This is a genomic window from Sphingobium sp. VMM, from assembly GCF_056790315.1.
Window position 1 is genome coordinate 54551 of record NZ_JBXGSI010000013.1, and the last position, 87670, is coordinate 142220.

Below are 87670 nucleotides of genomic sequence, written 5' to 3' on the forward strand. Positions count from 1 at the left end.
AGAAGATCAGCCTCCTGTCCGGCCAGTCGCCGGTCGGCGTTGGCGGCTATTTCGCGCGGCCGTCGATCAACGTCATCAGCCCGGACCTGATCGCGCGCGGCGGCGCGGCGGCGGCGCTGGGTATCGTCGCCACGCCGATCGCCGCGACACTGGCATTTGTCGATGTGGGTGACGCCAAGGCGGCGGCCTGTGGCCCGGTGCTGGCCGGCGCCGATGCCGCCGCCCAGCGCACCCGTGGCGGCAAGCCGCGCGACGATGTCGGCCGCGGCACCACCGCGAAGGATGAAGCGGGCAAGGGCAGCAAGGCCGAGAAGAAGGCGCAGAACAAGAAGTTCCTCGGCATCTTCTGAACGGCGTGCGTCGGGCCTATCCTCCGGCCCAGCCGACTCGACCCATGAGTCGACGCGAAGGAGAGGATCATGAGCGACACGCCGTTCGTCCTGCCGGGGGTCACGCCCCGTCTGACCATCGCCGACGGCAAGGCCGCCGACGCCATCGCCTTCTACACGGCTGCGTTCGGCGCGACCGAACAGAGCCGCCATCTGGAAGAGGATGGCACGCGCATCATGCACGCCCATCTGACGGTCAATGATGGCGGGCTGATGCTGAACGATCATTTTCCCGAAATGTGCGGCGGCGCCCCGGCGGAAAAGCCGGCGGCGGTCACGCTGCATCTGGAAGTGGACGATGCCGATCGCTGGTGGGGCCGCGCACTGGCCGCCGGCGCGGCGATCCGCTTCCCGATCGACAACCAGTTCTGGGGCGCCCGCTATGGCCAGCTCACCGATCCCTTCGGCCATGTCTGGTCGATCGGCGGGCCGATCAGGGACTGAGGCTATGATGGTCGGGACGACGCGCTGGGACGTGGTGACGGGCGACATCACCCGTTGCGCGGTCGACGCGATCGTCAACGCCGCCAATAATGGCCTGGTCGGTGGCAGCGGCGTGAACGGCGCGATCCAGAGCGCGGCCGGGCCGGAGCTGCTGGAGGAATGCGTCGGCATCGGTTGCTGCCCGACCGGGGAGGCGCGGATCACGCGCGGCTATCGGCTGCCGGCCCGCTACGTCATCCACACCGTCGGCCCGGTCTGGCAGGGCGGCAATCAGGGCGAGCGCGACCTGCTCGCCAGCTGCTACAGCCACAGCCTGTCGCTCGCCCGCCACCACGGCCTGCGCGCGGTCGCCTTCCCGGCGATCTCGACCGGCGTCTATGGCTATCCCAGGGCCCAGGCCGCCAAGGTCGCCGCCCGCGCCGTGGCGGAAGCGCTGCGGCGCGACCCCGATGCCTTCGACCAAATCCTCTTCGTCTGCTGCGACGAAGGCAATCGCGCTCTCTACGACGCCGCTGTCAGGGATGCTGTGGCGGGGGATTAGGGTGTGAACAAGACATTCCTCCCCGGCACGGGGAGGGGGACCGCTCGCGTAGCGAGTGGTGGAGGGGCACAGGCCGGATAGCGTAGTACCAATAGACACTTGCCCCTCCGTCAGGCGCTCCGCGCCTGTTCAATGGAGACGCGTGTCTCCATTGAACTCCCCGTGCCGGGGAGGAACGACCGCTCTTGGTCGCTTGCAGGCGCCTCAATGATCGTGATGATGCCCATGGTCATGCCCATCACCCGCGCCGTGGATCGCCTCCAGCACATCCTCCAGCCGTGCCGGATCGCCCAGCGCCAGCACATGGCCTTCGCTGTCGGCGGTCAGCGGTTCGCCATTCCAGTCGCACATCAGCCCACCCGCGCCCTCGACCACCGGCACCAAAGCGGCGAAGTCATAGCTTTGCAGCCCGGATTCGATGACGATGTCGAGGAAGCCCGACGCCAGCAGGCCATAATTATAGCAATCGCCGCCATAGACCGGCCCCTGGCGCGGCGATCCGCCCGACACGGCGCCGACCAGCGCCATATAATGGGGCACGTCGCCCTCGGCGAACAGATGCGGGCTGGTGGTGGCTATCCCTGCGCCCTCCAGCGCCTTGCAGGCGCGGGTGCGCACCGGCTTGCCGTTGAAGGTGGTGGGCTGGCCGCTCATCCCGGCCCAGCGTTCCTGCGCGATCGGCTGGTCGATGATGCCGATCGTCGGCCAGCTGCCTTGCGTCAGCGCGATCAGCGTGCCGAAGATCGGCCGCCCGGCGATGAAGCTGCGCGTGCCGTCGATCGGATCGAGAATCCACACCCGCTCGGCATCGGTGCGGACCGATCCATATTCCTCGCCGATGATGCCGTCGTTCGGCCGTTCCTTTTCCAGGATCGCGCGGATCGCGGCTTCGGCGGCGCGGTCGGCCTCCGTCACCGGCGACTTGTCGGCCTTGATCTCCAGATCATAGCGCGCACGGAAAAAGGGACGGATGGCGGCGCCGGCGGCGTCGGCAAGGCGGTTGGCAAGGGCCAGGTCATCGCGGGTCGTCATGCCCCTTCGCTAGCCGGTCGGCGCGCGCTAGGCTAGACTGAGCCATCCTGATTCACCGAAGAGGAGAGGAAAGATGCCCGGTTCTCCCGTCATCCCGTGCCTGCGCTATGCCGATGCACCCGCCGCCATCGATTTCCTGTGCGCCGCCTTCGGCTTCGAGCGGCACGCCGTCTATCCCGACGATCTCGACAACAGCATCATCCATCATGCCCAGCTTGTCCTGGGCGAGGGCATGGTGATGCTGGGCAGCGTCAAGGATATGGAGGGCGAATCGCTCTACACCTGGTCGACGGTGCGCGACCTGGGCGGCATCACCGCCTGCGTCTATATGGTCGTGCCCGATGTCGATGCCCATTGCCTCCATGCCCGCAATGAAGGCGCGGTGGTGGTCGACGAACCCCATGACAATCCGGGCTATCCGGGGCGCGGCTATACCGCGCTCGATCCTGAGGGGAATGTCTGGAGCTTCGGCAGCTATGACCCGTGGGTGCCGATCCCCGAAGACGCCGATTAAGCTTTTGGAAACCGTGCCGTTCTAGCCTCCCAAGGGAAAGGGGGCCTCATGGCGCTGGTTGGCTGGATCTTGAGCTTCATCTGCCTGTTCGCGGGCCTCGCGCTGCGGCAGGACATGCCGATCGGCGGATCGGTGGCGATCTCCAACATCCTCGTCGTCTTCGCCCTGCTCGCCTGCCCGATGGTGTGGCGCGAACTGCCGCTGGGCGTCTCGCGCGGCCAGCGCATCGTCTCCGGCCTGGCGCTGGTCTTCGCCCTGCCGATCATCCTGTTCCCGACGCACTGACGTCAGATACGACAACGCCGGCCGAGCGAGGCTCGACCGGCGTAGGTCTGTGACAGTCACAGGAAAGGCAACCGACCGGCTGCCCGCCCCTTGTCGCGATCAGTCGAACAGGCTCGACACCGAGCTTTCGTCCGCGATGCGCTTGATTGCTTCGCCCAGCAGCGGGGCGATTGGCAGGTGGCGGATGCGCTTGGCCTCGTTCACCGCATCGGTGCCCTGGATCGAGTCGGTGATGACCAGTTCCAGCAGTTCCGACGCCTCGACGCGGGCGACCGCACCGCCCGACAGCACGCCATGGCTGACATAGGCGACGACTTCCTCGGCGCCCTGCGCCTTCAGCGCGGCGGCGGCGTTGCACAAAGTGCCGGCCGAATCGACGATATCGTCGATCAGGATGCAGAAACGGCCCTTCACGTCGCCGATGATGTTCATCACTTCCGACTCGCCGGCGCGCTCGCGGCGCTTGTCGACGATCGCCAGCGGCGCGTTGTCGAGCCGCTTGGCGAGCGCACGGGCGCGCACCACGCCGCCGACGTCGGGCGACACGACCATGATATTCTTGTCGCCGAAACGGGCCTGGATATCGGCCGACATCACCGGGGCGCCGAACAGATTGTCGGTCGGGATGTCGAAGAAGCCCTGGATCTGGCCGGCATGGAGATCGACCGAGAGGACGCGGTCGGCGCCGGCGGTGGTGATCAGGTTTGCGACCAGCTTGGCGCTGATCGGGGTACGCGGGCCGGGCTTACGGTCTTGGCGGGCATAGCCGAAATAGGGAACGACGGCGGTGATTCGCTTGGCCGACGCGCGCTTGAGCGCATCGATCATGATCAGCAATTCCATCAGATTGTCGTTGGTCGGATAGGCCGTCGACTGGATCACGAACACGTCTTCGCCGCGGACATTCTCATGAATTTCCACGAAAACTTCTTCGTCGGCAAAGCGACGGACGCTGGCCTCGGTCAGGGGGATTTCGATATAGTCGGCGATGGCGGCCGCGAGCGGCTTGTTCGAATTGCCGGTCATGAGTTTCATGGCGAAAATCCCCAGGCTAATTGGCGTGACGAATTGATGACGATGCGCGAAACGCGGCCCCTTTAGCGGCGCATGTCCCATGTGGAAAGGCGCTTTTGCGCCCTGCGACAAAATGGCCGGAGCATTTTCAGGATGACCGCGAAGCGGGCATTCGGTTCGAAAATGCGGCATCGGGGAATAGAGCGTTTTCGCAGCATGCGAAAATGCTCTAGGGGCCAAGGCATGACCGACAAACTCGTGATCGCGCTCGCCCAGATGACCCAGACCATGGGCGACCCCAGGGCCAATGCCGACGCCATGCTGGAATGGCGCGCCCGCGCCAAGGGCGCGGACCTGATCGTCTATCCCGAACTGCAACTGATCGGCTATCCGCCCGAGGATCTGGTGCTCAAGCCCGCGCTGCTCGACCAGGCCAATTATCATCTCGACCGGATGGCGCAGGAAAGCGCCGATGGCGGCCCGGCGATGCTGGTCGGCACCGTCGTCGCGTCGCAGGGCGTGCTGTTCAACGTCGTCGCCCTGATCGAAAATGGCGCCGTCACCGCGATCCGCCAGAAGCGCGAACTGCCCAATTACGGCACGTTCGACGAAAAGCGCCTGTTCGCCCCCGGCCCGCTGCCCGCGCCGATCACGTTTCGCGGCGTGAAGATCGGCGTGCCGATCTGCGAGGATATCTGGTTCCCCTTCGTCACCGCCCATTTGCGGGCCGAGGGCGCGGAAATCCTCATCAGCCCCAATGGCAGCCCGTTCGAGGTCGACAAGGATGATCGCCGCCTGAACGTCGTCGCCGGCACCCGCGTGCGCGAAACCGGCCTGCCGCTCGTCTATTTGAACCGCGTCGGCGGTCAGGACGAACTGGTGTTCGACGGCGCCTCCTTCGTCATGAACGGCGACCTTTCGATCGCCCAGCAACTGCCCGACTGGGAGGAAAAGCTGGTGCTGACCCAGTGGGAGAAATGGGACGGCCAGTGGGTCTGCCTGCCCGGCGAGCGTCATGAACTCGATCCGCGCCCGGCCGACATCTATAATGCGATGGTGCTGGGCCTGCGCGACTATGTGAACCGCAACCGCTTCCCCGGCATCGTGCTGGGCCTGTCGGGCGGCATCGATTCCGCTCTGTCCGCCGCCGTCGCGGTCGATGCGCTGGGCGCCGACCGGGTCTGGTGCGTGATGATGCCCTCGCGCTTCACCAGCCAGGAAAGCCTGGATGACGCAGTCGAATGCGCCCGCCTGCTCGGCGTCCGCTACGACACCATCCCGATCGAGCCGGCGGTTGCCGCCTTCGACACGATGCTGGCCCCGGTGTTCGAGGGCAAGGCGCGCGACCTCACCGAAGAGAATATCCAGTCGCGCATTCGCGGCCTCACCCTGATGGCGCTCTCCAACAAGTTCGGCCATATGCTGCTGACCACCGGCAACAAGAGCGAGATGTCGGTCGGCTATGCCACCATCTATGGCGACATGGCGGGCGGCTATTCGGTGCTGAAGGACGCCTACAAGACGACGGTGTTCGACCTCTGCCGCTGGCGCAACGACAATATGCCCTCGCTCGGCGAAGGCTTTGGCCCGGCCGGCCCGGTGATGCCCGAACGCGTCATCACCAAGCCGCCCAGCGCCGAACTGCGCGACAATCAGAAGGATGAGGACAGCCTGCCGCCCTATGAGGTGCTGGACCCGATCCTCTATGGCCTGGTCGAAGAGGAATTGTCGGTGGCCCAGCTGGTCGAGCGCGGCTTTGACAAGGCGGTCGTCACCCGGATCGAGCATCTGCTCTACATCGCAGAATATAAGCGTCGCCAGTCGCCGCCCGGTGTGAAGCTGGGCATCCGCAATTTCGGCCGCGACCGCCGCTACCCGATCACCAACGCCTTCCGCAGCGTATAAGTAACATCCGTTCGCCCTGAGCGAAGTCGAAGGGCAGGCTGAGCATGGCGAAGCCCCTTCGTTCGGGGCGCACGGGTTTGGAAATAAAGATATGACTGTCATCACCCGCTTCGCACCATCGCCGACCGGCCATCTCCATGTCGGCAATATCCGCGCCGCGCTCCACAATTGGCTGTGGGCGCGCAAGTCCGGTGGCCAATTCCTGCTGCGCCTCGACGACACCGACCTGGAGCGCTCGCGCCCCGAATATGCGGAATCGATCAAAGCCGACCTGAAGTGGCTCGGCCTCGACTGGGATGGCGAGGAAAAACAGTCGGAGCGCTTCGCCCTCTATGAGGCGCGGTTCGCGGCGCTCAAGGCCTCGGGCCATGTCTACCCAGCTTATGAAACCCAACAGGAACTGGAACTGCGCCGCAAGGTGCTGCTCGGCCGCGGCCTGCCGCCGGTCTATGATCGCGCCGCCCTGTCGCTGACCCCGGACCAGATCGCTGCCTATGAGGCCGAAGGGCGCACGCCGCACTGGCGCTTCAAGCTCGACCATGACCAGCCGATCATCTGGACCGATCTGATCCGTGGCGAGCAGCGCTTCGACCCCAAATTGCTGTCCGACCCGGTGATCCGCCGCGCCGACGGCTCATGGCTCTACATGCTCCCCTCGGTCATCGACGATGTCGACATGGGCGTCACCCATGTGCTGCGCGGCGAGGATCATGTTTCCAACACCGCGACCCAGATCCAGATGTTCAGCGCGCTCGGCGCCCCGCTGCCCCAGTTCGCGCATGAGGCGCTGCTGACCGGCAGCGAGGGCAAGCTGTCGAAGCGTCTCGGCTCGCTCGGCGTCGCCCATTTCCGCGAGATCGGTCTGGAGCCGGCCGCGATCGCGTCGCTGCTTGCCCGTCTCGGCAGCTCGCAGCCGATCGAGCCCTTTGCGGACCGTGCGCCGCTGATCGAAACGTTCGACTTCGCCCATTTCGGCCGCGCCCCCGCGCGCTTCGATGAAGCCGAACTGGCCAGCCTCAACCAGAAGATCGTCCATCAACTGCCCTATGAGGCGGTCGCCGACCGCCTGCCCGCGGGCATGGACGCCGCCGCCTGGGCCGCGATCCGCCCCAATCTGGAGACGGTGGCGGGCGCCGCCGACTGGTGGCAGATCGTCACCGGCCCGATCGCCGCGCCCGAAGCGGCGGAAGAGGACCGCGATTTCCTCGCCGCCGCCTATCGCATCCTGTCCGCCGTCCCCTTCGACGCCGACATCTGGCGCACGCTGACCGGCGCACTCAAGGACGAAACCGGCCGCAAGGGCAAGACCCTGTTCCAACCCCTGCGCCGCGCCCTCACCGGCCTGGACCACGGCCCCGACATGGGCCAACTCCTGCCCCTGATAGGCCGGGAAGAAGCGTTGAAGAGGCTGGCGGTGGCCGGTTGATCGGGTTAGGCTGGCCGGACCGGACCATTCTGGAGGCCAGCCTGATGCGTTATGCTCTCATCCTGTCGTCCGGCCTGCTGCTCATGGGAGCCGCAGCGCCGTCTGCTTCCTATAATATCTTTCCCGAACAGGCGGTGATGAATGCCGCGGCTGTCGCCCCCGATGGGGTGAAGGGGGTGTTCGAGCTGCCCGTCCGCGCCACTGGGCGCCAGGGCGGCTGGTTCTATCTTAATTCTCAGCAGGATTATCGCGATCCCCGCAACCTGACGATCGCCATTCCCGGCGCCATGGCCGATGCACTGGCACAGCGTTTCGGTGCGGAACTCGATCAATATCTGACGGGCAAGACCATCGCGGTGCGTGGCGAAGCGAAGCGGGTGAAAATTCATTTTCTGGCGGATGGCCGGCCGACCGAAAAATATTATTATCAAACCCATGTGCGGCTGACCGATCCCAGCCTGCTGACGGTGGAGGGCGAACCAGTCCGTTACTGACCGCTCAGGCGGCCATCATCTCCAGCGCCTTGCCGACGGCCAAGATCCCCTCCGGCGCGGCGGCGAAGCCCATATGGGTGCAATCGACCTCGATCGCGCGGTCGCGCTCGCCGGCGCGGCCTCTTGCGCATTCGGGCAGGATCACGCCGTCGCGCTGCGACCAGAGTGCCACGGTCGGCACCGGCGGCTTCTCCTCGCGGGTGCAGGGGAAGGGCGGCGTATCGACCGGGAAGCCCGACACCAATTGATAGAGGCGCCAGGCATGGTTGGCGCGCGGGTCGCCGGAAAAGGGCGTGCCCATCGTTACCACGCCGCCAACCTTGGATCGCGCGAACTTGGCATATTCGCGCGCATAAAGGCCGCCCAGGCTCCAGCCGACCAAAGTCACCGGCTTGCCGCTTATCCGGCGGATCGCATCGACGCGGGCGTCGATCTTCTCCAGCGTATCGGCGCGCGGGCCGAAATTGCGGCCCATGTCCCAGCCATGCGCATGATAGCCGGCGGCGTTAAGGATCGCGCGCAGCGGCTCCATCCGATGTTCCGACGCCATCAGCCCCGGCACCAGCAATATATGCCGCCCGTCGCCGCGAATCGCGCGGCTCAGCGTCTCGGCCTGCGCCCTGGTCCGGCTGATGTCGAACGGCACCGACGCATTGCCCAGCAGATGCGACAGCGACGGGCGCGCAGATGCGCGCGGACCGCTGGCAAGGCGGCCCTTCCAGAAGCTGGCAATGGCATCGGCATAGGGTGGCACGAGAGATGTTGTCCTGAACCGGGCGGAAAAGGTGACATTCTCGTGACAAACGCAGGGTGCGTCCATGGGTTTCATCGCAAGCGATGAACGGTGCGTCTCAGGAAAAGCGGGTCAGGGGGCGAGGGGGGATGTCTGGGCGACGCTGGCGCCCTCGGTCGTGCGCAGCTGGCGCGGCTCCAATATCGCTGCCGTCTCGATCAGGTCGAGCGCCCGGCGCGCCTCCAGATAGCGGCGGGCATATTGCATCCAGCGATCGGCCGCAGCGCGATCGGGCATGCGCTCCACCTCGGCCAGCGCCGCACCGACGCGGCTGGCGTCGATATAGCGCAGCGCCCGCTGCATCGCCATTTGCGGCCGGGGCGAGGGGGTGGAGGATTTGCGGATGATGATCAGCTCGCGCGCCTCATGCTCGAAACTGTCCCACCAGCTGGCGTCGGCCGGCGGCGAGGTGACGCGATCGGCGACATCGACCAGGCCAGCGCGCAGGTCGGCCAGCGTCACCGGCTCGCGCGCGGCGTTGATGATGGTGGCGACGGCGCGGGGCTGGGCCTGGCCGAAGCGCAGCCGCAGCTGCCCCTCGACATAGCCGAGCGGGGCGCCGGTATCGAGCGCGCGGCGCGCGGCAAAGGCGACCAGCAGCCCTTCGGCGCGCGCGGCATTGCCCGACGCGGCCTGCGCCTCGACGGTGATGCGGTTGAGCCGCTCCTCCAGCTGGATCACGCGGGCGTCGAGCATCTGCGCGGCATCCGCCGTCAGCGGACGGCCCGACGGGATGGCGTTGCTGCCCAGCAGCGGCGCGGGCAGGGCGGGCGTCACCGCTTCGTCCTTGCCCCAGCGCCGTTCGATCTGCGGCATCGCCCAGATGGTGACGCCGATGCCGATCAGAAACGCGAACAGCAGCAGCACGGGCGTCAGCCAGGATGTGCGTCGGCGCGCGGGCGGCGGCGTTTCCTGCTGAATTTCCACACTCTCCTGCTCGTTCATCAAGTCTCTCTCGTTTGCGACCGCGGTTTCATTCGCACAATCGACGGGCGAGGGCCAGTACCGCCGCATCATTGGGCGCATCGGCGGCCTGCGCGCTGCCCCATCCGCTGCCGCAGGCGGCAAGCGCCGCCGGACTTATCGCCACGACGTCGCACGTTGCGCGCTGATTTTCGGCTAATATCTCCGCCAGTCGCGCACCAGCAGCCGGGGAATGGACCAGCAGCACGCCGCCGCTCAGGTCCAGCCGATCGCAGGGCAGGGGCATCATCCGATAGACCGGAATGCGCGTCACCCGCAGCGGCCCCGCGTCCATCGGCGCCACCGCCTCTCCCGACAGGTGCAACACGGCCTGGTGCCCGTCGGCCGCGATCCGTGCGGCGATCGCGCTGGCATCGCCATCCCCCGCGACCGGATCGGCAAATCCTGCTTCCCGCAGCGCCCCGGCGGTCGTTTCGCCCACGGCATAGGTCGGCAAGGCGCGATAGGCCTGCAGCGCGACCCCGCCGAATCGCACCGTCTGCGCGCTCGTCACCAGCAGGGCGTCGAAATCCCCGGCGCTCGGCGGTGTCCAGGCCAGCGCCTCGGCCGCGAACAGCGGGCACAGCCGCACCGCCAGCCCCATGGCCATCGCCTTGTCCGCCGTCCTGCCGGCGCCGGGCGCGGGCCGCAGGATGATGAGCGGTCTCACCCCTCGAACAGGCTGCGCAGTGCCGGGCTCGCTCGTTCCAGCAGGCCCCGGCCGATCGCCTCGGCCGCCGCCGCATCGCCGCGCGCCAGCCGTGCCTCGTCCCGCACCGTCTCGTCCCCTTCCGGGCTGATGATCTCGGCACGCAGATGAATCTGTCCGCCCTCCAGCAGCGCCAGTGCGGCGATCGGCGAATGGCATGTGCCGCCCAGGCCCCGCAGCACCGCGCGCTCGGCCATCACGCAATCGAACGTGTCGCGATGGTTGATCGCCGCCAGCCAGCCCAGCATGGCGTCATTGTCGGCCAGCGTCTCAATGCCGACCGCCCCCTGCGACGGTGCCGGCAACATGGTGTCGATCTCGACCGTGGCGCCAATGTCCGCCTGGCCCAGCCGGTCGAGCCCGGCGGCGGCAAGCAACGTCGCATGGGCCTCGCCGGCTTCCAGCTTGGCCAGCCGGGTGGCGACATTCCCCCGGAACAGGATGATCTGCGCATCGGGGCGCAGCCGCTTCACCTGCGCGGCACGGCGCGGCGAACTGGTGCCGACGATCGGCTGCGGCGGCAGCGCGGCAAAATTTTCCACGCCGACCAGCCGGTCGCGCACATCGGCGCGCGGCAGCATCGCGGCGATCCGGATCGCATCGGGCCGGATCGTCTCGACATCCTTCATGCTGTGGACGGCGCAGTCGATCTCGCCCTCCGCCAGCGCCCGGTCCAGTTCCTTGGTCCACAAGGCTTTTCCGCCGATTTCGGCCAGCGCCCGGTCCTGAATCCGGTCGCCGCTGGTCTGGACGATGACGGTGGTGATGGCGTCCTGATCCCAGCCATGGGCGTCGCGCAGCGCCTGCGCGGTCATATGGGCCTGGGCCAGCGCAAGCGGCGATCCCCTGGTGCCAAGGCGCAACGGTCGTTCGGGTCTTTTCATAAGCGGCTTGCTCTAATGGCCACGGGCACTAGATGGAAGCGGCAATGACCATCATCCTCGGCCTGGAATCAAGCTGCGACGAAACCGCGGCGGCGCTGGTGACGGCCGACGGGCAGATATTGGCCCATCGCCTCGCCACGCAGGAAGACGCGCACCGCCCCTATGGCGGCGTCGTGCCCGAAATCGCGGCCCGCGCCCATGTCGAGGCATTGGCCCCGCTGGTCGAGGCGGCCCTGGCCGACGCAAAGATGACTTTGGCCGATGTCGATGTGATCGCCGCCACCGCCGGCCCCGGCCTGATCGGGGGCGTGATGGTCGGCCTCGTCACCGGCAAGGCGCTTGCTCATGCTAGCGGCAAGCCGCTGGTCGCGGTCAATCATCTGGAGGGGCATGCGCTCTCGCCGCGCCTCGCCGACCAGAATCTCCAATTCCCCTATCTGCTGCTGCTGGTGTCGGGTGGCCATTGCCAGCTGCTCAGGGTCGACGGCGTCGGCCAGTATCGCCGCCTCGCCACCACGATCGACGACGCTGCTGGCGAAGCCTTCGATAAGACCGCCAAGCTGCTCGGCCTCGGTTTTCCCGGCGGTCCGGCGGTGGAAAAGGCGGCGGCGCAGGGCAATCCGCGCGCCGTGCCGCTGCCGCGCCCGCTGGTCGGCACCGACGAACCCCATTTTTCCTTCGCCGGCCTCAAGAGCGCGGTGATGCGCGCCGCCCAGTCGGGCCAATATGCGGTCGAGGATATCGCCGCGAGCTTCCAGCAGGCAGTGATCGACTGCCTGCTCGACCGCACTCGCCGCGCGCTCGCCGCGAGCGAAGGCGTGACCGCACTGGTCGTGGCTGGCGGCGTCGCCGCCAATCAGTCGGTGCGTGGAGCATTGACCACGCTGGCGCAGGATCATGGCCTGCCCTTCGTCGCGCCGCCCTTGTGGCTCTGCACCGACAATGCGGCGATGATCGCCTGGGCCGGCGCGGAGCGCTATGCGGCCGGCATGACCGACGATCTGACCATCCCCGCCCGGCCGCGCTGGCCGCTCGATCCGACGGCGGAAAAGGCGCGTGGAGCAGGAGTGAAGGCATGAAGGCGGGAGTCATCGGAGCAGGCGCCTGGGGCACCGCGCTGGCGCAATTGCTGGCCGCCGACGGGCAGGATGTGCGCCTCTGGGCGCTGGAAGCCGCCGTGGTCGACGCGATCAACGGCGCCCATGAAAATCCGCTCTATCTGCCCGGCCTGCCGCTTTCGCCCTCGATCCGAGCGACCGGCGTCCTGTCGGACCTGGCTGATCGCGACCTGATTCTGGTGGTCAGCCCGGCCCAGCATCTGCGCAGCGTCGTCGCGCAGGCGCCGGCCGGCGTGCCGCTGGTTCTCTGTTCCAAGGGGATAGAGGCGGGCACCGGCCTGTTGATGTCGGAAGTCGCGGCGCAGGCGCAGCCAAGCTCGCCGATCGCCGTCCTCTCTGGCCCCACCTTCGCCCATGAAGTGGCAAAGGGCTTGCCGACCGCCGTCACCTTCGCTTGCGCCGACCAGGCGCTGGCCGAAAAGCTGGCGGCGCGCATCGCCCGCCCAACCTTCCGCCCCTATCTGTCGGACGATGTCGTCGGCGCGGAAATCGGCGGCGCGGTCAAGAATGTGCTCGCCATCGCCTGCGGCGTGTCGGAAGGGGCCGGCCTCGGCCTCAATGCGCGCGCCTCGCTGATCAGCCGGGGTTTTGCCGAAATGACCCGCTTCGGCCTGGCGCGTGGCGCCCGCGCCGAAACGCTGGGCGGCCTGTCGGGCCTGGGCGACCTCGTCCTCACCTGTTCCTCCACCAATTCGCGCAACTTCTCGCTCGGCAAGGGGCTGGGCGAGGGGCAGAGCGCAGCCGACCTCCTCTCCAACCGTCGCACCGTGGCCGAAGGCGCGCACACCGCGCCGGTGCTGCGCGATGCAGCCCGCGCGGCCGGCGTCGAAATGCCGGTGGTGGAAGCCGTCTGTGCCCTGCTCGGCGACGCCGCACCATTGGCACAGGTCATCGACGCGCTGCTGGCGCGTCCGCTGCGGCCTGAATAAGCATCGCCGCGACACAATAGATCGCCTATAGACATGAGCATGACAATCGAGGGGGACCAGGGTCCTGTGACCGCGCAGGCGACCCCTGCCGAACAGAAGGATGATATCGCCGCCCTGGCCAAGGGCGGACGGACCAACGTCTTCGGCTTCCTGCTGCGCCTGGCGGCGCGCCTGCCTTTCCTGTTCATCGCCGGCCGCTGGTATGGCGCCGACGCGCTGGGGCGCTTCGCCTATGCCGTGCTGGTGGTGGAATTCGTCGCCCAGATCGCGACGCTGGGCCTCAAGCGCGGCCTGGCCGGTGCGCTCGCCCAGACCGAACGGCCGCACAGCCATGTCGTGACCGACGCGATGGTGGTGACGCTGATCGCGTCGCTGCTGGGGGCCGGCCTGTTGATCGCCTTCCCCCAGGCGATGTTCCCCAATAGCGGCATCAACGGGCTCGACCGATTGCTGGCGCTGATCGTCATCGCCGTTGCCACCTCCGACGTTGCGCTTGCCGCCTGCGCCTATCGCTTCGACATCGGCGCCACGGTCCGCGCGCGCTCGATCATTGAACCCTGGGCGATCAGCATCGGGGCCTTCGGTTTCGCTTATTATTCGCTGCGCGACGGCCTGATCCTCTCCTATGTCGTGTCGATGGTCGCGGCGATGATCGCCTCGATCATCCCGATGTGGCGTCATTATGGCCGGCCGCATGGCTGGCGTCCCGATGCCGGGCGGCTCTGGCGCCTCGCCCGCCGCAACCTGCCGCTCGCGGCCGCGGACGGCGTCGAATGGGGCTCGCGCCGGCTCGACATGGCGATCCTCGGCCTCTTCGTTAGCCCGGCGATCGTCGGCATCTATTATGTCGCGCAGCAGGTCGCCTCGCTGCCACAGAAATTGAAGACCAGCTTCGACCCGATCCTTGGCCCGGTCATCACCCGCAACCTGGCGGAAGGCAATCTGGCGGCGATCGCGCGCCAGGTCAGCCAGGTCGGCTTCTGGATCATCGCGGCGCAGGCCGGCATCGCGCTGGCGCTCGGCATTCCGGGTGAGGCCGTCATGGGCCTGGTTGGTCCGCATTTCGTCGGCGGCACCGGCGCGCTCGCCTTCCTGCTGCTGGCCGAAGTGGTGGCCGCAACCGCCGTGGTCAGCGAATCCGCGCTGGTCTATATTGCCCGCCACCGCAATCTGATGATCTCGCTCAGCATGATCGCGTTGCAGGCAGCGCTCAGCTTCGGCCTGATCCTGCTCGGCAAGCGCTTCGGCCTCACGCCGCAGGAACTGGCCGCCGCGCCCGCTTTGGGCCTCTGCATCGCGCTCGGCGCTGGCGCCTTTGTCAAGGCGCGGCTGCTCTCCAGTCTGCTCCACGCCCGCGTCAATGCTTGGCGCTGGCCGCTGCTCAGCGCCTCGGGCGTCGCCTGCATCGTTGGTGCGGCCTTCGTCGCCCTGCCTGCGCGCTTCGAATGGGTCGAACTGGCGGTCGGCGTCTGGGCGATCCTGGGCGCCTATGGCTTCGTCATCTGGCGCTGGGGCTTCGGCCCCGACGACCGCGCCCTGTTCCGCAAGCAGAAGAGCCCGGCCTGATCCATCCAATAAAAAAGCCCGCCTCTCGACCGGAGAGGCGGGCTTTTTTGTCAGTGTCTGTCGCGATCAGGCGAACAGCTTGGCGCGGATCAGGTTAAGGTCTTCCTCGGGACGCGCGCCCCAGTGCGAAATGACTTCGGCCGCCGCCGCCGCACCCAGCGCCAGGCAATCCTCGACGCTGCGCTCTTCCAGATGTGCGGCCAGATAGCCGGCAGCGAACAGGTCGCCCGCACCGGTGGTGTCGATGATCTGGCTGACCGGAGCAGCCGGCGCCTCGTGACGCACGCCATCGACGATGGCGACCGCGCCCTTTTCGCTGCGGGTCGACACCAGCACCGGCACCTTGTCGGCGAAGCGGGCCAGCGCTGCATCGAAATCATCGACCTGCGCCAGCGACTGGATTTCGCCCTCGTTCGAGAAGAGGATGTCGATCAGCCCCTGTTCGATCAGGTCGATGAAGTCGGCGCGATGGCGGTCGATCACGAAATTGTCGGACAGGGTGAAGGCGACCTTGCGGCCGGCATTCCGGGCGGCGTCGATCGCGGCGCGCATCGCGGCACGCGGCTGCTCGGGGTCCCACAGATAGCCTTCCAGATACAGGATGCGGGCCGACTGGATCAGCTCCAGGTCCAGCGCCGCTTCGGGCAGGAACTGCGACGCCCCCAGGAAGGTGTTCATGGTGCGCTGTGCGTCCGGCGTCACCAGGATCAGGCAGCGGGCGGTCGGGATGTCGCCCTGCACCGCCGGCGTGTCGAACTTGATGCCCAGCGCGCGCACGTCATGGGCGAACACGGCGCCCAGCTGGTCGTCATTCACCTGGCCGATGAAACCGCACTTGGCGCCCAGCGCAGCGAGGCCGGCCAGCGTGTTGGCGGCCGAACCGCCGCTGATTTCCTTGGCCTGGGGCATGTCGGCATAAAGAGTTTCGGCCATTTCGGCGTCGATCAGCTGCATGCCGCCCTTGGTCAGCGCATGCTGCGCCAGAAAGGCGTCGTCGCTGCGGGCCAGAACGTCGACAATGGCATTGCCGATCGCGACAACGTCAAGCGTGGGGGAAGAAGTCACGCGGGCTCCTGTGAAAGATGATGGGAAAATAGCGGTAAATTGGGCCGTCTCTACCGGTCCGGGGGCGCTGGCGCAACGCTGCTGATTGACGGAGCCGCCGGGGCGCAGGATATCGGGCCATGATCATCACCGCGGCGCTGCGCGCCTTCCCCCTGATCTTCCACGCCGCGGCGCGCCGGCTGCTGGTCAAGACGCTGGCGCTGACCCTGTTGCTCTTCGCCCTGCTGGGCGTCGGGCTATGGGCGGCCTTTCACGCCACGCGCCTCCATTTCGGCTGGGGCGAGGGCGACGGTTGGGGCGGCATGGCGGAGGCGGCTGCTACCGGCCTTGCCATGATCGCGGCCAGTTGGCTGCTGTTCCGCACCATCGCCATGCTGGTCATGGGCCTGTTCGCCGACGATGTGATCGAGGCGGTGGAGCGCGATACTTATCCACAGGCTGTGGGCCGGCCGGTCGGCTTCACCCGCAGCCTCCATTATGCGCTGCGATCGGTCGGCCGCACGCTCGGCTGGAACCTGCTGGCGCTCCCCGGCTATGTGCTGCTGCTGGTCACGGGGTTCGGCACGATCGGGCTGTTCCTCGCGGTGAACGCCTATCTGCTCGGCCGCGACCTTGCCGACATGGTCGAGCCGCGCCATCCCGGCCTGCCGCCGATCGGCCGTGGCAACCGGTGGCTCATGGGCCTCGTTTCGGCGCTTCTCTTCCTCATTCCCCTGGTCAACCTGCTTGCGCCGATCTGGAGCGCGGCTATGGCGGTCCACATGTTGCTAGGGTCCAAGAGGAAGCCGGTCTGATGTCGCCCCGTTTCGCGCTCGCCGCGCTCCTGTCGCTGCCGCTCGCGGCCTGTGGCGGCGTCGTCCCGCCCGCCACCAGCTACACCCCGCCGCCCGCCGGTCCGCCGGCCAGCGCCTTCACCAAGACCGGGCCGCTGATGGGCATGGACGCCAAGCGCCTGACCCAGATGTTCGGCACGCCGCGCCTCGACATTCGCGAAACGACCGTGCGCAAGCTGCAATTCGCCAATGGTCGCTGCGTGCTCGACGCCTATCTCTATTCGCCCGGCAAGGGGAAGGAGCCGGTGGTGACTCATGTCGACGCCCGCACGCCCGCCGGCACCGATGTCGACCACGCTTCCTGCGCGGCTACGCTCCAGCAGCGCTGAGCAATTGGCCTAGCGCCCATTCGGCCGCTTCCGCCACCACCGGATCGGGATCGGATGTCAGCGGCCGCAGCCGGTCGACCAGCCCCAGGTCGCCGCTATTGCCCGCCGCGATCGCCGCATTGCGCACCATCCGGTCGCGCCCGATCCGCTTGATCGGCGACCCGGAGAAAATTTCGCGAAAACCCGCATCGTCCAGGTCCAGCAGGTCGCCCAGCGCCGGCGCCGCCAGCTCCGCCCGGCCGATAAAGGCGCGGTTGGCCGCTGCCCCCTGCGCGAACTTGTTCCAGGGGCAGGCCGCCAGGCAATCGTCGCAGCCATAGATGCGATTGCCCATCCGTGCCCGGAACTCCTCTGGGATCGGCCCCTTATGCTCGATCGTCAGATAGGAAATACAGCGCCGCGCATCGACGATATAGGGCGCGGGAAAGGCATCGGTCGGGCAGGATGACAGGCAGGCCGTGCAACTGCCGCAATGGTCCACTTCCGGCGCATCAGGCTCCAGCGCGATCTCGGTATAGATGGCGCCCAGGAACAGCCAGCTGCCATGCTGGCGGCTCACCAGATTGCTGTGCTTGCCCTGCCAGCCCAGCCCCGCGCCCTGCGCCAGCGGCTTTTCCATCACGGGTGCGGTATCGACGAATACCTTGAGCGCGGTCGGCTGCTGATCGACCAGCCAGCGGGCCAGCGCCTTCAGTGCCTTCTTGACCACATCATGATAGTCGCGGCCCTGCGCATAGACGGAAATGCGGCCCCGATCGCCGACCTCGGCCAACGCCAGCGGATCGCGGCCGGGGGCATAGCTCATCCCCAGCATGATGACACTCCGCGCCTGCGGCCACAGGCCTGTGGGCGATCCGCGCTGCTCGGCCCGCTCCTCCATCCACAGCATGTCGCCATGATGGCCGGCCTCCAGCCATTGACGCAGCCGCTCGGCCGTGCGCGGCGCGGCGTCGGCGCGCGCGATCGCACAGGCGGCAAAGCCCAATTGCGCGGCCTGCGCTTTCAGGCGCTGCTCCAATGTTTCGTTTTGCACTGGCATGGTCCGGGATTATCAGGGGCGGATGATCGGTGACACTCCGGCTCCTGCCGCCCCCTATGCCGTCGAAGGCCATGCCCTTGTCAAGGCGTTCGGCGATTTTCGCGCGGTGGATGGCGTCGATATCGCCGTGCCCGCCGGCACCATCTATGGCATTTTGGGGCCGAATGGCGCGGGCAAGACCACCTTGCTGCGCACCCTGCTCGGCATCATCGACCCTGACGAGGGCCATCGCACCCTGCTGGGCGATAGCGCGCCGCTGCGCATGGCCAAGCAGGTCGGCTATCTGCCCGAGGAGCGTGGCCTCTACCCGTCGATGAAGGCCTATGAGGCGATCGCCTTCATGGGGGCGCTACGCGGCCTGCCGCTCCATGTCGGGCGCGAACGGGCGCGCGCCATGCTGCAGGACTATGGCATGGGCGCTTCGGTCGAAAAGCCGATCCGCCAGCTCTCCAAGGGCATGGCCCAGACGGTGCAATTGTTCGGCACGATCGTCCATGAACCGCGTCTCATCGTCCTCGACGAGCCCTTTTCCGGCCTCGACGCGATGAACCAGGAAAAGCTGGAGGCGCTGATCCGCGATCAGGCGCGCAAGGGCGTCACCATCCTCTTTTCCACCCATGTCATCGCCCATGCCGAACGATTGTGCGAACGCATCGCCATCGTCGCGGGCGGCCGCATCCGGTTTGAAGGATCGGTCAGCGACGCGCGCGACCGTCTGCCACCCCAGGTGACATTGCGCACACGGCTGAGCGACGGCGCCTGGCGCCGGGCCTTGCCGACCGACACGCTGGCGCAGGATGGCGCCTGGCATTTCGCGCTGCCCGATGATGGCATCGAACCGCTGCTGCGCGCCCTGCTCGATGGACAGGCCGGCATCGAAAGTCTGTCGATCGAACGGCCGGGCCTGCATGACGCCTTTGTCGCGATCGCGGGGGAGGCTGCTGCGCGCCAGATGCGCGATGACGCCACGCAGGAGGCCGGGGCATGAAGGAATTGCTGCGCGCCGCCAGCGTGATCGCCCGGCGGGATTTCACCGCCGTCGTTCTGTCACGCACCTTCATCCTGTTCCTGATCGGGCCGCTGGTGCCGATCGTCATCGGCATGGTCTTTGCCGGTTTCACCCAGAAGATTTCCAGCACCGACCTGCGCCCGGTCGTCGGCATCGCCATGGCGCCGGCCGATGTCGGCGCGCTCGAACGGGCCCACAAGCGCCTGACCGAACGCATGGGGCCACAGGCGCTGCCGCGGCTTCACGCCGTGCCACTCGGCACCCCGCCCCGGACCCAGCTGGCCCGGCCCGATTCGGACGTCGTCGCCATCCTGTCGGGCACGGTCTCCCGCCCGGTCCTCACCGGCAAGCCCGAGGATCTGGACCGGCTGCAGGGGGATCTCAGCCTGATTGCCAGCGCGGCGCAGGCCGAAAAGGTGCTGCACATGGTCAAGGTCGAACGGCAGGAAGTGGCGACCAGTCTCGGCGCCCAGTCTCAGGCCCGTCTGCTGATCGGTCGCACCGGCCAGATCGTCATCTTCTTCCTCACCATCTTGCTGGCGGGCATGATCCTGTCCAATCTGGTCGAGGAAAAGACGAACAAGATCATCGAGATATTGGCTGCCGCCGTGCCGGTGGACGCGATCTTCCTTGGCAAGCTGATCGCCATGCTGGGGATGAGCTTCGTCGGCATCGCCTTCTGGGGCGCCACCGCCTTCACCATCTTCATGGCGTTGAAGGCGCCCGGCACGGTCCTGCCCGATCCGGCGGTGGGCTGGCCCGCCTTCATCACGCTCGGCATCATCTATTTCGCCATGGCCTATACGCTGCTCGGCTCGCTGTTCCTGGGCATCGGCGCGCAGGCGGCGACCGTGCGCGAGGTGCAGACGCTCAACATGCCGATCACAATGGGCCAGATGATGATCTTCTTCTTCGTCTCCTACACGGTCGACCATATGGGATCGCCGCTGGAAGTGGCGTCGGTGGTCTTTCCCTTCTCCTCGCCCTTCGCGATGATCGCGCGGGCGGCGCAGGATGCGGCGCTCTGGCCGCATCTGGTGGCGATCCTGTGGCAGGGCATCTGGGTCGCCCTCATCATCCGCATCGGCGTGCTGCTGTTCCGCCGCCATGTGCTCAAATCGGGCGGCCGCTGGTGGAAGCAGTTGTTCAGGAGCTCGACAGGCTGAACAGGCTAGGGAGATGGAATGAACCGGCGGCATTTTCTCTATGGCGTCGCGACCGGCGCCTCTGCACTGGCCCTGTGGCAATTCCGCCCCGACGCGGCGGAAGCCGCCTATCCCTATCGCCTGACCGACGCGCAATGGCGCAGCAGGCTCAGCCCCTGGGCCTATAAGGTGCTGCGCCAGGGCGCGACCGAATTTCCCGACAGCAGCCCGCTCAACCGCGAACATCGCGCCGGCACCTTCACCTGTGCCGGCTGCGCCCAGAAACTGTTCAGTTCGAAGACCAAGTTCGACAGCGGCACCGGCTGGCCCAGCTTCTATGCGCCCTTGCCCCGCGCCATCGGCACCTCGCGCGACTTCAGCCTGGGTGTGTCCCGGACCGAAGTCCATTGCGCCCGATGCGGTGGCCATCTCGGCCATGTGTTCGACGACGGGCCAAAGCCCACGGGCCTGCGCTACTGCATGAACGGCGTGGCGCTGGCCTTCAGTCCCGTCTGACCTTGTAGATGCGCAGCGGTCCCTTGGTGGGCAGCGGTTGCAGCCAGTCGGGCACATTGCTCCGCATCAGGTGCGCCGACAGGCTCTGGGGATGATCCTTGGCATAGAGCGCATATTCGGTCAGGCCCGCGCAGGTCACGACATAGTCGGCGCCACGCCCGCCATTGACCGACTGGATCACCGCGCGCGCCTTTTCCGGCGTCGCCATGAATCCTTCGATCACGGCGGTAATGCCGGCGGCGTTGCGGTGATGGGCAGTGCCGATCACGCGGTGCGGCGTCTGCACCAATATGTCGGGGCCAAGGTCCAGCGGCGCGAACAGGGTGGACGGGGGCAGGGTGTGCAGCGGCGCCAGCGTGGCGGCGGCCCGGCAATTGACGGCGCTGGTCTTGGCCGACGGGGCGTTGGGGATCAGGGCAATCCACAATGCGCTGATCCCGGCGGGGGTCAGCAGGATCAGCGCCACCGATCCCAGGACGCGCACCAGCGCCTGCGATGATGCCTGTACCTTGCGGAACAGGGCGATCAGCAACCAGGCGACACCGGGCAGAGCATAGACATGGGCGACCGACACGGCGCGCATAACCAGCAGCGATACCGCCATCGCCCCCAGCAGCAACAGGCCCAGCGCCAACCAGCGCATGCGCGCATCGCGGTTTACGGTTTGCCGCGCGGCGACCATTGCGCCGGCCAGCCCAACCAGTGCGGGCAACAGGATCACGCCGCGCAGCGACAGGCTCTGCACCCAGATCGGCCGGCCCTCCATCACCTGCAAATACCAATATTTATAGGCCAGCGGCCCGAGCGCCTGGAACGGATCGCCTGACAGGCAGGGACCACCGATCGCCAGCAGGATCGCAATGGCGGCCCCGCCGCCGATCGCGGCGATCAGGAAGCGCCGGGACATGCTGGCCGTGCCGATCAGCTTGCCGGCCAGCGGCACCAGCACCGCCATTGCCACCAGCGGCCAGACATAGGCGGCCGACAGCGCGTCGCATTGGTCATGCAGCAAGGCCGCCTTTCCGCGCAGCAAGGCCAGCAGCGCAAGCGCCGCCCCGCCCAGCGTCGCCGCAAAGGCCATGAAGCGCGGCGCTTCCCGGCCATCAAGCCATTGGCGCAGCGCAAACAGTCCGGCGAACAGCGCGACATAGGGCAGGGCTTCACTCGAAATCTGCAACCAGACTGCCAGCGCCAGCGCGCTCGTCACGCCGCCACGCACCCGGCTGCTATCCAGTGCGCCGGCCAGCGCGATCGTCGCCATCCAGATCTGCCAGCCATGATGGTCGATCCGCAGCGGCGTGAATTGCACCAGGATCGACGGTGCCGTCAGCAGCAAGGCCACGGTCATCAGGGCCAGAACAGGATCGCCAAGCCGCCGGGCCGCCAGATGCACGGTGCCGGCCAACCCGCCCAGCAACAGCAGCGGCACGGTGATGCAGGCGACCAGTTCTGCGGTCGCAGGCCCCAGCAGTAGCCGTGCCAGCAGGATCAGCCCTGCCACCGGCATGTCGACGATGCGCGACCAGTGCATCGGTCCGCCCAGTGGCGGGTTCACCCGATGCTGGCTGACATCCCAGAAGTTCTGTCCGCCGATCCAGTCACGCACCTGCACCAGCCGCATCGCATCGTCGGGGTCGCGAAAGCCCAGCGCGGCGAAATCGCCATGGAACAGCCACAGCATGACCGCGCTGCACGCCAGCCAGGCGAGCAGGATCAGCCAGCGGCCATGACGCTCAACTGCGCGCGAAAATGCCATATTTGCGGATCGCATAGACGCTCAGGAAACTGGCGGGGACCGATATCAGCTTGGCGATCGCCGGGGCAATGCCGACGGCGCTCAGCCCGCCAACCATGGCCATGGTGATCTCCATGCCAACCAGCGCACTGGCCACGAAGCCGAACCGCTGGGCGTGACTGGGGCCGGCGCCCGTGTCGAACACGAAGCGGATGCTGATCACCCAATGCACGACCAGGCCGATCGCATAGCCGCCAAAGGCTGCCAGCATCGGCGTTGTACCGGCTCGGCTCAGCATCAGGAAGGCCGCCATGTCGCTCGACAGCGCGCAGATGCTGGCCAGCAGGTAGCGGGCGAACATGAAGCGCGTGGCGATGGCGCCCAGCCGGGCGGTCAGGGCGCGCAACGGTTCGCCCATCGGCTCATGCGGCCTTCAGGCGGGAAGGCACCAGTCGTTCGCTGGCAAGGGCGGCGCGCTGTCCTTCGACATCCTGTCCCTCCTCGCCCGATTCATGATATTCGGCATCCTCGTTGACGCCCCAGACGTCATAGACGCGGGTGCCGGCCTCGATGTTGCGCACTGTCAACATCGCCGTCATCATCGCATGATCCTGGTTGTTATAGCGGTGCATGCCGTTGCGGCCGACCAGATGGAGCGTCGGGGCGACGGCTTCCAGCTCGGTGCGCATCGCCAGCACATGGTCGGCATAGGCATCGTCATAGACCGGATAGGCCTTTTCCTGCCGCACCACCGCGCCGCCGACGACATCGTCGGGATTGCACAGGCCCAATATGGCCATTTCCTTCTTGGCCAGGTCGATCAGGTCGGCGTCGGCCGACGCCCACAGCCCGTCGCCCTCGAAGCAGAAATATTCCAGGCCCACACAGGCGACCGATTCATCGGGCACCATTTCGGGCGACCAGCTGCGGAAATTCTGGATGCGGCCGACCTGTACCTTGCTGTCGTGGATATAGATCCAGTTGTCGGGGAACAGATCCTCCGACTTGATCATCAGCGTCACGGTCAGGAAATCGCGATACTTGAGCTCCATTGCCTCGGGCAGGGTTTCGGGCAGCGGATGGATGCGCGCGGCCAGCTCACGCATCGGCGCGGACGAAATCACATGGGCGGCGTTGATGATGACATCGCCGTCCGGGCCGTCCGCCACCACGCGCCAGCGCTCCGTGCCCTGATCCTGCGCCAGCTGCTTCAGGCTGTGCGCCATCAATATCTGGTTGCCGCCCTCGATCACCCGGTCGCGCGCGGCTTCCCACATCATGCCGGGGCCAAGGCGCGGATAGCGGAAGGTTTCGAGCAACGTCTTGGTCGCCATGCCGTCATTGGGCTTCTTGTTGAGGCCCAGCGAGCGCTTCAGCCCATCGACCACCGCCCCCCAGAGCGACAGGCCCTTGATCCGCTGCGCCGCCCAGTCGGCCGACATCTCGTCGCACGGCATGCCCCAGACCTTTTCCGTATAGGTCTTGAAGAAGATCGAGAACAGCTTGTGGCCGAACGCGTTGACGGTCCAGTCCTGGAAGGAACGGACATTGCGGTTGGGGAACAGCTTGGCCTTGGCAAAGCTCGCCATGCACAGGGTCGAACGCCAGATGCCCAGATTCCACAGCGCCTCGAACGCGCGCAGGGGATAGGAGTAGAATTTCCCCTCATAATAGATGCGGCTCATGCGCGGGCGCTGGATGAAATCGTCCGGCAGGATCTCGTTCCACAGGTCGACCACTTCCTTCGACTTGGAAAAGAAGCGGTGGCCGCCAATATCGAATCGATAGCCATCCAGTTCGACCGTGCGGCTGATGCCGCCGACATAGACCGGGTCTTTCTCGATGACGGTGACGGAAAAGCCTTTCTTCGTCAGCAGATAGGCGGCGGTCAGGCCGGCCGGGCCTGCCCCGATGATGGCGACGTCCACACTCTGGTCGACACGCGACATGCTCTATATCCCCTGGATGGTCCTTCGTGTCACGCTGAGTGAAGGAAATCCTCTAAGGAGTGGTTAATCGCCGGTAAGCATGAATGAGCCGCCGACAGGAAAGGGCCGCCCCGCATGTGCGGAACGGCCCCCTGCAGTCCCCGTGACGGGGAAGGCTTCCCTTGCGGGATGGGTGAAGATCAGCCCTGGCGCTGGGCCAGCGCGTTGAGGTCGCTGCGTGCGCCGTCCAGAGCGCTGCCGACACAGTCGCGATAGTCGGGCGTCGCCGGCAGGATCGATCCGTTGACCCAGCCGCACACCTGCTTGGCGGCGCGGCTGATGCGATAATCGGCGCGGCGCAGGCCATTGTTGCTGGCCAGGTTCAGGTCGGCCACCGATACGGCGATGGTGCGGGTGGTGAGGCCGGTGGTGCCGTCAACGACGACTTCGTTGCTGCTGTTGCCGGCGATAGCCATGCCAGGCAGCGCAAGGGCCAGGGTGGCGGCCATCGCCACCAGCGTCTTCTTGGTCATCCTATTCTCCTGTCGAACATGCTTTTTCTTATGTCGTGCCCAACGCCTGACGTGGGTGCGGGGTCGTCATCCTAAATAGGATTGCCCGGTGACATTGAAAAGAGGCCAATTGCCAAAAAATGGCAGTTTTCTGCGATTTTGCGGGTGCGAACAGGATCGTTTCGCACCCGCATAAACCTGATCGCGATATCGTCCCAACGCGCCATCTAGCGCGTTGGGAAACAAGCTTTAATGGCGGAAGTGACGCATGCCGGTGAAGACCATCGCCAGGCCGGCTTCGTCTGCTGCTGCAATGACTTCCTCATCGCGGATCGAGCCGCCCGGCTGGATCACCGCCGTCGCACCGGCTTCCACTGCCGCCAGCAGGCCATCGGCGAAGGGGAAGAAGGCGTCGGAGGCGACCGCCGAACCGATGGTGCGCGGTTCGCTCCAGCCGGCCTTCTCGGCCGCGTCCTTCGCCTTCCAGGCGGCGATGCGGGCGGATTCCAGTCGGTTCATCTGGCCCGCGCCGACGCCGGCGGTGCTGCCGCCCTTGGCATAGACGATCGCGTTCGATTTCACATGCTTGGCCACGGTCCAGGCGAACAGGCAATCCTTCAGCTCCTGTTCGGTCGGTGCGCGCTTGGTCACGACCTTCAGCGCATCCAGGTCGACCTTGCCATTGTCGCGGCTCTGGACCAGCAGGCCGCCGGCGATGCTCTTGACCATCAGGCCGGGGCGAGCCGGATCGGGCAGTTCGCCGGTCAGCAGCAGGCGCAGATTCCTCTTCTTGGCAAAGATCGCCTTGGCTTCGTCATCGGCGTCGGGCGCGGCAACGACTTCGGTGAAGATGCCGCTGATCGCCTCGGCGGTCGGGCCGTCGAGTGGACGGTTGACGGCGATAATTCCACCAAAGGCCGACACGCTGTCGCAGGCGAGTGCAGCTTCATAGGCTTCGATCAGCGTCGCGCCGGTGGCGACGCCGCAGGGATTGGCGTGCTTCACGATGACGACGGTTGGCGGGCCGTCGCGGAACTCGCTGACCAGCTCCAGCGCCGCATCGGCGTCGTTGTAGTTGTTGTAGCTCAGTTCCTTGCCCTGGATCTGCTTGGCCTGGGCGATGCCGTTCGCGGTCGGGCCGTTGGGCAGGTAGAGCGCCGCCGACTGGTGCGGGTTCTCGCCATAGCGCAGCGTGGTGCTGAGCTTGCTCGACAGCGACAGGCTCTCGGGGAAGGCGACGCCCTGGTCGGCAAAGGCGAACCAGCTGGCAATCATCGAATCATAGGCGGCGGTGGCGGCATAGGCCTTGGCCGCCAGCATCCGGCGGAAATCATAGCTGGTGGCGCCGGCCTTCTCCGCCATTTCGGCGATCAGGCGCGCATAGTCGGCCGGATCGGTGACGATCGCGACGCTCTCATGATTCTTCGCGGCGGAACGGACCATCGACGGGCCACCGATGTCGATATTCTCGATGATCTCGTCGCGGTCGGCGCCCTTGGCCACGGTCGCGGCAAAGGGATAGAGGTTGACGATCACCAGGTCGATTGCCCCGATTTCATGCTCGTCCATCGACGCGACATGCTCGGGGTTGTTGCGTACAGCCAGCAGGCCGCCATGGACCTTGGGGTGCAGCGTCTTGACGCGGCCGTCCATCATCTCGGGGAAGCCGGTCAGCTCGGAAATATCCTTCACGGCCAGGCCCGCCTCGCGCAGCGCCTTGGCGGTGCCGCCGGTCGACACCAGTTCGACGCCATGCTGGCCCAGTGCCTGGCCCAGTTCGATGAGGCCGGTCTTGTCCGATACGGAAAGGAGGGCGCGCTTGATGGTGACGTCGGTGGTCATGGGGGATGCTTCCTGCTGTTCGGGGTGCCGCTTCAGGCTTGCCGCAGCCCTCTAGTCGCCCCCGTCGCAAAAATACAGTCCCATGACGGCCTGTTTTCCCCGTCTTGCGGGCTTTTGTCGCTGCTATATCGTGGCCCCATAACAGTTGGGGGACCTGTCATGCGCTATCTGCTCGCCGCCACCGCCTTGCCCTTGCTCGCCGCCTTCCCGGCGCTGGCGCAGATTCCGACGCCGGAACGGGCAGTTACCGATCCCAAAAGCCTGACCTCGCCGGTCAATCCCGACGCTCGCGCCGTGCCGCTCGCCGATATCGGCGCCTCGCGCAGCCTGTCGAGCGCGGCGTGGAGCGCCGACGGCAAACAGATTTTCGTCGCCACCAACCTCACCGGCCGCACCAATATCTGGCGCACCGACACCGCCGGCAGCTGGCCGGTGCAGCTGACCCAGTCGGACGATGCCCAGACCGGCCTCGCCGCCTCGGCCGACGGCCGCTACCTGCTGTTCCAGCAGGATGTCGGCGGCAACGAATATAGCGACATCTATCGCGTGCCGGTGAGCGGCGGCGCGGTCGAGAATCTCACCAACACACCCGACCGGCGCGAAAGTGACCTGCTGGTCGGCCCCAGCGGCGGCCTGGTCGCACTCGTCACCAAGCTCAAGACCCAGGGCCAGTCCAATGTCGCGGTGATGGACGGGGCGGGCAGGGTGCGCGACCTGACGCAGGAGGCCGACCCGCAGTTCAGCTGGTCACCGGTCGCCTGGATCGCGGATGGCAAGGCGCTGATCGCCAACCGCATGCGGATCGATTCCAAGGTCAGCGAAATCTGGCGCATCGACGTCGCCAGCGGCAAGGCGGCGAAATTGCTCGGCAAGGCCGACACCGTCTATGCCGCGACCGATGCGAGTGCGGACGGCAAATGGATCGCCGTCTCCACCGATGAAGGCAGCGGCCAGATGCATGGCGGCCTGCTCGAAGCGGTGACCGGCAAATGGCGCTGGCTCAAATCCACGCCCTGGGAGCAGGTGCCGGCCAGCTTCACCCGTGACGGCAGGGCGCTCATCTTCCGCATCAACGCCGACGCGCGCAGCACCCTCTATCGCTTCGATCTGGCGAGCGGCGCGGAAACCCCGCTCGCCATCCCGCCGGGCGTCAATTATCTGGTCGGCAGCGAGCCGCGCTCGCCCGACGGCACCATGCTGATGCTCAACCATTCGGGCGCCGACTCGCCGGCGAATCTCTATCTCTATGATCTTGCGGCCGGCGCTGCGCGCCCCGCGACGCAGCTTGCCATCGCCAGCCTCCAGCCCGCCGCGCTGCCTAAGTCCGATGTCGTCACCTACAAGAGCTTCGACGGCACGCTGATCAGCGCGATCGTGACCATGCCGGCCAATCTGAAGCGCGATGGTAGCAACCCCGCCATCGTCCTGCCCCATGGCGGCCCCACCGGTCAGGCGCAGGATGGCTACAGCCGCTACGCCACCGCCTTCGCCAGCCGCGGCTATGTGGTGATCCAACCCAATTTCCGCGGCTCGACCGGCTATGGCAAGGCGTTCCAGGACGGCAATGTCAAGGATCTGGGCGGCGCCGACCTCAAGGACACGGTCGCGGCCAAGCATTTCCTGGTCGACAGCGGCTATGTCGATGCCAAGCGGGTCGGCATCTTCGGCGGCAGCTATGGCGGCTTCATGACCCTGATGGCGATCGGCCGGGCGCCCGACGAGTTCGCTGCCGCCGTCCAATGGTTCGGCATCATCAACTGGCGCACCATGTATCGCGACCAGGATGAGGAGCTGAAAGCCTATCAGCGCAGCCTGCTCGGCACGCCGGAGAGCGATCCCAAGGTCTATGATGCCGCCTCGCCGCTCACCTATATCCGCGCGGCGAAGGCGCCCCTGCTCACCATCCAGGGGGAGAACGACATTCGCGTGCCGCGCGGCCAGGCGCAGGAGGTGCATGACATCCTCAAGGCCAAGGGCAATGTGGTGGAGACGATTTTCTACCCGGCCGAGGGCCATGGCTTCCAGAAAAAGGAGAATCAGCTCGATTCGCTGACCCGCACCGTCGCCTGGTTCGATACTTATCTGAAGTCGTCGCCTGTCCGCTGAAAGGGCTAACGGCCCGGCCGCTGAAAGTGGCCGGGCCTGAGAGCGAGGTCGTTGATTGGTAGCAAACGGGCCTCGGGTCGCCCCTCTTGCATGCGCCCTTGTCCGGGCCGTTCATAGGAAAAAACGGACATCGATAGCCGGCTGAACAATAGCGCCCGCGTGATGGCCAATGCGATGCGGGTCAGCCGACCCGCTTGAACAGCCAGCCGATGCTGGAGCCGCCCGGCAGTGCCTCGCTCGTCACCACCAGCTGCCTTGTGGGGTGGGGGCGGCCGTCGCCATCGACCCACAGGCTATCCTCGACGCTCAGCACGCCGGCCCCGGTCCGGAACTGCCACAGCGCGCCCAGTTCGATCCGCAGCAACGCGCCCTGGCTGTCGGCGGTCAGGGTCGGTTCGACGCCCGGCGCCAGATGGAAGCGCAGCTGCACCGGCCGCTTGACCGGCTTCTTGCCGCGCGTCGCCGGGGTCAGCATATCCTCGCCGCGCACTTCCTTGCCGTCGCCGCTCATCATCAGCAGCCGGCGGTGGACATAGCCCATGCGGCGGACATAGCCGTCATGGCTCAGCTCCACCCTGCTGCCATTGTCCAGTTCCTGCCGGTTCAGCTCGACCTCGGTCACGCCCTTGCCCAGCGTGCCGTCGGGCATCAGCGCCGTCGAATTGCTGTCGTCCAGCACCAATGTGCTGTGCGCCGCGGTGGAGCGTAGCGCCTGGGCCAGATCGCGCGGGATATAGGCGCCTTCCAGCGCTGCGCCGCCGCAATTGATCACCAGCCGCAGCCGCCCGTCGCTGATCTCGATCGCGCCGGTGGAGGCGCAGCCGGCGGCTGCCAGGCGTGCGACCGGCGGCGGCGCCGCATCGATCTGCACCACCGTATTGCCGGCGCTGATCCGCTGATAGCCCCAGTCGCGCGCCTGGCGCAGCGGCCGGGTCCGCACCCGGCTGGCCTGCACCAGCGCCTCGACCATGTCGGGGTCGACCGCACCCGCGCCCTGCCAGTTGCCCAGACCCCCATCGCCATGGGTCAGGCCCAGCAAGGCCGGCACCGCGCGGCTCAGCCCGTCGATCAGGAAGCCGGGCACCTGTTCGCGCCGCACCTCATAGACAGCGACCACCATCGCCAGCAGCATCACGCCCTCCAACTGCGCCAGCGGCGACCGGGAAATGATGCCGCCATCGGCATGGAAGGCGCTGTCGATCGCGCGCTTCAGGCCCGCTTCGCCGAACAGCTTGCGCGGATTGCCGCCGGGCATCAGCATCGACGCCGCGACGATCCCGCCCCAGGCGACCAGGCGCGGCAGGCCCGGCGCGGCCTTGTCCGCGCTCTGGTCCAGATGGCGCGCGGTGCGGGCGATGCAGTTGAGCACCAGCGACCGATAGACCAGATCGCTCGACGACAGGATCAGCGGCGCATGAGCGGTCCAGAACAGCAGCCGCCAGGCCGCATTGTCGGCGCGCCAGGCCGGGTCGCTCGGCGTTTCGGCATGGGCGGCGAGCCATTTGCGCATCAGCGCCTCGGCCACCGGCGCGCCCTGTTCGCGCGTCGCGGCGGTCGACAGGTCGCGCAGCCAGCGGAAACTGTGCAGATAGTCGGTAAAGGCCGGCCCGACCGCCAATTTGCCGAAATCGATCGTGTCGATCGCCAGCTTCTGGCCCCGGAACAGGAAATAGCCGGCACGGATCGCCTGGCCGGCGCGCGGGTCGCCGGGCACGACATCGTCCGGCACCGCCAGCAGTTTGAGCGGATATTTGCCCTTCAGCCGCCGGCTGTGCAGCGGCGTCTTCCAGCTCAGCCGATAGAAATGATTGGCGATCCGCTCGGCCAGCGACAGGCCCTTGTCATCCGCGACGCGGATGAGCCGCTTGCCCTGTTCGATGCCATCGTCGGCCAGGTCATGACCGGCCTCGACCGCGACAGGGGAGGACTGGCGCCGCTGGTTCGTCACCCGCCCCGCAGCGTCCTGATATTGTCGGCATAGGCGGCCGGGCCGCCACGGAAGGTCGCGGTGCCGGCCACCAGCACGTCGGCGCCCGCCGCGATCGCCTTGGGCGCGGTGTTGATGTCGATGCCGCCATCGACCTGCAGGCGGATGTCACGACCGCTCTTCTCGATCATCTTGCGGCACGCCTCGATCTTGCGCAGCTGATTTTCGATGAAGCTCTGGCCGCCGAAACCGGGATTGACGCTCATCACCAGGATCAGGTCGATATCGTCGATCAGATAGTCCAGCATCTTGGCCGGGGTGCCGGGGTTCAGCACCACGCCCGCCTTCACGCCCAGCGACTTGATATGCTGCACGGTGCGGTGGATGTGAGGGCCGGCCTCGGGATGGACGGTGATGATGTCGGCGCCGGCCTGGGCGAAGGCGTCGAGATACTGGTCCACCGGCGAGATCATCAGATGCACGTCGAACGGCTTCTTGGTGTGCGGACGCAGCGCCTTCACCACGGCCGGGCCGATGGTGATATTGGGCACGAAATGGCCGTCCATCACGTCGATATGGATCCAGTCGCAACCGGCTTCGTCGATGGCACGGACTTCCTCGCCCAGCCGTGCGAAATCGGCGGACAGGATGGACGGAGAGATGAGAATGGGATGGGTCATTTGACCGCCCGCATTAGCCCTCCCTTGGGGCGAGGGCAACGCATGATTTGCGCGGTGCGGCGATGAGTCGCGTCAGGGGATGAAGAAGGTTGTCGGTTCCAGTCGGACCGGCGCGCCGACATCCTTCGGCAGCCATTGTTTGACCCCGTGCAGCGCTACCGTTTCGCCGTCCAGCAGCACCGGCGCGGCGATCAGCCGCATCGCGCAATCGCTGCCGTCCGGGCGGCGAATGTCGACGTCCAGGGTGAAGCCGCGCTGGTGGCGGATGGCATAGGCGCGCAGCCGCTCCATCGCCTCGCGGCTGTCATGGGCATAGAGCGACACCGACAGTGGCCGAGGCACGATGCTGCCCGGCTCCAGCCCGAAAATGTCATAGACGCCCTGGGTCCAACTGATGCTGTTGTCGGCCAGATTGCAATGCCACAGGCCCAGCCCCCGATCGGCCAGCGCCGCCTCATTCCCCGCAATATCCTGGTCGAGCACCACCGGCGCGAGATGCTCGCGCAGGTCGTAGAGTGGCCAGCTATGATGCAGGGGCAGGGGTTCGGTCGGACGCAAGGCGGGCCTTTCCAGCGAAGGGCCTCACCTTAAGCCCCTCATGGTTAAGCCTTAGTTCCCGATATGCTCGATCCTTGCAACGAAAAAGCCGTCCGTGCCGCCCTGCTCCGCCAGCGTGTCGGGCAGGGTGCGCAGCCAGCCATCGGCGCTGGGCGCCATGCCTGTGGGCAGTTCGCCTGCCTGCGCTGGCCGGACCCGGAAATCGGGACGCGCCGCCAGGAAGCGGCTCATCTGCGCCTCGCCCTCGGCCTGTTCCAGCGAGCAGGTGGCGTAGATCAGCGTCCCGCCCGGCTTCACCCAGTCGGCGACGCGGGCCAGCAGTTCGCCCTGCAGTTCGGCCAGTTCCGCGATCTGGCGCGGGCCGATGCGGTGCAAAACGTCGGGATGACGGCGATAGATGCCGGTGGCGGTGCAGGGCGCATCGAGCAGCAGCGCATCGACCGGCGCCTCGGGCGCCCATTGGCGCAGATCCGCCTGCACGACATCGGCCGACAGGCCGGTGCGCGCCAGATTTTCGCTCAGCCGCTCCAGTCGCTTTTTCGACTGGTCGACCGCGGTGACGGTCCAGCCGGCGGCCGCCAGTTGCATCGTCTTGCCGCCCGGCGCGGCGCACAGGTCCAGCACGATACGGCCTTCGCCCGCACCGAGCAGGCGGGCCGGGCAGGAGGCAGCGATATCCTGCACCCACCAGGCGCCCTCGGCAAAGCCGGGCAGCTCGGGCACGACCGCCCCCTCGGGCAAGCGGACATGGCCGGGCGCAAAGCTGGAGCCGCCCATCGCCTCGACCCATTTGCCGGTCTCGGCCGGATCGCGCAGGCTGACATCGACCGGCGGGCGCACGGCATAGGCATGGGCGGCGGCCAGCGGCATCGCCTCGCCCCATTGTCCGGCCCAGCGTTCGGCGACCTCGGCGGGCAGGGTGGGCGGCACGGGCAGGCTCGGCTCGGCGCGGGTCACGGTGCCGAACACGCCATGGACCAGCTTGCGCGGCCCGCCGTCGACCAGCGGCAGCGCAGTGGCGATCGCCGCATGGGTCGCAGTGCCCAGCGCCAGCACCTGGATGAGCGCGATGCGCAGCACCATGCGCGCCTTGGCATCGTCGGGCAGGGGCTGCTTGGTCGCGCCGTCGATCAGCGCGTCGAGATCGGGCAAATGGCGCAACGTCTCGGCGACGATGGCATGGACCAGTGCGCGGTCGGCCCGATCGGCCAGCCCTTGGGTCGCGCCATGCAGCGCGATTTCCAGCGGATCGGCCCGACGCAAGACGGCGTCCAGCAGCTTCAGGGCCGCGCGGCGCGCGGGCAGGCCGGGGACATCATCGGCGCGCGGGGCACCGGAACGGGCGTTAGGACGACGGGACATCAAAGGCCCCTACGCGCTTTTGCCCTTGGGGTCATCTTCAAACGAAGCAGATGGCCGTGTAGATCACTGCCGCAACCAGGGCGATGCTGGTCGCGACGCCGACCCACAGCGCCAACCAGTCCGACCGGCGCGGGCGCGGCACCATCCCCTTCGGTACGACCCGCAAGGAAGAAGGGATGCGTTTGCGGCCCAGCGTGGCGATCGCGATCGTCCGCCGGCCGATCGCGTGGAACAGGCGCGGCGTGTGGCGGGAAAAGATATAGTCGACGGCAATATCGACAACCAGGCCAGCCGCCTCGCGCGCCACGAACCCGGCGGCGCGGAAGGCGATCTCGCCAATCTCGTCGACCGGCATCAGCGCCCGTGCGGGTCAAGGGCGCTGCGGCGCGGCTTGGGCGCTGCCGCCGGCGGCACCGCCGGAGACAGCGCCGATGCGCGCGTGGAAGTCTGCGCCGGCATAGTCATGGACGGCGGGCCGTCCTTCTGCCCCATATCCTGCGCAATTTCCTCCAGCGCGGCGATGCGTTTCTCGGTCGCCGGATGGGTCGAGAACAACTCGCTCACATGTACCGGCACGATATAGAGCTGCGCGGCGGCGGGATTGCGCTCGGCCACCGGGTTGGGGATCAGCTCGGCCCGGCCGGAAATCTTGGCGAGGGCGGAGGCGAGCGCGCGCGGATTGCCGCTGATCTCCGCCCCGGCCTGGTCGGCGCCATATTCGCGGGTGCGGCTGATCGCCATCTGCACGATCATCGCGGCAAAGGGGGCGACGATCACCGCCAGCAAGGTCGCGATCATGTTGCTATGGCCATTTTCCTCATTGCCGCCGCCGCGGAAGAAGAGGCCGAAATTGGCCAGCATCGAAATGGCACCGGCAATGGTAGCCACCATCGTCATGATCAGGGTGTCGCGATTCTTCACATGGCCCAGTTCATGCGCCATCACGCCTGCCACCTCGTCGCGGGTCAGCATATTGAGCAGGCCGGTGGTCGCCGCCACGGCAGCATTTTCCGGATTGCGGCCAGTGGCAAAGGCGTTGGGCGCATCCTGGTCGATCACATAGACGCGTGGCATCGGCAGGCCGGCGCGCTGGCTCAGCGCCTGGACCAGGCCGTAAAATTCGGGCGCGCTCTGGGCATCCACCTCGCGCGCATTGTGCATGGACAGCACGATCTTGTCGGCATTCCAGAAGGTGAACAGGTTCATCCCCGCCGCCACCAGCAGGGCGATCACCGCGCCGCCACTGCCGCCCAGCGTATAGCCCAGTGCCATGAACAGCGCCGTCAGCGCCGACAACAGCATCACCGTGCGAAAACCACTCACTTGCACATCGCTCCTTTGCGGCCCAGATAGCGGGCCTTCTACTGAATATGGGGTTGCCGCGCGCGCTCCGCAATCGAAAGGCCCGACATGGGACATTTCAACGGCAAGCGCCCGGCGCATGTGAAGGCGCCCGAGCATCTCTCCAAGAGCCCGCCCGTGCCCCAGCCCGACCCGGTCGACCAGCAGCCGGTGCTGGACGAGGAACTGAGCCCGGTCCGCTATGGCGACTGGGAGCGCAAGGGCATCGCCATCGATTTCTGATCTGGCGCCTTCTAATCGGCCAGCGCTGAACGCAACTTGTTCGGCTTGCCGACGTTTCAGCACATATTCCGCTGGCCCGTGCCCGGCTAGCGGGCGAGCGCGACCCCTTGCTCTGGCCTTTCCGGCTGGGTCTGCGCAGATTCAGGGGCATGAGGAGTATGCGGGGCGTGAGCGCGGAATTGGCGCAGGACGACAAGGTGACGAAGCCGGTTGCGGCCTATGCGCCGGAAGATGCGGCATTATTGTGCGGTATCGGTCGGCTGGTTTGCGCCTGGACGATGCTGGAACAGAGTCTGGAGGCGCGGCTGGCCGAGTTGCGGGAAACCATGGGCGACGTCCGCACCGTGGGCGCGCGCACGCGGCCGACCATGACCAAGCTGATGACCGAATTGCGCACCACCGTCGCGATGCGGGATCGTCGCAATGCGGCCGCATTGACCGAGATTGCAGAGGTCGAACGCGATCTCCAGCGTATCGACCGGTTTCGCTCCTTGATCATCGGCGGCTTTCAGCAACCGGCGCCCGACGGCTTTCTCTGCCGCGACCTACGTAATAATGCTCAGCATGTCAGTCTGGAACATTTGGACGAAGAAATCGCTGCGCTTGAACAAGTGGCGCAGCGTCTGCTGAATATCTGACAGATAAAAGACAAGTAGTCGCACCACTTGACCTTTTCCTCCCGGTTCGCGATCCCCAGCGGACCGGTATCCATCGAGAACGGAGTCCCATGTCGAACAAGCCGATTCGCAAAGCCGTCTTTCCTGTCGCCGGACTTGGCACGCGCTTTCTGCCCGCCACCAAGTCGGTGCCCAAGGAATTGCTGCCCGTGGTCGACCGTCCGCTGATCCAATATGCCGTGGATGAAGCGCGCGAGGCCGGGATCGAGCAGATGATCTTCGTCACCGGACGCGGCAAGGGCGCGATCGAGGATTATTTCGACATCGCCTTCGAATGCGAGATCACCCAGCGCGAGCGCGGCAAGGATCTTTCGGCGCTCGAAGGGACGCGCCTGGCGCCCGGCGACGCGGTGTTCCTGCGTCAGCAGGAGCCGTTGGGCCTGGGCCATGCCATCTGGTGTGCCCGCGACATCGTCGGTGACGAGCCCTTCGCCATCATCCTGCCCGACGAGTTCATGAAGGGCGCGCCCGGCAATGGCTGCATGAAGCAGATGGTCGAGGCCTATGAAAAGGTCGGCGGCAATCTCGTCTGCGCACTCGAAATTCCGATGGACCAGACACCCAGCTATGGCGTGATCGATCCGGGCGCGCGCGACGGTGCCCTGACCGAAGTGAAGGGCCTGGTGGAAAAGCCCAAGCTCGGCACCGCCCCCTCCAACCTCATCCTGCCCGGCCGCTATATCCTGCAGCCCGACGTCATGAAGATCCTGGAAACCCAGGAAAAGGGCGCGGGCGGCGAGATCCAGCTGACCGATGCCATGGCATCGCTGATCGGCAAGCAGCCGTTCCACGGTGTCACCTTCGACGGCCGTCGCTTCGATTGCGGTTCCAAGGCCGGCTATATTGAGGCGAATCTCGCCCTGGCGCTGGAGCGCGAGGATATCGGCGCTCATATCCGCGACTTCGCGAAGGCCGAACTGGCCAACTAAGTTTCGATCCGCAGGGGTGGCCGCTGGTCGCCCCTGCTGCCCGTCAGAGCAGGCGGACGGCCTGCGCCAGCAAAATCCCGATGCCCGACAGGGTGATGGTGCCACCAATTGCCATCTGCAGCGGGCGGACTATTTGCCGGATTGGGACACCGATGGCAGCTTCAATCTTGCTCATGCAAATCATTATCGCATAATGCGAGCGGAGAGTCACATCCATCTCTCCACTCACACTGATGCAGCGGATCGATCATCATTCGTGATTATAAGTAACGAATGATCGGAATGGCCGCTTTCAAATCAGTAACGCAACAATGGGCTCAAACTGTCAGCTTCGCTGTCAACTTTGCACCGCCGGTGACACATAATCGGCGTCGTGGATGAACGGCATCGCCGCATCGTTCGCCAGCGCCGTCAGGATCGCGGCAAAGTCCGTCGCGCAGCGAAACCCCATCTGGCGCTGCGCCAATCCCGCGTCATAGACCCGGCCGATCGACGCCGGCAGTTGCTAGCCGCGCCGGGCATATAGCTCCGCAGCTTCGGGAAAATGCCGCGCGATCACCGCTGCCGCATCGCGTTTCAGTTCGACGGCTTCCTCGCAGACGAAGGGCGTCGGCGCGGAAACCAGATAGGTTTCGCAACGCGCCGGCGGCGTCCTCTCCAGCGCGACCAGATGCGCCCGCGCCGCATCCTCGACCGTCAGCCGGCGATGGAGAAATTCATTGGCCTTCAGATTCTGCCCCGTCAGGCTGGCGTCCGTGTCGTCATCCTCCGGGAAGAAGCGGGCAGTGCGCAAGATGGTGCAGCCGATGCCGCACTCCAGTTGCTGCACCCGGCACAGCCCCTCGGCCGCCAGCTTGGTCACGCCATAGATGTTGCGCGGCTCCAGCGGCCCGCTCTGCTCGTCCAGCCACACCGCCGCCTCGCCGGCCTCGTCGCGTACTGCCTGACTGATCATCAGCGACGTGGTGGATGTCATGACGAAGCGGTCATGCCCAGCCGCGGTCGCTGCTTCCAGCAGGTTGCGCGTGCCGGTGACATTGACGTCGATGAAGGAGTGGGCGGGGTAGCGGACGATGTCCGGCTTGTGCAACGCGCCGCCATGGATCACCGCCTCGATGCCGCGTTCGGCAAAGGCGCGCTCGATCAGCGCCCGGTCGGCGACCGATCCGATGATGTCGGTGCCCCGGCCTGACGCGACGTCCAGGCCGGTCACAGCATGTCCCGCCGCGCGCAGCATCGGCGCCAGGAAACGGCCCAGCCAGCCCGACGATCCGGTCAGCAGGACATGCATGTCAGGTCAATCCCTATGAAAAGAACCGATCAGAAGGGTACTTCGTCGTCCAGGTCGTTGTCGAAGTTCGGGCCGCCCTGACCGCCGCCCGAGGTGCGTCCGCCGCCAAAGCCGCCACCCTGGTTGCCGCCGCCCGAGGAGCGTCCGCCACCAAAGCCGCCGCCGCTGTTGCCGCCGCCGAAATCGTCATAATCGCCGCCGCCAAAGCCGCCGCTGCTTGCGCCCCAGTCGCTGACGCCCTGGTTGCCGCCGCCCGATGAGCGACCACCGCCATAGCCGCCGCCCTGGCCGCCACCGCCACCCGGCGCACCGTCCAGCATGGTCAGCACCGCGCCGGGGCCCGACAGGGCGACCTCGGTGGTGTAACGGTCATTGCCATTATTGTCCTGCCACTTGCGGGTGCGCAGCTGGCCTTCGATGTAGATCTTCGATCCCTTGCGCAGGAAGCGCTCGGCGACGCCCACCAGGCCTTCGGAATTGATGACGACGCTATGCCATTCGGTGCGCTCCTTGCGCTCCCCCGACATGCGATCCTTCCAGCTTTCCGAGGTCGCGATCCGCAGGTTGCAGATCTTGCCGCCATTCTGGAAGCTCTTCACTTCCGGGTCGGCCCCCAGATTCCCGATGAGAATGACCTTGTTGACCGAGCCTGCCATGATTCCTCCGAAAGCACTAAAGGCGCCGTTATAGAAGCCTCGCCTTGGCGGTAAAGAACAAAGCTAGGCCAAATGTCCGGGGCTTGGGATCAGCCGAGTCCCATCGCGACTGCCGCCCAATATGTCACGCCTGCCGCGGCATAGGCCAGCACGAACAGATAGCCGATCATGAACAATGGCCATTTCCAGCCATTGGTCTCGCGCCGGGTAACGGCAATGGTCGAAATGCACTGCGGCGCGAACACGAACCAGGCCAGGAAGGCGAGGGCGGTGGCCAGGCTCCAGCGGCCCGCCAGCCGGTCGCCCAACCCTTGTTCCAGCGCCTCTGCATCATCCTCGGCATCGATCGCATAGACGGTCGCGATGGCGGACACGGCGACTTCGCGCGCCGCCATGCTGGGCAGCAGGGCGAGCGAAATGTCGCGGTTGAAGCCGATCGGCTCGACCAGCACATTGATGCCGCCCGCGATCCGCCCGGCGATCGAATATTCGCTCTGCTTCACGCCCTCGGGCGCATGAGGGAAGCTGGCCAGCACCCACAGCACGATATTGGTGGCCAGGATGATGGTGCCGGCGCGTTTGAGGAAGATGACGCCGCGCTGCCACAGGCCGATCAGGATATCCTGCGGCCGGGGCCACTGATATTTCGGCATTTCCATCAGGAATCCGCCGCTGCGGCCCTTGGCCACGGTCAGGCGCAGCGCCCAGGCGGCCAGCATGGCACCGACGATGCCGGCGACATAGAGCAGGAACAGCACCAGCCCCTGCAGGCCGATGCCCGGTCCCACGCTGCGCGCCGGGATGAAGGCGGCGATGATCAGGCCATAGACCGGCAGCCGCGCCGAGCAGGTCATCAGCGGCGCGATCAGGATCGTGGTCAGCCGGTCCTTGGGATCGCTGATCGTGCGCGTCGCCATGATCCCCGGCACCGCGCAGGCGAAGGAGGAGAGAAGCGGGATGAAGGCCCGGCCCGACAGGCCGACCTTGGCCATGATGCCATCCATCAGGAAGGCGGCACGGGCCATATAGCCGGTCGCCTCCAGCATCAGGATGAAGAAGAAGAGGATCAGGATCTGCGGCAGGAACACGATCACCGCGCCGACGCCGCCGACCACGCCCTGCAGCAGGAAGTCGTGGATGATGCCAGGCGGCAAAGTGTTGGTCACCGCCTCGCCCAGCGCCGTGACCCAACCTTCCAGCATGTCGGCGGGCACTGATGCCCAGGAGAAGACCGCCTGGAACATCACGAACAACAGGCTGAGCAACAGGGCGAGGCCCAACACCGGGTGCAGCGCGACCCGGTCGACCGCCGCCGTCAGCCGGCGCGATGGCGTCTCGCGCACGATCGCGGCGCGGGCGATGCGCCGCGCCTCGCGGCGCACGGCGTCGAAATCCGGTTCACCGGCGGAGGCGCGCAGCATGCCCGTCTGCGCGCCGAGCAGCGTTTCCAGCTCGGTCTTGAGATGATCCAGGCCGCGCTTGCGCACCGCCACGGTGGACACCACCGGCACGCCTAGTTCGCGCGCCAGCACATTGGCGTCCAGTTCCAGCCCGTCGCGGGTGGCCAGATCGACCATGTTGAGTGCGACGACGGTGGGCAGGCCCAGCGCGATCAGCTCCAGCGCAAAGCGCAGATGATTGTCGAGGTTTGACGCGTCGACCACGATCACCAGCGCGTCGGGCAGCTTCTCGCCAGCCTGCTTGCCCAGCACGAAGTCGCGCGTCACCTGTTCGTCGGGGCTGGCCGGCGACAGGCTGTAGGTGCCGGGCAGGTCGACCAGTTCGACTGGCCGCCCGTCGGCCAGTGACAGCCGGCCCGCCTTGCGCTCCACCGTGACGCCCGGATAATTGCCCAGCTTCTGCCGCGCGCCGGTCAGCGCGTTGAACAGGGCGCTCTTGCCCGCATTGGGATTGCCGACCAGCGCGACAAGGGGAAGGCCGCTCATGCCTGCGCCTCCTGCGGGCCGGTGCTGACCTCCACGGCGGCGGCATGACTGCGGCGCATCGCCACCGTCATGCGCCCGATCTTCACCGCCAGCGGTCCACGACCCAGCAGGCCGCCATGATGCAGCGCCTCGACGCTGGCGCCTTCGCACAGGCCGAACTCGCGCAGGCGCTGTCCTTCCACGGACGACAGCGATTCCCAGTCGATGGTTTCAACAAAAGCGGGTTGGCGCAGGGGCAGATCGGTCAGGCGCAAGGAGGATGGACTCTTAACCAGAAATCAGATTTGCGACTGACTATCAATTACGTCTGGTGAAGGCCAGCCCGAACTTCACACCGCCGGGTAGCGCAGCCGGCCGATGAAGCGCGACAGGCTGAGATGCTCGCCATCGCCCACGCTCTTGAACCGGGCCTTCATCTTCTCGAAGCGCATGATCCCCTCGATCCGTCGCGCCAGGAAGGCGCGGCTATCGGCATGATCCTCGCTCTCGTCATTGACGAAGGTCAGCAGCGTCGCAGCATAGATGCTGCCCAGCGTCGCGCGCTTGCTATAATGGTTGAGGTCGGTGGCGGTGTCGCCCGCCGCCCTCCACATGATATCGGCGGCGTGCCAACCCAGCTTGGCGGCGCGCACGGCATTGGACGGCATCGCCAGGATCGCCTGCGCCCGGCGCAGCGCTTCGCGGTCGGGCGCCAGCAGGGCCAGGCGGGTCTCGATCAGCGCGGTGATCTTCTTGCGGATCGACATGGCGGCGAGCTTTTCGGGAGGCAGCACCTCCAGCATCCGGGCGTCGATGCTGGCGAACCAGGCTTCGATCATGCCCATGGCGCCGCCGTCGAAGGCCAGCGCGGCGACATCGGCATCGATGTTCTTTTCCGCCGCTGCCATCGCCACCGCTTCGGGTCGCCAGCCGTCAAAGGCGGCGTGGCGCGGCAGGATGGGCGCCAGCAGCGCGCGGATTTCGTCCAGGGTCAGGTCTTGGGTCTGGTCGCTCATGGTCGTAACCTAGGCCCGTCGGGGCAGGCGCACAAGCACAAGTGCGACCGCCACGGCCACGCCGCCGACAATGTCGGTCGCGCTCAATGTCTCGCCGAACAGCAGCCACCCGGCCAGCGCGGCAACGGCGGGTTGCAGCAACAGGCTGAGCCCCAGCACCAGCGGCGAAAAGCAACCGAGCGCATAGGTGAGCAGCCCCTGGCCGACGATCTGGCTGGACAGGGCAAGGATGATGAGCGGCGTCCAGTCCTGCGGCATCACCGTTTCGCCCATCGCATTGGCGGCGAGCAGCAGCGGCAAGGCCCCGGCCGCACTGACGACCGCCAGCACCGACCAGCTGTCCAGCCGCTTGCGTGCGCCCTGGATCAGCAGAAGATAGGTGGTGTAGAGCAGTCCGGCGAGCAGGCAGAACAGGTCGCCTTTCAGGTTTACAGGCGACAGTTCATAGCTGCTGCCCATCAATATGGCTGCGCCGATCGCGGCTAGGATCAGCGCGCCAATCTGCAGCTTCGATACATGTTCGCGCAGCACGACGAGGCCCCAGAGCGGCAGCATCAGCGCGCTCATATTGCCGAACAGCGTTGCATTGGCGACCTTGGTATGGCCGATGCCCAGATGCCAGGCGGCCAGATCGGCGGCAAAGCAGACGCCGGCCAGAATCACGATCGTCCACTGGCCGCGCGACAAGCGGCTCTTGCGCAGCTTCGGCAATGCCAGGATGAACAGGAAGGGCATGGCGATCGCCAGTCGCCAGAAGGCGGCGGCCACCGGCCCGACATCGGCCAGCCGCACCAGCACCGGTCCCAGCGCCAGAATGATATTGGCCAGGATCAGCGCCGGAAAAGCGAGTCTGGGCGTCGCGATATGCGCCATGGGGGTTGAAGCGGCCATGGCGGCTCCCTAGCTGGCTTTCTGCATCAAGTCCCGTTGCAAATTGCAACGTTCATGAGGGAGGTTTCATGACCACAATCTTCGATCCGATACAGCTCGGCGCCGATACCGCCGCCAACCGCGCCATCATGGCGCCGCTCACCCGTGGCCGCGCCACCCGCGATCATGTCCCGACCCCGATCATGGTCGATTATTATGCGCAGCGCGCCTCGGCCGGCCTCATCATCAGCGAGGCGACCGGCATTTCGCACCAGGGCCTGGGCTGGCCCTATGCGCCGGGCCTCTGGTCCGACGAACAGGTTGCGGCCTGGAAGCCGGTCACCCAGGCCGTGCATGACAAGGGCGGGCTGATCGTCGCCCAGCTCTGGCATATGGGCCGCGCCGTTCATTCGGCTGTCACCGGCGAGCAGCCGGTTTCCTCCAGTGCCACCGCGACGCCGGGCGATGCCCATACCTATGAAGGCAAGAAGCCCTATGAGGTCGCCCGTCCACTGGCGATCGACGAAATTCCCGGCATCATCGCCGACTATGTGAAGGCGGCCAACAATGCGATCGCCGCCGGCTTCGACGGGGTCCAGATCCACGCCGCGAACGGCTATCTGATCGACCAGTTCCTGCGCGACAACAGCAATTTCCGCGATGATATCTATGGCGGCAGCATCGAAAATCGCGTCCGCCTGCTGCGTGAAGTGACTCAGGCGGTGGTCGATGCGATCGGCGCCGATCGCGTGTCCGTGCGCCTGTCGCCCAATGGCGATACCCAGGGCGTCAATGACAGCAATCCCGAGCCGCTGTTTGCCGCCGCCGCCGATGTGCTGAACCAGATCGGCATCGCCTTCCTCGAACTGCGCGAGCCTGGCCCGGACGGCACCTTCGGCGCCACCGACGTGCCGCGCCTGTCGCCGCTGATCCGCCAGCATTTCAAGGGACCGCTGGTTCTCAACAGCGATTATGGGCTGGATCGTGCGCAGGCCGATCTCGCCTCTGGCCTGGCCGACGCGATCAGCTTTGGCCGCCCCTTCCTCGCCAATCCCGATCTGGTCGATCGCCTGCGCGAAGGCGCGCCGCTGACCCAGGCGGAGATGGCGACCTTCTACAGCCAGGGCGCGGAAGGCTATACCGACTATCCGACCCTGGCCGAGGAAAAGGCGGCCGCCTGATTCTTCGGCAGCAATGAATAAGGGCGCGTTCCTCGCGGAGCGCGCCCTTCCTTGTGTCTGCCAAAAGGCCGCGGATCAGACCGCGAAACGCTCGCGCAGGCCCAGCATGGCGATCGCCGCCTTGGCCGCTTCGCCGCCCTTGTCCTTCTGGTCGGGACGGGCGCGGACCAGGGCCTGCTCCTCATTCTCGACGGTCAGGATGCCGTTGCCGATTGCGATAGCGTCCATGCTCAGCGCCATCAGGCCGCGCGCGCTTTCGTTCGACACCACTTCGAAATGATAGGTTTCGCCGCGGATCACCACGCCGATCGCGACGAAGCCGTCATAGCGGCCGGTCTCGGCTGCCAGTGCGATCGCGCCGGGGATTTCCAGCGCGCCCGGAACGGTCACCACCTCATATTTGTGGCCGGCTTCATCCAGCGCAGCCTTCGCGCCTTCGATCAGCAGGTCGTTGAGATGGTCGTAGAAGCGGGCTTCGACGATGAGAAACTTGGCCATGCGAATATCCTTCAGAGCTCGATCGGACGCTGCCCAACCACGGCCAGGTCATAGCCGTCAAGGGCGATCAGGCTGTGCTGGGTGTTGCTGAGCAGGATCATGTCATGCACGCCCAGTTCCGCCAGGATCTGCGCGCCTACGCCATAGTCGCGCAGTTCGTCCATGCCGCCCGGCTGCTTGCCGGCATGGGCCTGGATCATGCGGGTCAGCATGTCGGGTTCGCCGTCACGCAACAGCACGACCACGCCGGCGCCTTCCTTATTGATGATTTCCATCGATCGGGCCAGCATGTCGCCACGCGGGCCTTCGGCACCGAAAATGTCGCTCAGTGGTGCCAGCTGGTGCATGCGCACCAGGGTCGGCTGGTCGGGGTCGACCTTGCCCTTCTGCAGCACCAACTGTTCCGACTTGGTCGCCTTGTTGAAGAAGGTGATCGCCTTCCATTCGCCGCCCCACTTGCTGTCAAAGACGGTTTCGGCGCGGCGCTCGACCACATGGTCATGACGGCGACGATAGGCGATCAGGTCGCGGATCGTGCCGATCTTCATCTTGTGCTTGGCAGCGAAGGGGATGAGGTCGTCGAGGCGCGCCATCGTGCCGTCATCCTTCATCACCTCGCAGATGACGCCGGACGGGTTCAGGCCAGCCAGGCGGGCGACATCGACGGCGGCCTCGGTATGGCCGGTGCGCACCAGCACCCCGCCGTCCTTGGCGATCAGCGGGAAGATATGGCCCGGTGTGACGATGTCCCGCTTGCTCTTGCCGGAATCGATCGCGACCGAGACGGTGCGGGCGCGGTCGGCGGCGCTGATGCCCGTGGTGACGCCTTCGCGCGCCTCGATCGACACGGTGAAGGCGGTCTCATGGCGGGTGCCGTTGTTGCGGCTCATCAGGTCCAGGCCCAGTTCCTCGACCCGGCCCTTGGTCAGCGCCAGGCAGATGAGGCCGCGGCCATGGGTGGCCATGAAGTTGATCGCGTCCGGGGTCGCCATTTGGGCGGGGATGACCAGATCGCCCTCATTTTCGCGATCCTCGTCATCGACCAGGATGAACATGCGGCCGTTGCGGGCCTCGTTGATGATTTCCTCGGGGCTGGCAAGTGCGGTGCCGCCCTCGCGCTTGAGCAGATAGGCTTCCAGCTTGCCCAGCGTCTCGGCCGTCGGGTTCCAGTCGCCTTCGCCCAGCTTGCGCAGGCTGTTGGCGTGCAGGCCGGCGGCGCGCGCCAGACCCGATCGGGACATGCCGCCATCGGTAACGAGGGCGCGGACGGAATCGATAAGCGAGGACGACATAAACACTCCTTCCCGGATCGGGTATGGGAGTTATATCACATTGCAATGTGATTTCTTCAAGAGTGAAATCACATCATTTGCTGCGAAGGCTCTGCATCCGGTCGAGATAGCGGGCCAGCACATCGATCTCCAGGTTGAACGCCCGGCCGTCGGGCAGGCTGTCCAGCGTGGTGGCGATCGCGGTGTGCGGGATGATGTTGAGGCCGAAATGGACGCTGCCGTCGGGCTGGTCTTCGACGCTGTTCACGGTTAGCGAGATGCCGTCCAATGTGATCGACCCCTTGGCGGCCAGCGCGGCGGCCAGTTCGGCCGGTGCGCTGATGACCAGGCGGATCGAATCGCCCTCGCGGCTGGCCGACACCAGATGGCCGATGCCGTCGACATGGCCGGTGACGATATGGCCGCCCAGCTCGTCGCCGACCTTCAACGCGCGTTCCAGGTTGAGCTTGCCGCCCTGCGCCCACAGGCCCGGCGCGGTGCGGGCGACGGTCTCGGCCGACAGGTCGACCGCGAACCAGCCCGACCCCTTTTCCACCACCGTCAGGCAGGCGCCCGAACAGGCGATCGATGCGCCGATCGCGACCGTATCCATGTCATAGCCGCTTTCGATGACCAGGCGCAGGTCGCCGCGCTGCTCATGGGTGCGGATGGTGCCGATGTCGGTGATGATGCCGGTGAACATGGTGCCCAGATCCTTGGGAAAGAAATTTGCGCTGATCTAGGCGCTGCGCGTGCGCGCGTAAACCTCCAGCCGGTCCGGGTCGAACCGGCGCTCCTCGGTCTGGCGCCAGCGCCCATGGGCATCAGCCAGGTCGGTCAGGCCGATATCGCCGATCCCGGCCAGGCCCGACCCGATCAGGATCGGCGCGCGATAGAGTAGCAGCCGGTCGACCAGATCGGCACGCAGGAAGGCGGCGGCGGTCTCGGCGCCGCCCTCGATCATCAGATGATCGACCCGGTCGAGCGTCGCGATATCCTCCGGATCGGCAATCGCGCTCCAGCCTTCGGGCGCCGGGCCACGGCTCAGCAGCAGCCGGCGCGGCGATCGCTCCTCCAGCCCCGGCAGGCGCACATCCAGACTGGGCGCATCGGCGCGCAGCGTGCCGCCGCCGACCAGGATGGCGTCATGCCGTGCCCGCTCCAGATGGGCATGGGCACGGGCATCCGGCCCGGTGATCCAGCGACTCGACCCGTCAGCCAGCGCGATCCGCCCGTCGAGCGTGAGGCCCAGCTTCAGCGTCACTGCCGGGCGCCCCAGAGTCTGGCGCAGCACGAAGCCGCGCATCGCCTCGGCGGCCTCGGCCGCCATCAGCCCCATCTCGACCACAACGCCACGCTCGCGCAGCCAGGCGGCGCCTTGGCCATCGGTGCGCGGATCGGGATCGCGCAGGGCAATCACGACTCGGGCGACGCCGGCGCGCGCCATCAGGTCGGCGCAGCGCGGCCCGCGCGGGCTGAGGTGAAAACAGGGCTCGAGCGTGACATAGGCGGTGGCACCTTCGGCCCGGTCCATCGCCTCGTCCAGCGCCTGCGCCTCGGCATGAGGGCGGCCGCCCTTCTGGGTCCAGCCGCGACCGACGACATGGCCACCGCGCACGATCAGGCAGCCGACATTGGGGTTGGGGGTCGACAGGCCCCGGCCACGTTCTGACAGGGCAATCGCCGCCGCCATGTAGCGACGGTCAGCGGCGACGTCTGTGGTCATGGTCAGGGTTTGGCGGTCGCCGCGTCGACCTTCTGTTCGGCCTCCGCCTTGGCCAGCCGCTGGTCCAGCAAGCCATTGATCTGGCGGACGGCCTCCTTGCGCCGTGCGGTGTTGCGGGCCTCTTCGTCGCGCCATTCGATGCCGAATGCGTCGGCATAGCCCTGCATCTTCTTCTGCTGCTTGACGAGGGCCGCCTCGCGCTTGGCGAAGTCGATCTTCTGCTGCAGGATCACCGCCGCGTCGGATCGGTTCGCATCCCAGCTCTGGACATAGATGATCTTGTTGCGGGTCGGCATCGTGTTGGTGTTCGCATCGACGATGAACGCCCATACGATTACATAGGTGAAGGCCGCGGACACGCCGAGCAGCGGCCATTTATGCTGGCGCTGCTGCCGGAAATAGCTCCAGAAATCACCAAAGGCGCTCTTGGGAGAAACGGGACGGGGAAATATCGCCATGCCGCGCTTATAGGGCAGGGCGGGCGCGGATGCAAAATGATCCATCGAACATCCCTCCATGAAGGAACGGGCGGGCTATGCCCGCCCGTCCTCTGCTCAGCGATCGGTCAGGGTGAAGCGCACGGTCAGCGTCTTGACGCTGCTCACAGTAACACCGTCGCGCGTTGCCGGCCGGAAGCGCCATTTGCGCAGCGCATGCTTCTGGGTCGCGAGCCAGAAACTCTCGTCGGTCGCCGAAATCTTGACGATGTCGCTGACGCGGCCTTCCGGACTGATGGTGACGCGCACGGTGACGTTGCCTTCCAGCCCCTGGCGGATCATCGCGCCGGGATAATCGGGCTGGAAAGAACCCAGGGCGTTTGGCGCTATCGTCGCATCGATCAGGACCGGGATATGTGGCGGGGGCAGGGGCGGATCGATGACCGTCCCGGTTCCGGAGCCGTCAAAGGACGAGGATGGGCCGGTTTCGACCGTCGGGCCGGCCGGAACGGGCATCGGTATGATCGGATCGGTGGTGGTCGGCTTTTGCGGCAGCGGGTTGGTCTGGACCGTCTGGGTGGTCGGTTCCGGTGGTGCCGGTTCAGGCGGCGGGGGCAGCGGTACGGGATAGCCGGTGATCGGCGGCGTCGGCCGTACCCAGTCGATGACCTCCTTGGGCATCAGCAGGAAGGCGCCGACGACCACGGCATGGACCGCGATTGCCCCGCCGATCCCGATCGGTGATTTGCGCCGCGCGGCATAGCCCGACCGGGTCGCATCCTGTGTCGGTTGCATCGTCATATACATGGACTGCACCCTCCTCTCGTGGCGCCAACTCTCTGGCGCCCATGGAATGATACAACATCAAAATATGTTATGTTGCAACATTAATTTTCAGGAGGGCGGTGCGCCTGAAATATTCGCGCTGCCTCGGGACATATCGGGGCAATGCGGCGATGCGAGACACTGCGGCAACGCAAATTCAGGAACTCCGATGCGCCTTCCCACGATGCTGCTATTGTCGACCTTGTTGCTGCCGGTGCCACTGTTCGCCCAGCAGCCAGCCGATCTGTCTGCGCGGACGGAAGGTCCGCATGACGGCGGGGCACGACCCGATGGGCCCTGGGCTGCCGATGCCGACGGTGATGGCCGGATCACGCGGGACGAGATGCAGGCCTGGCTCGACCGCCGTTTTTCGGCGATGGATTCGGACGGCGATGGGGCGATTTCAACTGACGCCATGCAGCAGATGCTGGGCCATCAGCGCGGCCCGCGCCAGGAAGGGCAGGGCGAACGCCGGCATGGCCGTGGTGGTCCTGGCGGCGGCCCCGGTGGCGCCGGCGGCCCTCCGCCCGGTGGTCCGCCATCCGGCCCGCGGCCGGGCGGCCAGGGTGGCGAGACCGCTCCACCCCCACCTCCGGGCCGCGCCATGCCCTATCCCGAGGATGGCAATGAGGATGGCGTGATCGATCGCGCCGAATTTTCCGCCCCATCGCTCGCCATGTTCCATGATCTAGACCGCAATGGCGACGGCGTGTTGAGCGCCGATGAGCTGCCGCCATCGCCGCCGCCACCGGGGGGAGAGGGCGGTCCCGAAGACTGATGTTCAGCTAGGAACCGGAAGCCGTCTCCTCTGTGCGACCGGTTCCGGTCGGGGCGCGTCGTTTTTGGCCCGATGCGCCCCGACCATTTCTCAGAAGAATGTGTCGATGGCGTGGATCGCCAGCCCCACCAGTCCGCCGACCAGCGTGCCGTTGATGCGGATATATTGCAGGTCGCGGCCGACCGCGTTCTCCAGCCGGCTGGTGACCGTGCCGGCGTCCCATCCGCGCACCGTCTCGCTCACCAGCTTGACGATCGAATCGCCATAGGTCGCCGTCGCCCCGACCGCGCCGCGCCGCACGAAGCGATTGATCACCAGTTTCAGCCGCGCATCCTCCTGCAGGGTGCCGCCCAGTTGCTGCAACGCCTCGCCCAGTCGCCCGGCCATCGCCTTGCCGGGATCGCGCACCGCACGCAGCAGGCCGGTGCGGGCCTGTTCCCACATCCCCTCGATCCAGCGCTGCATCGCCGGATTGTCGAGTATCTCGTCGCGGATCTTGGCCGCCTTCGCCTGCATCTCGATGTCGAACTGCAGGTCGAAGGCAAGCTTGGCCATGCCTTCCTCGGCCTTGAGGCGCAGGCTGTGGCCAGGATCGGCGGCCATGTCCGCCAACAACTTGCGCAGGCCGCCGAGAATCGCATTGGCCAGATTTTCGTCCAGCCCGGTCCAGCGCAGCACCGTGCCCGCGCGCTCATGCACCATCTGGCGGATCAGATGGTCATTCGCCTCCAGCGCCCTGTCTGCCCACTGGATGATGCCATCCATCACCGGCGCATGGCGGCCGTCGCGCATCGCGGCCTCGATTGCTTGCCCCACCAGCGGGCCGACATTGATCGCGCGCAGCCGCTGGCCGATCGCACCCTTCACCATGCCGCCCAACCGTTCCTGGTCCAGCGCCTCCAGCATGTCGGCCAGCAGCCGGGATGCGCCCATGCGCAGTCGGCCGTCGCCGGCGGACGGGCTGGCGAGGAAACGGCCGGCCGCACCGGCCACGTCCATGCCGCGCATCCGCCGCGCGACGACGGCCGGGGTCAGGAAATTGTCGCGCAGGAACACCGCCAGCGTGTCGCCGATCCGGTCCTTGTTGCGCGGAATGATCGCCGTATGCGGGATCGGCAGGCCAAGCGGATGGCGGAACAGGGCGGTGACCGCGAACCAGTCGGCCAGGCCGCCGACCATCGCCGCCTCGGCAAAGGCCTGGACGAAGCCGATAGCGGGATGGAGATGCACGGTGGCGCGCGCCGCGATGAAGATCGCCGCCATCGCCAGCAACATCCCCGTCGCCACCAGCCGCATGCGCCGCGCGGGATGGGCGGCGGCGTCGAGGGGCGAACGGGGCATGCGCAGCAGCTTCATGGCGGTGAAACGGTTACGCGCCCGTTTCGTTCAGGCAAGCCCCATATTTTGCCATGGGGCTGCCCGCGCGATCCCGGCCCCTTATTCCGCCGGCTGGGCATGGCTGCCCGAATGGTCGTCATGCGACTTGTGGGTCAGGAAGCGGCGGCTGAGCCGTGGCCCGGCCCATTGCTCGACGCCCAGTGCCAGGCTGAACACGGCCGGCACGATCACCAGCGTCAGCACCGTCGACAGCAGCAGGCCGCCGATCACCGTGATGCCCATCGGCGCGCGCCAGGCGGCGTCACCCGACAGCGAAAGGGCGGTCGGCACCATGCCCGCGACCATGGCGACCGTGGTCATCACGATCGGCTGCGCACGCTTGTGACCGGCGTCGAGAATCGCCTCCTGCTTGGGCACGCCCTTCTCCATCTCCTCCAGCGCGAAGTCGATCACCAGGATCGAGTTCTTGGCGACGATGCCCAGCAGCATCAGCAGGCCGATGAACACCGGCAGCGACATGGGCTGGCCGGCAATGTGCAGCGCGATCGCCCCGCCCAGCGGCGCGAGCAGCAGCGACCCCAGATTCACGAAGGGCGGCATGATCCGCTTGTAGAGCAGCACCAGCACCGCCAGCACCAGCATGATGCCGGAGAAGACGGCGATCACGAAGTTGGTCAGCATTTCCGCCTGGAACTTGCTGTCGCCCGCCTCGATCTTCTGCACGCCCTGGATGCGGCCTTCCTTGATGGCCTTCATCGTCGGCAGCTCGTTGATCTTCTGATTGGCCTGGCTGGTGACGATACCGGGCGCTAGGTCCGCGCCGACGACGACGCGGCGGATCTGGTTATAGCGGCGAATCTGCGTCGGGCCTGCGCCAAAGCTGATGTCGGCGACCACCTTGAGCGGGACCGAACCACCCGACACGGTCGGCACCGGCATATTCTCGATCGTGGCGATATCCTTGCGGCTATCCTCGGCCAGGGCGACACGGATCGGGATCTGGCGATCAGACAGCGAGAATTTGGCGACATTCTGGTCGATGTCGCCGATCGTGGCGATGCGGATCGACTGGCTGAGCGCAGCGGTCGTCACGCCCATGCTGGCGGCCAGGTCGAGGCGCGGCTTGATGATGATTTCGGGCCGCTGCATGTCGCCCTGTACGCGCGGCGCGCGCAGTTCGCGGATGCCGGCCATTTCATGCACCAACTGGTTGGCGGTCTTTTCCAGCAGCTCCGGATCGTCCGAACCATACATCATGATGATGTCGCGGCCGAAGCCGCCGCCCGACTGCGACTGGAAATTGACCCGTGCATCGGCGATCGTCTGGAACTTGGGCGCGATCTTGCGTTCCCAATCCACCGACGACATCGGCCGGGTCTTCTTGAGAGTCAGGAAGATGTCGGCGCTGGTCGGCTCGATATCGGCAAAGGCGGCCTCGACCACATCCGTGTCGGCGGCCAGCATGTCGGCCACCTTGCGGGTGATGGCGGTGGTCTGCTCCAGCGTGCTGCCCGGCACGGTCTCGATCTTCACCTGGCTGAAATCGGTGTTGATCGTCGGCTGGAAGGTCATGGGCAAAGTGCCAAATGCGAACAGGGTCGCCACGAAGGCGAGCATGCCGATGCCCAGCGTCCAGACGCGATGGTCGACGAAGAAGGCGACGAAGCGATTGCGGAACCCGCCGCGCGCGCGCCGCGCCTTAGCCTTGCGCTGGTCCAGCGACCAGTGGAGCACGCTCATATAGCGGTCCATCAGCCAGCCTTCGCCATGACTCGCCTCGCCATGGGCCTTCAGGAAATAGGCTGCGATCATCGGCGTGATCAGGCGCGCCACGGCCAGGCTCATCAGCACCGACACGACCACGGTCATGCCGAACTGGATGAAGAACTGGCCTGAAATGCCCGGCATCAGTGCGACCGGCAGGAACACCGCGACGATCGCCATCGTGGTCGCCAGCACGGCCAGGCCGATTTCGTCGGCTGCGTCGATCGACGCCTGATAGGCCGATTTGCCCATGCGCATGTGGCGCACGATATTCTCGATCTCCACGATCGCGTCGTCGACCAGCACGCCCGCCACCAGGCTCAATGCCAGCAGCGAAATGCCGTTCAGCGTGAAGCCCAGCATGTCCATGAACCAGAAGGACGGGATCGCCGACAGCGGGATGGCGAGGGCAGAGATCATCGTCGCGCGCCAGTCGCGCAGGAACAGGAAGACGATGACGACCGCCAGCACGGCGCCCTCGATCATCGCCGACATGGCGCTGTGATACTGGCCGCGTGTATATTCGACGCTCGAATAGAGCTGCTTGAACTGGACCTTGGGATTTTCCTTCTTCAGCTTGTCCAGCACCTTCATGGCTTCGTCATAGACGGTGACGTCGGACGATCCCTTGGCCTTTTCCAGGCTGAAACTGGTCACCTGCCGGCCGTTCATCAGCGCCAGGCTGCGCTGTTCGGCATACATGTCGCGAACATCGGCAATATCGGCCAGCTTGACCGTGCGGCCGCCGGAAATGGCGATCTGCGTCTGGCCCAGATCATGGGCGTTACGGGCATTGCCCAGCACGCGGATCGACTGTTCGGCGCCGGCAATCTCGGTGCGGCCGCCGGCCGCGTTGATATTGACCTGGCTCAACTGCGCATTCACCTGCGCGGCGGTCACGCCATAGGCCTGCAGGCGGGCGGGGTCGAGGATGACGCGGATTTCGCGGCTGACGCCGCCACCGCGCCGCACCGCCGCCATGCCGCTGACCGACAGCAATCGCTTGGCGACCGTATTGTCGACATACCAGGACAGTTCCTCCAGCGTCATGTCGGTCGCTTCGGCGCTGAAATAGGCGATCGGGCCGCCATCCACGTCGATGCGCTGGACCTGCGGTTCCAGGATGCCGTCGGGCAGGTCGCTGCGGATCTGGTCGACGGCATTCTTGACGTCGTTGACCGCGCGATCGACCGGCGTGCCGATCTTGAACTGGACATTGGTCAGCGACTGGCCTTCGGATGCGAAGGAGGTGATGTCCTCGACCCCGCTGATGCCGCGCACGGCGGCCTCGACCCGCTGGGTCACCTGGGTTTCCAGTTCGGTCGGCGCGGCGCCCGGCTGGGACACGGTGACGCTGACCATGGGAAAGCTGATGTCGGGATTCTGGTTGATGTCCATCCGCAGGAAGCTGACGACACCGGCCAGCATCAGCGCGGCGAACAGGACCAGCGGCGGCACCGGATTGCGGATCGCCCATGCGGAGATATTGCGAAAACTCATGACGGGCTTCCCTCACCGGACGCCAGCGCGCCCGCTTCCAATATTGTCAGTCCTGCCGGTCCGGGCACGATGGCCCGGCCGGGACCATTGCGTCAGCGCGCCTTGAGCGCTTCCGGCTTCACCTTCTGCCCCACGGTCAGGAAGGCGCCGGCCGACGTCACGATGCGCTCGGCGCCGGTGATGCCGCTGGTGATGGCGACGCCCGTGTCGGACACCTGGCCCACCTTCACGTCGCGCCGTTCGACCTGGTTCTTGCCGTTGACGATATAGACATAGCTGCCCTTGGCGTCGCTCTGCACCGCCGATTCCGGCAGCAACGGCGCATTGCCCGAGCCGCTGGTGATCGTCGCCGACGCGAAACCGCCGGGGCGGATCGCATCATTATAAGCGACCGCGATGCGAGCGATGCCCTGGCGGGTCTGGGGATCGACGACCGGCGATACCTGCCAGACGCGACCGCTGAAATGCTGGTTGCTGCCGACCGGGGTCACGGTCGCGCTGTTGCCGGCGCGCAGCGTCGCCAGATCGGCTTCCGCCACCTGTGCCTGCATTTCCATCTCGCCATCCTTGGCCATGCGGAACAATGTGCCGCCGCCGGCCTGGACGATCTGGCCGGGCTCGACCGTGCGGGTCAGCACCAGGCCGGATGCCGGCGCGCGGATGTCCAGCCGGCCGGTGCGGGCGCGCTGCTCGGCCAGTTGCGCTTCGGCCACGCGGACCTGGGCGACGGCCTGGTCACGGGTTGCGGTGCGCTGGTCGATGTCGGCGGCGCTGATGAAGCCGCGGCCGACCAGCGCCTTGGCGCGTTCCAGCTGGGCCTGCGCCAGCTTGGCATTGGCACGCTGCACCTCGACCTGTGCGGCCAGCGAATTGACCTGCTCGCTCTGGACCGATCGTTCGACCGTGGCCAGCACCTGACCGGCGCGGACCCAGTCGCCCGGTTGCACCAGCACGCGCGTCACCATGCCGCCTTCGCCGACCACGCCGACCGGCATGTCGACACGGGCGGCCAGCGATCCGGTGCTGCTCACGGTGCGCGCGACCATCGTCTGGCCGGGGGTCAGCACGGTCACGACCGGCGCCTGCGGTGCGGCGTCGGGGGCGGCGGCATCCTTGCCACGCATCGACAGCGCGGCAGCCGCCGCCACCAGCGCAACCGCAACAACGCCACCGATGATCAGCAGCCGGCGGCGACGGCGAATCCGGTCTTCGTCATCGACCAGGATCGCGGACGATTCGCCCGTCAGCGTAGTTTCGTAATTCATGCCGTTTCCATCTCTCCGGCGGGTTCCGCCCAAACTCGGAACTGTGTTATATGAATATATCACCGCCCTCAAGCCCCAATATCACGCTTGGACGGGCCTTCGCAAAGCCAATTGTGCCCTTGCGAAGGGCTTGGCGGGCTCTTGCGCCTTGTGCGTCTCTTGCCAAAGGGATCGGACTATGTCGCTATGCCGCGCCTTGGGGCGGGTTGGACAGTGCAAGAGGATACGCGCCATGGAATTGCTGGGATGGATCATCACGGGCTTGCTCGCTGGAGCATTGGCGCGTCTGGTCATGCCGGGGCGCGATCCGGGGGGATGTGTCGTGACCATCCTGCTCGGCATGGCCGGGGCCTTGCTGGCGGCCTTTGTCGGTCAGATCATGGGCTTCTACGCGCCGGGCGAGCATGCCAGTTTCATCGCCGCCGTGCTGGGTGCGATCGCGGTTCTGGCGCTCTATCGCTGGTTCAGCGTCCGGCGCTGACGCAAAAAGGCCGCGTCCTTCCTAGGAAGGACACGGCCTTTGAGATGGAATGTCCGGTCGTTAGCGGACCGATCCGCGCCGTACCAGGTTGACGATCGCCAGCAGGATGACCGCGCCCAGCAGCGAAACGAGGAAGCTGTAGAGCGTCAGTCCGGCATTGTTGATCGAGCCGCCGCTGAAGATCAGGCCGCCGATGAAGGCGCCGACAATGCCGACGACGATGTTCAGCAAAATGCCCTGCTGCGCGTCCGTGCGCATGATCATGCTGGCGAGCCAGCCAATGATGCCGCCGACGATAAGCCACAAGATGATGCCCATGTTACTCTCCTTGACCACACCCCCAACGGGTTTGCTGGCTATTCAACCCGGAACATGGCTTCGCGTTCCCGCACAAAATGATTCCGCCTTGGAAACCATCCCCGACCCGCAACGCGAAAGGGGCCGCCGGACGGTCTGTCCGGCGGCCCCCGCATCATTTTCTACGGTGTCCGCCCGTCGGCGGCACCCGATCCCTCAATATTTCTGCTGCCGCTCGTAGAGCGACTTATAATATTGGATGCGCGTCACGCGTAGGCCATGCATGCCCGAACGGTCGACCGCCCGCTGCCAGCTGGCAAATTCTTCCAGCGTCAGGCTGTAGCGGGCGCAGGCCTCGTCCACGGTCAGCAGACCTCCATTGACGGCAGCGACGACCTCGGCCTTGCGACGCACCACCCAGCGAGTGGTGTTCACGGGCGGCAGATTTTCCAGCGTCAGGGGTTCGCCGAGCGGTCCTACGACCTGTGCAGGCCTGATTTTCTGGTTCTCTATCATCTTTACCCTCAATTAGCGGCATTGGCGTTGCCGAATTCAGCAGCGAAACCTCGTTGTCACATCAGCCCTGAAGATCGGCTAAAGCCCCAAGGTAAACACAGGCTTCATCATCCTTGCCCCACCCCTAAATGGCTCGCGATCAGCGGGTTAAAGCTTCCTGCGAGACGAACGGCTTCGATCTTGCCGTCGGAACGTGGCGCGAAAATCTCGGCCAGTTCCTGAATCCAGTCCTCCATTCCATCCTGCCCCCGCAGGACGCCCGCGACCGCCAGGGCCGTGGGACTGGCCGCCTGCGCCGCAGCCGAAGCTGCCCGCAGAAAAGGCCAGGCCGGGACGCGTGCCCGGCCTGTCGGCCTTGTCAGGGCGGGTTTCAGCCCGCCTGTCCGGAGAAAACTCAGATCCATGACCAGGCTTCTACCGGGCTAATCGATAAGGTCCGGTAAATGCCGGACACATTTTCGTCATCGAAACGATGCGCCTCTTTGGGGAAGGTGCTGGAACGCGGCGCCGCGTGCGACTATATGGGCGGCCATGCAGCCCGAATTTCAGCTCCCAGAGCCGCTCTCGCAGCGGCGCATTGTCGTTGCCATGTCCGGTGGCGTGGACAGCAGCGTCGTCGCCGCGCTCGCCGCGAAGACCGGCGCGGAAGTGATCGGCGTGACGCTCCAGCTTTATGATCATGGCGCCGCCGTCGGCCGTACAGGCAGCTGTTGCGCGGGCCAGGACATCCGCGATGCGCGCGCCGTCGCCGACCGCATCGGCATTGCGCATTATGTCTTTGATTATGAAAGCCAGTTTCGCGATTCGGTGATCGCCGACTTTGCCGATGAATATATGGCCGGCCGCACCCCGATCCCGTGCGTGAAATGCAATATGGGGGTGAAGTTCACCGACCTGTTCCAGATCGCGCGCGACCTGGGTGCCGATTGCCTGGCGACCGGTCATTATGTCCGCCGGGTCGAAGGGCCGCAGGGCGCCGAACTGCATCGCGCCGCCGATCCGGCGCGCGACCAGAGCTATTTCCTGTTCGCCACGACTCAGGCCCAGCTCGACTATCTGCGTTTCCCGCTGGGCGGCCTGCCCAAGCCGCAGGTGCGCGAGATCGCCGCCGAACTCGGCCTGTCGGTGGCGTTGAAGCCCGACAGCCAGGACATCTGCTTCGTGCCCGATGGCGATTATGCCAAGATCGTGCGCAAGCTGCGCCCCGATGCGGGCGAGGGCGGCGACATCGTCCATGTCGACGGCCGGGTACTGGGCCGGCACAGGGGGCTGATCCATTACACGGTCGGCCAGCGCAAGGGGCTGGAAATCGGTGGCCAGGCCGAACCGCTCTATGTCGTGCGGCTCGATGCCGAAGGACGGCGGGTGATCGTCGGGCCAAAGGTTGCGCTGGCCGTGTCGGGCGCGCGCCTCAGCGACATCAACTGGCTTGGTCGCGATTTTACCGGGCCGCTGACCGCCAAGGTCCGCTCCATGGCCAAGCCGGTTCCGGCGCGCCTCGAAGGCGATCGGCTGATCTTCGACGCGCCCGAATATGGTGTCGCACCAGGGCAGGCCGCAGTCCTCTATGCCGGCGATCAGGTACTGGGCGGCGGCTGGATCGCCGCGACCGAGGCTGCGCTGGCCGAGGCCGCCTGAGCCGGCGGCGCGGCCAATTGTGACAATTATATTTCCTTTCGTGCCCGATTCGATCTAGCGTCCCCGCCCTGACGGCACCGCTCGCAACAAGGGGCGCACGGATGGACAACCGCGAAGTCGAGCTGAAGCTGGAATTTGACCCGGCCGATCGCGCCCTGCTGGCCGATGCACCTTTGTTCGCAGGGCAGAAGGGGCAGGCGGCGCATCTTGTCGCGACCTATTTCGACACCCCCGCGCTCGATCTGCACCGTGCCGGCTTTTCCCTGCGCGTCCGGCGCAAGGGGCGGGCCCATGTCCAGACGATTAAGGCCGATGGCGGCAGGGCGGCTGGCCTCTTTGCCCGCTCGGAATGGGAAAAGCCGGTCGAGGGCAATGTCCCGCTGTTCGATGCGATTCCCGATCCGCTCGATCGGGCCGTCGGCGCCGCCACTGTCGCGACCGCCGACAAGATTTTTGTCACCGATATCGAACGCACCGTGCATCGGCTCGATCGGGACGGGCAGGGTGTCGAATGCGCGATCGATATCGGCCGGGTTCGGGTCGGCCGTCGTGCCACCCCGCTGGCAGAGGTGGAACTGGAATTATTGTCGGGTGAACCAGCCCTGCTTTTTTCGATGGCCCGCCAGCTCAACGACCTGGTGCCGCTCCGTCTGGGCATGCGCTCCAAGTCGGATCGCGGTTATGCCCTGCTCGCGAAGGAACGGCGCAAGCCGGCTAAGGCCGAACCCATTGCGATCGCGCCCGACGCAACCGTCGAACAGGCCTTTCGTGCCATCGCCCAGGGCTGCATCCGCCAATTCCGCCTGAACGAGGATCTGCTGTTCACCACCGGTGCGCCCGGCGCGCTGCATCAGGCGCGGGTAGGGCTGCGCCGGTTGCGCTCGGCGCTGTCGATCTTTGCGCCTGTGCTGGCGGGCGATCCGGCAATCGCGCCGCTGAAGGATGGTCTGCGAGCACTCGCCGCCACACTTGGCCGGGTCCGCAATATCGACGTGCTGCTGCCCAGCCTGCCTGATGATGCCACCGCTCGCCTCGCGCTTGTCCGGGCGGAAGCGCTGGCCGACGCCGAGCTTCGCCTGCAGGCGCGCGAGACCCGAATCCTGATGCTGGACCTCGCAGAATGGCTGGCGCTGGGCGACTGGTGTAGCCAGCCGACCGATGCCGCGTTGCTGCATGCGCCTGTCAGGCCCTTCGCTGCAGAAATCCTGTCGGATCGACGCAAGCGACTGAAGCGCAAGGCGAAGAATCTTGCCAGGCGCAGCGACCAGCGGCGCCACAAGGCTCGCATCGCCGCAAAGAAACTCCGCTACGCCAGCGAATTTTTCGCGCCGCTTTTTCCGAAGAACAAACAGCAGCGACGCCATGCGGCCTTCTCCGCCATGCTGGAAAAGCTGCAGGATGATTTGGGGGCGCTCAACGATCTGGCGACCGCGCCCGCCACCCTCGCGGCGGCCGGTATCGACTTCGATTGGCCCGCGCCGGATGACAAGGCGCAGCGCCGCCTGCTGCGCCGCGCCGAAAAGGCCTATGCCGCTCTGCTCGACACCAGGCGCTTCTGGGGCTGAGCTTCCCGTCCTTCCTGGCCCGAAAATCTTGTGCTTTGGCGCATCGATGGCTAAGGCCCGCGGGTCATGACTCGCCCGATCACCTTCGCCATCCCCAAGGGCCGCATCCTCGAAGAGGCGCTGCCCCTGCTCGCCAAAGCCGGTATCGAACCGGAGGCGGAATTTCATGACAAGAAGAGCCGGGCGCTGCGCTTCGCCACCAACCGGCCCGACGTGTCGATCATCCGCGTGCGCGCCTTCGACGTGGCGACCTTCGTCGCCCATGGCGCAGCACAGATCGGCATTGTCGGTTCCGACGTGGTCGATGAGTTCGATTATTCCGAACTTTACGCGCCGGTGGACCTCAATATCGGCCATTGCCGCCTGTCGGTCGCCGAGCCGGCGGATGCCGGGGATGAAGATCAGGCGGCGATGAGCCATGTCCGCGTCGCCACCAAATATCCCCATCTCACCCGCAAATATTATGAGGCGCGCGGGCTTCAGGCCGAATGCGTGAAGCTGAATGGCGCGATGGAACTGGCCCCCTCGCTCGGCCTGTCGCGTCGCATCGTCGACCTTGTGTCCTCGGGCGCCACGCTCAAGGCCAATGGCCTGGTTGAAACCGCGATCATCATGCCGGTCTCGGCGCGGCTGATCGTCAATCGCGCCGCCTACAAGATGCGTTCGGCCGATCTCACCACGCTGGTGGAGGCGTTCCGCAAGGCCGTGGAGGTGCGCGATGCCGCTTAGGCTCGACAGCAAGGCCGCCGGCTTCGCCGCCGATTTCACCGCCCTGGTCGATGCCCGGCGCGAGGCGGATGAGGATGTGTCGCGCGACGTCAGCGCCATATTGACGGCCGTGCGCGCCCATGGCGACACCGCACTGGCCGATTATACCAGCCGCTTCGACCATCATGATCTGGACGTCAGCGGCTGGGCGGTCGACCCGGCCGATTGCCGCGCCGCGCTCGATGGCCTGTCGACGCCGCTGCGCGATGCGCTCGAACTCGCGGCCGCGCGCATCACTGCCTATCATGAAAAGCAAAGGCCGGTGGATAGTGACGGTATCGACGCCGCCGGCGTGCGCCTCGGCGCGCGCTGGACCGCGGTGGATGCTGCTGGCCTCTATGTGCCGGGTGGCCGCGCCGCCTATCCCAGCTCGCTGCTGATGAACGTCATCCCGGCCAAGGTCGCGGGCGTGCAGCGCATCGCCATGGTGACACCGACGCCGAAAGGCGAGATCAACCCGCTGGTGCTGGCCGCTGCCCAGATTGCGGGGATCGAGGAGATCTGGCGCGTCGGTGGCGCGCAGGCCGTCGCCGCGCTGGCCTATGGCACCGAACGGATCAAGCCGGTCGACGTCATCACCGGTCCCGGCAATGCCTGGGTCGCCGAAGCCAAGCGCCAGCTTTATGGCGTGGTCGGCATCGACATGGTCGCCGGTCCGTCCGAAATCGTCGTCGTCGCCGATGGCCGGAACGACGCCGACTGGATCGCTGCCGATCTCCTGAGCCAGTCGGAACATGACCCGACCAGCCAGTCGATCCTCTTCACCGACGATGCCGCCTTTGCCGATGCCGTCGAACAGGCCGTCATGCGCCGCTTGCCGCTGCTGTCGACGCAGGCCGTCGCCACCACCAGCTGGGCCGCCAATGGCGCGATCATCCTGGTGCGCGACCTGGATGAAGCGATGCCGCTGGTCGATCGACTCGCGCCCGAACATCTGGAACTGGCGGTGGACGATCCCGACCGCTATTTCGCGCAGGTCCGTCATGCCGGCTCGGTCTTCCTTGGCCGCATGACGCCCGAGGCGGTGGGCGATTATGTCGCTGGCCCCAACCATGTGCTGCCGACCGGTCGCCGGGCGCGCTTTTCCTCGGGCCTTTCGGTGCTCGATTTCATGAAGCGCACCAGTTTTCTTGGCCTTACCCCCGACGCGATCCAGGCGATCGGCCCCGCGGCCGTCGCTCTGGCGGAGGCGGAAGGACTGCCCGCTCACGCCGCATCGGTCGCGCTGCGGCTCTGATTTCTTCCCGTTCGGTTCGAGCCTGTCGAGAACCGGTTATGCGGGCTTCTCGACAGGCATGATATTCACGGATTAGAAAGCCGCATGAACGACCGCTCCAAATCCCGCTCCGCCGCGCGCCTCGCCGCGGTCCAGGCGCTCTACCAGCTCGAAATGGAGGGCACGCCGCTCCATCTGCTGCTGCACGAATTCCACGAACATCGCTTGGGTGCGACGATCGAGGACGTGACCTATGCCGAGGCCGAACAGAATTTCTTCGATGATGTCGTGTCGGGCGTCGATCGCCGTCGCGCCGAGATTGACGGGCTGATCAGCGCCCGCCTGTCGAGCGGCTGGACCCTCAACCGCCTTGACAAGCCGATGCGCCAGATCCTGCGCGCGGGCACCTATGAACTGCTCGCTCGTCAGGACGTCGCCACCGGCACCGTCATCAGCGAATATGTCGACGTCGCCCACGCCTTCTACGACAAGCGCGAAGCCGGCTTCGTCAACGGCCTGCTCGACGGCGTGTCGAAGGACGTGCGGAAATAAGGTTGCACGGACGCGTTCTGTAATGGACTTCATCCCGGACTTGATCCGGGATCCATTCAGCGCTTCCTCGCGAACATAGCGCGCAATGGATCCCCGCGTCCGCGGGGATGACGGATGATTTCTGTAGAAGCGGGTGCTGGGATAGAGATTACATCATGTCCGCCGAATCCCGCTTCCTCACCCTGCTGCGCCTGCTCGCCCATGATCCCGCCGCGCAGGGGTTGCAGGACGATGTCGCGGTGCTGCCGGTCGGCGACACGCGCCTCATCCTCACCAGCGACACGATGGTGGAGGGCGTCCATTATCTCCCCACCGATCCGCCGGCCGATATCGGCTGGAAACTGGCGGCGGTAAATCTGTCGGACCTCGCCGCCAAGGGCGCGAAACCGGTGGGCTGCCTGCTCAACTACAGCCTGTCGGGCGATGACGACTGGGATGCGGCTTTCCTCGAAGGTCTGGGGGAGGCGCTGGAACGCCACGCCATGCCGCTGCTCGGTGGCGACACGGTCAGCATGCCGGCCGGCGCGCCGCGCAGCTACAGCCTGACCGCGATTGGGGAGGCGACCAGCACGCCCGTGCCCAGCCGCGCCGGCGCGCGGGCGGGCGACCGCCTCTATGTCACCGGGCCGGTCGGCGATGCCGGGATCGGTCTCGACCTTGCCCGCGCCGATCCTGCCGCATCCGGTCCGCTGGTCGCCGCCTATCGCCGACCGCGCCCGCGTCTGGCAGAGGGGGGCTTGCTTGCCCGCCTCGCGACCGCGATGATGGACCTGTCCGACGGTCTGCTGATCGACGCGGCACGCATGGGCGCGGCCAGCAACCTCGCCGTCACCATCGACCATATCCCGCTATCCACGGCGCTCGAAAGCGTGCGCGGCGCCAGCACCGCGACGCAGCTCGCCGCTGCCCGTGCCGGCGATGATTATGAACTGCTTTTCGCGCTGCCGCCCGGCGTGTCGCCGCCGGTGCGCGCGATCCCGATCGGCCGTTTCGCAGAAGGGGCGGGCCTGACCCTGCTGATCGACGGTGCGGTCATGCCGCTGCCCGACCGGCTCGGCTGGGAACATGGCTGATCTGGATCATTGCGCTACCGGCTTGACGCGCGGCGCCTGACCTGTAGCTTCCTATCACTCTATTCTCAGCCGGTTGGAGCGCCCGATGCGCATCGTCCTGTTGCTGATTGACGCGGTGCCCGATGCCGGCGTTCCCCCGTCCGGCCGCCCGCTGTTGCGCCCTTCGCCCGCCCGTCATTCCCTGCGGAGCGATCGATGACAGCAACAATAGGGGGAGAGGAACAAGCATGCAGATAGTCTATATCGCCATAGGGTGCGGCCTGCTGGCCGTGCTCTACGGGCTTTTCACCAGTCGCCAGGTGCTTGCCGCACCGGCGGGCAATGAAACCATGCAGGCGATTGCGGGGGCAATCCAGGAAGGGGCGAAGGCCTATCTCGGCCGCCAATATACCACCATCGCCATTGTCGGCATCGTTGTCGCCGTCCTTGTCTTCCTTTTCCTGGGGATAACTTCTGCCGTCGGCTTCCTGATCGGCGCGATCCTGTCGGGCGCGGCCGGCTTCATCGGCATGAACATTTCGGTCCGCGCCAATGTGCGCACGGCGGAAGCCTCGCGCGGCACGTTGCAGAGCGGTCTCACCGTCGCCTTCCGCGCCGGAGCGATCACCGGCATGCTGGTGGCGGGCCTTGCCTTGCTCGCAATCAGTGTCTTCTTCTGGTATCTGACCGGCCCGGCCGGCCATGCCCCCGATGACCGGCTGGTGATCGACAGCCTGGTTGCGCTGGCTTTTGGTGCGTCGCTCATTTCCATCTTCGCCCGGCTGGGCGGCGGCATCTTCACCAAGGCGGCCGATGTCGGTGCCGATCTGGTCGGCAAGGTGGAGGCCGGCATTCCGGAGGATGATCCGCGCAACCCGGCGGTGATCGCGGACAATGTCGGCGACAATGTCGGCGACTGCGCCGGCATGGCGGCCGACCTGTTCGAAACCTATGTCGTCACCGTCGGCGCCACCATGGTGCTGACCGCATTGCTGGTAACCGGCGTCGACAACGCCTTCCTGATGCGCTTGATGGCCTTGCCGCTGATCGTCGGCGGCGTGTGCATCATCACCTCGATCATCGGCACCTATATGGTCCGTCTCGGCGCCAGCCAGTCGATCATGGGCGCGCTCTACAAGGGTTTCTGGACCACCGCGATCCTGTCGATCCCCGCGCTCTGGTTCGTCACCCATTATACGCTGGGCGATCTCGACACGCCGTTCGGCACCGATCTGGATGGCGTTGGCGGCTATACCGGCATGGCGCTGTTCTGGTCGATGATGGTGGGCCTTGCCGTCACCGGCCTGCTGGTCGTCATCACCGAATATTATACCGGCACCAATTACCGCCCGGTCCGCTCGATCGCCAAGGCATCGGAAACCGGCCATGGCACCAATGTCATTCAGGGCCTCGCCATCAGCCTGGAATCCACCGCGCTGCCGACGATCGTGATCGTGGTCGGTATCATCGTCGCCTATCAGCTGGCGGGCCTGATCGGCATCGCCTTTGCCGCCACCGCGATGCTGGCGCTGGCCGGCATGGTGGTCGCGCTCGACGCCTATGGCCCGGTCACCGACAATGCCGGCGGCATCGCCGAAATGGCCCATCTCGACGACAGCGTCCGGGTGAAGACCGATGCGCTCGACGCGGTCGGCAACACCACCAAGGCGGTGACCAAGGGCTATGCCATCGGCTCGGCCGGCCTGGCGGCTCTGGTGCTGTTCGGCGCCTATACGGAGGATCTGAAATTCTACAACTCGGCGCTCGGCCTCACCGAGCCGGTCGATTTCAGCCTGTCCAACCCCTATGTCATCGTCGGCCTGCTGCTGGGCGCGCTGCTGCCCTATCTGTTCGGCGCGATGGGGATGACGGCGGTCGGCCGGGCGGCCGGCGACGTGGTCAAGGATGTGCGTGACCAGTTCGCCACCAACAAGGGCATCATGGAGGGGACGTCGCGCCCCAATTATGCCCGCACCGTCGACCTCGTCACCCGCGCCGCGATCAAGGAGATGATCATCCCGTCGCTGCTGCCGGTGCTGGCGCCGATCGCGGTCTATTTCATCATTGCGGCGGTCGCGGGCGTACCCAACGGCTTTGCCGCGCTGGGCGCCCTGCTGCTGGGCGTCATCGTCTCGGGTCTGTTCGTCGCCCTGTCGATGACCTCGGGCGGCGGCGCCTGGGACAATGCCAAGAAATATATCGAGGATGGCCATCATGGCGGCAAGGGCAGCGAAGCGCACAAAGCGGCGGTGACCGGCGACACCGTGGGTGATCCCTACAAGGACACCGCCGGCCCGGCGGTCAACCCGATGATCAAGATCACCAATATCGTGGCGCTCTTGTTGCTCGCGGCGCTTGCACACGGCGCTTAACCCGGTTTTAAATCGCCGGACTGACGATGACCCCGCCCGGCAACGGGCGGGGTCATGTTTGACTGGGGGGTATGTTTGAAACCGATTCTATCCGCCGCAGCCTGCGCGCTCGCGGCTTTTGCACCTGCTGTCTCTGCGCAAACCGATGCGATCAAGGCCGAGGCTGCCAAGGTGTCCGCGACAACCGCCAAGACCTGGCCGATCGAGGCCTTCGCCGAACTGCCGGCAATGGATTCACCCGAACTCTCGCCTGATGGCGCGCGCGTCGCCGCGCGGATCGCGATCAAGGGCGTGCAGCAATTGGTGATCGCCGAAGTGAAAGGCGGCAATGTTCGCACCATGGGCCTGGGCGAAAATGACCTCAACTGGTGGCGCTGGGTCAATAATGACTGGCTGATCGTCGGCATCGGCGCAGAAACCAATGTGCAGGGCATGCCCTGGTCGATCAGCCGCGTCGCCAGCATCAAGGCGGACGGCACCAAGGCCAGCATCCTTGCCAAGGCTGTCGCCGCGCAAAATGGCGACGATGTCATCTGGGTCGCCCGTGATGGCAGCCCGCGCATCCTGCTCTCCTACCAGACCTCCATCTATTATGATGATCTTGGTTTCTGGCCGCAGGTCAGCGAGGTGGACGTCAGCACCGGCAAGATGCGCACCGTCGTTGCGTCGCGCCAATATGTGCGCAGCTGGTATGCCGATGTGACTGGCGCGGTGCGCATGGGGGTGGGCTATAATGACACGACCCGTTCCTCGAAACTGCTCTACCGCCCCGATGGTCGCGGCAGCTTCCGCGTGGTCGACAAGGCTAATCGGCGCCGCCATGAATCGCTGATCGTGCCGATGCTGTTCACTGCCGATCCGGGCAAGGCGATCGCCAGCGACGATCGCGACGGCACCGATGCCTTCTATGAACTGGACCTAGGCACGCTTGAATTGGGCAAAAAGCTCTATGAAGCGCCCGGCTTCGATCTTGGCGGGCTGGAGGTTGATGCCGCTGGCACCGGCATGGCGGGCGTGCGCTACACGGCCGACGCGCCAGCCGTTCACTGGTTCGACCCGACTTTGGCGAAGATTCAGGCGGATATCGACAAGGCCGTGGGCGATCGCCGCGCGCGCATCATCTCGACCAGCCAGGATTTGAAGAAACTGATCGTCCATGTCGGTGCGGCCAGCCAACCGGGGGCCTATTATTATTACGACACCGATTATGGCGCCATGTCGCTGCTATCGAAGGTCAGCGAGACGCTGGGCGTCCGGCCTCAACTCTCGCCGGTCAAGACGATCCGTTACAACGCGCGTGACGGTCTGGAGATCGCGGCGGTGCTGACCCTGCCTTATGGCAAGGAGGCGAAGGATCTTCCTTTAATTCTGATGCCCCATGGCGGCCCCTTCGCCCGCGATGCGGAGACCTGGGATTGGTGGGTGCAGTTCCTGGCCAATCGTGGCTATGCGGTGATCCAGCCCAATTATCGTGGCTCGTCGGGCTATGGTACCGAATTCGCGGCCAAGGGCGAGGGCCAATGGGGCCGTGCCATGCAGGATGACCTCAATGATGCGGTCGATTGGGCAGTGAAGCAGGGCATTGCGGACGCCAAGCGGGTATGCGTCGTCGGCGCCTCCTATGGTGGCTATGCCGCGATGCGCGCGGCCCAGCGCGATGGCGGCAAATATCGCTGCGCCGTCTCCTATGCCGGCGTGTCGGATCTGGGCGCGATGATGCGCTATGACCGGCGCTTCCTGAATTCCGGCGCCAGCGGTGACTGGCTGAAGGAACAGGCGCCCGATTTTGCTGTCGTCTCGCCGATCAATTATGCTGCCGGCTTCTCGGCGCCGATCCTGCTGATGCATGGCAAGAAGGACCGGCGCGTACCGGTCGGCCAGTCCCGCGAAATGGCGGAAAAGCTCAAGGCTGCCGGCAAGGTGGATGGCCGCGACTATATCTATGTCGAACAGCCGCTGGCCGACCATTTCTTCTCGCGCCAGGCAGACCGGCTGGAATTTCTCCAGCAGCTCGAAGCCTTTCTGAAAGCGCATAACCCCGCCTGATCGGGGCGCGGCGCGACCGTCAGAAGTCGCGCCGCAATTCCAGGAAGACGGTGCGCGGCCGGCCGACAAAGGCGCCCTTGCGCGCGTCGAAGGTGGCGACGGCATAGGTCTTGTCGAAGATGTTCTCGACCCGGATCATCGCCTCGGCAAAACCCAGATCCTGGGTGATGCTGCCGTCGAACACGGTAAGGCCGGGAATATGCGCGCCGCGCCGGTCGATCTGCCCCGACACATATTGGCCGCCCAGCGCCAGCGCCGTGCCCCAGGCGGGGATCTGATAGCGGGACCATAGCCCGGCCTGATGATGCGGGGCGTTGGGGAAGCGGCCGCCGACCGCATTGTCGATCGTCGCGCCGTCCGCACTGTCGGTGATGCGCGCGTCATTATAGGCGTAATTGGCGGTCAGCACCCAATTCTTGCTGATATCCGCCGCCACCGTCAGCTCGATCCCCTTGCTGGTGATTTCGCCGACCGGCGACAGCTGGTCCAGGCCATTGACCGGTTCCAGATCGGGATCGACCTGCACGATGCCGTTGCGCACGATATGATAGAGCGCGATCGTCGGTTGCAATTTGCCCTGCATCAGTTCGCCCTTGGCGCCGACCTCGAACTGGCGGCTGGCGATCGGGGCGAAGGGGCCGCCGACGGCCGGGTTCTGGTTGCCGGGGCTTTGCGGCTCGAAGCTCTGGGCATAGCTGCTATAGAGGGACACCGACTGGACCGGCTTGTAGATGCCGCCGACGCGCCAGCTCCAGCGACCGCCATCGGCATAGGCGCCGCCAATCTCGTCCTTGTCGTCGAACCAGTCATGGCGCACGCCGCCGACCAGAATGACATGCTCGCCGATATCGGCCTGTTCCTGGGCATAGACGCCATAGCGATGGGCGCGCGACGCATTCACTTCCGGCGTCAGGCCGGCCAGGTCCGCCTCGGTCGGGTTGCTCAGCCCATAGACGGGATTGCTGAGCGACAGGCCCGGCACGCCCTTGATCGTCACGCCGCTGAAATCCTGGGTCTCGCGATACCAGTCGGCGCCGACCAGCAATGTATGCTTGATCCCGCCGGTCTCCAGCCTGGCGATCATGTTGCTCGCCAGGCTAGCGCCCTCGATCGTGCGATGCTGCGAGCGAAATTCGCGTGGCTGGGTATCGACCACGCCATCGCCGTCGGTGTCGATCGGCCCCAGCGGCTCATGATAGCGCTGATATTCGGTATAGCGGAACCAGCGACCCGATGCATTGATGCTGACCGCATCCGACAGCCGGCTGTCGAGCCGTGCCTGCAGCACCGTGCCTTTCAGGTCCAGTCTGTCGTTTTTCTCATTATGGGTCCAGTTGCGATCGGCCAGGAAATTCCCGTCTGCATCGATCGCCACGCCGCGCAGCCGGTTGCCCGGCAGATCCTGGTCATAACGGGTCGCCTGCACCGTCAGGCTGGTGTCGGGCGCCAGCTTGAACTTCAGCCCGCCGTCCGCGACCAGGCTGCGACTGCCGGAAAAGCGCTGCACCGTGTCGAAACTTTCATAGAACAGGCCGGCGCGCCCGGCGACCACGCCATTTGCGTCGATCGGTCCGGTCACTTCGCCCGATGCGCCATAGCGGTCATAATTGCCGACCACCGCGCGTACCGATGCGGCGAACTTGTCCTGCGGCTTCTTGGTGACATAATTGACCATGCCGCCCGGCGAACTGGCGCCATAAAGCATGCCGACCGGACCTTTGAGAAACTCGACCCGGTCGATGCTGAACAGGTTCGGCACGGCGAAGCCCTGGAACGGGTCGCCGCGCAGCCCGTCATAGAACATCGATTCCTGCCGGAAACCGCGATAGGTAACGGTGGCATATTGGTTGGCGCTGACGCCGGCGACATTGCGATAAAGGTCGGTGATGTCGCGTGCGCCCTGGTCACGGATCAACTCGCTGGTGATGACTTGGACGGATTGGGGAATGTCCATCGGATCGGCCGGGATCTTGCCGATCTCGCTATCCTCGACGCGATAGAGTTTCTGTGCGCGGGCGGTGACCAGGATGTCGCTCTCGCCGGCGGCCGCATCAAGCGGCGCCTGTGCCAGCACGGGCAGTGGCGCGAACAGGAAGGGCAGGGCGCAAAGGCGCGCGAGGCGGAGGCTGGGCAAGGCGGCGATCCCGTTGAAATGGATAAGGAATGGAGCCGGTTCGCTCCTTCTGGCCTCTCCCCAATGTCGCTCGGCTAATGATATTGCGACTATATTGCAATATGTAACAGGCTGATTTGGCGCGACATGTTCCGGCCTGCCGAATGCCGGACGGAGGATGTGCGCATCAGTAATCATCCGGACTGCCATTGTCACAAAATGGCAATCAAACTGACGCTGTCATGTAATCGAATCGTCATAGAGGCCCGCCAACCCTGTTGGAGAGCAATGCCCGATGCGCCGCCTGTCCCTCTGTCTTTTCGTCCTGATGGCGCTGCCCGCGACCGCGCATGCCAGCGAGGATGAGCAACTCTGGACTACCACCAGCGCGACGGTGAAGCTGTCAGATCATTGGCGCCTCCAGCAGGAGATCGTCGCCCGCTTCAGCAATGATCGCGACGGCCTGTACGAGATCGAGAGCAACACGCTGGTGGGCTACAAGCTCAATAAGCAGGTGACGGTCTGGGCGGGCTACACCCATGACCCGCAATATGATGGCGGCGATTTCACCGTGATGGAGCATCGCGTCCGCGAGCAGGTGACGGTCGACAATATCCTCAAGCTCGGCCCTGTGTCGGTCAGCGCGCGGATGCGGATGGAGCAGCGCTGGCGCGAAGGAATTGACGGCACCGCCTGGCGCCTGCGGCCCTATGTGAAGCTGACCATGCCCTTCAAGGAAGGCGGCAAGACCGCGCTGATCCTCAGCCATGAAAGTTTCATCGATCTCAACAAGACCAATTTCCAGCGTATCCAGGGCGAGGAGCGGATGCGCAACATGATCGCGATCACCACGCCGCTGGCCAAGAATGTGAATGCGGAGATCGGCTATCTCCATCAGCATGGCTTCCGCCCCGATGCCGACGACAGCAACGACAATGTCGCCTCGCTCTCGCTCAGCTTCAGTTTCTGATCGCTGGATTGATTGGGGGAGTCCTGCGGCGAGTGCTGAAATAATCAACGCCGCCCCTTGGTAGGACGAAATTTGCGATGCTTTGGGAAATGGTGCCGGGGACCGAGCATTTGTCATGACAAACCTTTCCGATCTTCCGATCACATTTCACAAAAGCAACAATTTAATACAAGTTATACTACCAGTATCCGAAAATTGTAATTCAGGTTCGATCTCGAAGTCAATTATTTTATCAAATCATCTATAGATTATCTAATCGCCGTCAGGATCGTCCAGCAGTTCGCGTGTCGTGCCATTTGGCCAGCTCGACTTGGCATCGAGAGCTGTGTCAAAGAAGGGCCGACGGCGGCGGTGCGCCCCTTGGCCCACATGGCCAGTAGGCGACCGTCCGGATTAGAGCCGGGTTGCGGGGATAGCTGACGCTCTCTCGGACTCAATCACCGACCAAAGTGCGTCGCCCCCCGATCGGGCTTTGAACGGCAGCTTTCGCCAGGACAAGCGACCCGCTCAGCACGAAGCCGCCTGGCAGGTATGCGCCTCATGAGCGGTCATTCGCCGAACCAGCCGCAAATCCTGAAAGCGGACGTTCCTTCAAGCTGGGCCATCGGGCGAGATGGCAGCGCTCGAGCGTTAACCATGGTAAATGAACGCTCAATTGATTGGTCACGTTCTGCGCGGGAAAGATGCTCCTGCGACATCGTTCTGAACGCTGGCCCGCCAAGCCTCATCCCAGCCCGTGACTGCCGATGGGTCGAGACGCTCGACCATTCGGGCAAGTCGCTTCGGATTTGTTACTAGGCCGCCCACCGGCACGGAATGATGGCCCAGGCGAAGATGGACGTTCACCAACGCGCCGATGCCGGGCACGAGCAACACCTCAAGGTTCGCGGGCAGATGCCCTTGAGGAAGAAGGTAGCCGCGCTCGAAAAGCCTGCGATGTTGGGATCTCACGGTCCGGTGGGTCGACCTCGGCATCGCCTGGACGGTTCTGAGTTCGGACCGTCCGGCATTCCGCGCGGCGGCTCGGAACTGATGAAGCGCTTCGGCCATGCATATAACGCCGATCGCCGGATCGCCCCGTCGTGAGAGTCCTTCGATGAGGGTCTCCTCTCTTGCCAGCCGTTGCAACAGTGTGAGCACCGTTGCGACCTCCGCATCGTTCCAAATGTCGCGTCGCATATTTTTGTCCTGCTCATCCGAGTTCGGAAGCTCGGCGGTAGGCGCAGCGTGTCCTCCGCCGAAAGGTAGGAATGGAAATGCTGCACGACCTGACCGCCCAGATCGTAAAGCAGGTCGGCATTGTCGTCATAGGATACGTCGGGGAAGTCGATCAGGCCGCTGACGACATAATCTTCCGGGCGATTTTCGAGAAAATTGCCCTGCGACATGCCGATGGAATGCCCCTCATTTCGCCCCAGATACTGCGCCCAGAGTGTTTCATCGGGTGCCACATAGGTCATGCTGCTAAGATCAAGCGTGAAGGGCCTGAACCCCGCTTTGATCTCTCCTTTGGGTGACACCGAAATGCGAGGAATGTTGATCGTGCGGTCAACCACGAGCGCGGCGGTTTTCGTGATCACCGTAGCAAAATCGGGTGCCGGCGGCGCAACGCCTTCCAGTTCCATTTGTTGCGGTCGATACTGGCTCTGGACCTCTCGCACGAGCTGAGCCTGCACCTCCGGCCGCGAGATATAACTGATGTCTGGAACTGTCCCAGGCGAACGGGACAGCTTCCGTATCGCCTCATAGGCAAGCTGAGCCACCTTCTCGGCTTCGGGATTGTCGAAGGCTCGCGCGGGTGGCGGCCCCGCATATTTCGCGCCTTCCTCGCTCTGTCCCGTTGTGATGCCGAGGCTCCCCAAGATCGTGGGCGCGGCCACCACTGTAACGCTTCTCCGCTCCAAGACCTCGTCGTCCAACACAAGTGCCTTTAAGCGATGCGGATGTGCTCGCGAAGCGTGATGTCGCGGTTCAATGGTGCCAGTGGGCAAGCGAACATGCTCGGCAGAGTGGCGGAAAGCCTTGGCGTTACGCGCTCATCCCGCATGATCAGATTGCGGATAATATGGGACTGGACTTCCTTCTTAAATCTTATGCTTGCAGTTGAGCATCGACGATCGTGAGGCGAGGCGCAGTAAATTTTTTGAGCGATAGTTGGTAGCAGAACGCGAACCAGTCATGCTCGCAACAGCTGGAAAGACACTTTGTAGCGGAAGAAACTGACGCTCGGCACCATCGCCAGTGCTCGGCGGATTCGGTGATCGTCATCCAGCGCGATGACCGCACCTTCGACGGTTTGCCCATCCTCCGCTAGTTCATCCTGCACATAGCCCATGTAGCGGAGGATTTGACCCACGACGGCATCGCTTGCGCGGCCCTTTTTCAGTTCCACGACGAGCAGGCGCTTGCGATCTTTACTTATCGCCAGAATGTCCAGGGCACCCGTATCTGTCGGATACTGCTGACCGACAATCTCACCCTCATCGGTGAAAATGTCAAAGTCGCGGCCCAGTTCGGTTTGAACCCAGTTGGCGACGAGGAAATCCTCCAGATGCTTTTCCATGCCGAAAGCCACAGGGTCCTCGACAAGCCCCTCGCTCGTCATAACCGGCGCTATGGCGGGTGCAGGCAATCCGCCGATCAAAGCCTCAATCTCCTGCGCGTGTCCGGAGATGTTCGAGACAGTTCCGATCGAACCGGTAGAGTTCTTCAGCGCATCGCTCATCGCCGACCGGTCGACGTGGATGTCATGCCAGCGGACATTACGTCGATGAGGCAGAATTTGGCTTTCCGCGTACCAATATTCCCCTTCAATCTCGCCCACACGATAACGGCCGGCCCCATCGGGGGAGAGGATGACATCGCCCGGCCGCAACCCCTTCGATACTGTCCAGATCGCCCCGCACGCCAAACCTGCAGCGACCTTGCTCTTATCGGGGTGAATTTCGAGATAGATCGGCACATACGCCGCGTTGAAAGGCCGCCACGTCTCGGGCAGCTTGTCGGACAGGTCTTCGTGAATATCGAAATGCGTTCCGGTAAAACCACCCTCGAAGCACGCCTGTGCGTGAACGCTCTTTCTTCCAAGCATGATCCGATAGTAATTCTTCACTGCTGTCCCCCCGGTAGTGGCTGAGACCATAGCCACATCGTCGGCAACGGTGTCAAAGTCTTCTATCCGTGAGTCACCTGATTACCGACATACCTTGCGGAGCGGCGAGTGTTTTTGAGCCGATCGTGCCGGGTTGCAACGAAAATGCGCTCGATAGGGTCTGATACCCCAATGGGACCCCGTGCATAGGCGCTGGCCCGGCCTCACATCTAAGTCATTGAAAGGTGGTGGACGCACTAGGGCTCAAGTCTAGGATTCGCTGATTAGGAGGATCTGCTGCCCTATAGATGCCCCAAAGAGAGGGGGCGACGTCAAAATATCTGTAAGACTTTGAAAAATGGTGCCCGGGGACGGAGCATTTGTCATGACAAACCTTTCCGATCTTCCGATCACATTTCACTACAGCAAATAATCTATACCAGTTATGCTACCAGTATCGAAAAAATATAATTTAGGTTCGATCTCGAAGTCAAATTTTTTATCAACACGTCTACAAATTTACTAACGCATCTCCCCACAGATCATAAGATCGCATTTTGCTCTGCTCAGTTGGATCTTGCTTGGGCAGGTGCATCCGCGGGGGCCGACTGGCGCCGCAGCATTCTTGGTTTGCAATTGGCGGGCTATGGGAGGTCGCCTCCCGAGAGGCCAGCGATCAAGGGCTGCGCTTCCAATCGTGTTGGCCGGGGAAATTAACGAGCTTACAGCAAAGATAGCCGTCAAACTCTCGATCTCGCCTGCAACGTCTTTGAGCCCATCATTCTGCACTTTCCGCCTGAAACCATCGATCTCAACTTCGAACGGCCCCTGCGCCCACTTGCCCAGCAGGCGCTCAAAGGAATCAACATTCTCCGAACCGTCCCGTCCGGAATTCCAGACCAAAGGAACCACCGCCGGGCGCGTGCATCAACATCTGCCAAGCAGTCACGTGCGGAAGGAATCCGTTCATACAGGGCGATCCAAGCCTAATACGACTGCGGTCAAGCAGCGTCAGGATGTCGGCGGCAACTGCGACGAACGTCTCAAGCCGACCCGCAGTATCCCACACGCTCTCGGAGCGTGAGCACGGAAAGACCAAGAAACTGAATTTAAGATTTCGACGAACAATTTTGTCATTGGCCGAGAATGAAGATGCCGAGCAGCAAAATATGCCCCTGATGCCTGGCCCGAGTCTGCATCGCTTAGGAGAGCAACCCCATGTTGATCGATCCGTTCGACATCAGTTGTAAGAGGGGTTGCGCGATTGCGGGCCTTCAGCGATGGTTGTGAAAGATTTCAGTCCGGACGCGCTCGATCGCGATCCTCGACGGGATAGTCCTCCGGCTTTACCGTTCCGACATTGGGTCGGTCCTCGACCTCTTCGACCGGCTTCCCCTTGGGCCGATCATCCTCAGCCTCATGGTCAGGACGAGCATCGCCAAGCGGCCCTCGCGCTACCTTGCGGGTATCTTTAGACATCTTAGCCTCCTATTGCGCAGTGTCGGGCTCAGCCATCTTGCGATGCTGCTCAGCCAACATGGATTGAGGAATGATCCCCGCTGCCGCGACCTGCAGCTTGTTCGAGAATCCGGAAACGATATGGCCCTTTCCCGCCAAGAGCGCGTCCCAGCCATCCTTTGCAACCTTGGCCGGATCGGCTTTGTTGTCGTCGGCACCCACCGAAGTGTCGGCGCCCAGGCCAGCCCGGTCGAAAAATTCCGTGTCGGTCACGCCGGGCATCAGCGTCGTCAGCGTAACGCCCTCATGTTCCTTCAATTCGTTGCGCAAGGCTTCGGTAAAATTGTCGATGAAGGCCTTGGTGCCGTTATAGACCGCGTTAAAACTGCCGGGGATGAAACCGGCGATCGAGCCGGTGACCAAGACCTTCCCCTCATCGCGCGCTACCATCTGTCCGAGCACCTTTTGCAGAAGGTAGATGGTGCCGGTGATATTGGTGTCGATGACATGGCGCCAATCGGGCAGTTTTTGGTCGAGAAAAGCATGTCCCAGGCCATGTCCGGCATTTGCGCAGAGCACATCGACCTGTCGCCCGCCGGCTCGATCAAGCAACTGATCGACGCCTTGCACAGAGGAAAGATCGACCTCGAGCGTATCGACCGCGACGCCAAAACTTGCGAGTCCAGCCGAGGCACCGGCAAACGACGTGTCGGCAACGACGAGGAGATCATAGCCATCTGCGGCCGCCAGTTTTGCCAATTCAGCGCCAATCCCGCTGGACGCGCCGGAGATGATTGCGAATTTACTAGCCATGTCTTTTCTCCTCACGCCGCAACGCGATCAAAAGCGGGCTTCAGCACGATCTTGGTCACCTCATTCTGCTGATCGTGGAACATCTTGTAGCCTTTGGGAGCATCCTCCAGCCCCATGCGGTGCGAGATGAGGAAGGTCGTATCGATCTTCCCTTCGACGATCGCATTCAGAAGCGCGGGCATGTAATGCTGGACGCTGGTCTGGCCGGTCTTGAGCGTCAGCCCCTTCTCCATGAAGGCGCCCAGAGGGAATTTATCGACAAAGCCGCCATAAACGGCTGGCATGGAGACGCGTCCACCCTTGCGGCAGGCATGGATCGCCTGTCGGATCGAATGGGTTCTGTCGGTGCCAAGGAACATCGATGCCTTAATCTGATCGACCACATTGTCGAGGAAGAACCCGTGCGCTTCGAGGCCAACGGCGTCGATGACTGCGTCGGGACCGATGCCGCCAGTCATCTCCATCAGCGCCTCATATGTCTTCGTTTCTTCATAGTTGATGGTTTCCGCGCCGAAGCGCTTCGCTAGCTCAAGGCGATGAGGAAAATGGTCGATCGCGATCACCCGATGCGCGCCCATCAGGAAGGCGGACTGGACCGCGAAAAGGCCGACCGGTCCGCAGCCCCAGACCGCGACGGTGTCGCCCGGCTCGATGTCGGCATATTCGGCCGCTTGCCACCCGGTTGGGAGAATATCGGAGAGGAACAGGACCTGGTCATCTTCCAGCCCATCGGGAACAACTATCGGCCCGACGTCGGAAAATGGCACACGGACATATTCGGCCTGCCCACCTGCATAGCCGCCGGTCAGATGGCTGTAGCCGAACAGTCCGGACATTGGTTGGCCATACATTTCCTGGCCGATATCCTGATTGTCGGCGGGATTGCCGTTATCGCAGGCGGAATATTGATGCTTGCCGCAATGGTAGCAGTTCCCGCAGGCGATGGTGAAAGGCACCACGACCCGCTGTCCCTTCTTCAACGTCGATTTTGCACCGGTCTCGACCACTTCGCCCATGAACTCATGGCCGAGTATGTCGCCGGCTTTCATGGTCGGGATGTAGCCATCGTATAGATGCAGGTCCGAACCGCATATTGCGGTCGAACTAATCTTGATGATGGCATCGCGCGGATTGAGGATTTCAGGGTCGTCGACGGTATCGACGCGGACATCATGCTTGCCGTGCCAAGTGAGCGCGCGCATCAGTTCTTCTCCTCGGCAAATTGCTGTGCAGTACGGGCGGCAGTGGCGACCTCGCCGGTTTCCATGAGCTGTTTGAACCGCCGCAGATCGCGCCGTGCCTGAATGGCCGGTTCGCGCTGGAACATCTTGGCGACGATTTTGCCGATGAACCCGGCGGGCGGATCATAGGCGATGGTGGCCGTGACGATTGTGCCGCGTTCGCCCGCGTCGCGAAATTCGATGCGACCGCTATTGGTGACGTCAGCGCCTTCGACAGAAGCCCAGGCGATCAGTTCACCGTCAATCTCTTCGGTGATAATAGCGTCCCATTCTACGACCTTTCCCGCCGGCGCCTTGACGACCCAGTGGGAGCGGTCAGTGGCAAGAATTTCCACGCGCTCCACATTATCCATGAAGCTGGGCAGCTGGGTGAAGTCGCGCCAATAGGCAAAGAGGTCGGCGCGAGGGCGGTTGATGGTGACGGACTTGCCGCTATAGCTTTCATGGCCCGCCCCCTCGATAGCTGTTGCGGCCTCCTTTTTCTGCTCGATCGACTTTGCAGCGGTCGCATCGGCATCGTCTGTCGCATGGCTCATGGGTATAGCTCCTTGGACATAGGAAAATAGGCTGCGCCAGCATGAGGGCGCAGCAAAGGCGATCCTTGGTCTCGCCGCTACTCAACGCGACTGCCGCAGCAATAGACCCATAGCGCCGGGATAAATCTTATTGATGGAGATCAGTGTTGGTGCCGCAGCGGGTGCCGGGGTCCGCGATAAATGGATTGGTAAGGCGCTTCTGGCGCGAATACCTGTCACCTGCTTTAGGAACGGACGTTAGCAAGAGCCGTTAGCTTGAACGTCCTCAACTCGTCCGATTGGAAAATGGTCATGCTGCGAAACAACGGACTGACGCTCGTCTTGCTGTTGTTGTTTGGTATAAGCATCATAGGACAGTGGATCGCCGGCTGGCATGTTCAGATTGAGGATGCGCGCCGCCATGGTGAGCAGGCGCTAGCACTCAGCGCCTACAGCTTGAGCCCCGAATTTCTCTCAAGCGTCTTTGAAAATTGGGAGAGCGAGTTCCTTCAGATGTCAGCCTATGTAGTGTTGACCGCTTTTCTCATCCAGCGCGGTTCGGCGGAGTCCAAGGACCCGGACGGCCCGCCGCGAGACGCAGACCTTGACCTCCAGGCCAGCAAGCCCGGTGCACCTAGAATCTTGCGATGGGGACCAATTTGGCGCGCTCTCTACGCGCAGTCGCTCGGTTTGACTCTGGCTGCCCTCTTTATTGCTTCGTTCGTCATCCACTGGACACAAAGCGCCAAGGTCGCGGCGCAAGAGGCCATCGCGCACGGAGAAAAACCACTGGAGACATTGGCCTATCTTGGCGACGCACAACTCTGGTTTGAATCCTTCCAGAATTGGCAGAGTGAATTTCTCTCGACGGCCGTCCTTGTGTTTCTCTCGATCTTCCTGCGGCAGCGAGAGTCGCCCGAATCCAAGGCTGTTGCGGCGCCCCATAACCAAACCGGAGAATAGCCTTCTGCGGATCGGCCGCAGTCCAGAACTTTTTCCTTTGCTGCGATTATTCAGCTAAAACCCCTATGCCAGCGCGTACGCTTTCGCGAGCGATCACCCCAGGGGAGCAGCAGAATAGCCGAACCGGATGCCATCACCTTGCGGACGTCTTAGCAACCTGTTCATCTATTATCGAAGGAATAAGCGGCAGAAGCTCCCGCGCAAGAAAACCGATCTGTCCAACCTTCTTCGCCAGGATCGTTCCAGCGCGACCGTGAATCCACACCCCCCAGGCGGCTGCCGTGAGCGGAGAGGCGCCACGCGCAGCAAGGCCACCGACAAGACCGGCGAGTACATCTCCCGAGCCACCTGTGCCAAGCCCAACACAACCGCCAGTGTAGGCGAGACATTCTCCCTCAGGGGATGCCAAGTGGCTTCTACCGCCCTTGAGCAGAATAACAGCATTCCAGCGAGCAGCCATTTCGATGGCAACTGAAGCGGGGTCCGCTTCAACCGCTTCTATAGACAAGCCGCTTAAAGCAGCCATTTCACCATGATGCGGGGTGAGAATGACATTTTTCCCGTGCAATCGAGACTGATCGAGCTTGCGCAGCGCGACGAGAGCGGCGGCATCCAGGATGAGACAAACAGGAAAGTCGAGGCGAGCGAGCATATTTTCGATGAATGCCTGGGTGCTTACTGAGGTGCTCATGCTTGGTCCCAGAACAAGAGTGTCGCAGTTTGCCATTCGCGTCACGAGCATTTCTGCGGCCTCTGGCGCGATTTCCCCATTTTTGTCGGCAGGCAGGGCAATCATGGCAGCCTCGGGAACTAACACGCCCAGAGAGAGTGCGGAGGATTGCACCGTTGCCAGTTGGAGCTTTCCTGCGCCGGCGCGCAAGGCGGCTTCGCCAGTAAGGCGAAGCGCGCCTGGCACGAATTCAGCGCCTCCGACCACGAGAACACGGCCGCGGCCATTCTTATCGGCGCCACGCTCAATGGCCGGCAGGAGGTGCCGTAGAAGCCATGCTTCGTCGAGCGCGTCGCAAGTCATCCGCGAGCGCCCGCGATGGCATCGGGCGCGCGGGTGACAAGCATGTCTTCCTGTTCGACCGGGGCAGTCACATTGTAACGAATGAGGGATAGCCCACCACGCTTGCCTTTGCCCTCATCAAACTGATATTCGGTGATGGCACAATTGGCGACGTCTGCCTCACGATCAATCTGTAGTATCTCGGCCTCGGTCATCCCTTCGATGATATAGCGCAGACACAGCACTACCACCTGGTGGGTGAAGACCATTACATGCCGGTCAGCATGATGCAGCGCGATCGTATCCATAACTGATCGCAAGCGTAGTATGACGTCACACCAGCTCTCGCCACCTGGCGGACGATGATAAAATTTCCCCAGGATACTGCGAAACTCGGCCTGCTGCGGTTCAATGCTACGTATTCCTGTAGCGGTTAGCCCGTCGAGGATCCCGAATTCCTTTTCCCGCAGCCGTTCATCAAAAAGAATTTCGATGTCGTCCTCGCAGCCTCCGGCGCAACGGAAAAGATCCGCGGTCTGGCAAGCGCGCCGATAGGGCGATGCGAGGAGTACATCCGGACGCGCACCGATTGTCCGTGTGGAATACCAGCGACCGAGCGCGCGAGCCTGATCGCATCCAAGGTCGCTCAAAGGTACGTCGGCATCGCGATCCGACAAATTTATGCGTTCGATATCAGCCTGCATGGCAGCGTCGCGTGCGACATTGCCTGCACTCTGGCCATGACGAACAATCGTCAAGGTCCTGGGCCAATGCATCTGCATCACCGCGTTTCTCCTTTGCCCAGAAATGGATGGGCGGCGCAAATGATCCCGCTTCCTGCGCAGCAGGAGATTGGGATCGCGGATATTTCCTGGCGGCATCGTGTTGAAGCCAGTGAGAGGAGCCGGGAAAGGCCAGGTATTTCAGATGCGTGATGATGTCGAAGCACTGACGCTGATGGCGGAGGAGATTGCCCTCCTAAGGGATCTCGCCAGACAAAATATGAGCGATCCAAGCTGGGTGCTGGTGCGCGCCTGTGCTGAACATATGAACGATATCATGGACCATTTCACACAGGATGAAAGCCATATGCGGGGAGAAATGCCCTAGTGGCGCCAATTTCAAGAAAGGTCCTGATCATGCTGGATCGTGAGTTTCTCAGTACGCGCTTTCGAAATAGCAGCTAGCATCTTCCAAATTGGGAACGATGCCTGGCATATTGATCGAAATCAGGGCTGTGGACCTAATGCGTGATCGGAGGAATTCGCGCGCTTGAAGCCTGCAGAGCGGATCGGATAAACTGCATCAATCGCATTGAACTTTCGGTGAAAAATGCTGGCTTTTGACTGATCCTTGTAAGTGCGCTTGGTTAGCGAATGGCGGATGGACACTCCGGACCTTCGGAGAGATCATGCTGCCACCTTATCATCGCCTTGAAGAATTCGTGCCTCTCACGCCTGCGGAAACTCGGATCGCAGAAGGGTGGACGAGCAGCAAGCGGTCCGTAAAGCGGCGTCATATCATCCGCCGAGAAGGCGACCAGGTTGCCGGCGTCTTCTTCCTTCTGGCGGGGTGGGTCGGCTCCTCTGTGATGCTGCGCGACGGTCGTCGGCAAATTGTCAAAGTGCATCTGCCGGGCGACATGCTCGGCTTCCCCAGCCTTTCCCTCGTCCATGCTGGCGAAACGCTGGAAGCCCTTACAGATGCAGTTATTTGCCCTATCCCAAATGCCGCCATCGGCAAATTGCTGATGGACAATCCGCGTCTTGCTACAGGCCTGTTCCTCAGCACGCAGAAGGAGCGAGTAGCGCTCATGCAGAAACTGTCCTGGCTGGGCGCGACCTCCGCGCTCGAGCGGATGGTAGCGTTTCTCCTTGACCTGTATGATCGGGCGAAATCGTCAGGACTGGCGAAGGAAAACCGGTTCGAGGTCCCCCTCACAAAGCAACAACTCGGTGAACTGCTTGGTTTGACTGCTGTGCATGTCAATCGGACCTTGAAGCGATTGGATAGCAGCGGATTGCTCGAGCGGCGCAAGGCGCTGGTGAGGCTTATCGATATTGAGGGCCTGCAGAAAATGACGGCGAATATTCCACCATGCTTCGCCCATCATGATGCATGGGTCCGGCTAGGGAGTCCGTCATCAGATGCATGATAGACATCCGATAGAGCAATCGCCGCCAAAGGAGAATCAATGGCGCCATTGTAGGTTTGGCCGACCCCAGCGCCAATGGCGCTGATTCAGTCCGGCTTGGGTTTGAGCTCAAGCATTTCGACACGCCGGATTTTTGCGAACCGATAACGCCGATCATCCTCACGGGCCGATCATTCATGGGCGAGACAATAATGGTCAAACCGCGCGATAGCAGCGGCGACGCAGGCATCGTCGCTTCGATTTGATTGCGCACGCCGCCACGAGGTCAGCCTATGCCAAAGATTCCAATGTCGCATCGCTCAGATGCTCCGGACGGTCAGACGGATAATCGTCGGAAAGCCTCAGATGGAAATAATTCGGGTCGAAGCCGCAACTTTGACGCAGAGCCCTAACATCAGGGACGAAGAGCTGGCCGTTGGCCATTTCGATCAAGCCTTCCTTGCGCATTCGTTGAAGCATGCGGTTGACATGCACAGCAGTCAGCCCGCTAGCATCGGCGAGATCTTCCTGAGTAAGCGGTAATGCGAGGGGGGCGCTCCCAAGCCCGATTAGTTGTGATCGAAAGTGCAGTTCGCACAGGAGATGCGCAACCGCCTCAAAGGCATTGCGCCGGCCGCTATTGACCAGCCATTGCCTCAAAATGGCTTCGTCCACCAAAGTGGCTCTCCAGAAGGCACGAGCGAGTGTGGCCGACACTTTGGTGATGCGGTCTATTTCCTCGTTGGCAACATAGGCGATCCGGCAATTTGTCACGGCCAGAATGGCGTGGTCCATTGCATGGAGCAGGGTGGCGTGTAGATCGCAAAAGTCGCCTGGAAGCATGAAAGCCGTGATACGCCGTGAACCGTCTTTCAAAATTTTGTAACGAGCGGCCCATGCCAACTCACCGGTAAAGCCACGCTCGATCACGGTCGCCCACAGGATGAGGATGTTGATGCCCGAGTAGCGCCGCCCGGTGACGGCATTTTGCGGCATGGTGCAGGGACAGGCGCTGCTGTCCCATGGTTTCACCCAGGGAAGATGCCCTGCTTCCAGTTCCGCGATGATCCGGGAGGTGACTTCGCCATAGATGCTCTGGCGCTCAATGTTACCCATGCCCTTTCTCCTGCCTCTCCAGCACCGGCCGCCGGAATGGCGGGGGCGGGCGGCAAGGAGGCGCACGGCAGGCCCGTGCCCATGAGGCGGGCTGCACCCGCAGGGCCGTAACGCGAGAGGAGGAGCCGGCGCAGCCGGCTTGCGGCCCGCCGGCACGGGCCTAGAGAAAGCCGACGCCCACCCCCGTCATTCTGGCGGCCCCAGACAAACCGGCGTCAGCGTGGCGCAGCCGCGCTGGCCGCAGCAAGCAGTCCAAAAGGCTGCGATGCGTCAGCGATCATCGCCCGACAGGGACGAGACAAGCGCAGCGCCGACTCGGTGGAGCGAAGCGGAGCAGAGCGCAGTCCGCCACAGGCGGAGACGCCCGTTCCCATCTCCTGTTCTACGCCAGCTTACGCCAGATCATGACATAGCCCGCCAGACAGGGCTCAGTCCCTTGCCTCCGACCCAGCTCGTACCGAGGCTCATCGCAAAGGGGATCAGACTTATCCACAGCAGCAAGGACCAGCCATGACCACGACCCCGATCGACCGCATCCTTCGGCTCAACACCGTCCTCGACCGGACCGGCCTCAGCCGCGCGACCCTCTATCGCAAGGTTCAGGCCGGCACCTTTCCCAAACAGATCAGGATTGCCACCCGCTGCATGGGCTGGCGCGAATCCGCCATCAACGACTGGGTGCGCAATCCCATATTCTGGACGGTCGAGGATGCCGACAAGCGGCAAAGGACATCGTCATTGTAAAGTCATCGACACGCACCATATCCAGTCTGTCGCTCCTTCCCCCCTTGGGGCGGCACCTCCCTGAACTATGGCCCCGCCGTGGAGATGTCTCCGGCGGGGCTGCTTTTATCGACGCCGCCTCATCTTGCCCCTGCCTGGCGCCTGTCTCCAGTCTTGCCATGAGCATGCAGAAATCCGATCGGTGCATGCTTGATGGGGGACAGGGGCAAAGCAGCATGAGAGCGATATTCACCGAGGCGGCATCATTGCTGGGTCGCCATGTGGAAAGCGTCACGCGCGTTGCAGGCGGCGATCTTTCCTTCGTTGCGCGCCTTTCCCTGTCAGGCGGTGATAATGTCATCGCCAAGCGGAGCGACAGGGTTGTCGAGGAAGCCCGCATGCTCGCAGCGATCGCGGCGACCGGCACGGCGGTCCCGCAGATATTGGCAGTCCAGGATGATCTTCTGCTGCTTGAAGACCTGCCCTCGAGCGGTCGGCTCGCCCGGAACTGGGCGCATCTTGCCGAACTGCTCGATCATCTCCATGCCCCGAGCCAGGCGGCCTATGGTTGGGATCGCGATTACGGCTTTGGCGATGTGCCGATCCTCAATGGCCGATCCGACAACTGGGTCACCTTCTGGGCGGAGAAACGCCTGCGCTGCCATGTCCCGCATCTCAGTGCCCAGCTGGCCCATCGCGTCGAGCGGCTCGCCGATCGCCTTGGCGAGCACATACCCAATCGCCCGCCCTCAGCCCTCCTCCATGGCGATCTATGGGGTGGCAATATCCTTGTCGGCCACGACCAGATCAGCGGGCTGATCGACCCTGCATGCTATCATGGCGACCGCGAGGTCGATCTTGCAATGCTGGGGCTGTTCGACCAGCCGCCACAGATATTCTACGATGCCTGCGGCCTAGCTCAGGGCTGGGAAGAGCGCCAGCCCGTCTATCGGCTGTGGCCGCTGCTCGTCCATGTCCGGCTCTTTGGCGGCACATATCATCAGCAGGCTGGGGCATGCCTCGAGCAGCTGGGCCTCTGACAGGCCCGCATCCTCCTCAATTGCGCAAGGCGCAATCGCACTCCAGCCTTTGTCAATTGGCAGGACAGCGCTACCCAACCATAGAGGCCCTGCCTTTCAGGCATCCTCTCCTAAAACTCATCGGCCGGTCTTCTGATCGGCCTTTTTTTGTCTGGCTCAGCGTTGACGAGAGGCGCTTTCGTGATCGTCATGTAAAGATCGAAACGCGCGCCCGCGTCCTGGCGATGTGGTCTGGGCGACCGCAAAAATATGCAACACGCGCGAGCAGTTGGCTTCGGGCGGTTGCTTGGAGTGGTCCGCCCGGCTGCTAACGGCAAGGGATGGGACATTCGCGACTGTCCGGTTCGGAGCGCCGACATTGGGATAGCAGACATCCGGCTGCGGAGAACCATCTCCACTTTACGCCTATCCACGCCGTTGTCGCTGCTCAAGCGGGTACTAAACCTGTTGCACAGTCGGATAGTCTATCAACGAATCTGCAACAGCCGTGCGATCGGCGAGGCTCGGATTGCTTGACAATTTCTTCATGTTATTTCCTCTCTTCTCTTTTGGATTGCGGGAGCAGATCGGATTCGGCGAAACGTGAATGATAAGCCAGTATGGATGCATGAAATGCGATCTCTAGATGATAATGTGGGGGTGGCATGCCAAGGACAAAAAAAGGGATTTGGTTTGGATATTGCTGGCAGTAACGTTTTGCAGGTAGCCAAACTGATTTTCGCGGCGCATTTTTGGCCGTGCCTCCAAAAAGGACAAGATCATGACCTTGTCCGATAGGGGCAGCGAGAAAGAATTATCAGCGCTTGTCGACGGAACGGGCGTTGAGCCATCTGTCCTGCAGACTGCGCTCGAGACGCTTTGCGGTGATCACGCTGGCTTTGCGGATCATTTCCGTCAGATCGGGTTCGATTGGCGACCTGAGCACCCTGGTCTGGCAGGTGAGTTTGTGTATCCGCTGTTCGGGTCCGGCGGCCCTAACATCGACGCACTTGTGCATTACATCTACCGCGCTCTGATACCCTTTTGCCTGCCGCGCGGTGAGGTCAAGCGAGTCCTTGATGCTGCCTTTGCTACGCACGACACAAATGCCATAATTGCGCTCGGTGACCGCGCCCGAGAACTATTTGTACGCACACGAAGCGCCGCCCTGACCGGCGGTGAAGCAGGCGAACTGATCCTTTTCCTGATCCTGGAGGCGCTCATCAAGGCGCCGCTGCTCGTCTCCAAAATGAGTCTCAAGACCAACAGCAACATGAATGTCCATGGTCGCGACGGCATTCATGTCCGCTATTGCTCCGATCTCAAGGGATTGGTTCTGCATCTGGGCGAGGCCAAGTTACACGCTGGACTCGCAGCAGCCGTCGATGATGCGATCGAATCGATCGTTGGCTATCTCGGCGACCTTGCTTTGCGCACGCGTGAGATCGACATCATCAATGGCAATATGGATTTGACGGGCCTTGCCCCCGAAGCACAGGCCTATCTGCGCGAGACGCTCAATCCGTACACATCACCGCCGCCGGTGTTTCACACAGTCCACACTTGCTTCATCGGCTTCAAGTATGGCGGCTATGCCCAAGTCGCAGCGCTAACAAGTGATGTGATCGAAGCCACCTTTCAAGAGATGTATGCTAAACGCGCGGACGAGATCGCCCAGTTAATCCAGACAAAGGTTGGCGAGGCATTGCCACCGCCCACGCGATTACGCTTCTTCGTGATGCCGTTCCCTGACCTGACCGCCTTCCGCAAGGCCTTTGCCCAAAAACTGGGGGTGCAAATTGATTGAAGCACTTGTCTCCGACATCCGGGGGAATCCCCGCTTCCATGCTGACATGCAGGGTCTGCTCGGAATGCGCATGGGTCAAACGCTGGTTCGGGATGGCGCGCGTCCCGAACCTGAAGGGTCGGCTATCGAGCGGCTGATCCAGAGCGCCGGTCTATTCAGCCTCAGCGAAGATCCCGTAGCACGCCGCGAGGCATTCGCCATCGCGACAGCCGCGTTTGAGCTCTATGGCGGCACACTGGGCGGTCTGGCTGACAGTCTCACCTTGATCTTAAGCCGGCTGGGCCATTTTCCGTCGCTTGATTTCCGCGCGGAATTCCGCGACCGGCCATCGCACCTGCCCACCCCTGTCCTGCTCGAGGCCACCGGCCGCCGAATACAGAACACTGTCGTCATTGCTGGAAGCGAACTTTCGCTCACCGATTATCAGCGGATCATCTGGCATGATCTCAAGGACGACCGATCGGTGATCTCGTCAGCTCCGACATCGGCCGGCAAATCTTTCACCTTCCAAATGTACCTCGTTGATCGGCTACGAGCCGGAAAGATTCGAAGCGCCGCCTTCATCGTGCCGACCAGGGCCCTCATCAGCCAAGTCTCGGAACAGCTCACGCAGCGCCTATCCGGCTTTCCGGACCTCCGCGCCCGCGTGCTCTCCGTGCCAATCGCGCCAGCCTATGACGATGCGCCCAGTATCTATGTGATGACCCAGGAGCGTATCCAAGTGCTGCTCGGCGATCCGGCCTTCCAGGTCGACATTGCTGTGGTCGACGAAGCGCATCTTGTTGGCGATGGTGATCGCGGCGTCATCCTTCAATCGGTTATCGAGGACCTGCTAGCCCGCAATCCCGCAACACAGCTGCTCTTCACCCTGCCGCGAGTCCATAATCCAGAAGCTTTAGCCCGGATATTCCGCGTTGCGGATCCTCAGATCCGCAAGACCGCCGACAGTCCTGTCGGGCAGAATATCATACTGCTCGATGTCCAGGACAGTACACCGGATCAGGTTTGGGCACGGCTCTGGAACGGCGAGCTGCAGTCTGAGAACCTGACCTTTGACTTGACGACCTCC

The 87670-nt window shown here is 64.4% G+C and carries 87 protein-coding genes and 1 pseudogene (1 of these 88 only partly in view); 40 read left to right on the forward strand and 48 right to left on the reverse strand.

Annotated elements, in window-relative coordinates:
* The 3 genes from ACUCV3_RS17090 to ACUCV3_RS17100 form a co-directional block, all read left to right on the forward strand.
* Nucleotides 1-350 carry the final stretch of an AsmA family protein gene (locus tag ACUCV3_RS17090; protein ID WP_482240921.1) on the forward strand. 1813 nt of this gene lie to the left of the window's left edge, so only the last 350 of its 2163 coding nucleotides appear in the window; its start codon lies beyond the left edge, outside the window; its stop codon occupies nt 348-350.
* A 69-nt stretch (nt 351-419) separates the two neighbouring features.
* A complete protein-coding gene (locus ACUCV3_RS17095) occupies nt 420-833 on the forward strand; it encodes a VOC family protein (protein ID WP_482240922.1) in 414 nt (137 codons plus the stop codon).
* A 4-nt stretch (nt 834-837) separates the two neighbouring features.
* A complete protein-coding gene (locus ACUCV3_RS17100; protein ID WP_279728044.1) occupies nt 838-1374 on the forward strand; it encodes an O-acetyl-ADP-ribose deacetylase in 537 nt (178 codons plus the stop codon).
* 204 nt (nt 1375-1578) lie between these two features.
* Here ACUCV3_RS17100 and ACUCV3_RS17105 read toward each other — a convergent pair whose 3' ends face one another.
* The gene (locus tag ACUCV3_RS17105; RefSeq protein ID WP_010338667.1) at nt 1579-2406 is read right to left on the reverse strand and encodes an inositol monophosphatase family protein; all 828 of its coding nucleotides are present in this window, start codon (nt 2404-2406) and stop codon (nt 1579-1581) included.
* Nucleotides 2407-2479: 73 nt separating this feature from the next.
* Between ACUCV3_RS17105 and ACUCV3_RS17110 the strand changes: the two genes are divergently transcribed.
* Nucleotides 2480-2920 (forward strand): VOC family protein, encoded by a 441-nt coding sequence (locus ACUCV3_RS17110; RefSeq protein ID WP_069336013.1) that lies wholly within the window; start codon nt 2480-2482, stop codon nt 2918-2920.
* 48 nt (nt 2921-2968) lie between these two features.
* Nucleotides 2969-3205 carry a hypothetical protein gene (locus ACUCV3_RS17115; protein ID WP_037509997.1) on the forward strand — a complete coding sequence of 79 codons (237 nt, stop codon included), beginning with the start codon at nt 2969-2971 and terminating at the stop codon, nt 3203-3205.
* 99 nt (nt 3206-3304) lie between these two features.
* Here ACUCV3_RS17115 and ACUCV3_RS17120 read toward each other — a convergent pair whose 3' ends face one another.
* Nucleotides 3305-4240, reverse strand: a complete 936-nt coding sequence (locus tag ACUCV3_RS17120) for a ribose-phosphate pyrophosphokinase (protein WP_026109493.1) — start codon at nt 4238-4240, stop codon at nt 3305-3307.
* Between the two features lie 222 nt (nt 4241-4462).
* Between ACUCV3_RS17120 and ACUCV3_RS17125 the strand changes: the two genes are divergently transcribed.
* The 3 genes from ACUCV3_RS17125 (at nt 4463) to ACUCV3_RS17135 (ending at nt 8044) form a co-directional block, all read left to right on the forward strand.
* Entirely contained in the window at nt 4463-6124 is a 1662-nt protein-coding gene (locus ACUCV3_RS17125; RefSeq protein WP_279728043.1) for an NAD+ synthase, read from the forward strand.
* A 91-nt stretch (nt 6125-6215) separates the two neighbouring features.
* Nucleotides 6216-7550: a glutamate--tRNA ligase gene (gene gltX / locus ACUCV3_RS17130; RefSeq protein WP_482240923.1), complete on the forward strand. Its 1335-nt coding sequence runs from the start codon at nt 6216-6218 to the stop codon at nt 7548-7550.
* Between the two features lie 44 nt (nt 7551-7594).
* Nucleotides 7595-8044 (forward strand): hypothetical protein, encoded by a 450-nt coding sequence (locus ACUCV3_RS17135; protein WP_097384747.1) that lies wholly within the window; start codon nt 7595-7597, stop codon nt 8042-8044.
* Nucleotides 8045-8048: 4 nt separating this feature from the next.
* Here ACUCV3_RS17135 and ACUCV3_RS17140 read toward each other — a convergent pair whose 3' ends face one another.
* The 4 genes from ACUCV3_RS17140 to hemC all read right to left on the reverse strand — a co-directional run bounded on the left by ACUCV3_RS17140 (nt 8049) and on the right by hemC (nt 11393).
* Nucleotides 8049-8798: an esterase/lipase family protein gene (locus tag ACUCV3_RS17140; RefSeq protein ID WP_017502648.1), complete on the reverse strand. Its 750-nt coding sequence runs from the start codon at nt 8796-8798 to the stop codon at nt 8049-8051.
* Nucleotides 8799-8909: 111 nt separating this feature from the next.
* The gene (locus tag ACUCV3_RS17145) at nt 8910-9782 is read right to left on the reverse strand and encodes a hypothetical protein (RefSeq protein ID WP_279728040.1); all 873 of its coding nucleotides are present in this window, start codon (nt 9780-9782) and stop codon (nt 8910-8912) included.
* A gap of 28 nt (nt 9783-9810) precedes the next feature.
* Nucleotides 9811-10470 carry a uroporphyrinogen-III synthase gene (locus tag ACUCV3_RS17150; RefSeq protein WP_279728039.1) on the reverse strand — a complete coding sequence of 220 codons (660 nt, stop codon included), beginning with the start codon at nt 10468-10470 and terminating at the stop codon, nt 9811-9813.
* Entirely contained in the window at nt 10467-11393 is a 927-nt protein-coding gene (gene hemC / locus ACUCV3_RS17155) for a hydroxymethylbilane synthase (RefSeq protein WP_279728038.1), read from the reverse strand. The genes ACUCV3_RS17150 and hemC overlap by 4 nt, the downstream gene beginning before the upstream one ends.
* Before the next feature lie 44 nt (nt 11394-11437).
* Between hemC and tsaD the strand changes: the two genes are divergently transcribed.
* The 3 genes from tsaD to ACUCV3_RS17170 are packed head-to-tail and all read left to right on the forward strand — an operon-like array spanning nt 11438 to nt 15006.
* On the forward strand, nt 11438-12472 hold the full coding sequence (gene tsaD, locus ACUCV3_RS17160; protein WP_279776164.1) for a tRNA (adenosine(37)-N6)-threonylcarbamoyltransferase complex transferase subunit TsaD: 1035 nt from the start codon (nt 11438-11440) through the stop codon (nt 12470-12472).
* Complete coding sequence (locus ACUCV3_RS17165; protein ID WP_279727545.1) at nt 12469-13440, forward strand: NAD(P)H-dependent glycerol-3-phosphate dehydrogenase; 972 nt, start codon at nt 12469-12471, stop codon at nt 13438-13440. The genes tsaD and ACUCV3_RS17165 overlap by 4 nt, the downstream gene beginning before the upstream one ends.
* 33 nt (nt 13441-13473) lie before the next feature.
* Nucleotides 13474-15006 carry a lipopolysaccharide biosynthesis protein gene (locus ACUCV3_RS17170; protein WP_279727547.1) on the forward strand — a complete coding sequence of 511 codons (1533 nt, stop codon included), beginning with the start codon at nt 13474-13476 and terminating at the stop codon, nt 15004-15006.
* 66 nt (nt 15007-15072) lie between these two features.
* Here ACUCV3_RS17170 and ACUCV3_RS17175 read toward each other — a convergent pair whose 3' ends face one another.
* Nucleotides 15073-16071 carry an adenosine kinase gene (locus ACUCV3_RS17175; RefSeq protein WP_279727548.1) on the reverse strand — a complete coding sequence of 333 codons (999 nt, stop codon included), beginning with the start codon at nt 16069-16071 and terminating at the stop codon, nt 15073-15075.
* Between the two features lie 119 nt (nt 16072-16190).
* Here ACUCV3_RS17175 and ACUCV3_RS17180 point away from each other — a divergent pair, with 119 nt between their 5' ends.
* Both ACUCV3_RS17180 and ACUCV3_RS17185 read left to right on the forward strand, forming a co-directional pair.
* The gene (locus ACUCV3_RS17180) at nt 16191-16865 is read left to right on the forward strand and encodes an EI24 domain-containing protein (protein ID WP_279727549.1); all 675 of its coding nucleotides are present in this window, start codon (nt 16191-16193) and stop codon (nt 16863-16865) included.
* Nucleotides 16865-17233, forward strand: coding sequence for a hypothetical protein (locus tag ACUCV3_RS17185; RefSeq protein ID WP_004208885.1), 369 nt, complete (start codon nt 16865-16867; stop codon nt 17231-17233). The genes ACUCV3_RS17180 and ACUCV3_RS17185 overlap by 1 nt, the downstream gene beginning before the upstream one ends.
* Here the strand turns inward: ACUCV3_RS17185 and queG are convergent.
* On the reverse strand, nt 17214-18272 hold the full coding sequence (gene queG, locus ACUCV3_RS17190; protein WP_069336392.1) for a tRNA epoxyqueuosine(34) reductase QueG: 1059 nt from the start codon (nt 18270-18272) through the stop codon (nt 17214-17216). The two genes, ACUCV3_RS17185 and queG, sit on opposite strands and share 20 nt — an antisense overlap.
* A 22-nt stretch (nt 18273-18294) precedes the next feature.
* On the opposite strand from queG, the gene ACUCV3_RS17195 reads away from it, so the two are divergent.
* The 3 genes from ACUCV3_RS17195 to msrB are packed head-to-tail and all read left to right on the forward strand — an operon-like array spanning nt 18295 to nt 20942.
* Complete coding sequence (locus ACUCV3_RS17195) at nt 18295-19260, forward strand: ABC transporter ATP-binding protein (protein WP_037522117.1); 966 nt, start codon at nt 18295-18297, stop codon at nt 19258-19260.
* Complete coding sequence (locus ACUCV3_RS17200; protein ID WP_279727551.1) at nt 19257-20447, forward strand: ABC transporter permease; 1191 nt, start codon at nt 19257-19259, stop codon at nt 20445-20447. The genes ACUCV3_RS17195 and ACUCV3_RS17200 overlap by 4 nt, the downstream gene beginning before the upstream one ends.
* Nucleotides 20448-20465: 18 nt before the next feature.
* Nucleotides 20466-20942 (forward strand): peptide-methionine (R)-S-oxide reductase MsrB, encoded by a 477-nt coding sequence (gene msrB / locus ACUCV3_RS17205; protein ID WP_279727552.1) that lies wholly within the window; start codon nt 20466-20468, stop codon nt 20940-20942.
* Here the strand turns inward: msrB and ACUCV3_RS17210 are convergent.
* The 5 genes from ACUCV3_RS17210 to purH form a co-directional block, all read right to left on the reverse strand.
* Nucleotides 20929-22698, reverse strand: a complete 1770-nt coding sequence (locus ACUCV3_RS17210; RefSeq protein ID WP_048938135.1) for a hypothetical protein — start codon at nt 22696-22698, stop codon at nt 20929-20931. The genes msrB and ACUCV3_RS17210 overlap by 14 nt on opposite strands.
* Nucleotides 22676-23095: a GtrA family protein gene (locus tag ACUCV3_RS17215; protein WP_048938134.1), complete on the reverse strand. Its 420-nt coding sequence runs from the start codon at nt 23093-23095 to the stop codon at nt 22676-22678. Before ACUCV3_RS17215 ends, ACUCV3_RS17210 begins: the two co-directional genes overlap by 23 nt.
* A 4-nt stretch (nt 23096-23099) precedes the next feature.
* Entirely contained in the window at nt 23100-24626 is a 1527-nt protein-coding gene (locus tag ACUCV3_RS17220) for an NAD(P)/FAD-dependent oxidoreductase (RefSeq protein ID WP_313737592.1), read from the reverse strand.
* Nucleotides 24627-24805: 179 nt separating this feature from the next.
* Entirely contained in the window at nt 24806-25138 is a 333-nt protein-coding gene (locus ACUCV3_RS17225) for a UrcA family protein (protein ID WP_004208877.1), read from the reverse strand.
* Between the two features lie 228 nt (nt 25139-25366).
* Nucleotides 25367-26959 carry a bifunctional phosphoribosylaminoimidazolecarboxamide formyltransferase/IMP cyclohydrolase gene (purH, locus tag ACUCV3_RS17230; RefSeq protein ID WP_279727554.1) on the reverse strand — a complete coding sequence of 531 codons (1593 nt, stop codon included), beginning with the start codon at nt 26957-26959 and terminating at the stop codon, nt 25367-25369.
* A 159-nt stretch (nt 26960-27118) separates the two neighbouring features.
* On the opposite strand from purH, the gene ACUCV3_RS17235 reads away from it, so the two are divergent.
* Complete coding sequence (locus ACUCV3_RS17235) at nt 27119-29065, forward strand: S9 family peptidase (RefSeq protein WP_313737593.1); 1947 nt, start codon at nt 27119-27121, stop codon at nt 29063-29065.
* 181 nt (nt 29066-29246) lie between these two features.
* Here the strand turns inward: ACUCV3_RS17235 and ACUCV3_RS17240 are convergent, their stop codons facing one another.
* The 6 genes from ACUCV3_RS17240 to htpX all read right to left on the reverse strand — a co-directional run bounded on the left by ACUCV3_RS17240 (nt 29247) and on the right by htpX (nt 34894).
* Nucleotides 29247-31013: a heparinase II/III family protein gene (locus ACUCV3_RS17240; protein ID WP_279727556.1), complete on the reverse strand. Its 1767-nt coding sequence runs from the start codon at nt 31011-31013 to the stop codon at nt 29247-29249.
* A complete protein-coding gene (gene rpe, locus ACUCV3_RS17245) occupies nt 31010-31672 on the reverse strand; it encodes a ribulose-phosphate 3-epimerase (protein ID WP_017501091.1) in 663 nt (220 codons plus the stop codon). The genes ACUCV3_RS17240 and rpe overlap by 4 nt, the downstream gene beginning before the upstream one ends.
* Before the next feature lie 72 nt (nt 31673-31744).
* The gene (locus ACUCV3_RS17250) at nt 31745-32230 is read right to left on the reverse strand and encodes a hypothetical protein (protein ID WP_004208871.1); all 486 of its coding nucleotides are present in this window, start codon (nt 32228-32230) and stop codon (nt 31745-31747) included.
* 51 nt (nt 32231-32281) lie between these two features.
* Entirely contained in the window at nt 32282-33592 is a 1311-nt protein-coding gene (locus tag ACUCV3_RS17255; RefSeq protein WP_279727557.1) for an RsmB/NOP family class I SAM-dependent RNA methyltransferase, read from the reverse strand.
* Nucleotides 33593-33629: 37 nt separating this feature from the next.
* Nucleotides 33630-33947 (reverse strand): hypothetical protein, encoded by a 318-nt coding sequence (locus tag ACUCV3_RS17260; RefSeq protein WP_125988584.1) that lies wholly within the window; start codon nt 33945-33947, stop codon nt 33630-33632.
* Nucleotides 33947-34894, reverse strand: coding sequence for a zinc metalloprotease HtpX (htpX, locus tag ACUCV3_RS17265; RefSeq protein ID WP_376786424.1), 948 nt, complete (start codon nt 34892-34894; stop codon nt 33947-33949). Before htpX ends, ACUCV3_RS17260 begins: the two co-directional genes overlap by 1 nt.
* 108 nt (nt 34895-35002) lie before the next feature.
* Here htpX and ACUCV3_RS17270 point away from each other — a divergent pair, with 108 nt between their 5' ends.
* From ACUCV3_RS17270 to ACUCV3_RS17280, 3 genes are all read left to right on the forward strand, one after another.
* On the forward strand, nt 35003-35176 hold the full coding sequence (locus ACUCV3_RS17270) for a DUF1674 domain-containing protein (protein WP_010338697.1): 174 nt from the start codon (nt 35003-35005) through the stop codon (nt 35174-35176).
* Nucleotides 35177-35334: 158 nt separating this feature from the next.
* The gene (locus ACUCV3_RS17275) at nt 35335-35814 is read left to right on the forward strand and encodes a hypothetical protein (protein WP_279727620.1); all 480 of its coding nucleotides are present in this window, start codon (nt 35335-35337) and stop codon (nt 35812-35814) included.
* A gap of 89 nt (nt 35815-35903) precedes the next feature.
* The gene (locus ACUCV3_RS17280; RefSeq protein WP_010338699.1) at nt 35904-36782 is read left to right on the forward strand and encodes a UTP--glucose-1-phosphate uridylyltransferase; all 879 of its coding nucleotides are present in this window, start codon (nt 35904-35906) and stop codon (nt 36780-36782) included.
* 43 nt (nt 36783-36825) lie between these two features.
* Here the strand turns inward: ACUCV3_RS17280 and ACUCV3_RS17285 are convergent, their stop codons facing one another.
* The 7 genes and pseudogenes from ACUCV3_RS17285 to ACUCV3_RS17315 all read right to left on the reverse strand — a co-directional run bounded on the left by ACUCV3_RS17285 (nt 36826) and on the right by ACUCV3_RS17315 (nt 42561).
* Nucleotides 36826-36957, reverse strand: coding sequence for a hypothetical protein (locus ACUCV3_RS17285; protein WP_017501097.1), 132 nt, complete (start codon nt 36955-36957; stop codon nt 36826-36828).
* A gap of 162 nt (nt 36958-37119) precedes the next feature.
* Nucleotides 37120-38073, reverse strand: a pseudogene (locus tag ACUCV3_RS17290) (NAD-dependent epimerase/dehydratase family protein).
* 29 nt (nt 38074-38102) lie between these two features.
* The gene (gene ssb / locus ACUCV3_RS17295; protein ID WP_279727562.1) at nt 38103-38729 is read right to left on the reverse strand and encodes a single-stranded DNA-binding protein; all 627 of its coding nucleotides are present in this window, start codon (nt 38727-38729) and stop codon (nt 38103-38105) included.
* 89 nt (nt 38730-38818) lie between these two features.
* Nucleotides 38819-40675, reverse strand: a complete 1857-nt coding sequence (gene feoB / locus ACUCV3_RS17300; RefSeq protein ID WP_214865856.1) for a ferrous iron transporter B — start codon at nt 40673-40675, stop codon at nt 38819-38821.
* On the reverse strand, nt 40672-40929 hold the full coding sequence (locus ACUCV3_RS17305) for a FeoA family protein (protein WP_010339864.1): 258 nt from the start codon (nt 40927-40929) through the stop codon (nt 40672-40674). The genes feoB and ACUCV3_RS17305 overlap by 4 nt, the downstream gene beginning before the upstream one ends.
* 75 nt (nt 40930-41004) lie before the next feature.
* Nucleotides 41005-41670: a COQ9 family protein gene (locus ACUCV3_RS17310; RefSeq protein ID WP_279727564.1), complete on the reverse strand. Its 666-nt coding sequence runs from the start codon at nt 41668-41670 to the stop codon at nt 41005-41007.
* A gap of 9 nt (nt 41671-41679) precedes the next feature.
* Nucleotides 41680-42561, reverse strand: coding sequence for a DMT family transporter (locus ACUCV3_RS17315; protein ID WP_169862039.1), 882 nt, complete (start codon nt 42559-42561; stop codon nt 41680-41682).
* A 68-nt stretch (nt 42562-42629) separates the two neighbouring features.
* Between ACUCV3_RS17315 and ACUCV3_RS17320 the strand changes: the two genes are divergently transcribed.
* Nucleotides 42630-43721 carry an alkene reductase gene (locus tag ACUCV3_RS17320; RefSeq protein ID WP_482240924.1) on the forward strand — a complete coding sequence of 364 codons (1092 nt, stop codon included), beginning with the start codon at nt 42630-42632 and terminating at the stop codon, nt 43719-43721.
* 75 nt (nt 43722-43796) lie between these two features.
* On the opposite strand, the gene ribH is transcribed toward ACUCV3_RS17320, so the two are convergent.
* From ribH to ACUCV3_RS17350, 6 genes are all read right to left on the reverse strand, one after another.
* A complete protein-coding gene (gene ribH, locus ACUCV3_RS17325) occupies nt 43797-44219 on the reverse strand; it encodes a 6,7-dimethyl-8-ribityllumazine synthase (protein WP_048938117.1) in 423 nt (140 codons plus the stop codon).
* A gap of 11 nt (nt 44220-44230) precedes the next feature.
* Entirely contained in the window at nt 44231-45511 is a 1281-nt protein-coding gene (gene ribB, locus ACUCV3_RS17330) for a 3,4-dihydroxy-2-butanone-4-phosphate synthase (RefSeq protein WP_048938116.1), read from the reverse strand.
* A 73-nt stretch (nt 45512-45584) separates the two neighbouring features.
* A complete protein-coding gene (locus ACUCV3_RS17335; protein ID WP_048938115.1) occupies nt 45585-46193 on the reverse strand; it encodes a riboflavin synthase in 609 nt (202 codons plus the stop codon).
* 36 nt (nt 46194-46229) lie between these two features.
* Nucleotides 46230-47183 carry a bifunctional diaminohydroxyphosphoribosylaminopyrimidine deaminase/5-amino-6-(5-phosphoribosylamino)uracil reductase RibD gene (gene ribD, locus ACUCV3_RS17340; RefSeq protein ID WP_048938114.1) on the reverse strand — a complete coding sequence of 318 codons (954 nt, stop codon included), beginning with the start codon at nt 47181-47183 and terminating at the stop codon, nt 46230-46232.
* 35 nt (nt 47184-47218) lie between these two features.
* Entirely contained in the window at nt 47219-47719 is a 501-nt protein-coding gene (locus tag ACUCV3_RS17345) for a hypothetical protein (RefSeq protein ID WP_048938113.1), read from the reverse strand.
* Nucleotides 47720-47770: 51 nt separating this feature from the next.
* The gene (locus ACUCV3_RS17350) at nt 47771-48460 is read right to left on the reverse strand and encodes an energy transducer TonB (RefSeq protein WP_279727566.1); all 690 of its coding nucleotides are present in this window, start codon (nt 48458-48460) and stop codon (nt 47771-47773) included.
* A gap of 187 nt (nt 48461-48647) precedes the next feature.
* Here ACUCV3_RS17350 and ACUCV3_RS17355 point away from each other — a divergent pair, with 187 nt between their 5' ends.
* Complete coding sequence (locus tag ACUCV3_RS17355; RefSeq protein ID WP_048938111.1) at nt 48648-49256, forward strand: EF-hand domain-containing protein; 609 nt, start codon at nt 48648-48650, stop codon at nt 49254-49256.
* A 90-nt stretch (nt 49257-49346) separates the two neighbouring features.
* Here the strand turns inward: ACUCV3_RS17355 and ACUCV3_RS17360 are convergent, their stop codons facing one another.
* The 3 genes from ACUCV3_RS17360 to ACUCV3_RS17370 all read right to left on the reverse strand — a co-directional run bounded on the left by ACUCV3_RS17360 (nt 49347) and on the right by ACUCV3_RS17370 (nt 55123).
* The gene (locus ACUCV3_RS17360) at nt 49347-50612 is read right to left on the reverse strand and encodes a DUF445 domain-containing protein (RefSeq protein WP_048938110.1); all 1266 of its coding nucleotides are present in this window, start codon (nt 50610-50612) and stop codon (nt 49347-49349) included.
* An 81-nt stretch (nt 50613-50693) separates the two neighbouring features.
* A complete protein-coding gene (locus ACUCV3_RS17365) occupies nt 50694-53858 on the reverse strand; it encodes an efflux RND transporter permease subunit (protein ID WP_279727568.1) in 3165 nt (1054 codons plus the stop codon).
* A gap of 92 nt (nt 53859-53950) precedes the next feature.
* A complete protein-coding gene (locus ACUCV3_RS17370; RefSeq protein ID WP_037521299.1) occupies nt 53951-55123 on the reverse strand; it encodes an efflux RND transporter periplasmic adaptor subunit in 1173 nt (390 codons plus the stop codon).
* Between the two features lie 232 nt (nt 55124-55355).
* On the opposite strand from ACUCV3_RS17370, the gene ACUCV3_RS17375 reads away from it, so the two are divergent.
* Entirely contained in the window at nt 55356-55604 is a 249-nt protein-coding gene (locus tag ACUCV3_RS17375; protein WP_004208846.1) for a GlsB/YeaQ/YmgE family stress response membrane protein, read from the forward strand.
* Nucleotides 55605-55664: 60 nt separating this feature from the next.
* Here ACUCV3_RS17375 and ACUCV3_RS17380 read toward each other — a convergent pair whose 3' ends face one another.
* The 3 genes from ACUCV3_RS17380 to ACUCV3_RS17390 form a co-directional block, all read right to left on the reverse strand.
* Nucleotides 55665-55922 carry a GlsB/YeaQ/YmgE family stress response membrane protein gene (locus tag ACUCV3_RS17380; protein ID WP_004208845.1) on the reverse strand — a complete coding sequence of 86 codons (258 nt, stop codon included), beginning with the start codon at nt 55920-55922 and terminating at the stop codon, nt 55665-55667.
* 195 nt (nt 55923-56117) lie between these two features.
* Entirely contained in the window at nt 56118-56417 is a 300-nt protein-coding gene (gene sciP, locus ACUCV3_RS17385) for a CtrA inhibitor SciP (protein WP_004208844.1), read from the reverse strand.
* A gap of 107 nt (nt 56418-56524) precedes the next feature.
* Entirely contained in the window at nt 56525-56653 is a 129-nt protein-coding gene (locus ACUCV3_RS17390) for a hypothetical protein (RefSeq protein ID WP_268801522.1), read from the reverse strand.
* Nucleotides 56654-56948: 295 nt separating this feature from the next.
* Between ACUCV3_RS17390 and mnmA the strand changes: the two genes are divergently transcribed.
* The 8 genes from mnmA (at nt 56949) to ACUCV3_RS17430 (ending at nt 67626) form a co-directional block, all read left to right on the forward strand.
* Nucleotides 56949-58055, forward strand: coding sequence for a tRNA 2-thiouridine(34) synthase MnmA (gene mnmA / locus ACUCV3_RS17395; RefSeq protein WP_279727569.1), 1107 nt, complete (start codon nt 56949-56951; stop codon nt 58053-58055).
* 101 nt (nt 58056-58156) lie between these two features.
* The gene (locus tag ACUCV3_RS17400) at nt 58157-59620 is read left to right on the forward strand and encodes a CYTH and CHAD domain-containing protein (protein ID WP_279727570.1); all 1464 of its coding nucleotides are present in this window, start codon (nt 58157-58159) and stop codon (nt 59618-59620) included.
* Nucleotides 59621-59686: 66 nt separating this feature from the next.
* The gene (gene hisG / locus ACUCV3_RS17405; RefSeq protein ID WP_004208839.1) at nt 59687-60349 is read left to right on the forward strand and encodes an ATP phosphoribosyltransferase; all 663 of its coding nucleotides are present in this window, start codon (nt 59687-59689) and stop codon (nt 60347-60349) included.
* The gene (hisD, locus tag ACUCV3_RS17410; RefSeq protein ID WP_048938106.1) at nt 60339-61625 is read left to right on the forward strand and encodes a histidinol dehydrogenase; all 1287 of its coding nucleotides are present in this window, start codon (nt 60339-60341) and stop codon (nt 61623-61625) included. The genes hisG and hisD overlap by 11 nt, the downstream gene beginning before the upstream one ends.
* An 84-nt stretch (nt 61626-61709) precedes the next feature.
* Nucleotides 61710-62156, forward strand: a complete 447-nt coding sequence (gene nusB, locus ACUCV3_RS17415; RefSeq protein ID WP_279727572.1) for a transcription antitermination factor NusB — start codon at nt 61710-61712, stop codon at nt 62154-62156.
* A 155-nt stretch (nt 62157-62311) separates the two neighbouring features.
* Nucleotides 62312-63229 (forward strand): thiamine-phosphate kinase, encoded by a 918-nt coding sequence (gene thiL / locus ACUCV3_RS17420; protein WP_482240925.1) that lies wholly within the window; start codon nt 62312-62314, stop codon nt 63227-63229.
* 227 nt (nt 63230-63456) lie between these two features.
* Nucleotides 63457-65580, forward strand: coding sequence for a sodium-translocating pyrophosphatase (locus tag ACUCV3_RS17425; protein ID WP_279727574.1), 2124 nt, complete (start codon nt 63457-63459; stop codon nt 65578-65580).
* 54 nt (nt 65581-65634) lie between these two features.
* Entirely contained in the window at nt 65635-67626 is a 1992-nt protein-coding gene (locus ACUCV3_RS17430) for an alpha/beta hydrolase family protein (protein WP_376786407.1), read from the forward strand.
* Between the two features lie 19 nt (nt 67627-67645).
* Here ACUCV3_RS17430 and ACUCV3_RS17435 read toward each other — a convergent pair whose 3' ends face one another.
* The gene (locus tag ACUCV3_RS17435; protein ID WP_482240926.1) at nt 67646-69760 is read right to left on the reverse strand and encodes a TonB-dependent siderophore receptor; all 2115 of its coding nucleotides are present in this window, start codon (nt 69758-69760) and stop codon (nt 67646-67648) included.
* Nucleotides 69761-70034: 274 nt separating this feature from the next.
* On the opposite strand from ACUCV3_RS17435, the gene ACUCV3_RS17440 reads away from it, so the two are divergent.
* A complete protein-coding gene (locus tag ACUCV3_RS17440; RefSeq protein ID WP_279727578.1) occupies nt 70035-70709 on the forward strand; it encodes a DUF2490 domain-containing protein in 675 nt (224 codons plus the stop codon).
* A 947-nt stretch (nt 70710-71656) separates the two neighbouring features.
* Here ACUCV3_RS17440 and ACUCV3_RS17445 read toward each other — a convergent pair.
* From ACUCV3_RS17445 to ACUCV3_RS17470, 6 genes are all read right to left on the reverse strand, one after another.
* Nucleotides 71657-72628, reverse strand: coding sequence for a hypothetical protein (locus tag ACUCV3_RS17445; protein WP_279727580.1), 972 nt, complete (start codon nt 72626-72628; stop codon nt 71657-71659).
* 257 nt (nt 72629-72885) lie between these two features.
* Entirely contained in the window at nt 72886-73821 is a 936-nt protein-coding gene (locus ACUCV3_RS17450) for an endonuclease NucS domain-containing protein (RefSeq protein WP_279727581.1), read from the reverse strand.
* A gap of 1275 nt (nt 73822-75096) precedes the next feature.
* Entirely contained in the window at nt 75097-75279 is a 183-nt protein-coding gene (locus tag ACUCV3_RS17455; RefSeq protein WP_072895155.1) for a hypothetical protein, read from the reverse strand.
* 9 nt (nt 75280-75288) lie between these two features.
* On the reverse strand, nt 75289-76071 hold the full coding sequence (locus ACUCV3_RS17460; RefSeq protein ID WP_048938099.1) for an SDR family NAD(P)-dependent oxidoreductase: 783 nt from the start codon (nt 76069-76071) through the stop codon (nt 75289-75291).
* 11 nt (nt 76072-76082) lie between these two features.
* Complete coding sequence (locus ACUCV3_RS17465; protein WP_004208812.1) at nt 76083-77273, reverse strand: zinc-dependent alcohol dehydrogenase; 1191 nt, start codon at nt 77271-77273, stop codon at nt 76083-76085.
* The gene (locus tag ACUCV3_RS17470; RefSeq protein ID WP_048938098.1) at nt 77273-77848 is read right to left on the reverse strand and encodes an SRPBCC family protein; all 576 of its coding nucleotides are present in this window, start codon (nt 77846-77848) and stop codon (nt 77273-77275) included. The genes ACUCV3_RS17465 and ACUCV3_RS17470 overlap by 1 nt, the downstream gene beginning before the upstream one ends.
* Nucleotides 77849-78103: 255 nt before the next feature.
* Here ACUCV3_RS17470 and ACUCV3_RS17475 point away from each other — a divergent pair, with 255 nt between their 5' ends.
* Nucleotides 78104-78790, forward strand: coding sequence for a DUF6766 family protein (locus ACUCV3_RS17475; protein WP_234415710.1), 687 nt, complete (start codon nt 78104-78106; stop codon nt 78788-78790).
* Between the two features lie 133 nt (nt 78791-78923).
* On the opposite strand, the gene ACUCV3_RS17480 is transcribed toward ACUCV3_RS17475, so the two are convergent.
* Nucleotides 78924-79823: an NAD(P)H-hydrate dehydratase gene (locus tag ACUCV3_RS17480; protein WP_482240927.1), complete on the reverse strand. Its 900-nt coding sequence runs from the start codon at nt 79821-79823 to the stop codon at nt 78924-78926.
* Nucleotides 79820-80584: a histidine phosphatase family protein gene (locus ACUCV3_RS17485; protein WP_048938096.1), complete on the reverse strand. Its 765-nt coding sequence runs from the start codon at nt 80582-80584 to the stop codon at nt 79820-79822. Before ACUCV3_RS17485 ends, ACUCV3_RS17480 begins: the two co-directional genes overlap by 4 nt.
* Before the next feature lie 145 nt (nt 80585-80729).
* Here ACUCV3_RS17485 and ACUCV3_RS17490 point away from each other — a divergent pair, with 145 nt between their 5' ends.
* From ACUCV3_RS17490 to ACUCV3_RS17500, 3 genes are all read left to right on the forward strand, one after another.
* Nucleotides 80730-80912 (forward strand): hypothetical protein, encoded by a 183-nt coding sequence (locus ACUCV3_RS17490; protein WP_482240928.1) that lies wholly within the window; start codon nt 80730-80732, stop codon nt 80910-80912.
* 301 nt (nt 80913-81213) lie between these two features.
* Entirely contained in the window at nt 81214-81957 is a 744-nt protein-coding gene (locus ACUCV3_RS17495) for a Crp/Fnr family transcriptional regulator (protein WP_482240929.1), read from the forward strand.
* Nucleotides 81958-82013: 56 nt separating this feature from the next.
* On the forward strand, nt 82014-82202 hold the full coding sequence (locus tag ACUCV3_RS17500) for a hypothetical protein (RefSeq protein WP_048938094.1): 189 nt from the start codon (nt 82014-82016) through the stop codon (nt 82200-82202).
* Nucleotides 82203-82227: 25 nt separating this feature from the next.
* On the opposite strand, the gene ACUCV3_RS17505 is transcribed toward ACUCV3_RS17500, so the two are convergent.
* Nucleotides 82228-83052, reverse strand: a complete 825-nt coding sequence (locus tag ACUCV3_RS17505) for a Crp/Fnr family transcriptional regulator (RefSeq protein WP_482240930.1) — start codon at nt 83050-83052, stop codon at nt 82228-82230.
* Between the two features lie 510 nt (nt 83053-83562).
* On the opposite strand from ACUCV3_RS17505, the gene ACUCV3_RS17510 reads away from it, so the two are divergent.
* The 4 genes from ACUCV3_RS17510 to ACUCV3_RS17525 all read left to right on the forward strand — a co-directional run.
* Complete coding sequence (locus ACUCV3_RS17510) at nt 83563-83796, forward strand: helix-turn-helix transcriptional regulator (protein WP_482240931.1); 234 nt, start codon at nt 83563-83565, stop codon at nt 83794-83796.
* A gap of 215 nt (nt 83797-84011) precedes the next feature.
* Nucleotides 84012-84815: a fructosamine kinase family protein gene (locus ACUCV3_RS17515; RefSeq protein WP_048938970.1), complete on the forward strand. Its 804-nt coding sequence runs from the start codon at nt 84012-84014 to the stop codon at nt 84813-84815.
* 760 nt (nt 84816-85575) lie between these two features.
* The gene (locus tag ACUCV3_RS17520; protein ID WP_482240932.1) at nt 85576-86601 is read left to right on the forward strand and encodes a HamA C-terminal domain-containing protein; all 1026 of its coding nucleotides are present in this window, start codon (nt 85576-85578) and stop codon (nt 86599-86601) included.
* A partial coding sequence (locus ACUCV3_RS17525; protein WP_482240933.1) for a DEAD/DEAH box helicase occupies nt 86594-87670 on the forward strand: 1077 nt, incomplete at its 3' end. The genes ACUCV3_RS17520 and ACUCV3_RS17525, both read left to right, overlap by 8 nt.

Bases quoted from the DNA above. Each gene is read 5' to 3' on its own strand.
- thiL (WP_482240925.1), top strand. From the start codon at position 62,312: ATGTCCGCCGAATCCCGCTTCCTCACCCTGCTGCGCCTGCTCGCCCAT.
- ACUCV3_RS17465 (WP_004208812.1), bottom strand. From the start codon at position 77,273: ATGCGCGCGCTCACTTGGCACGGCAAGCATGATGTCCGCGTCGATACC.
- ACUCV3_RS17195 (WP_037522117.1), top strand. From the start codon at position 18,295: ATGATCGGTGACACTCCGGCTCCTGCCGCCCCCTATGCCGTCGAAGGC.
- ACUCV3_RS17180 (WP_279727549.1), top strand. From the start codon at position 16,191: ATGATCATCACCGCGGCGCTGCGCGCCTTCCCCCTGATCTTCCACGCC.
- hisG (WP_004208839.1), top strand. From the start codon at position 59,687: ATGACTCGCCCGATCACCTTCGCCATCCCCAAGGGCCGCATCCTCGAA.
- ACUCV3_RS17360 (WP_048938110.1), bottom strand. From the start codon at position 50,612: ATGAAGCTGCTGCGCATGCCCCGTTCGCCCCTCGACGCCGCCGCCCAT.
- ACUCV3_RS17270 (WP_010338697.1), top strand. From the start codon at position 35,003: ATGGGACATTTCAACGGCAAGCGCCCGGCGCATGTGAAGGCGCCCGAG.
- ACUCV3_RS17490 (WP_482240928.1), top strand. From the start codon at position 80,730: ATGCGTGATGATGTCGAAGCACTGACGCTGATGGCGGAGGAGATTGCC.
- ribD (WP_048938114.1), bottom strand. From the start codon at position 47,183: ATGGCGGCGGCGATTGCCCTGTCAGAACGTGGCCGGGGCCTGTCGACC.
- ACUCV3_RS17110 (WP_069336013.1), top strand. From the start codon at position 2,480: ATGCCCGGTTCTCCCGTCATCCCGTGCCTGCGCTATGCCGATGCACCC.
- tsaD (WP_279776164.1), top strand. From the start codon at position 11,438: ATGACCATCATCCTCGGCCTGGAATCAAGCTGCGACGAAACCGCGGCG.
- ACUCV3_RS17390 (WP_268801522.1), bottom strand. From the start codon at position 56,653: ATGGAGGACTGGATTCAGGAACTGGCCGAGATTTTCGCGCCACGTTCC.
- ACUCV3_RS17125 (WP_279728043.1), top strand. From the start codon at position 4,463: ATGACCGACAAACTCGTGATCGCGCTCGCCCAGATGACCCAGACCATG.
- msrB (WP_279727552.1), top strand. From the start codon at position 20,466: ATGAACCGGCGGCATTTTCTCTATGGCGTCGCGACCGGCGCCTCTGCA.
- ACUCV3_RS17495 (WP_482240929.1), top strand. From the start codon at position 81,214: ATGCTGCCACCTTATCATCGCCTTGAAGAATTCGTGCCTCTCACGCCT.
- ACUCV3_RS17400 (WP_279727570.1), top strand. From the start codon at position 58,157: ATGGACAACCGCGAAGTCGAGCTGAAGCTGGAATTTGACCCGGCCGAT.
- htpX (WP_376786424.1), bottom strand. From the start codon at position 34,894: ATGCTGTTGTCGGCGCTGACGGCGCTGTTCATGGCACTGGGCTATACG.
- ribB (WP_048938116.1), bottom strand. From the start codon at position 45,511: ATGTCGTCCTCGCTTATCGATTCCGTCCGCGCCCTCGTTACCGATGGC.
- ACUCV3_RS17095 (WP_482240922.1), top strand. From the start codon at position 420: ATGAGCGACACGCCGTTCGTCCTGCCGGGGGTCACGCCCCGTCTGACC.
- ACUCV3_RS17215 (WP_048938134.1), bottom strand. From the start codon at position 23,095: ATGGGCGAACCGTTGCGCGCCCTGACCGCCCGGCTGGGCGCCATCGCC.
- ACUCV3_RS17105 (WP_010338667.1), bottom strand. From the start codon at position 2,406: ATGACGACCCGCGATGACCTGGCCCTTGCCAACCGCCTTGCCGACGCC.
- ACUCV3_RS17510 (WP_482240931.1), top strand. From the start codon at position 83,563: ATGACCACGACCCCGATCGACCGCATCCTTCGGCTCAACACCGTCCTC.
- ACUCV3_RS17170 (WP_279727547.1), top strand. From the start codon at position 13,474: ATGAGCATGACAATCGAGGGGGACCAGGGTCCTGTGACCGCGCAGGCG.
- ACUCV3_RS17345 (WP_048938113.1), bottom strand. From the start codon at position 47,719: ATGGATCATTTTGCATCCGCGCCCGCCCTGCCCTATAAGCGCGGCATG.
- ACUCV3_RS17355 (WP_048938111.1), top strand. From the start codon at position 48,648: ATGCGCCTTCCCACGATGCTGCTATTGTCGACCTTGTTGCTGCCGGTG.
- ACUCV3_RS17515 (WP_048938970.1), top strand. From the start codon at position 84,012: ATGAGAGCGATATTCACCGAGGCGGCATCATTGCTGGGTCGCCATGTG.
- ACUCV3_RS17350 (WP_279727566.1), bottom strand. From the start codon at position 48,460: ATGTATATGACGATGCAACCGACACAGGATGCGACCCGGTCGGGCTAT.
- ACUCV3_RS17255 (WP_279727557.1), bottom strand. From the start codon at position 33,592: ATGTCCCGTCGTCCTAACGCCCGTTCCGGTGCCCCGCGCGCCGATGAT.
- ACUCV3_RS17505 (WP_482240930.1), bottom strand. From the start codon at position 83,052: ATGGGTAACATTGAGCGCCAGAGCATCTATGGCGAAGTCACCTCCCGG.
- ribH (WP_048938117.1), bottom strand. From the start codon at position 44,219: ATGGCCAAGTTTCTCATCGTCGAAGCCCGCTTCTACGACCATCTCAAC.
- ACUCV3_RS17470 (WP_048938098.1), bottom strand. From the start codon at position 77,848: ATGAGCCATGCGACAGACGATGCCGATGCGACCGCTGCAAAGTCGATC.
- purH (WP_279727554.1), bottom strand. From the start codon at position 26,959: ATGACCACCGACGTCACCATCAAGCGCGCCCTCCTTTCCGTATCGGAC.
- ACUCV3_RS17380 (WP_004208845.1), bottom strand. From the start codon at position 55,922: ATGGGCATCATCTTGTGGCTTATCGTCGGCGGCATCATTGGCTGGCTC.
- ACUCV3_RS17310 (WP_279727564.1), bottom strand. From the start codon at position 41,670: ATGAGCGACCAGACCCAAGACCTGACCCTGGACGAAATCCGCGCGCTG.
- ACUCV3_RS17335 (WP_048938115.1), bottom strand. From the start codon at position 46,193: ATGTTCACCGGCATCATCACCGACATCGGCACCATCCGCACCCATGAG.
- ACUCV3_RS17145 (WP_279728040.1), bottom strand. From the start codon at position 9,782: ATGAACGAGCAGGAGAGTGTGGAAATTCAGCAGGAAACGCCGCCGCCC.
- nusB (WP_279727572.1), top strand. From the start codon at position 61,710: ATGAACGACCGCTCCAAATCCCGCTCCGCCGCGCGCCTCGCCGCGGTC.
- ssb (WP_279727562.1), bottom strand. From the start codon at position 38,729: ATGGCAGGCTCGGTCAACAAGGTCATTCTCATCGGGAATCTGGGGGCC.
- ACUCV3_RS17365 (WP_279727568.1), bottom strand. From the start codon at position 53,858: ATGAGTTTTCGCAATATCTCCGCATGGGCGATCCGCAATCCGGTGCCG.
- ACUCV3_RS17100 (WP_279728044.1), top strand. From the start codon at position 838: ATGATGGTCGGGACGACGCGCTGGGACGTGGTGACGGGCGACATCACC.
- ACUCV3_RS17260 (WP_125988584.1), bottom strand. From the start codon at position 33,947: ATGCCGGTCGACGAGATTGGCGAGATCGCCTTCCGCGCCGCCGGGTTC.
- queG (WP_069336392.1), bottom strand. From the start codon at position 18,272: ATGCCAGTGCAAAACGAAACATTGGAGCAGCGCCTGAAAGCGCAGGCC.
- ACUCV3_RS17440 (WP_279727578.1), top strand. From the start codon at position 70,035: ATGCGCCGCCTGTCCCTCTGTCTTTTCGTCCTGATGGCGCTGCCCGCG.
- ACUCV3_RS17455 (WP_072895155.1), bottom strand. From the start codon at position 75,279: ATGTCTAAAGATACCCGCAAGGTAGCGCGAGGGCCGCTTGGCGATGCT.
- ACUCV3_RS17375 (WP_004208846.1), top strand. From the start codon at position 55,356: ATGGAATTGCTGGGATGGATCATCACGGGCTTGCTCGCTGGAGCATTG.
- ACUCV3_RS17225 (WP_004208877.1), bottom strand. From the start codon at position 25,138: ATGACCAAGAAGACGCTGGTGGCGATGGCCGCCACCCTGGCCCTTGCG.
- feoB (WP_214865856.1), bottom strand. From the start codon at position 40,675: ATGAGCGGCCTTCCCCTTGTCGCGCTGGTCGGCAATCCCAATGCGGGC.
- ACUCV3_RS17485 (WP_048938096.1), bottom strand. From the start codon at position 80,584: ATGCAGATGCATTGGCCCAGGACCTTGACGATTGTTCGTCATGGCCAG.
- ACUCV3_RS17370 (WP_037521299.1), bottom strand. From the start codon at position 55,123: ATGAATTACGAAACTACGCTGACGGGCGAATCGTCCGCGATCCTGGTC.
- ACUCV3_RS17285 (WP_017501097.1), bottom strand. From the start codon at position 36,957: ATGAGCAAGATTGAAGCTGCCATCGGTGTCCCAATCCGGCAAATAGTC.
- ACUCV3_RS17135 (WP_097384747.1), top strand. From the start codon at position 7,595: ATGCGTTATGCTCTCATCCTGTCGTCCGGCCTGCTGCTCATGGGAGCC.
- rpe (WP_017501091.1), bottom strand. From the start codon at position 31,672: ATGACCCATCCCATTCTCATCTCTCCGTCCATCCTGTCCGCCGATTTC.
- ACUCV3_RS17120 (WP_026109493.1), bottom strand. From the start codon at position 4,240: ATGAAACTCATGACCGGCAATTCGAACAAGCCGCTCGCGGCCGCCATC.
- ACUCV3_RS17430 (WP_376786407.1), top strand. From the start codon at position 65,635: ATGTTTGACTGGGGGGTATGTTTGAAACCGATTCTATCCGCCGCAGCC.
- ACUCV3_RS17165 (WP_279727545.1), top strand. From the start codon at position 12,469: ATGAAGGCGGGAGTCATCGGAGCAGGCGCCTGGGGCACCGCGCTGGCG.
- mnmA (WP_279727569.1), top strand. From the start codon at position 56,949: ATGCAGCCCGAATTTCAGCTCCCAGAGCCGCTCTCGCAGCGGCGCATT.
- ACUCV3_RS17115 (WP_037509997.1), top strand. From the start codon at position 2,969: ATGGCGCTGGTTGGCTGGATCTTGAGCTTCATCTGCCTGTTCGCGGGC.
- ACUCV3_RS17320 (WP_482240924.1), top strand. From the start codon at position 42,630: ATGACCACAATCTTCGATCCGATACAGCTCGGCGCCGATACCGCCGCC.
- ACUCV3_RS17315 (WP_169862039.1), bottom strand. From the start codon at position 42,561: ATGGCCGCTTCAACCCCCATGGCGCATATCGCGACGCCCAGACTCGCT.
- ACUCV3_RS17185 (WP_004208885.1), top strand. From the start codon at position 16,865: ATGTCGCCCCGTTTCGCGCTCGCCGCGCTCCTGTCGCTGCCGCTCGCG.
- gltX (WP_482240923.1), top strand. From the start codon at position 6,216: ATGACTGTCATCACCCGCTTCGCACCATCGCCGACCGGCCATCTCCAT.
- ACUCV3_RS17220 (WP_313737592.1), bottom strand. From the start codon at position 24,626: ATGTCGCGTGTCGACCAGAGTGTGGACGTCGCCATCATCGGGGCAGGC.
- ACUCV3_RS17210 (WP_048938135.1), bottom strand. From the start codon at position 22,698: ATGGCATTTTCGCGCGCAGTTGAGCGTCATGGCCGCTGGCTGATCCTG.
- ACUCV3_RS17280 (WP_010338699.1), top strand. From the start codon at position 35,904: ATGTCGAACAAGCCGATTCGCAAAGCCGTCTTTCCTGTCGCCGGACTT.
- ACUCV3_RS17275 (WP_279727620.1), top strand. From the start codon at position 35,335: ATGCGGGGCGTGAGCGCGGAATTGGCGCAGGACGACAAGGTGACGAAG.
- ACUCV3_RS17520 (WP_482240932.1), top strand. From the start codon at position 85,576: ATGACCTTGTCCGATAGGGGCAGCGAGAAAGAATTATCAGCGCTTGTC.
- ACUCV3_RS17480 (WP_482240927.1), bottom strand. From the start codon at position 79,823: ATGACTTGCGACGCGCTCGACGAAGCATGGCTTCTACGGCACCTCCTG.
- ACUCV3_RS17425 (WP_279727574.1), top strand. From the start codon at position 63,457: ATGCAGATAGTCTATATCGCCATAGGGTGCGGCCTGCTGGCCGTGCTC.
- sciP (WP_004208844.1), bottom strand. From the start codon at position 56,417: ATGATAGAGAACCAGAAAATCAGGCCTGCACAGGTCGTAGGACCGCTC.
- ACUCV3_RS17235 (WP_313737593.1), top strand. From the start codon at position 27,119: ATGCGCTATCTGCTCGCCGCCACCGCCTTGCCCTTGCTCGCCGCCTTC.
- hemC (WP_279728038.1), bottom strand. From the start codon at position 11,393: ATGAAAAGACCCGAACGACCGTTGCGCCTTGGCACCAGGGGATCGCCG.
- ACUCV3_RS17460 (WP_048938099.1), bottom strand. From the start codon at position 76,071: ATGGCTAGTAAATTCGCAATCATCTCCGGCGCGTCCAGCGGGATTGGC.
- ACUCV3_RS17200 (WP_279727551.1), top strand. From the start codon at position 19,257: ATGAAGGAATTGCTGCGCGCCGCCAGCGTGATCGCCCGGCGGGATTTC.
- hisD (WP_048938106.1), top strand. From the start codon at position 60,339: ATGCCGCTTAGGCTCGACAGCAAGGCCGCCGGCTTCGCCGCCGATTTC.